The organism is Micromonospora maris AB-18-032 (assembly GCF_000204155.1).
Classification (GTDB): Bacteria; Actinomycetota; Actinomycetes; order Mycobacteriales; family Micromonosporaceae; genus Micromonospora; species Micromonospora gifhornensis.
This window is the reverse complement of record NC_015434.1, coordinates 3,434,641-3,547,096: the sequence shown is the minus strand read 5'-3', so window position 1 is coordinate 3,547,096 and position 112,456 is coordinate 3,434,641. Positions and strand designations below refer to the sequence as shown.

Genomic DNA, 112,456 nt, shown 5'->3' with positions numbered 1-112,456 from the left:
GAGTGAGGACGACGGCGGGACGGCACCCGTCCCGCCGTCGTCGCGGTCGCGGTTTCAGGCGTTGATCTGCTTGCGGCCGTTGCCGGTGGCGCTGATGGCCACCTTGCGGGGCTTGGCCCGCTCGGCCACCGGGATGCGCAGCGTCAGTACGCCGTTGTCGTAGCCGGCTTCGAGCTTGTCGGTGTCGAGGGTGTCGCCGAGGAAGAGTTGCCGGTGGAACACCCCCATCGGGCGCTCGGCGGCGACGAGTTCGACGCTGTCGCCGGTGGGGCGGCGACGCTCGGCACGGACGGTCAGCACGTTGCGTTGCACGGTGCAGTCGATGCTGTCCGGGTCGACGCCCGGCAGGTCGAATGCCGCGTAGAAGTAGTCACCGTCGCGGTAGGCGTCCATGTGCATGACGGCGGGACGGCTGGTGGTGCCGAAGAACTGCTCGGCGATCCGGTCGATCTCCCGGAACGGGTCGGTGCGCATCAGCATGTCGTGCCTCCTCGGTTCCTTGGGCCGAAGGTTTCAGAGTTGAGTCCGTACGACTCAACTTCACCTACGTGTTTAACGCGCTCGCCGCTCGTCGTCAAGTCGAGTTTTCAGTGGTCGTTCTCGGGTAGCTGGCTGACCAGGACGACCGGCACCGTCAGGTGCATCGCCCCCAGGGCGATCTTGGCGCCGGCGGTGGCGTCGACCTGGAGCAGAGGCGCGAACGACAGCAGCGTGGCCGCCACCACGAGACTGAACCAGATGGTGGTGGCGGATCGTCCGGTGAATCGCTCCAGCAGGGCCAGTGCCGCCCAGCCCAGCAGGGCTGCTGCGAGGGAGACGACGACGACCGGAACGAGGTTGACGACCATCACGGCCTGACCAGGGCTGCGTACCGCGTAGTCGGCGCCGCCGAACGCCCCGACCAACCAGATCGCGACACAGGCGGCAACGGCCGCCAGGATGCCGAGGGATCGGCGGCGCAGGGACGCGGTGGTGCTGACGGATGGCGCGGTGGTGCTGCTCATGGGCCACTCCTTGGTTGGGTACCTGCACAGTGACCGTATCAGATGATCTCGCGCGGGACGATCTGTTTCGAGATCAAGCAGGCGTACGAAGCGCCGGTCAGGTCGCCGGTTTGTGGCGGGTGCGTTCCTGGTGGCGGCGGGCCTTCAAGCGGTTGCCGCAGGTCTTCATCGAGCACCAGCGGGCGGTGTTGGCGCGGCTGCGGTCCAGGTGGAACAGGCGGCACTCGTCATTGCCGCAGGGGCGCAGTCGACCGGGGCGGCGTGTCTGCACGTCGTACCAGGTGAGCACCAACTCCACCGCGAGCATCCGTTCGGGCGGCCCGTACAACCGCCAGCGCAGGGTCGACCCGTCGACCTCGGGCACCTGCTGGACGCCGGTGAGGATCCGCCGCAGGTCCGCCTCCGGCACCGGGCCGCGGGTGGCGACCTGAAGCACGTCCCTGGCCGTACGCAGCCACTCGATCGCCGGCGCGTCGTCGGCACCGCCGTGCTCGCGCGCCCACTGCCGCAGTGCGTCCTCGTCGGCCCACCGGTCCTGCGGTCGGCCGTCCACCACCGGAGTGCTGTTCAGTGCCTCCAGCAGCGCCTCTTCGTCGATCATCCACCCACCCGGTCGGCTAACCCTCTTGATTGCCTTGACAGGTTACCCCGACATCCGGTCCACTGGGCACAGGTAACCATCAAAGGCATTCGAGAGGGTTAGCCATGGTCGAGGTTCGTCACCGGTACGCCACCGTGCGAGGGCACCGCATCTTCTACCGCGAGGCAGGGCCCCACGGCGCGCCGACGCTGCTGCTCCTGCACGGCTTCCCCACCAGCTCACGGATGTTCCGCCAGCTGATCCCGCGCCTCGCCGACCGGTTCCACGTCATCGCCCCCGACCACCTCGGCTTCGGCCACTCCGACACCCCGCCCGCCGACACGTTCACCTACACCTTCGACGCGCTCGCCGACCTCACCGAGGCGCTGCTGACCGACCTCGGCATCACCCGCTACGCCATCTACGTGCAGGACTACGGCGCGCCCGTCGGATGGCGGCTCGCGCTGCGCACCCCGGCGGCCGTCACCGCCGTGATCAGCCAGAACGGCAACGCGTACGACGACGGCTTCGTCCCGCAGTTCTGGGCACCCGTGTGGGCGTACGCCAAGAACCCGGGACCGGACACGGAGCCCGCGGTCCGCGAGGCGCTCAGCCTCGACGCGATCCGCTGGCAGTACCTGCACGGCGTGGACCGGCCCGAACTGGTCGACCCCGACACCTGGACGTCCGACCATCGCGACATCAGCCGCCCTGGCAACGACCTGGCCCAGCTCGCCCTCTTCCGCGACTACGCCACCAACCCGCCCCTGTACCCGCGGCTGCACGCGTACTTCCGGCAGAGCCAGGTGCCGCTGCTGGCCGTGTGGGGCGCCGAGGACCTCATCTTCGGCCCGGACGGCGCACGCGCATTCACCCGGGATCTACCGGCGGCCGAGATACGCCTGGTGCCCGGAGGCGGTCACTTCCTGCTCGAAAGTCACCTCGACACCGCAGCCGCTCACATCCGGGACTTCCTGACCCGGACGGTGCTGACCTGAGACTCGCCGCTAACAGACCGAGCCGGCCGGCCCGCAGGCGTTGACCCGGGACAGCCGCCCGCCCACCAGCCGCTGCACCGCGCTGAGGAACACCTCACGCTCGCTGTCCGGCAACGCGGCGAGCACGTCCTGTTCCAGCCCGGCGGCGATCTCCTGAGCCTGGTCGAGCACCTGCTCGCCCTGCGTGGTCACCTCCACCAGCCGGGCCCGTCGGTCGGTCGGCGACGGGACCCGGCGGGCCAGGCCGGCGGCCTCAAGGTGATCCAGGGTCACCACCATTGTCGTCTTGTCCACCCCGCACAGTTCACCGAGCTGCCGCTGGGTGAGGCCGCCGGCCCGGGCCCGGGCCAGCACGCAGTGGTCCCGAGGAGTGATGCCGAGCTCGGCCAGGCCCACGGCGTGCTCCGCGCGCAGGGCGTGGCTGGCCCAACTGAGCAGAAACATCAAGTCCGACGGGCGCCCCGGCGACGGGATGGTCATGCCCTGAGGTTAACAACATATTCCGAACCGGGATCGTTGCCTCGATCACGGACCGGGTACCCGTCGACGGCCGATCTGACCGACAATGGGTGCCGTGACGCGGTCGACGGCACCCGAGACCGACCTCGGCCAGCCCCGACGGCCGGGCCCACCCGCTCCGGGCCCCCGGTCCGGTGGCCCGTGGCTGGTCGCCGCGGCGGTCACGATCCTGCTGCTGATCATGGCGCCCCGTTACGGCTACCACCGCGACGAGCTGTATTTCCTGCTCGCCGGGCGCCACCTCGACTGGGGGTACGTGGACCAGGGGCCGCTGGTGCCCGCCCTGGCCCGGCTGGTCGACACGATCGCGCCGGACAGCCTGCTCGCCCTGCGTACGCCGTCTGCGCTGCTGGCCGGTGCGGCGGTGCTGATGGTCGCCGCGATCGCCCGGCAGTTCGGTGCCGGGCGCGGCGCGCAGACGCTCGCCGCGGCCCTCGGCGGCGCGTCGGGCATCACGCTGGCCAGCGGTCACCTGCTCAGCACCACCACCGTCGACCTGGTGATCTGGCTCGCCGCCGCGCTGTGCACGGTCCGGCTGCTGCGTACCGCCGACAGCCGGTGGGCGCTGGCCGTCGGCGCGGTCGTCGGCATCGGCATGCTCAACAAGCTGCTGCCCGCGCTGCTGGCCGTCGGTCTGCTCGCGGGCCTGGCGATCGCCGGACCACGCCGGCTGCTGCGCGACCGCACCGTGCTCCTCGCCGCCGGGATCTTCGCGCTGCTCGCCGCGCCGACCCTGCTCTGGCAGGCGACCCACGGATTTCCCCAGCTCGGGGTCGCCGCCACCATCTCCGGCGGGGACAGCTCCTACAGCGGTCGGCTCGACGCGGCCATCCTCCAGTTCCTGATCATCAGCCCGTTCGTCGTACCGATCTGGTCGATCGGGCTGTTCGTGCTGGTGCGCCGTCCGGCATGGCGCAGGTACCGGTCGCTGGGCTGGGCGTGGCTGGTCGTCGTCGGTGTCGTGCTGCTCGCCGGCGGCAAGGGCTACTACCCCGCCCCGCTGCTGCTGGTGCTGACCGCCGCCGGTGCGGTCGTGGCCGCCCAGTGGGCGCAGCACGGCCGGGCCCGCGTGCGCCGGGTGTTGCTGGCGGCCGTCGTGGTGCTCACCGCCGCCAGTAACACGGTGCTGCTGCTACCGGCGTTGCCGGTCGACCGGCTGCCCGGCTTCGTGGTCGCCGTCAACTACGACACCGGCGAGACCATCGGCTGGCCGGCGTTCACCGACTCCCTCGCCGCCGTGCACCGCCGGCTACCGGCCGACGAGCAGGCCCGGGCGGTGATCCTCACCGGCAACTACGGCGAGGCCGGCGCGGTGGCCCGGTACGGCCCGCAACGCGGCCTGCCCGCCGCCTACTCCGGGCACAACAGCATGGCCGACTTCGGCCGGCCACCGGAGGACGCCGACGTGGTGATCGCCGTCGGCTGGCAACAACCACAGCAACTGCGTACGTGGTTCACCGAGGTGACCCTGGCCGGCCGGGTGGACCAGCGGGTGGCGGTGGACAACGACGAGAACGGCGGGCCGATCTGGCTGTGCCGGGGCCTGCGCCGCCCGTGGGCCGACATCTGGGCCACCGAGGTACGCCACAGCGGGTGACCGTGGCATCAACGAAGCGCCATGGCCGATGGTGTGCACGGGTTAAGGTGCGGCGATGAGCTTCCAGTCTGCCGCGGTCGAGGCGCTCAAGGCCGATCCGGCCACCGCTGCACTGCACCGCTCCCTCGAGGTCTACTACGGCGACCCGGAGCGCGACGCGGCGATGGACGCCTTCTACGCCCGCTTCGTACGCCCCGGCGACCTGGTGTTCGACATCGGCTCGCACGTGGGCGACCACATCGGCAGCTTCCGCCGCCTCGGCGCCCGGGTGATCGCCGTGGAACCGCAACCGCTGTGCCTGCGCGCGTTGCGCGCCATCTACGCCGACGACGACCAGGTCACCCTGGTGGCGGCGGCGTGCGGGGCGCAACCGGGTCGGATCGGCTTCCTGGTCAACTCCGCCAACCCGACCGTCTCCACCGCCTCCGGTGACTTCGTCGCCGCCGCGGCCGGCGCCGGCGGCTGGGAGGACCAGGTCTGGGACGGCCAGATCGAGGTACCCGTCACCACCGTCGACGCGTTGATCGCCGAGCACGGCACCCCGACCTTCACCAAAATCGACGTGGAAGGATTCGAGGACGCGGTGCTCGCCGGTCTGAGTCGACCGCTGCCGGCGCTGTCGTTCGAGTTCACCACGATCGGACGGTCGGTGGCGCTGCGCTGCCTGGACCGGCTGGCCGCCCTCGGCTTCGGCGGCTTCGACGTGGCCCTCGGCGACACCAAGGCGCTGACCCTCGGCCGTTGGGTCGACGCCGCCGAGATGGCCACCCATCTGCTCGCGCTGCCGCACGAGACCAACTCCGGCGACGTCTACTGCGTCCCGTCAACCAACCGGTAGAGGTGTGCTGGTGCCGTGCGTCGCGTGCTACGACGGCACCCTGTCGGCGGCGGGCCATAGCATGAACCGATGCTGTCCCAGATCACCGGGCTGTCGCGGCACTTCACCGAGGAGACTCTGCGGGCATACCTGCTGAGCCGCTCCACGCGTGCCGACAACGGATGTCTCGTCGTGCGTGGCTATGGCCCTCAGCGCGGCGTGTATCAGAAGCTGGCCGGTCGGGCCTGGGCGCACATCGCCGCGTACGTGGTTTTCGTCGGCGGCTACGACCCCACCTTCGAGGTCCACCACGACTGCGGTACCCCGGACTGCATCGAGCCCCGCCATCTGCGTCAGCTCAGCCACGCGGACAACTGCCGGGAACGTGCCCAACGTCCGCGGTGCCGCAACGGCCATGAGCGGGAAACCGATCCCGTGACGGGCCGGCTGCGGCGGCTCTGCCGGGCCTGCAACCGACAGGCACAGCAGCGGTGGCGCGAGCGTCAAGCCGCGACGGTCGCCGACGCCCGCGCCACGTACGGACGCCAGCCGTCCTGATTGCCGGCCGCTGATCCTCGGTCGACGCCACGACTACACCAGCCCAACTACTTACGCACAATAACAGTCATTATGATGCACGCACGATATGCCCACTTTGTGACGGTGAATTACCGGATTGCTGAGTAAAGTAATCCGGTAATTCGAAGTGGGGTGGTTCCGCCGTCGGAGATCGGCTCGCCCGTGGTTCCAGCGGGGTGCTGTGTCAGAAGCAATCAACGGCGCTGTCCGGCTGAAGCCGCACGCCGCGATGAGTTGCCGGCAGGGATTGCCGCGAGCCAGGCGCAGCTCGCGTCGCATCGCCCGTTCGGCCGTCCGTGGCTGACGATCGGACATTTCCATGTGCGTGTGCCCCGAGGCGACGGCTACGAAGGACGAATGACAAACGAGGTGACCATCCCCCTGCTGCCCTGCCCGTCGATCGACGACATCGTCGCCTTCTACTCGGTGCTCGGGTTCCACACCACGTACAAGCAGCGCAAACCCAACCCTGCCGTGGGGTTGCAACGGGAAGACCTGAACCTGCAGTTCTTCGAGATCCCGGGGTTCGATCCGGCGCAGTCCTACGGCTCGTGCATCGTGCTGACCTCGGACACGGGGCAGCTGTACCGGGCATTCGCGGCGGGCATGCGCGCCGCGTACGGCAAGGTGCTGGTCTCCGGGACGCCACGGATGACCCGACCCCGGGCGCGGAAGAACGCCGACGGGCTGAGCGGCTTCAGCGTCATCGATCCCGGCGGCAACTGGATCCGCGTCTTCCAGAACACCCCGGCCTCCCCCGCCCCGGCGTCGACCGGGCGGCTGGGCAAGGCGATGGCGAACGCCGTCGTGCAGGCCGACTCCCGAGGGGACGCCCGACAGGCGGCCCGGATTCTCGACAGCGCACTGGCCCGTCCCGAGCCGGATGACGACCCGGTCGCGGTGGTGGAGGTGCTCGTCTACCGCGCCGAGGTGGCGATGGCCCTGGACGATCCGGCCACGGCGGCCGAGATGCTGGCCCGCGTCGATCGTGTCGCGTTGAGCGCGGACGACGCCACACGGGCTGCTGCCGCGTACGAGGCCGCTGCGGACCTTGAGGCAGCGCTGTCCTAGGTAGCACGCGCGGGCCGAAACTGCGCGGCCGTCAGCGTTCGGCGGACGCCGGCGAGTTGAGGCCGATCCGGTGCACCTGGTCCGTCAGGGCCGCCAGGAAGGTGGTGAGCGCGGGAGCGGCCGGGGTGTCCCGGGTGGCGGCGACCAGGCGGCGTTTGAGGGCGGTCTCGGCGATGTCGCGGATCGCGAGGGCGGGATCATCGCCGGGCAGGGTGAGGGCGGGCATCAGGGACACGGCGGCACCGGCGCGGACGAGTTCGAGTTGCACGTCGGCGTCGCTGGCCCGGTGTCGCAGGTCGGGTTCGTAGCCGCCGAGGGCGCGGCAGGTGCCGACGACCATGGCGTGGTGGCCGGTGCCCTCGGCGGAGGCGGCCCAGACCTCCGAGCGCAGGTCGGCGACCGCGACGGGCCCGCCGGTACGGGCGAGTGGATGCGCGGCGGGCAGCACGATCTTCAGCGGTTCTTCGAGCAGGAGCGTGAAGCGTAGTCCGGCCGGCCGGGGGCGCGGGTGGCCGTCGTACTCGTCGCCGATGACCACGTCGACCGCACCCAGCCGCAGGCTGGGCAGGGCCTGTTCGAGTTCCAGCTCGAAGATCTCCACCTGGATCTGCGGGTGGTCAGCCCGCAGGCGTACCAGGGCGGGCACGAGCAGGCGTCGGGCCGCCGACTGCAGGCCGCCGGCGCGTACGGTGCCGCGGATGTCGCCGCTGAGGGCGGCCAGGTCGGCCGCTGCCGTCTCGGCCGCCGACAGCAGCACCCGGGCGTGCTGCGCCAGCAGACGTCCGGCGTCGGTGAGTCGCACACCTCGTCCGGCCTTGGTGAGCAGCGGGGCGCCGACCTCCCGTTCCAGCAGCGTGAGCTGCTGGGAGACCGTGGACGGGCTGTAGCCCAGCGCGGCGGCGACGGCGGCGAGGGTGCCGCGTTCCTCGAACTCCCGCAGGAACCGCAGCCGCCGCAGGTCCATGTCGATCATTCGGAAATGCTAAAGAGTCAGCTGCGGGAATCGTCGCTGGACCCGAGGGGTCAGCGTCCAAGATCATTGCACGCATGGGTGCAGCACTGTGTCTTCTCTCCGCGGCCTGCTTCGGCGCGATGGCGATCTTCGGAAAGCTCGCGTACGACGCCGGGGTGTCACCCGGGGCGTTGCTGCTGGTGCGCTTCAGCCTGGCCGCCGTCCTGCTGGGGATGGTCCTGCTGGTGCGACCGGGGCTGCGCCACGCCGGTGCGCGCACGGTCGGCGCGGCCGGGCGGGCGCCGATGAGGCGGGGGCGGGTGCTGGCCGTCGCCGTCGGCCTGGGCGCCGTCGGGTACGCCACGCAGGCGAGTCTGTTCTTCTCCGCGTTGCAACGGATGGACGCCTCGCTGCTGGCCCTGATCCTCTACACCTACCCGGTCATGGTGACCGTGGTGGCGGTGGCGCTCGGTCGGGACCGGCTCAGCCCCGCGCGCGGGGCGGCGCTCGTGGCCGCCTCGGCGGGCACCCTGCTGGTGCTGCTCGGTGCCGGCGGGGTGAGCTTCCACCCGGTCGGGGCGTTGCTGGCGTTCGCCTCCGCGGTCACCTACACCGTCTACATCCTGGTCGCCGACACGGTGGTGCACCGGTTGGCCCCGGCGGTCCTGTCGGTGCTGGTGCTGACCGGTGCCGCCGGCACGCTCGGCGTTCGTGCCCTGCTCACCGGCGGCGTCGACCTCGGCTTCGGGCCGTCGGGATGGTTCTGGCTGGCCTGCATCGCCGTGGTCTCCACCGTGGTGGCGATGCTCACGTTCTTCGCCGGGCTCAAACGCACCGGCCCGTCGACGGCGGCGATCCTGTCCACCTTCGAGCCGGTGGTCACCGCCGCACTGGCCACCCTCGTTCTCGGCGAGTCCCTGACCCCGGTGCAGCTCCTCGGCGGCGTGCTGGTGCTCTCCTCCGTCGCCGTCCTGCAACTGCGCCGGACCCGCCGTCAGGGCCCGGCACCCGAGCGTGATCGGCCCGTTGTGACAGCGGGAGTCGGGTCGTAGGCGGTCAGCCGGCGCGGCGGCGGCGGAACCAGGTACGCCGGGGCGGCGTCGGTGCCTCGGCGACAGCGGCCGGCGACGCGGTGCGGGTGGCTCGGCGATCGGCCTGCCAGCGCCGCACCACCGCGTCGGCGTTCACCGGTCGCACCACCACCTTCGGGCCGGATGGATTACGCAGCCACGCGATGATCTCTTCGTTCAAAGCGGCGACGCAGGCCCGTACGGACTGCTCGGTGGGCAGGTCACGAACCTCGTCGGGCAGCTGTTCGATGCGGCGGCGCAGCAGCAGCGGGGTGGGTAGCAGCAGGTCGGTGGGCACCTGCTCGCGTTCCATGAAGCTCTTGATCCACCAGGACTCGTCGTAGGGCAGGCCACGGCCGGGAATCGGCTTGCCCGCACCGGGCAGGTTGTCGAACTCGCCCCGTTCCTGGGCCGAGCGGATCTGCGCTTCGACCGACGCCTGCCAGCTGTCCATTCCGCGACTCCCCCCACCTCACGGTAACGCGACCACGGGTACCCGATGCACAGCGTCATCGTGTCCGTCGGCATTCCGCGAGTCGTCCGTCGCGCCGAACGACAGCGGCGCTAGGCTCCCCGACGAAGACGGGGGTGTACGACGATGGTGAGTACTGCCGGAATTGTCGGAATCGCGCTTGTCGCTCTGGGGCTGGTGCTGACGCCGGGGCCGAACATGGTCTACCTGGTGTCGCGGTCGGTGACCCAGGGGCGGCGCGCCGGGTTGATCTCGCTGCTCGGGGTGGCGGCCGGTTTCGCGGTCTACCTGGCCGCCGCGGTGGCCGGCATCGCCACGGTGTTCGTGCTGGTGCCGGCGCTGTACACGGCGGTGAAGGTGGCCGGTGCGGGATACCTGCTGTGGCTGGCGTGGCAGGCGGTGCGTCCGGGTGGGCATTCGCCGTTCACCCCGACGCCGCTGCCGGCCGATCCGAACCGCCGACTGTTCACCATGGGCCTGGTCACCAACCTGCTCAACCCCAAGATCGCAATCCTGTACGTGTCGTTGCTGCCCCAGTTCATCGACCCGAGCCGGGGTGCGGTGGCGGTGCAGAGCCTGCTGCTCGGGTCGACCCAGATCGCGGTGGCGTTGACGGTGAACGGGCTGATCGTGCTCACCGCCGGCAGCATCGCCGGGTTCCTCGGTCGACGGCCGCTGTGGCTGCGCGCGCAGCGGCTGGTGATGGGTACGGTGCTGGCGGCACTGGCCGTACGCATCGCCGCCGACCGTTCGCACGCCGCGGTGGCCGCGCCCTGACCTTCAGTGTTCGCGCAGCACGGCGACGCCGCCGGGCGGCAACTGCACCGCCTCGTCGACCGCGGTCGCGGTGAGCAGGTCGGTGCCGCGGGCCGGAACCCGTTGCGGGGTGTCGGTGTGGTTGAACAGGAACAGCCAACTGCCATGCGCAGCACGGCGGCGGACCGCCTCGACGCCGGCCGGTGCGTCCGGGCACACCGGGGTGAGGCCGGCCGACCGGGCCGCCTCGTCGAGCAGGCGGCGATAGGTGGCGTCGTCGGGTCGGGTGGAGACGTACCAGGCGGTCCCGGAGCCGGCCCGGTGCCGGGTGATCGCCGGCTGGCCGTCGAGGACCCCACCGGCGTACGCGGTGATCACCTGCGCGCCGGTGGGCCGTAGCGTCTCGGCCCAGATCCGCCCGGTCCCGCCGTCGCTCAGCCGCACCTGGTCGTCGGCGGCGAGCGGATGGAACTCCTCGACCCGCACGCCGAGCAGGTCGCGTAGCGCGCCCGGGTAGCCGCCGAGTCGCACCCGGGCGTGTTCGTCGGCGACCCCGCTGAGGTACGTGGCCAGCAGGTGTCCCCCGCCGGTGACGTACTCGCCGACCCACTGGGCGGTGTCGTCGTCGGTCAGGTAGAGGGCGGGCAGGACGAGCAGCCGGTACCCGGTGAGCGGGTCACCGGGCAGCACGATGTCGCAGCCGTAGCCGGCGTGCCAGAGGGCGCGATGGGCGGCGGCGGTCTCCTGCTGGTGATCGAGCCGGTCCGAGGGCATACCCGGGTGGCGCAGCGCCCACCCGCTCGCCGCGTCCACCGCCAACGCCACACCGGCCTCGACCTGCCCGTCGACCTCGGCGAGTCGGTGCAGGGCGGTGCCGAGGTCGGTCGCCTCGCGGAAGACCCGGCTGTCCGGGCCGGCGTGTGGCACCAGCGCCGAGTGGAATCGTTCGGCGCCGCCGGTGGGGGCCCGCCACTGGAAGAACATCGCCCCCTGCGAGCCGCGGGCGACGTGGGCGAGGCTGTGTCGGATCATGCGGCCGGGTTCCTTGGTGTGCGCCCGACCGGTGGTGTGGATCTGCTGGGGGGCGCTTTCCATCAGCAGCCAGGTCGACGTCGGGTCGCCGTGGTGGCGGCTGCCGTGCCGGGCCCAGCCTCGGGCCAGGTCACCGACCAGGGCGGTCTGTTCCTCGGCGCCGATGTCGACCGCCGACGGGTAGTGGTCGACGGCGACCACGTCCACCTCGCCGGCCCAGCGGGCGTGGTCGACCGGCACCCAGTCGCCGAGCACGTAGTTGGTGGTGACCGGGATGCTCGGGTTGGCGGCGCGCAGCAGGTCGCGTTGTTCGCGGTACGCGGCCAGCAGGGTGTCCGACCAGAAGCGACGGAAGTCGAGCAGCTGGCCGGGGTTGGCCAGGTACTGGGTGGCGCGGGGGGTGCTGATCTGCGTCCAGTCGCTGTAGTGCTGGCTCCAGAAGCTGGTGACCCAGGCGTCGTTGAGGGCGGCGAGGTCGCCGTGCCGGTCGGCCAGCCAGCGGCGGAACGCGCGGGCGGTGTGTTCGCAGTGGCAGATGGTGCCGTACTCGTTGTGCACGCGCCACAGCGCCAGGGCCGGGTGGTGGGCGTACCGGTCGGCGAGGGCGCCGGCGATGCCCCGCGCGGCCGTACGGTAGGCGGGCGCGGCGGCGCAGTAGGTGTCCCGGCTGCCGTGGTGCAGGCGTACGCCGTCGGCGGTGACCGGCAGGGCGCCCGGGTGGGCCGCGGAGAACCACGGCGGCGGGGAGGCCGTCGGGGTGGCCAGGGCGACGCGGATGCCGCCGGCGTGCAGCAGGTCGAGCACCTCGTCGAGCCAGTCGAAGGTGTACCGGCCGGGGGCCGGTTCCAGGCGGGACCAGGCGAACACGCCGACGGTGACCAGGTTGACCCCGGCCCGGCGCATCAACGCGACGTCCTCGGCCCACACCGACGCCGGCCACTGTTCCGGGTTGTAGTCCCCGCCGAAGCAGAGTCGGCCGTCGTTGAACATGCCACCCACCCGCCCATTTAGTTTGAGATCCGTCTAAACTAGGGATGGACTCTGCCCATGTCAAACCCCGACCGATACTTTCGGCGGCCGGTCATGCGTTGACAGTTCGTTGGAAAGTTAAAGAAACTGTCGGCACTGCCCGAGGTGGGTCGGGCCCACGGTCGGAGCCGTCCGGAACCGGCGCAGCGGAAGGGAGTTTGCCGCCTCCGACGCCCCGACTAGCATTAGTTGGGTTTCCAATCCAATAGACCGATCGACGGTGATCCGTCCCCAGGACAGGCAAGTGCCAGCGCGGCCGGCGGCGTGCCCGGCCCGCCACGGCCGTACGCGATGATGGACGCACGCCGTGACACCGGCGCAGGGAGCGGGCAGATCGTGATCAGCATCCACAGCGAGCCGCAGCCGACCGACCTCGGTGACGTGCGGGTCGCCAACCGGGCGGTCGTACTGCGACACGTCCGTCTGCACGCCCCGTGTTCCCGGGCCGACATCGCCGCGCACACGGGCCTGAACAAGGCCACCGTCTCCAGCCTGGTGGCCGAGCTGATCGATCAACGGCTGATCCGCGAGACCGGGCTGACCGAGAACCGGGTCGGCCGCCCGGCGACGATGCTCGTGCTCGACGGCGAGCCGTACGCCGCCCTGGGCCTGCAGATCGGCGCCGACGAACTCGTCGCGGTCGCCATCGACCTGGCCGGCAATCGCCTGCTGACCTGGCGGCGGGCCTTCGCCGCCGGCACGGCCTCCCCCACCGAGACGCTCCGGGCGCTGGCCGCGCTGGCCCGTCGGGCGATCGGCCGGGTCGGCGCGCAGGGCCGCACGGTGCTGGGTCTCACCGTCGGCGTGCCCGGGCTGGTCGACTCGGCCGGCACGGTGCCGGTGGCCACCGCCCTCGGCTGGCGGGAGGTGCCCGTCGCCGCCGAACTGCGCGCCGCGCTGCGGGAACCGGCCTTCACCGTCGGCGTCGACACCGTCGCCAACCTCGCCGCCATCGCCGAGCAGCGGCACGGCGCGCACGCCGGCACCGCCGACCTGGTGCACCTGACCGGCGGCATCGCCGTCGGCGCGGGCATCATCGCCGACGGCCGGCTGCTGCGCGGCGGGCGTGGCTTCGCCGGCGAGATCGGCCACCTGTGCCTCGACCCGACCGGCCCGCAGTGCTTCTGCGGCGGCCGGGGCTGCCTGAGCGCCCTGGTCGGCCTGCCCGCGGTGGTCCGCCGGCTGCTGCCCGACGTCGAGGCCGACGGCCCGGTCACCGACTACCTGCCGGAGTTGCAGCGGATCGTGGCGCTGGCCCGGCAGGACGACCCGGCCGTGCTCAGCGGGCTGGCCGAGACCGGCCGGCACCTCGGGCAGGGGGTGGCGGTCCTGGTCGACCTGCTCAACCCGGAGGCGGTGGTGGTGGGCGACCACCTCGCCACCCTGGCTCCCTGGCTGCTGCCCGCGGCCCGGTCCGGGCTTGCCACCCGCGCCCACGCACCCGGCGCCGGCGGCTGCCGGCTGGACGCCTCCATCCTGGACACCGCGGCGGCCCTGGGTGGCGCCACCGCCGCCCTGGCCGCCGTCGAGGCAGGACGCCTGCCCGGGCGCTGATTCCGGCGACACCGACCGACCCGGGTGATCGACGGATCACCGCGTCCGACCCTGCGCCGAGTCTTGACCGGACCCGTGCCGGGTGCCAACCTCGAAGCGAGCCGCTCCGCTCGGGCACCCGGGGCGGCTTGCTTTCCACGGTTTGTCGAAGCGCTTCACCAGCGTCCGGGCCGACGACCGTCATCCCACCCTGACCTGCGATGCCGCTCGGCCATCGGTCGTCGAAGCGCTTCGACTCTCGGCGTGCCGGGCACTGGAAGGCGAACCACCATGACCGACCGCAGTACGCCCCCGCACCAGACACGCGTCGACGACCTGGTCGCCGCGCTGACCCTGCCGGAGAAGATCGGCCTGCTGCACCAGTGGCAGGCGCCGGTGCCCCGGCTCGGCCTGCCCGGCTTCCGCACCGGTACGGAGGCGCTGCACGGTGTCGCCTGGCTCGGCCCGGCCACCGTCTTTCCCCAGGTGATCGGCCTGGCCAGCAGCTGGAACCCGGAACTGGTGCGGGCCGTCGGCGTCGCCGTCGGCGAGGAGGTACGCGCCAAGCACCACGCCGACCCGCAGCGCGTCGGCCTCAACGTGTGGGCGCCGGTGGTCAACCCGCTGCGGGATCCCCGCTGGGGACGCAACGAGGAAGGCTGGTCCGAGGATCCGTGGCTGACCGGCACGCTGGCCACCGCGTACGCCCACGGGCTGCGCGGTGACCATCCGCAGCGGCTGCGGACCGCCCCCACGGTCAAACACTTCCTCGCCTACAACAACGAGACCGACCGGGCCACCACCTCCAGCGACCTGCCGCCCCGGGTGCTGCACGAATACGAACTGCCCGCCTTCCGGGCCCCCATCGCCGCCGGCGCGGCGGTCGCCGCGATGGCCTCCTACAACCTGGTCGACGGGGTGCCGGCGCACCTGAGCCCGCTGATCGAGGCCGAGTTACGTCGTTGGGCGCCGGGCGAGGTGCTTGTCGTCGGCGACGCGGGCGCGGTGAGCAACCTCGCCGGGGTGCAACGGCACCTGCCCGACCACGTCAGCGGATTCGCCGCCGCCCTGCGGGCCGGCGTCGACAGCTTCACCGAGGACGACACCGACAGCGCCCCCACCCGGCAACGCCTGACCGAGGCGCTGCGTCGAGGACTGATCAGCGTGGCCGACGTCGACCGGGCGGTACGCCGCATCCTCACCCTCCGCTGCCGCCTGGGTGATCTGGACCCACCGGAGACCGACCCGTACGTCACCGGCACCGACGTGATCGACTGCCCGGCGCATCGGCGGCTGGCCCGGGAAGCCGCCCGCCAGTCGGTGGTGCTGCTGCGCAACGACGGCCTGCTGCCCCTGGCCGCGCCGCCGCGCATCGCCGTGCTCGGCCCGCTGGCCGACACCGTGTACGAGGACTGGTACAGCGGCACCCTGCCGTACGCGGTGACCCTGCACGACGCGCTGACCGCGCGGCTGCCGCAGGTCAGCACCCATGCCGGCGCCGACCGGATCGCGCTGCGGGTGGCCGGACGCTACGTCGGCTGCCCGGACGACGCCGACGGTGGCCCGCTGACCGTCGACGTCGAACCGGCCTGGTTCGACGTGTTCGACTGGGGACGGGACACGGTGGCGTTGCGGGCCGTCGGCAACGGTCGACACGTCGGCGTCGACGACGACGGCGTGTTGGTCAACGACCGACCGGGGCCGGGCGGCTGGGTGGTGCGGGAGACCTTCCAGTTCGATCCGCTGCCCGCCGGCACGGTGCTGCTGCGGCACCTGGCCACCGACCGGTACGTCACCGTCGACGCCGACGGGCGGCTGCGGGTCGACGGCGACGGACCGCAGGCCGCCACCGCGTTCGTGATCGAACTCGGTGTCGACGGGGCCGCCGAGGCCGCCGCGCTGGCCACCGACGCCGACGTGGCGGTGGTGGCGCTGGGCAACCATCCGATGGTCAACGGACGGGAGACCGAGGATCGGGTCGACCTGGCCCTGCCGGCCCGCCAGGAGGCGCTGCTGCGGGCCGTGTACGCCGCCAACCCACGCACCGTGCTGGTGGTGACCAGCAGCTACCCGTACGCGATCGGCTGGGCCGAGCAGCACCTGCCGGCGGTGCTGTGGTCCGCGCACGGTGGACAGGAACACGGCAACGCCCTGGCCGACGTGCTGCTCGGCGACGCCGAACCGGCCGGCCGGCTCACCCAGACCTGGTACGCCGACACCGCCGAACTGCCCGACCTGCTCGACTACGACGTGATCGGCGCCGACTTCACCTACCTGTACCACCGGGGTGAGCCGCTGTTCCCGTTCGGACACGGCCTGTCCTACACCGACTTCGACTACACCAACCTGCGCCTGAGCGCGACGGCGGTGCCGGCCGGTGCGGAGGTCGAGGTGAGCGTGGACGTCACCAACACCGGCGAGCGGGTCGGCGAGGAGGTGGTGCAGCTCTACACCCGGCAGCGTCGCTCCCGGGTCAAGCAGCCGTTGCGTCAGCTGCGGGACTTCGCCCGGGTGACGGTGGCGCCCGGCGAGTGCCGCACGGTCACCCTGCGGCTGCGCACCGCGGAGCTGAGCTGGTGGGACGCCGACCAGGGCCGCCTGGTGGTGGAGGACGCCACCCACAGTGTGCTGGTGGGCCGCTCCGCGACCGACGTCCGGCTCACCGGCACCGTGGCCGTACGCGGTGAGACGCTGCCGTGTGCGTCGCGGCTGTCCAGCACGAGCGGGGCGCGGTGAGCGGGCGCGGACGGGTGGCGTCCGGGCAGCCGACCATCGCCGACGTGGCCCGCCACGCGGGTGTGGCGGTGAGCACCGTGTCGTACGTGCTCAGCGGCAAACGGGCCATCTCCGAGGTGACCCGCAGCCGGGTGCTGTCCAGCATCCGGGTGCTCGGCTACCACCCGAACGCCGGGGCGAGGGCGTTGGCCAGCCGCCGGTCCAACGTGATCGCGTTGGTGCTGCCGCTGCGCTCGGGCATCCAGGTGCCGGTGGTGATGCAGTTCGCCACCGCCGTGGTGACCTCGGCCCGCCGCCACGACCACGACGTGCTGCTGCTCACCTCCGACGAGGGCCCGGAAGGGCTGCGCCGCATCGCCGCCGGTGCCCTGGTCGACGGGGTGCTGGTGATGGACGTGGAGTTGCACGACGTACGGGTGCCGTTGCTGCGGCAGCTGGGCCGACCCAGCGTCCTGATCGGGCTGCCCGCCGACACCAGCGAGCTGACCTGTGTGGACCTGGACTTCCACCGGGCCGGGCAGTTGTGCGTGGAGCATCTGGCGGGCCTCGGTCACCGACGGATCGCCCTGCTCGGCGCTCCGGGGGCCGTCTACGACCGGGGCACCGGGTTCGCCCACCGTACCCGCGCCGGGGTGATCGAGGCGGCGGCCCGCCACGGTGTCGACGCGGTGACCATGCCCTGCGAGGAGAACGCCGCCGACGTCCACCACCGGGTGGCCGGGCTGTTCGCCCGCCACCCGGACATCTCCGCGTTGATCGTGCAGAACGAGGCGGCGGTCGCACCGATGCAGGCGGCCCTGGCCGCGTCGGGTCGCCGGGTGCCCGACGACGTGTCGGTGGTGGCGGTCTGCCCCGACCAGTTCGCCGACCATGCCAGTCCCCGGTTGACCTGTGTGCCGGTGCCCGCCGAGGAGATCGGCCGGCAGGCGGTGTCGCTGGTGATGGGCAAACTCCGCGACGAGCCGGTGCCGGAGGTCACACTGCTGCCGCCACGGTTGACTGTGCGCGACAGCACCGCCCGCCCCGGCCACTAGACTGCCCGTTCGATGGACGCCGAGCCCGCCACCGACACCCGCCCCTGCGCCCACTGCGGTGCCGACGTGCCGCAACGGGCCGGCGCGGGCCGACCCTTCCGCTACTGCCGGGACAACGACGGCGCCTGCCAGCGCGCCTCCCGCAACAGCCGGATGCGTCACCGCAACGCCCCCGGCCTGCCCGGTCAGGTGGCCCGCACCTGGGAGGCGGTGGACCGACTCGACCAGATCGTGCAGACGTTGACCGAGGCCCTGCACGCCGAACTGTCCCCGGCCGGGGTGGAACGGCAGCTGGCGCAGATACGGGCGGAGACGGCCGGTGCGGTCGCCGCGGCGCAGACCGAACGCGACGAGGCGGTGCGGGCGGCCGAGGACGCCGCGGCCCGGGCCGAGCGGGACCGCCGGCAGGCGCAGGCCGCCACCGCCGAACGCGATGCGGCCCGCGTCGACGCCGACCGGGCCGCGCAGCAGGCGGCGGCCGCCGATGCGCGGGCCGAGCAGGCGCAGACCGACCGGGACGAGGCCCGTCGGGCCGCGGTCGCCGCCGAGGCGCTGCGCGCGCAGGCGCAGACCGACCTGGACGACGTCCGCGCACAGGTGGCGGCCACCCGCACCGACCTGGACGCCGAGCGACGTCGCACCGCCACGCTGGTCGCCGAACGTGACACCGCCCGCGCCGAGGCGCACCGCGCCGACCGGGTCGCCGCGGAGGCCACGGCACGCATCGAGGCGCTGCACGCCGAGGTGGAGCAGGTCCGCAGGCAGGAACAGCAGGTGCGGGCCGAACTGGCCCAGGCCCGTACCGACGCCGAGCAGGCGACCACGCGGCTGGCCGCCGTTCGCGTCGACCTCGACCAGGCGCAGCAGGCCCGGGCGCAGGCCGAGGCGGACCGGCAGCGGGCCCAGGCCACGGCCCGGCAGGTCGGGGGCGACCTGGCCGCGGCGATCGCCGACACCGATTCGCTGCGCGTCGATCTGGCCGCCGCCGTCGCCCTCGCCGACACCCTGCGCGCCGACCTGGCCGCCGCCGTCGCCCTCGCCGACACCCTGCGCGCCGACCTGGCCGCCGTACGGGAGGCGGCAGCGGCCGCCGACAGCCGCATCGGCGAGCTGACGCAGCGGCTGCGGGTGGCCGAGAGCGACCGCGACGATGCCCGGGAGCGGGTCGCCCAGCTCGCCGGTCAGGTCGCCGAGCTGGCCACCGCGCTGACCCGGCGCGCCCCCACCGGCTAGCCACGCAGCCCCTCGCGCGCCCGGTCGGGGAGGGTTTCGGGGTGAAGGTGGCGAGGCGCTACGCCGGTGCGGTGGGGCGGCGGGCTAGGATTTGCGCTGACGGCGGCGATGGGCCGCACGACCCGGCCGGGGCGGACCCCGCCGGGCACATGCCGTGGCCGGTTACCCTTGACCGTGCACCCGCGGGTAGCGGGCCGTCGAGGCGTGGCTGTGGGGAATGGCCCGGCGACGGCGGACCGTTACACCGACAGGACCAGCACCACCGAAGAGGGGAAGTCGATCATGGGCGAGCGCATGCTGCGCGGTAGCCGACTGGGCGCGGTCAGCTACGAATCCGATCGCAACACGGAGCTCGCGCCGCGGCAGACCCGCGAGTACCTGTGCGCCAAGGGCCACCAGTTCGAGGTTCCGTTCGCCGTCGACGCCGAGGTGCCCACCACCTGGGAATGCAAGTTCGACGGCAGCGTGGCCCGGCTGGTCGACGGCACCGAGCCGGAGCAGAAGAAGGCCAAGCCGCCGCGTACCCACTGGGACATGCTTTTGGAGCGGCGTTCGATCGCCGAACTGGAGGACATCCTCGCCGAGCGGCTTCAGGAGGTACGCACCCGCCGCGGTCGCGCCTGACCCGTCCGACAAGCGACGCCCCCGGGAGATCCACTCCCGGGGGCGTCGTTCGTTGTCTCGTCAGCGTGGCTCGACGATCTCACCTTCGATGGCCTGACCGTTGTCGACCACGGGCGCGACCGGCGGGGGCGGTGCGGCGGGACCGGTGGGCTCCGGTCGGCCCGCCTCGCCCGGTTGCGGCGCACCCCGGTACACCCGCACCCGACGCGGCCCGAACAGGTCACCGGCGGTCATCGACGACACCCGACGCTCGGCGGCCCGCTGCATCCCGCCGCGCGCCACCTTCCGCACCGGCGGCACCAGCAACACCACCCCCACCAGGCCACTGACCAGGCCCGGGGTCGCCAGCAGCAACGCGCCGAGCAACCCCACCAGCCCGTCGGTCACCTGCCGTCCCGGCGGCCGACCGGACTGCGCGGCCTCCCGGAAGCCCCGCCAGGCGCGGATGCCTTCCCGCCGCAGCAGCACCATGCCGAGCAGCGACGCCGCGAACACCAGCAGGGTCGCCGCGCCGAAGCCGATCGCCCGGCCCACCAGCACGAACACGGCCAGCTCCGCGACCACGGACACCAGCAGGGCCAACGGTACGAACCGCAGTGACCGGCGCATATCACCCCATCCGCCGCATGGCGTGTCAACGTACGCGGCTGGCCGGTGCGGCGCAGCCGTCTGCGTACCTCCAGCATGACACGACCCGGCTCACGGCCACCGCGCCTGCCCCGCCGTGGCCGCCCGCCACCCCCGACGCACCGCCGTGCGCCTGTCGTCCACCGCCCACCCGGTGATCCGCCACAACGCCTCCACCACGATCAGCGGACTCATCTTGCTGGCGCCGCGTTCCCGCTCCGCGAACGTGATCGGCACCTCCGCGATGCGGGCCCCGGCCCGATGCGCCAACCGGCACAACTCCACCTGGAACGAGTAGCCCTGCGAGGACACCGACTCCAGGTCCAACAGGTCCAGCAGGCTCGACCGGTAGACCCGGTAACCGCCTGTCGCATCGGCCACCGGCATCCCCAACGCCAGCCGCGCGTACAGGTTGCCGCCCCGCGACAACAGCAACCGCCGCAGCGGCCAGTTGACCACCCGCGCGCCCCGCGTCCACCGCGACCCGATCACCACGTCGGCGTCGACGGCCGCGGCCAGCAGGGCGGGCAGATCCCGCGGATCGTGCGACCCGTCGGCGTCCATCTCCACCACCGCGTCGAAGCCCCGCTGCCGCGCCCACGCGAACCCGGCCAGGTACGCCGCGCCGAGCCCCTGCTTGCCTTCGCGGTGCAGCACGTGCACCTGAGCGTCGGCGCGGGCCAGGTCCTCGACGATGGCCCCGGTGCCGTCAGGACTGTTGTCGTCGGCGACGAGCACCTCCACCTGCGGGGCGGCCCGCCGGACCCGACCCACGATCGCCGAGACGTTGTCGGCCTCGTTGAAGGTGGGAATCACCACCAGCACCCGGCCCACCCCAGGCACCTCGGTCATCGCCGGACGAATGGTCTCCTGCATCACCGCTGCCTCCCTCGTGCCGGCCCGCGGGTCTAGCCGGGGCGCCGCCGCAGCACCGCCGCGCCGGCCAGCGCAGCCACGGCCAGCCCGGCCAGCAGCACCTCCGGCAGCATCCCGATCCGGGTGGCCAGGGTGCGCCCCTCGGTCAGCGTCAGCTGCCGTACCACGACCGCGCGGGTGTTGAAGCCGGTCGCATCGCTTACCCGCCCGTCCGGGGCGACGAACCCGGACACCCCGACCGTGGAGGCCATCAACGCCGGACGACCGTGCTCGACGGCCCGCAACCGCACCATGGCCAACTGCTGACGGGCCTCGGCCACGTCGAAGGTGGCGTTGTTGGTCTGCACCACCAGCAACTGCGCCCCACCGGTCACCGTGTCCCGCACCAGCCCGTCGTAGGCGACCTCGAAACAGATCACGTCGCCGAGCACCACCGCCGGGGTACGCACCACACCCGCCTCGGTGCCGGCCACGAAGTCGGCGCGGACCCGGTCGACCTGCTTGCTGACCATCCGGGCGATGTCGCGCATCGGCACATATTCGGCGAACGGCACCGGATGCCGCTTGATGTACAGCTGCTCCAGGTCCGGGCCGGTACCCGGACGCCACAGCAGCCCCGCGTTGCGCACCTGCCCCTGCTCCGGCCCGCTCAACACCGCCCCGACCAGGATCGGCACGCCGACAGCGTCAGCAGCGGCCGAGATCCGGGCACCGGCGGCCGGGTTGCGCAGCGGGTCGATGTCGCTGGAGTTCTCCGGCCACACCACCAGGTCGGGCTGCTCCCGCGCACCGGCGGCCACCTGGGCGGCCAGTTCGATCGTGGCGTCGACGTGGTTGTCGAGCACCGCCTGCCGTTGGGCGTTGAAGTCCAACCCCAGGCGCGGCACGTTGCCCTGCACGATGGCGACGGTGACACTGCCACCGCGTGCGGACCCGCCCAGCGGCACCAGCAACGCGGTGCTGAACAGCACCAGCACGGCCGCCCCGGCCCCGGCGGCCGGCACCCACCAGCGGGGTGCCGCGGTGGGCTGCCGACGGGCCCGGGCCAACCACCAGAGCCCGGCGACGAGCAGCCCACCGGTCACCGCCACCGCGAACGTCACCAGCGGGGCACCGCCGAGGGCGGCCAGGCGCAGCAGCGGCGAACCGTCCTGACCGAACGCCAGCCGCCCCCACGGAAACCCACCGAACGGGGTGCGGTCACGCAGCGCCTCCTGACCCACCCACAGCACACCGGTCACCACCGGCCACACCGGCGGGAACCGGTCGACCAGCGGCGACACCCACGCCGTCGCCACACCCAACAACGCCAGATATGCGGCCTGCAACAGCGACAACAACACCCACGGCAGGTAGCCGGTGTGCAGGTTCGTCCACGCCAGCAACGGCGCGAACAGCGCCACACCGGTCACGAACCCCAGACCGGCACCGGCGCTCAGCCGCCGCCGATGCGTCGCCGCGGCCAGCAGCGCCACCCCCACCGGGGCCAACGGCCACCATCCGTACGGCGGGAAGGCCAGCAGCAACGCCAACCCGGCGGCCACCGCCATCGCCAGCGCCACCGGCAGACGCACCGGCGACAGGCGCGATGGCGGGGTGGCTGCGGCGACAGGGTCCACGGTCGTCACGGGCGAGTCGGGCACGGTCACCCGCCGAAGGCTACCGGGACCATCGGGGCGGTGACGCCGCCGGTCGGCCGACTCACATCCGGCGGGCCACCAGCACCGCGTCGTGCACGACGATGTCGCGGCCCTGCGGGTCCACCGCGCCACGCGAGCGGGTCTGCGCCACCAGCACCTCGAACTGCTGCGGGTCCAGGTCGGCGGCGACCTGCTCGGCGGTGAACATCATCTCCGGGTAGTGCATGCGGTGCGCCGTGGACCGCAGATCCTGCGGGTGATGCCCGACGATCAGCAGCCGCCCACCGGGCGCCACCGCGGCGGCCAGCCGCGCATACAGCTCCCGCCGCGGCTGCGGCGGCAGATGCATGAACTGCGCCGACACCAGGTCGTACGCCCCCTCGTCCAGCTCGCCGCGCAGCAGGTCGGTGTGCACCCACTCGATGCGCTGCGCGACCTGCTCACCCACCTCGCGGGCGTGCTGCGCGGCCCGCTGCAGGGCGGTCTTGGAGATGTCCACCCCGGTGACCCGCCAACCCCGTTCGGCCAGCCACACCGTGTCGGCCCCCTCACCGCAGCCCACATCCAGCGCCCGCCCCGGCGTCAACTCCGCCGCCTCGGCCACCAGCTGCGGGTTGGGTCGGCCACTCCACACCGCCGGCCGTTCCTGGTACCGCTGCTCCCAGCCGGCCTCGGTGAACGCCTCCTCTCGCACGCGGCGGTGCCGCGCCACCGCCTGCCGGGTGTCCTCCTCCATCAGGTCCGCGTTGATCGCCGCCGCGGCGGTGATCCCGGCCCCGGCCGCGCGGATCACCTTCGCCGACAGGTCGGCGACGTTGCCGGCCACCCACACCCCCGGCACCGAGGTGGCCCCCGACGGCCCGGCCGGCACCTGCTCACCGAGCACATGCCCGAACATCTCCACCGGCTCCGCCGCCAACCCCAACGACCCCAGCAACTCCGACCGGGCGGTCATCTTCGGACCCGCCACCAGCACGTCGCACTCCACGTGCTCCCCCGAGGCCAGCCGCACCCCGGTGACCTGGTCGGCGTCGACCGTCAGCTCGGCCACCGGGCCCGGCACCACGGCCACCCCCAGCGCGGCCAGCCGCTCGGCCTCCTCCGCGTCAGGCGCCGGCTCGTGGTGCAGCAGAAGCAGCACGTCGGCGCTCCACTGCCGCCACAGCCGCGCCTGGTGTGCCGCCAGCGGCCCGGTGGCCAGCACCGCGATACGTCTGTCGGCCGCCTCCCACCCGTGGCAGTACGGGCAGTGCAGCACGTCACGTCCCCACCGCTTCGCCAGCCCCGGCAGCGGCGGCAACTCGTCGACCAGACCGGTGGTGACCAGCAGCCGTCGTGCCCGCACCGTACGCCCGCCGTCGACGGTCACCGTGAACTCGTCGCCGTCGCGGTCGACACCGGTGACCCGCCCGGTCACCAGCTGCCCGCCGTAACCGGCCACCTCGTCGCGGCTGATCGCCGCCAACTGCGCCGGCGGCATGCCCTCCCGACCCGGGTAGTTGTGCACCCCGGCGGCCGGGGCGTTACGCGGCTCACCGGCGTCGACCACCAGCACCGAACGGCGTGCCCGGGCCAGCGTCAACGCCCCCGCCAGACCGGCGGCCCCGCCACCGACCACCACCACGTCGTACCTGTCGTCCATGTCCGCTCCCTCGTTGGTTCCGTGCGTCACCATCCACCCGCACCACCGGAGATGACAAGTATTGTTGCCGTTGTGGCAAACAACGAGGCGGTGCTGGCGGCGGTGGGTCCCCGCCTGCGGGCCCTGCGCAAGAACCGCGGCACCACCCTGAGCGAACTCGCCGACACCACCGGCATCTCGGTGAGCACCCTGTCCCGGCTCGAATCCGGACAACGCCGCCCCACCCTGGAACTGCTGCTGCCCCTGGCCCGCGCCCACCAGGTGCCGCTGGACGAACTTGTCGGCGCACCCGCCGTCGGCGACCCCCGGGTACACCCCCGCCCGATCGTCCGCCACGGCACCACGTTCCTGCCGCTGACCCGCCGCCCCGGCGGCCTGCAAGCCTTCAAACAGATCCTGCCCCCGCACAGCCCCACCGAGACGCAACTACAGTCCCACGAAGGCTACGAATGGCTGTACGTGCTCTCCGGCCGGCTGCGACTGCAACTCGGCGAGCACGACCTGATCCTCGAACCGGGCGAGGTGGCCGAGTTCGACACCCGCACCCCGCACCACATCAGCAACCCCGGCCCCGAAACCGCCGAGGTGCTCAACCTGTTCGGCCCGCAGGGCGAACGCCTGCACGTGCGGGCCCGACCCGCGACCGGCTGACCGACCACCACACCAAGTCGGGGCGCGGCGTGCGCCGCGCCCCGATGCTCCCAGGCCCCTTCCCGGCCGGTGGGGCGAGAGTGCGGCACGCCGACCTTCGGACCGACACGACGGTGACTGGCTGTCCCCGTCGGGCCGTTGTCTACTGGCCGTGCACCTCACCCTGCCCGTACACCGGTAACCGCGGCCGGTTCGCGCCGCCCCGCCGACCCCCGCCCGCTGGACCTGGCCGCCGCAACAACATGTCGCTCGGCCAGCGGACGAAGGGACGAAGCGAACAACAGCCACTTCCCGTGGTAGGACTCAAAGACGGTACGTGGGCCACCCCCGCCCTTGTCAACCCACCACCGCCGAGTCGTCACCACACATCGGCGTGTCGCACACCACCCGCACGGTGCAGCCGGTCAACCGAGCAGCGACCGCAGCAACCCCCGCGCCGCCACCGGATACTCCCCCACCAGCAGACCCGCCGCCGCCAACACGTAGTCCACATCGACCACCGGCCGCGCCGCCCGCGGCACCGCCCACCCACCGGCATGATCGGTCAACACCGCGTCCAGCACACCGCCCGCCTCGTTGTCCCGGGCGTGGCGCAACACCCCACCCGACCCGACCAGCAGCCGCACATCCCGCAGATCCCGCCCCGACCGCTCCCCCGTACCGACCCCACGGGCATGCCGACGCACCGCCACCGTCGCCGCCAACTCCGCGATCCGCGCATCCACCGCCCGCCCCGCCGCATCGGCCGGCAGAAACCCCGCATCAGCGGCCCGCCGCGCCGCCGCCGACTCCAACTCGTCCGCCTCGACCGGCCCCACCAGCCGTTCCTCGATTGCGGCCCGCACCACCCCCGGCGCACTCCACCGCATCCCCAGATCACCCTCGACCGTGCGGGCCCGCCACAACGACCCCGCCACCTCCCGACCCGGCCCACTGGCCCGCTCGTCCGGCGTCAACACCGAATACACATCCGTGGTCGCGCCACCCACATCCACCACCACCAGATCACCACCGGCCACCTCGGCCAACGCCTCCACCCCGGTCAACACCGCATCCGGAGTCGCCGCCCGCACCAGGCCGGCAAACCTGCGCCCCCGCGACAACCGCTTACCACCGATGACATGCCGCAGGAACACCTGCCGGATCGCCTCCCGCGCCGACGTCGGCGCCAACACCCCAATCCGCGGCAACACGTTGTCGGCCACCGTCACCGGCACCCCCGCCGCCGCCAACAACCCCTGCACCTCGTCCCGGACATCCCCGTTGCCCGCCACCACCACCGGCACCCGCAACCGGGCCCGCGCCAGCCGGGTCGCGTTGTGCAGCAACGTCTCGGCATCCCCACCGTCAGTGCCACCGACCAGCAGCACCACATCCGCGCGAGCCGCCCGCAACGCCGTCAACTCACCACGACCGAGCCGCCCGGCGGCCACATGCACCACGTTCGCGCCCGCCGACAACCCGACCCGCCGACCCGCCTGCGCCGTCACCAGCGGCTCGTAACCCACCACCGCCAGCCGCAACCCACCCCCCGCCGACGAACACACAAACCACGGCACATCCCGCGCCCCCAGGCCCGTCAACGCCGACCCGACCGCCGCCTCCAGACCGTGCAGCACATCCGTGTCCACCGACGTACGCGCCGACGCCGACGCCACCAACCCACCGCCGTCGAGATCCACCACCAGCACCTTGGTGAACGTCGAACCGACGTCGGCGCAGACCGCGACCCTCACGCCGCCGACGGAACGACCACCGTGCCGGTCGCCGTCACCACCACCACCGGCTCCGCCAACACCGCCGCCGCCGACCCACCCCGATCAGGCCGCCCCCGACACACCACCCGCGCCTCGAAATCGAGGGTCCGGCTACGGGTACCGACCCGCGTCACCGTCGCCACCACCTCCAGCACGTCCCCCGCCCGGATCGGCGCCCGGAACTGCACATCCGAATAGGACGCGAACAACCCCTCATCCCCGTCGGTGCGGATACACACCTCCGTGGCCACATCACCGAACAACCCCAACGCGTACGCCCCGTCGACCAGATCACCGGCATAGTGGGCATGCGAATACGGCACGTACCGCCGGTGCGTCACCGACAACCCGACCCGCGAATCAGACATCACTTCACCCTCTTGTTCGTGTCCGTGAGCAACGCATCGACCAGATAGCTGGCCACCTCACCCGGCGTCGTCCCCCGACCGAAGATCCGATCCACCCCCAGCTCGGCCGCCATCGACTCGTCGAACCGCGGCCCACCGACGATCAGCAACGGCCGCCGCCCCGCCGGCATCGCCTCCCGGAACGCCGCCGACATCTCCCGCGTGTTGTGCAGATGCGCATCCCGCTGCGTCACCACCTGCGACACCAGCACCGCGTCCGCGCGTTCCCGCCGCGCCGCCTCGACCAGCTCCGGCACACTCACCTGCGCACCCAGGTTCGTCACCTTCAACTCCCGGTAGTACTCCAGGCCCTTCTCACCCGCGATGCCCTTCACATTCAGGATCGCGTCGATGCCCACCGTGTGCGCATCCGTGCCGATACACGCCCCCACCACCGACAGCTTGCGACGCAACCGCCGCTTCACCACCGCGTTGACCTCCTTGGCGCTCAGCAGCGGAAAATCGCGCTCCACCACCTGCACCTTCGCCAGGTCCACCAGATGGTTCACCCGCCCGTACACCACGAAGAAGGTGAACCCGTCACCGATCGGCTTGGCGTGCACCAGCATCGCCGGATCCATGCCCATCTTGTTGGCCAACTGCACCGCCGCGCCCTCAGCCCGCTTGTCGTGCGGCACCGGCAACGTGAACGACACCTGCACCATGCCGTCACCCGTGGTGTCCCCGTACGGCCGCACCACCGTCTTCTCACTCATGCCGGGCAGGCCCGCACGGCCCTCGCTGCGCTCGGTGCGTTCACTCATGCCGTGCCGGCCAGGCATGCGCTCACGGCCCTCGCTGCGCTCGGTGCGTTCACTCATGCCGTGCCGGCCAGGCATGCGCTCACGGCCCTCGCTGCGCTCGGTGCGTTCACTCATGCCGGCTGCTCCAGGATCTCCGTGGCCGGGTTGTAGTAGTCCGCCTCGTGCCGGGCCACCCCGTCCAGACCCTTCCCCCGATCCGCCGGCCGCTTCATGATCCCGAACGTGCCCTCCGCGATCGCCGTCAACAACGACTGATCCCCGATCCGCTCCAACAGCTCCACCGCCTCACCCAACACCCGATGCGCCCGCTGCTGGATGAACCCACCCGGCGCCGGCACGAAATCCTCATGCAACCCGCCCGCCGCACCCAGCACGTACCGCACGTTCTGCAACGCGATGTCCCGATCCGACAACCACGGCGTCACCACCGCCTCGGTCATCATCCCCACCAGCAGAATGCCCTGCCCCGTCATCGTGCCCACCAGATTGAAGAACCCGTCGAGCAGATTCCCCCGGAACACGTCACCGGTCATGTGCTTCGTCGGCGGCATCCACTTCAACGGCGCATCCGGAAACAACTCCCGCGCCAACAACGCGTGCGCCAACTCCAACCGCAACGACTCCGGCACATCAGGATTGATCTCGAACGCGTGCCCCAACCCCAACTGCCAGTCCGCCAACCCCGCCTCATGCGCGAAATACTCGTTCAACAACTGCGACACCGTCACCGTGTGCGCCTCATCGACCGCATCCGCAGTGGTCAGATAATTATCCTCACCGGTGTTGATGATGATCCCCGCCCGCGCATGCACCTGCCGCGAAAAACGCTGATCCACAAACGTCCGAATCGGATTGATGTCCCGGAACAAAATCCCGTACATCGAATCGTTGAGCATCATGTCCAACCGCTCAAGACCCGCCAACGTCGCCATCTCCGGCATACACAACCCCGACGCGTAATTCGTCAACCGCACATAGCGGCCCAACTCCTTCGACGACGAATCCAACGCCGCCCGCATCAACCGGAAATTCTCCTGCGTCGCGTACGTGCCCGCGAACCCCTCCCGCGTCGCCCCCTCCGGCACATAGTCCAACAACGACTGCCCCGTCGACCGGATCACCGCGATCACATCCGCCCCGGCCCGCGCCGCCGCCTGCGCCTGCGGAATGTCCTCGTAGATGTCCCCCGTCGCCACGATCAGATAGATCCACGGCCGCCGCGCCGGATCCCCGAACCGCCGCACCAGACGCTCCCGCTCCACCCGCCGCCGATCGATCAGCCGAACCCCCGCACCCACCGCCCGCCGCGCCACCCGCCGCGCCGCCGTCGCCGCCTTCCCCGACGGCACCTCGAACCGCACCGACCCCGCCGCCGCCTTCTGCGCCAACAACGTCACATCGGTGATCTGCTCCCGCGCCAGCGCATCGAACACCGGCACCGCCACCCCATGCCCCAACCCCACATCCGCCACCACGGCATCCACCAGCCGATTCACCCACGGAATACCATCCGGATCCGCACCGGTGACCCCCGCCAACCGCAACACGGCCCGCTCCACCGACACCGTGGTGTGGCTACGCGCCAACTCCACCACCGGACGCCCCGCCCGACGCGCCAACTCCCGCGCCCGCGCCACCAGCACCGGATCCAGATCAAGCTTGCCCGTCACGAAAGCCCTTCCCCCTCATAGATCACATCACCACGCAACACCGTCGCCCGACACACCGGCAACGGCGTCGGATCCTGCTCCCCCCGCAACTCCGGATCCTCGGCCTGCAACACCGGCAGACCCCGCTGCACCCCCGCCGGCGTCGACCACACCGCGAACGTCGCCGGCGCCCCCAACGCCAACACCCCCTCGCTGTCCATGTGCACCGCCCGCCAGCCACCCCGGGTATGCGCCGCGAACGCCGCCCGCACCGTCATCCGCTGCACCGGACTGTGATGCGCCACCGCCGCCCGCACCGAACCCCACGGATCCAACGGCGTCACCGGCGAATCCGAACCGAACGCCAACGTCACCCCCACCCCGTGCATCGCCCCCATCGGATTCGACGCCAACGACCGCGCCAACCCCAACCGCGCCTCGTACATCCGACCCGCACCACCCCACAACCGGTCGAACGCCGGCTGCATCGACGCCACCACCCCGTACTCCACGAAAGCGGCGATCAACCGCCGATCCATCACCTCCGCGTGCTCCACCCGATGCCGCGCCGCACGCACCCGATCCGTACCCAACCGCTGCGCCGCCGCCGCGAACCCCGCCACCACCGTCGAGATCGCCGCATCACCGATCGCATGGAAACCGCCCTGCATCCCATGCGCCGCACAGTCCAACAGGTGATCACGCACCTGCTCCGCACTCAGATACCCGTGACCACACCCGTCACCGTCGACGTACGCCTGCGACAGAAACGCCGTACGCGACCCCAACGCCCCGTCGGCGAACAGATCCCCACCAGCACCCACCGCACCCAGTTCCCGCGCCCGGGCCGCACCACCCAACTCACCCCAGTACCCGTACACCTCCGGCACCCCCGCACCGGAGATCGACAACAAGCCGGTGAAATCCTCCTCGTCGGAGATCTCCGGCCCACCACACTCGTGCACCGCCGCGATCCCCAACGACGCCGCATGCGCCAACGCCACCCGCTGCGCCGCCATCCGCTGCGCCCGCGTCACCGACGCCCGCGCCGCCGCCCGCACCACGTGATGCGCGTCCAGCCGCAACCAACCCGACCCGTCGTACCCGGACACCGCCGCCGCCTGCGGACACGCCGCCAGCAACGCCGAGGACACCAACGCCGAATGAATCGACGCCTGCGACAGATACACCCGCCGCCCACCGGCCGCCCGCCCCAACTCCACCGCCGAAGGCGGCTGCGGCACCGACCACGTCGACTCGTCCCACCCGTGACCCAACACCACCGCGTCCGCCGGCAACCCCGCCGCGAACGCCGACACCGCGTCCAACAACTCACCGGCCGAGCGCACCCCGGACAGGTCCAGCCCCGACAACGCCAGCCCGGTGTCGCTGACATGCACATGCGCGTCCACGAACGCCGGCGTCACCAACGCCCCGGCCAGGTCCACCACCCGGTCGGCGGCCGGTGCGTCCGCATCCGCACCCAACCAGGCAATCCGCCCATCCCGGACCAACAGTGCCGTCGCGGACGGTTCCGCCGGACAATGCAGCACTCCACCGCGGTACAACGTCGAGGGGTTGTTCGTCATGGCCTCAGTCTGCCGCCAGCCGAGCCTCGAACAGCCCCCGCACCCCCGGATCGCCCCGCAGCAACCCCAACGCCAACTCCGCGTGCCCCGGCACGTACCCGTTGCCGACCAGCATCGTCACGTCCGCGGCCAGGCCCTCGGCCCCCAACGCCGCCGCCGAGAAACTCGTCGCCATCGAGAAAAAGATCACTGTGCCGCCGTCGGCCGTCGCCAACACCGCACCGTGCTCACAGCCCGGCACGTCCACGCAGACCACCGTCACATCCGCCGGCATCCCCAACGCCGACGTCACCGCCGTCGACAACGCCACCGGATCCCGGGCATCGGCCATCGCCACCGCATCACACAACCCGGCCGCCGTCAGCGCGTCCCGCTCCGCCGCCACCGGCACCACCCCGACCGTACGACCCGCCCCCGCCTGCCGCGCGGCCGCCAGCGACAGCGAGCCACTCTTACCCGCGCCACCGATCACCGCCACCGTCACCGGTGGCCCGCCCACCGCCCGCTCGGCCACGTACCGCGACACCACCCGCGCGGTAAGCGCCGGCGCCCCGCACACGTCAAGCACCGCCAGCGACAACTGCGGATCCAGATCCTCCGGCAGCACCGCCGCGACCGACCGGGCGAACAGAATCGCCCACCCGTCACACGGCACCTGCTCGCTACGGCCGTCCCAGCGCGCCAGGCCGTCGGTCACCACCAGCGGCGTCAACGTCAGCGACACCAACGTGGCGACCCGCTCACCCGACTTCAGCCCCAGCGGCGAACGCCGACCGGCCTCCTCGACCGTGCCGATCAACATGCCACCCGACCCGGTCACCGGGTTCTGCATCTTCCCCCGCGTCGAAATGATCTCCAGAACCTCGGCGCGGACCGCATCGCCGTCACCGCCGTGCTTGTCGAACAGCTGACGGAAACTCGCCGCGTCCAGGTTCAGCCGCTCCACCCGGATACGTACCTCGTTCGCCGCGATCTCCGGGCGCGCGTCCAGCCGCCAGGCCGCCTGCGGCAGCACCCCCGCCGGTTCCACGACGCGGTGCAGACCCACCGGTGACGTCACGCCGACCTCCCTGTCCGACCGCCTGAACCTCCGGCCGAGGCTCGCGAGGCGGGAAAACTTACGGCAGACTAATTTCTTGACCGGATATTTTCCAGTACCCTTCAGATTCTTCGATCAACCACCAGGAGGGGCCGTGACCCAGACCCACCCGCCGGTGCAGAGCACCCCGGCTGCCCAGCCGGCCCCCGCGAACACCACCGGCCAGCCCTACGAATACCGCCGCACCCCACTCGTCGAACCCGACTGGACCCGCTTCCCCGGCTGGCGCCACGTCACCCGCGACCAGTGGGAAAACGCCCAGTGGCAGCGCGTCAACTGCGTCAAGAACGTCAAACAACTGCGCACCGTGCTCGGCGACACCGTCGACGAGAGCTTCTACGCCGACCTGGAAGCCGACCAGCGCGCCATGGCCACCATGTCCATGCTGGTGCCGCCACAGATGATCAACACGATGGTGCCGTTCGCGCCGCCGAGCACCGAAGCGCTGCTCGCCGACCCGATCCGGCGCTACATGATCCCGGTCGCCTCCGACCGCCGCACCGACTGGCCCTCACACCCCTACGCCAGCCGCGACTCCCTGCACGAACACGACATGTGGGTCGCCGAGGGCCTCACCCACCGCTACCCCACCAAAGTCCTCGCCGAACTGCTCGCCACCTGCCCCCAGTACTGCGGCCACTGCACCCGCATGGACCTGGTCGGCAACTCCACCCCCGCCGTCGACAAGCTCAAACTCAGCCTCAAGCCGGTCGACCGCTACGACGCGCACATCACCTACCTCAAGGCCCACCCCGGCGTACGCGACGTGGTGGTCTCCGGTGGCGACGTGGCCAACGTGCCCTGGCGCAACCTCGAGTCCTACCTGATGCGCCTGCTGGAGATCGAAACCATCCGGGACATCCGACTCGCCACCAAGGCCCTCATGGGCCTGCCCCAGCACTGGCTGCAACCCGACGTCGTCGAGGGCCTGGAGCGGGTGGCCCGCACCGCCGCCCGCCGCGGCGTCAACCTCGCCATCCACACCCACGTCAACCACGCCCAGTCGCTCACCCCACTTGTCGCCAAGGCCGCCCAGACCGCCCTGGACGTCGGCGTACGCGACGTCCGCAACCAGGGTGTGCTCATGCGCGGCGTCAACGCCACCAGCAAGGACCTGCTCGACCTGTGCTTCGGCCTGCAGGGCGAGGCCGGCATCCTGCCGTACTACTTCTACATGTGCGACATGATCCCCAACGCGGAGCACTGGCGGGTGCCGGTCTGGCACGCCCAGCAGCTCCAGCACGACATCATGGGCTACCTGCCCGGCTACGCCACCCCTCGGATCGTCTGTGACGTGCCGTTCGTCGGCAAGCGCTGGGTGCACATGGTCACCGAGTACGACCGCGAGCGCGGCATCTCGTACTGGACCAAGAACTACCGCACCTCCATCGAGTCGGCCGACCTGGCGGCGTTGAGCAAGCGGTACGCCTACTACGACCCGATCGACACCCTGCCCGAGGCCGGCCAGCAGTGGTGGCAGACCCACCGCGACGACTGACGCACTGACGGCACGTACCGCGAAGGGGCCCCCGGGATTGTCCGGGGGCCCCTTCGCGTCGCTCGTCACCTGTCGAAGGCGTTCTTCGCCTTGTTCTTCATGTCCTCGCCCGCCCGTCGCGCGCGGGCCTCGGCCTGCTCGCCGGCGCCCTCGGCGCGCATGCGCTCGTTGTCGGCCATGTCGCCGATGCGCTCCTTGGCGGTGCCGCTCATCTCCTCGACCTTGTTCTTCGCCTTGTCGATGAAGCTCATCTCGCCTCCTCTGCTCGGCCGGGACGGCCAAGCCCCGTGTTGTTGGTGTCCCCGGGTGTCGCGGGTGAAAACCCGAGGTGGGCGGCACATCGCGTAAGGCGTCCTAGGATGCTAGGTGGTCGGCGGGAGACGGGGACTGGTTGACTGGGCCAATGGGACAGATCACGCTCATCCGACACGGCGCCACCACCTGGAGCACCGCACGACGGCACACCTCGTACACCGACCTGGGGCTGACGCCCGACGGCGAGCGGCAGGCCCGATCGCTGCGTCCCGCCCTCGCCGCCGAACGGTTCGTCGCGGTGCTCAGCAGTCCCCGACTGCGGGCGGTACGCACCGCCGACCTGGCCGGCCTGACCATCACCGACACCGACGAGGACCTGGCGGAGTGGAACTACGGCGAGTACGAGGGACAGACCACCGCCGAGATCCACGAAGACCAGCCGGGTTGGAGCGTCTGGACCGACGGGTGCCCGGGCGGGGAATCCCCCAGCGAGGTCGGCGAACGCGTCGACCGGCTGCTCAGCAGGCTCCATCCCCTGCTCGACAAGGGTCACGTCGCTCTCGTCGGGCACGCCCACTCGCTGCGCGTGCTGGGTGCCCGGTGGGTCGGCCTGCCACCGTCGGCCGGTGGACTGCTGCGACTGGACACCGCCACCCTCAGCCTGCTCGGCACCGAACACGGACGCCGGGTCATCCTGCGCTGGAACCACCCGCCCGCACCGCCTGTCGACGCGGTGGACGCCACGACGGCCCGACACTGACCCACGAAACGGCGACTGGCTCCGCCCCGGCGGGTGCCGGAAGGCGGAGCCAGTCGCCGCGACAGGTCAGAGGTAACGATTCGCCTCGTCGATGAAGTGCTGCGCGTACCCCTCCGACGGAATGTCCCCGAGGTAGTACTTCTTCAGGTCGTGCCGGGTGGCCGCCAGCGGGTCACTGCCGAGCAGATCGTCCAGCACCGGGTCCAGGTTTGTCACCCGGCCGCTGTGCGCGTCGATCACGTACGCCGCCCGGGCCAGCGGGAAGGCGTCGGTGAACCGCTCGGCCGGCGTGGAGACCGCGACCATCGCGAACGGCTTCTCCGAGTACAGGTAGTCGGCGACCACACTGGACACGTCCGACACCATCGCGTCCGAGGCGTTGAAACAGTCCACCACCGACATCTTCGTCTCGGCCTCGGCACCGAACACGTGCTTGCGGCCGCTCGTGCGACGGTCCTCGGCGAGCAGCGCCTTGATCCGCTCCGACTCCTGCGTCAACGCCGCCGAGCGCATCGTGTACGGGTGCGGCCGGAACACGATGCTGCAACCCCGCGACACCAACGCCTTGACGATGTCGTAGCCCACCAGCAGCGACGAGTAGTTCGAGTCGGCGTAGAAGCCGGCCCAGGTCGGGGCGTACAGCACCCGCGGCGCGGTCAACGAGGCGATCGGCGCGGCGGCGATCGCGACGTTCTCCACCTGCGGACGCCCGACGATGCTGAACATCTCCGCCGGCATGCTCACACCGTTGGCCGCGAACCGGTCCACTGCGGCCTGACCGGCGACGAAGTTCTTGTCGTACATCCGGAAGACCGGGTTGTGGCTCGGCACCTTGTCGCTGTCACCGTGGTTGAGCTGGATGTGCGTCAGGTTCGTGTACCGCACGAGGTGGTTGTTCTTCGTCGCCGTGTTGACGTAGAACGCCGCCCGCAGCGACGGGACGATCACGTCGTCGATCTGGGTCAACCCCGAGCGCAGCACCACCGGCGCCGTGGTCATCCGCAGCACCTCGTTGAAGTTGGCCTCGGAGCGCACCAGCACGAAGAACTTCTTGCCCAGCCGCTCCAGGTAGGGCAGCCACATCCCGACCTGGTAGGCGGTGCCGGCCGGCGCCTCCCAGTGCAGCAGGAAGACCGGCTCGTACGCGGCCAGCGCCGCGTTCAACCGCGTCTCGCTGGCGTGCCGGGCCCGTACCCGGGTCACCGCCTGCCAGCCGGTGAACGCGATCAGGGCGAGCGCGGCGACCGACACCACCAGCGAGATCACCTCGAGGGTGCCGGCGAACGCGCAGACCAGCGCCACCACCACGGCAGCGCCGTTGACAAGCACCGCCCGACTGGTGTTGGGCCGCAGGTTGGGCCGCAGACCGCTGCCGCGCAGATTGGCCGACACCGGATAGACCGAGCGGGAGGTGGCCGTCACCGCCGGCTCGGCGAGAATCGCCAACGCCGCCACGCCGACCCCCAGGGCCAGCACCAGATCCGCGCCGGAGTGCACCACGCCGAGCAGGTAGGCGCAGGCCAGCAGGAGCAGGCGGATCACGAGTGTCGAACCGGAGGGGGTCGGGCCGCCGCTCAGCGCGTTGCGCCACAGGTAACCGAGCAGGCCGAGCGCGACCAGGGCCGGGGGCAGCGCCCACCACGGCGAGTCCGCCACCGCCGCCAGCAGCAGCGCGGCCAGCGCCGCCACCTCGGCGGCCAGGGCGGGCATTCGGCCCGCCAGCCACCCCCGCAACCCGGACTTGGCGTTCACCGGCGGGCGCCCGTCGACGTGCCGTTCATCCGCAGCACCCGGCTGACCCGGCCGCGCCAGCTCGCCAGGAAGGTCTGCTGGACCTTCAGTTCCTTCTCCAACTGGGTTACCCGCTCCTCGAGTGACTTGGATCCGCGGGGCTCGCGGAATGGGGGTTCGAAGTCGTAGGCAGGTCGGGCCAGGTCACCGTCGTGGCCCTGCCGCAGCCAGCGCAGCCGCGACATGACCTGGCGACGCCCGACGGCGTCCGAGGCCATCAGCGTGTGCACCGGCCCGGGGAAGTTGGCGGAGGCGATCGCCTTGTCGTAGGCGGGGTTCTCCTTGCCGGGCTGGAACACGTGCTCGAGGTCGTTGTGCTCCAGGAAGCGCAGGTAGGTCTCGAAGGTCGGCACCTGGCGCGGCAGGAAGGCGTCGAAGTCGGCCTCCTCGTAGAGCCGCTGCGCGTCGACGTCCGGCGGCAGGTCGGCGTAGAGGCGGTACGGGATGCCGTGGTACTCGGCCAGCTCGACGGTGCGCGAGTCGTGGGCCAGCACCACCGCCGGCGTACCGGCCAGCACCGCCGCGACGTTGCCGTGGATGCGGGTGCCGAAGGCGAAGTGCTGCTCGGCCATGAACTCGACCCAGGTCGAGGCGTCCACGAAGAAGCGCATCCGGTCGTTCTCGTACAGCGGATGCTCGGTGTGGATCGGCATCCGCTTGTTGCCGACCTTGGCCGGGTTCTCACCCCAGAGCATCAGGGCGAGGCGGTGGTGCTGCTGCGGCACGATGACGCTGTTCGGGTAGCGGTCGGTGTTCGCCTCGACCAGCCGGTCCACCCCCTTGACCTTCGGGGTGTACGAGATGGCCAGCGGGCTGTCGTAGCGCAGGTGCCCGACCTTGCGCACCAGCGGGCCGAGCGGCCCGTTGCCGAACATCGACGGGCAGCCGATGACCCGCACGTGCTCGTCGCCGAAGCCGAGGTACTTCAGCATCCGCGCGGTGTACTCACCGCGTACGCCGATGGAGGCGGAGCGGTCCAGTACGGCCCGGGTGAACCGGGTGACGATCCGCTTGTACTCGTCGGGCAGCGAGTCGAACTCGGTGCCGTACGGCAGCTGGGCGCCGATGCCGACCACGGTGACGGGGATGGTCAGCTTCTCGATGACCTTCGCGAGTCGTTCCAGGTGCGGCAGGAAGGTGTCCCGGTACGAATTGGCCATCGGCAGCACGAACCGGTCGAACTCCTCGTTCGTCCGCGCGATGTACCGGCCCAGGTGAACCGGACGTTCGTGCACGTACGAGTTGGCGACCAGCTCGGCGTCGGGCACGCTCAGCGCCCGGAAGACCGCGCTGTAGAAGAGCATGTTGCCGGAGTTCGACCCGAACACCCCGAGTCGGGAGGTGGCCAGACTCTGCTCGTGGGACAGCACTGTCGCCGGATGTTTGCCGGCACGTACGAGGATGCGTGTCATGAGCGGGCACCGGACCCTGTGTGGCTGAACCGCGACCGTGCCGGTCGGAACATCTCATCCTCCCCTTGACGACACCCCGAGCGACCCGGTGCCGCGGCACCACCAGGGAACAGCGCGCGTACTGGCTCGCGCCGCTCACGATCGGGTCTCACTTCCGCAGAATCAGGGATGGATCCTAGCTCCGTATCCCGGAAGTTCACCGCACCGGGGTCGGATGTTCTTGATCATCTCGTCGCATTCCACGCATTCCCCTCAGCCCTCACCAGACGCCATCCCGAAACGCCTGGTCAGGGCGGGCCGCTCGGCTAACCGCCGGACGGCTCGGCGGCGACACCACGCGGCCGAGGCTGCTCCGCCGGCAGCGCGAGCTTCGGCGGACGGTGCTCGTACGGGGTGGAGAGCACCACTGTCGTGCGGGTGGTGACGTTCGCCGAGGTCCGGATCTCCTGGAGCACCCGCTCCAGGTCCGCCGGCCCGGCCACCCGCACCAGCAGCAGGTAGAAGTCCTCACCCGCGACCGAGTAGCACGAGTCGATCTCCGGCAGATGAGCCAGGCGTTCCGGCGCGTCGTCGGGCTGCGAAGGGTCGAAGGGCCGGATCGCCACGAACGCGGTAAGTGGCAGGTCGAGCGCCTCGAAGGAGACCTTCGCGCCGTAGCCCTTGATGACACCGCGCTGCTCCAGCCGACGTACCCGCTGGTGCACCGCGGAGACCGACAGGCCGACCCGCTCGGCGAGGTCCGTGTACGACAGCCGACCGTCGACGGTCAGTGCCGCGACGATGGCCCGATCGATCTCCTCCACGGCGTGCAACCTACCCGCTGAGCGCCCGATGTGCGACGTTCAGCCCTTCGCCAACGCCCGGGAAATCACCATCCGCTGGATCTGGTTGGTGCCCTCGACGATCTGCAACACCTTCGCCTCCCGGAAGTAACGCTCCACCGGATGATCGGCCACGTAGCCGGCGCCGCCGAGCACCTGCACCGCGTCGGTGGTCACCCGCATCGCCACGTCGGTGGCGAACAGCTTCGCCTTGGCTGCCTCGATCGAGTACGGCCGGCCGGCGTCGCGCAGCCGCGCCGCGGCCAACGTCAACGCCCGGGCGGCGGAGATCTGGGTGGCCATGTCGGCCAGGGTGAACCCGAGCCCCTGGAACTCGATGATGGCGCGGCCGAACTGCTGACGCTCGCGGGCGTAGGTCACCGCGTAGTCCAACGCCGCCTGGGCCAGCCCCACCGCGCAGGCGGCGATGCCGAGTCGGCCGGAGTCCAGCGCGGCCATGGCGATGGTGAAGCCCTTGCCCTCCCCGCCGATCAGCCGGTCGGCGGGCACCCGGGCGTCGTCGAAGACCAGCTGCGCCACCGGTGAGGAACGCAGCCCCATGGTGCGCTCGGCGGTCTGCGGCGCGATCCCCGGCGTCGCCCGGTCGGCGAGCAGGCAGGAGATGCCCTTCGGGCCGGGCCCGCCGGTGCGGCAGAAGATGTTGTAGAAGTCGGCCGTGTGGGCGTGGGTGATCCAGGCCTTGGTGCCGGTGACGACGTACTCGTCGCCGTCGCGGGCCGCCTTCGTGGTCAGCGCCGCGGCGTCCGAGCCACCCTGGGGCTCGGAGAGGCAGTACGCGCCCAGCAACTCGCCACCGATCATGTCCGGCAGCAGGCTGCGCTGCTCGTCGGTGCCGAACGCGGCCACCGGGTAGCAGGACAGGGTGTGCACGCTCACCGCCTCGGCGACGGTGAGCCAGCGCCCGGCCAGGATCTCCAGCACCTGCAGGTAGACCTCGTAGGGCTGGGCCGCGCCGCCGTACTCCTCGGGGTACGGCAGCCCCAGCAGCCCGGCGCGGCCCAGGGTGCGCAGCACCTCCCGGGGGAACTCCCCACGCTGCTCGTGCTCGACGACCCTGGGTGCGAGCTCCCGGTCGGCGAGTTCGGTGGTCAGCTCCAGCAGGTCGTGGGCCTCGTCGGTGGGCAGGATCCGCTCGACGGTCATAGCTCGATCAGCTCCGTGGTGGTGGTGTTGAGCCGACGTACGCCGTCGGTCGTGCAGACGACGATGTCCTCGATGCGGGCGCCGTGCCGCCCGGCGAGGTAGATGCCCGGTTCCACGGAGAAGGCCATCCCGGCGACCAGCGGGCGGTCGTTGCCGGCCACCACGTACGGCTCCTCGTGGCCGTCCAGACCGATGCCGTGCCCGGTACGGTGCAGGAAGGCCGCGCCGTATCCGGCGGCGGCGATCGGCTCGCGGGCCGCGGCGTCGACCGCCTCGGCGGTCACCCCCGGACGGACCGCGGCCACGGCGGCGTGTTGCGCGTCGCGCAGCACCGCGTAGTAGTCGACGAACTCGGCCGGCGCCGGGCCACCGGCCACATAGGTGCGGGTGCAGTCGGAGCGGTAGCCCGAGGGCATGGTGCCGCCGATGTCCACCACCACCGGCTCACCCACCCCGATCGGCCGGTCGGAGGTGCCGTGGTGCGGGCTGGCCCCGTTCGGGCCGGCGGCGACTATCACGAAGTCGATGGTGACGTGCCCGGCGGCGCGGATCGCCGCGGCGATGTCGGCGGCCACCTCCACCTCGGTACGCCCCGGCCGCAGCCACTCGCCCATCCGCTCGTGCACCGCGTCGATCGCCGCACCTGCCTCGGCGAGCGCCGCGATCTCGGCGGGCGACTTGACGATCCGCAGCTCCCGCAGCACCTCGGAGGCCAGCCGCTGCCGGGCGCCGGGCAACACCGCACGCAGCGCGAGGACCTGCTCGGCCCACATCCGGTCGGCCAGTCCCACCGCGTCGAGAGCCCCGTCGAGGGCCGCGGTCACCAGCGGGTACGGGTCGCTGCCGTCGGTGTGGTCGACGATGCGCACGCCGGTGGCCGGCGCCGGGGACGCCTCGGCCGCAGGCCGTTCCAGGGTCGGCACGATCAGGGTCGGCTCACCCTCGGCGGGCAGCACCAGCAGGGTCAGCCGCTCACCGGCGTGCGCGTCGTAGCCGGTGAGGTAGCGCAGGTCGGAGCCGGGGCTGAGCAGCAGGGCGTCCAGGCCGGCGGCGGCGATGGCGCGTTGCGCGGCCACCAGTCGCTGCGGCGGGTAGAGTTCGTCGATTCCCACCCGCACAGCTTAACGGTCGTTTGGGGGCGGGTTGTGGACGGTCGCGGCCGAGCGTAGCCCGCCGACCGGTCAGGAATCGAGAAGCACTCCGCGGCGCAGCACAGCAAGCTGACCTTCAGGACATCCCGCCCGACACGTCCCGTCGGGCCGGGCAGCTCATCTCTGCTGGAGGTCGCCGTGCGCTGGAACAATACCGTCCGACAGACCCACCGATGGACCTCGATCATCTTCGTGGTGACGGTCATCGTCGCCTTCGTCGCCGCCGCCCAGGCGGAACCCGCCGAATGGCTCTTCTACCTGCCGCTGCCCCCGCTGGCCCTGCTCCTGTTCACCGGGTTGTACCTGTTCGTGCTGCCGTACGCCGTCCGGCGGCGACGCACCGCGAGCTGAGTGCGGCGGCGCCGCACCGCGAGCCGCCTCGGCACGGCTCAGTGCATCAGCCAGAGGCAGAACGGGTGGCCGTCCGGGTCCAGGCAGACCCGGACGTCATCCTGCGGCTGGAACTCGGCCAGGGTCGCGCCGCAGGCCAACGCATGCGCCAGGGCCGCGTCCAGATCCTCGACGCCGATCTCCAGGTGCATCGACATCTGCTGCCGTCCCGGCTGCGCCGGCCAGGTCGGGCGGACGTACGCCCGTTCCCGCTGGAACGACAGTCCGACACCACCGTCGACGTTGTGCAGGATGACGTCGTCGGCCTCCTCGACCTTGATCTCCCAGCCGAGCAGCCGCACGTAGAAGCGGGCCAGCGCGGCCGGGTCGGGCGTGTCCAGGTTGACCGTGGTCAACCTCAGCCGGGTGGGTACGGACATCTGTTGTCCTCCTGGTCGTGCCGGGCACCCCGAACGTCGGTGGGGTGTGCCAGGCTGTCGGACGTGGCACAGCAGACCCCGATCATGCTCGTCGACGCGCCCAGTCTCTACTTCCGCGCCTACTTCGGCATCCCCGAGTCCGCCGCGAAGACCGCCGACGGCCAGCCGGTCAACGCCGTACGCGGCTTCCTCGACATGCTCGCCCAACTGGTGCGCACCCGCCGCCCGGGCCGGATGGTGTGCGCGATGGACCACGACTGGCGACCGGACTGGCGAGTGGCGCTGCTGCCGTCGTACAAGGCGCACCGGGTGGCGCCGGAGGGCGGCGAGATCGTGCCGGACACCCTCTCCCCGCAGGTGCCGATGCTCCTCGACGTGCTGGAGGCGCTGGGCATCACCGTGGTCGGCGCGGCCGGCTACGAGGCCGACGACGTGCTCGGCACCCTCTCGGTCACCCAGCCCGGCCCGGTGGAGGTGGTCTCCGGCGACCGCGACCTGTTCCAGTTGATCGACGACGCCCGCGCGGTGCGGCTGCTCTACATCGGCCGGGGCGTGGCCAAACTGGACGACTGCGACGACGCCGCGGTGCGCGCCCGCTACGGTGTGCCGGCCGACCGGTACGCCGAGTTCGCCGCGCTGCGCGGCGACCCCAGCGACGGGCTGCCCGGAGTGGCAGGTGTCGGCGAGAAGACCGCCGCCCGGCTGATCGACAGGTACGGCGACATCGCCGGCATCCTCGCCGCCCTGGACGACCCGGCCTCCGGATTCGCGCCCGGCCTGCGCGCCAAGCTCGCCGCCGCACGGGACTACCTCGCGGTGGCGCCGAAGGTGGTCCGGGTCGCCCTGGACGTGCCGCTGCCGCCGCTGCCCACCGAGTTGCCGACCGCGCCCGCCGACCCGGATCGGCTGCTCGACCTGGCCCAGCGGTGGAACCTGGCCGGCTCCACCCGCCGCCTGGTCGACGCCCTCGCCACAGGCGCCGACTCCTAGACGACCTCGCGCAGGTAGCCGTCGATCGAGGCGGCGAGCACCTGCTCGCCGGGGCGGGCCCAGACGTCGGCGTGGAAGACTTCCACCTCGATCGGGCCGGTGTAGCCGGCCCGATCGACCGCCTCGCGCAGCCGGCGCAGTTCGATGCAGCCGTCGCCGGGCAGCGCCCGGCCGAGCAGCACCCCCTCGGGCAGCGGGGTGATCCAGTCGCAGACCTGGAACGAGGCGATCCGCTCCCCCGCCCGGACGATCTGCGCGTACACGGTGTCGTCCCACCAGACGTGGTAGGCGTCCACCACCACGCCGACCACGTCGGGGTCGAACCGTTCCGCGATGTCGAGGGCCTGGCCGAGGGTGGCGATGACACACCGGTCGGCGGTGAACATCGGGTGCAGCGGCTCGATCGCGAGCCGCACCCCGGCGGCCTCGGCGTGCGGGGCGAGGTCGGCGATCGCGTCGGCCACCCGGGCCCGGGCCCCGTCGATGTCCCTGCTGCCCTCCGGTAGCCCGCCGCAGACCAGCACCAGCACGGGTGCGCCGAGCGTGGCGGCCTCCTCGATGGCGCGCAGGTTCTCCTCGCGCCAGTCGTCGGCGGTGAAGAAGCCGCCCCGGCACAGGGTGGTCACCGCCAGCCCGGCGTCGCGGACCAGCGTGGCGGTGCGGGCCAGGCCGTACTCGGCGACCGGTTCCCGCCACAGGCCGATGCCCGGCACGCCGGCGGCCACGCAGCCGGCCACCACGTCGGGCAGCGGCCAGTGTTTCGTGGTGGCCTGGTTGAGCGAGAAGCGGCGCAGCGCCGCCCGGTCGGAGGTCACTGGGCCACCCCCGCGACCGTGAAGTACGCCCGGGCGCGGGCGGCGGCCAGGTCGGCGTCGGGCAGCAGCCCGGCGTCCTCGGCGAGGGTGAGCAGGGTGGCCAGGTGTGCCGGGGACCGGCCGGACTGCAGGCCGCCGACCATGGTGAAGTGGTCCTGGTGGCCGGCCAGCCAGGCGAGGAAGACGATGCCGGTCTTGTAGTACCAGGTGGGTGCGGCGAACAGGTGCCGGGCCAGCGGCACGGTCGGGGCGAAGATCTCGTCGTACCCGGTCAGGTCGCCGCGGTCGAGAGCGGCAAGCGCGGCGGCGGCGGCCGGGGCGATGGCGGCGAAGACGCCCAGCAGCGCGTCGGAGTGACCGCTGTCGTCGCCCCGGATCAGCTCCGGATAGTTGAAGTCGTCGCCGGTGTAGAGGCGTACCCCGGCCGGCAGCCGCCGCCGCAACGCCACCTCGCGGCCGGCGTCGAGCAGCGACATCTTGATGCCGTCCACCCGCGACACATGGGCCTTGATCAGCTCGACGACGGTGTCGGCGGCCAGGTCCAGGTCGGTCGAGCCCCAGTAGCCGGTCAGCGCCGGGTCGAACATCGGGCCGAGCCAGTGCAGCAGCACCGGGCCGTCGGCAGCGGTCAGCAGGTCGTCGTACACCCGCAGGTAGTCCTCGGCGTGGCGGGCGACGGCGGCCAGGTGGCGGCTGCACATCAGCACCGGCACCGCGCCGGCGGCCTGCACGTCGGCGAGTTGCTCGCGGTAGGCGGCGGTGACCTCGGCCAGGGTGGCCGGGCCGGGCGGAAGCTGGTCGGTGGCGACCCCGGCGACGATCCGGCCGCCGACCGCGCGGGCCTGCGCCGCGCTGCGCCGGATCAGCTCCCGGGTGCTCGGATAGTCCAGGCCCATGCCGCGCTGCGCGGTGTCCATCGCCTCGGCCACCCCGAGGCCGTACGACCAGAGGTGCTCGCGGAAGGCGAGGGTGCGGTCCCAGTCGAGCACGGCCGAGGTGCCCGGGGTGTTGTCGGCGCCCGGATCGGCCACCACGTGCGCGGCGGCGTACGCGATGCGGCTGCGCGGCGGGCCGTCGGGGCGCGGATGCCCGGTGCCGCCGGCCAGCCGCAGTCGCCGCCCGCCGGGCAGGGTGACGGTCGTGCCGCTCACAGCGACAGCTCCGGCACCTCGACGCGACGACCCTCGCGGGCCGACAGCAGACCCGACTCGGCCAGCTGCACGCCGCGCGCCCCGGCCAGGAAGTCCCACCGGAACGGCTCACCGGCCACCACGTGCCGCAGGAACGCCTCCCACTGCACCTTGAAGCCGTTGTCGAAGTCCTCGTTGTCCGGCACCTCGGACCACTGTGACCGGAAGTCCTCGGTGGCCGGCAGGTCGGGATTCCACACCGGTTTCGGGGTGAGGGCCCGGTGCTGCACCCGACACCGCCGCAGTCCCGCCACCGCGCTGCCCTCGGTGCCGTCGACCTGGAACTCGACGAGTTCGTCGCGGAACACCCGCACCGCCCAGGACGAGTTGAGCTGGGCGATCACCCCGCCGTCGAGCTCGAAGACGGCGTACGCGGCGTCGTCGGCGGTGGCCTGGTAGGGCCGGCCCGCCTCGTCGACCCGGCGCGGAACGTGGGTGGCGATGGTGGCGGAGACCGCACGCACCTCGCCGAACAGCTCCGCCAGCACGTAGTGCCAGTGCGGGAACATGTCCACCACGATGCCGCCGCCGTCCTCGGCCCGATAGTTCCAGGAGGGACGCTGGGCGGGCTGCCAGTCACCCTCGAAGACCCAGTAGCCGAACTCGCCGCGCACCGACAGCACCTGACCGAAGAAGCCGCCGTCGAGCAGGCGCTTGAGTTTGCGTAGGCCGGGCAGGAACAGCTTGTCCTGCACCACACCGGTGCGTACGCCGGCGGCGCGGGCCGCGCGGGCCAGGTCGAGGGCCGCGGCAGTGTCCTCGGCGAGGGGCTTCTCGGTGTAGATGTGCTTGCCGGCCTCGATCGCCGCCCGGATGGCCTTCTCCCGCTGCTGGGTGACCTGGGCGTCGAAGTAGATCTCGACGTCGTCGCGGGCCAGCGCCGCCGCCAGGTCGGTCGTCCAGTCGTCCAGGCCGTGCCGTTGCGCGATCTCGCGCAGCTTGGTCTCGCTGCGTCCGACCAGGACCAGGTGCGGCCAGACGGTGGTGCCGTCGGCCAGTGGCAGGCCACCGGCGTCCCGGATGGCCAGCAGGGAACGCACCAGATGCTGGCGGTAGCCCATCCGGCCGGTGACGCCGTTGACGATGATGCCGATCGACCTGCGGGTCATTGAGGGATCCTTCCGCAACGAGGCCAGGTAAGCGCTTTCCTGCGCAGCCTAGAGCGCGCAGGAACGCCGGGGCAAGGGCTTTCCCGCCGGCAACGATCCGGCCGGCGAAATGCTGTCGCGCTACGCCGCCGTGGCGCAGACCATGGGCCACATGGACCCACAGGCCCGCGAGATCGTCGACTACTACACCCTCCGGTACCGCGAGGATCTGCGGCTCAGTGCAGGGCGGCCACAGGCTCGGCTGGAACGACAGCGGACCCTGGAGATCCTGCGGGAGTCGCTGCCCCCGGCACCGGCTCGGATCCTGGACGTGGGTGGTGCAACGGGCGAGTACGCCCGGGCCCTCGTCGCCCTGGGCCACCGGGTCCGGCTGCTCGACCTGGTGCCCGCCCACGTCGCGCAGGCCCGCGCGGGGCACCCCGGCCTCGACGCGGAGGTCGCCGACGCCCGCGCGCTGCCCGAGGACGACGACAGCTACGACGCGACGCTGCTGCTCGGTCCGCTCTACCACCTGCCGGAGCACGCGGACCGGTGCACCGCCCTGGCCGAGGCGGTCCGCGTCACCCGTCCCGGCGGCACGGTCTTCGCCGCCGCGATCTCCCGGTTCGCCCTGCCGCTCGACTTCGCGGCCACCGGACGGCTCGACGATCGGACGATCGAACGGGCCCGGACGCTGCTCACCGATGGTCGCAACGACCCGGTTCTCGGCTTCACCCACGCCTACTTCCATCGTCTCGAGGAACTGGTCGACGAATGCCTCACGGCGGGCCTGGTAAACGTCACTGTCGAGGGTGTCGAAGGGCCGGCGTGGCTCGCCGCCGAAGCGGGGGCGCACGGACCGACGGCGGAGCAACTGTTCACCGCCGCGCTGGCGCTGGCCAGGACGTACCACGACGAACCGGCACTTGTCGCGACCAGCGCCCATCTGCTCGCCCGGGCGACGGTGCCCGGCGACCCGTCACGAACCCGTCCGAACCAGCCGGACCTACCGGTGTGACCTGCACGAACCATGCGGCGGCAAAAGTCCCGCACTGCGGTACGGTGGCGCTGGCCGTCAACGACGCGGCCGACGCGACACGGGAGGGGACGCGGGTGGCGACGCTGTCCGATGTGGCGCGGCGGGCGGGCGTCTCCCCCGCCACGGCTTCTCGAGTGATCAACGGCAGCAGCAAGCCGGTCACCGACGAGTTGCGGGAACGGGTCCTGCAAGCCGTCGCCGAGTTGCAGTACGTGCCCAACGCCCACGCCCAACTGCTGGCCCGTTCCCATCGAGGCGCGGTCGGCGTGATCGTGCACGACGTCTCCGACCCGTACTTCTCCGAGATCACCCGGGGGCTGCAACGGGTCGCCACCGACCAGGGGCGGCTGCTGATGATCTGCAACAGCTACCGGGACCCGGACCGGGAGCTGGAGTACGTCGAACTGCTGCGCGGGCAGCAGGTGGCCGCGATCATCCTGGCCGGCTCCGGCTACCACGATGCCGACTTCACCACGCTGCTCAACGGCAAGCTGGCCGCGTACGAGGCCACCGGCGGGCGGGTCGCGGTGATCGGCCGCCACGAGCACTCCGGTGACGCGGTGATGCCGGACAACCGCGACGGCGCGCGGCTGCTCGGGCAGGAGATCTGCCGGCTCGGCCACCGACGCATCGGGGTGGTGGCCGGGCCCCGGGTGCTGACCACCACCACCGATCGGCTGACCGGGCTGCGCGAGGCGCTCGCCGAACACGGTCGGCAGCTACCGGATCAGCTCGTCCGGTACGCCGATTTCGACCGGGACAGCGGCGCCGAGGCGACCGCCGCCCTGTTGGACGCCGAGCCCGGGCTGACCGCGATCGCGGCGCTCAACGACTCGATGGCCATCGGCGCGTTGTCGTTGCTGCGCTCCCGCGCGGTGGCGGTGCCCGATCAGGTGAGCGTCTTCGGCTTCGACGACATGCCGATGGCCCGCGACGTCACCCCGGCGCTGACCACGATCCGGTTGCCGCTCGTCGAGATGGGTGCCCGGGCGATGGCGCTGGCCCTGGACGGTGGTTCCGCCGGGCCCCGGGTCGAGTCGCTCGCCGCCGAACTGGTCCGCCGCGACAGTTCCGGACCACCGCCGCACTGAGGCGCATCACGGGAGATTTGCGCGAATGGGATAGATATAGTCACATGCGTAAACTCCTGATCTCAGCCGCTCTCGTGGTGGCGCTGGTGACCGGGGCCACCGGGCCGGCGGCGGCCGAGCCACCCCACAACCCCGCTCCCCGATCCGCCGTCGAAGGCTGGTCGGTGGCCGACGGCGAGCTGACCTGGCGTTCCGACACACCGGTGCCGATGGGCGACGCCGCCGTCGAATTCTGGTCGGGCCAGCGGCGGCTCGGCGCGGCTCGTCCGCACCCGGACGGTCGGACCTTCAGCCTTCCGCTGACCGCGCCGGTCGAACCCGACGAACTCGCGGTGCGGGTCGGCGGCAGGCGCATCGACGCGGACGCCCCGCGCGAGAGCGCCCGCCGGTCGGAACCGGTCGCCGCCGCGGCGGCCCCGCAGCCCGCCGGCCCCGTCGACCCCGGCAGGCCCGGACCGTACCGGCAGATCACCGGGGAGTACGACCTTCCCGGGGTCACCCTGCCGGAGTTCCCGGAGAAGGTCGAGATGCGGGCGGTGGTGGTCGCGCCGCAGGGCACCACCGGCGCCCGGCCACTGGCGCTGTTCCTGCACGGTCGCCACGCCGTCTGCTACCGGGGCGACGAGCAGGTGCCCCAGCAGTGGCCGTGCCCGGCCGGCACCGATCCGATCCCGAGCCACCGTGGCTACCTGCAGGCGCAGCGGCTGCTCGCCTCGCAGGGCTACGTGACCGTGTCCATCTCGGCCAACGGCATCAACGGTCAGGACTGGGCCGCCGCCGACGGCGGTGCCCAGGCCCGCTCCTCGCTCGTACGGCTGCACCTGGCGAAGTGGGCCGACTGGGCCCGCACGGGTCGTGCCGCAGCGCCGAGCATCGTGCGGGCCGCGCCCCGGGCCGACCTGTCCCAGGTGTTCCTGATGGGTCACTCCCGTGGTGGCGAGGGGGTCAGCCGGGCGGCGATGGACTCACTCACCCCACCGCCGAGGGCCCAGGACGGCTACCCCGGCACAGTTCGCTGGACCGTACGCGGCATGCTGCTGATCGGTCCCACGCTCTTCGGGCACAACCCGGTGCCGGACGTCCCGTCGGTGACCATCCTGCCCGGCTGCGACGGTGACGTCTTCGACCTGCAGGGCCAGATGTTCGTCGACGCCACGCGCGGACTCAGCCCGAGTCGCGCACTGCGCAGCGCGCTGTACGTGATCGGGGCCAACCACAACTACTTCAACACCGAATGGACGCCCGGACAGTCGGTGGCACCGTCCCAGGACGACTTCTACACCAGAGACGACGAGCCGGACCTGGTCTGTTCACCGGGCATGCCGAGCCGGCTCACCGCCAACCAGCAGCAGACCGTCGGCGCCACCTACATCGCCGCCGCCGCGCGGCTCTTCGTCGAAGGTGACGACCGGATCCGGCCGCTGCTCGACGGCACCGGCCGACGGGCACCCTCGGCCGACCCGGCGCGGGTGCTCGCCCACGCCCTCGGCGGCAACCGCACGCCGGTGCTCACCCCGGACGCGTCGACACAGCTGTCGGGTGGTGCCCGGATCTGCGACCAGGTCACCGACGACGCCGAGCGGTCCTGCCTCGACCCGATGGATCGCAACGCTTTCCTCGCACACTTCACGCCCTTCCTCTGGACCATCCCCGAGCCCAACCGGTACGCGGCCGAGCTGGCCTGGTCCCGTGCCGGCACACCGATCCGGCTGGCTCCGGCCCGGCCGGTTTCCGTCGCCGGCGCCCGTGACCTGGCGCTGCGGATCATCGTCGCGCCGAACACGACCGACACCCGGTTCGACGTGACAGTCGTCGGCACCGACGGGCGGCGCAGCCGGCTGGGCGAGGTACGCATCGACGGTCTGCCCGGCACCGGCAACACGACCTCGCACTGGGCGCAGGAGGTGCGGGTGCCGTTGAAGGGGGCACCCGCTCGACTGGCCGCCATCGAGGTCACGCCACGCACCGCGTTCGGGCAGGCATGGCTGCTCGACGCGTGGGGCTGGAAGCCGGGCACCCCCGACCCGCGTGCCCCCCGCCTGCTGCGGCTCGACATCGGCACCTTGGAGGTGGCCGAGGGTGACTCCGGCACGAAGACGTACGAGATCCCGGCGACCATCACGGGACGCGGCAGCGCGACAGTACAGCTGAACCTGACCGATGACATGTTCGTCAGCCGCTCCTGGCTGGCCACCGTCCGGCCCGGTCAGCGCAGCATCCGGGTGCCGGCCGAGGTGGTCGGTGACACGCTGTGGAACTACACCGAGCGGTACCTGCTGACCGCCAAGGCGCAGCAGGGCATGGTGGTCGGCAGCTACCTCGGCGGTCTCGACGTGCTCAACGACGATCCGGCGCCGACCATCACTGTCGAACCCGTCCAGCGCGTCACCGAAGGCGAGACGTTGACCTGGCGTTTCACCTCGTCCGCGCCGACGGAACAGGGCATCTTCGCCATCGCCTGGCCGCAGCCGCCGACCGACGGTCCCGAGCTGTCCACCATGGACGTCGATCCGGACTGGTTCACCGAGCACGCGTACTCGCCGGTGGAGCCCGAACGGCCGCTGTCCCAGACCTGGCTGGTGCCGTACCTGGACCTGGCCCCGGACGCGGTCGTCGCTGAGATCACCGTCCCGACGATCACCGACTCGGTGGTCGAGCCGGACGAGTGGATCGAGCTGCGCTTCGACCAGGAGCCGGACGGGCCGCAGCTGCCGCCGGTGCTGACCGGTGTGGTGACCGACGGCTGAGCGGGGACGCCGCGGTGGCACCGGTACGGATACCCTGTGCCGGTGCCACCGCTGAGCCCCACCCAGCAGGTCCTCTCCCCCGACGACGTGGCCGACTACATCGCCGCCTCGTTCGGCGCGGACCGGCAGGTCGCCGACTGCGGGCCGCTGACCGGCGGCGGGTTCGCCACCGTCTGGTGGGTGCGCCTCGACGACGGCGCAGACGTCGTCCTCAAGGTCGGGCCACCGTCGCACGTGCCGCTGCTGCGCTACGAGACCGGGATGCTCGCCGCCGAGGCCCGTTACTTCCGGCTGGTCGCCGCCCGGGCCCCGCAGGTGCCGGTGCCGCCGGTGCTGCACCACGGTCGCGACGCCCGTCTCGGCGAGTGGCTGGTCACTGGTCGGCTGCCCGGCCGGGCGCTGCCCGACCTGGACGGTGCCGACGCGGGCGCACGCTACGACTTCGGGGCGACGGTGGCCACCCTGCACCGGATCACCGGTGACCGGTTCGGCTACGACGCCGGCCGTGCCGGCGGCATTACCTGGTCGGTGGCGTTCGCGGCGATCGTCGACGATCTGCTCGCCGACGCGGTCGACTGGAACGTCACACTTCCCGCGCCGCCGCAGCGGTTCCGGGAGGTGGTGGCCCGGCACGCCGGCCTGCTCGACCAGGTGCGCCGACCCGCCCTGCTGCACTTCGACGGCTGGGACGGCAACGTGCTGGCCGCGCCCGACGCGCACGGGGCGTACCGGATGTGCGGGCTTGTCGACGGCGAACGGTTCCTCTACGGCGACCCGATGCTGGACCTGGTCTCGCCCCTGCTGTTCCGGCGCGCCGAGGACGAGCCGGAGCATCCGTTCCTGCACGGCTACGCCGACGCCGTCGGCACGCCGCTGGTCTTCGACGACCGGGTACGCCGCCGGTTGGCGTTGTACCGGATGCACCTGCACCTGCTGATGACCGTGGAGATGCCCAGCCGGGGCATCACCGTCGACAACGACCCCGGCCGACACACCCTGCTCGCCGAGCTACTCGACCGCGACCTAGCGGACCTGAGCGCCGAGTAACCGGCCGCCGAGTGCCCGGCCGCTGTGCGCGGCGCGTGATCACGGACGCTGCCCGAGCTTCGGCACCACGGCACGTTGCAGCACGGCAGTGGTGGCCAGCACGGTGCCGGCCGGTCCATCGGCAGTGTCCGCCACGAGGTAGCTACGCGAGCCGAGGTACTCGAAGGTCCGCTCATCGAAGATCCACTCGTCGCGGCGGTCCCGTTCGGTGTACGCGACGGCGGTCCCCCGCCGGCCCGCCGCGTCGGTCACCTGACGGATCACCTCGACTCCGGGAATCCGGGCTGCGGCCCGGTATAGAGCGGCGCTTGTCTGTGGCGGCACCAGCGATTCCCGCAGGATGTCGCCGATCGCGGTGAACGCCGCGCCGTCGCGGCTGCTGCCGTGGCCCCGCTCGGCACGTTCCCGGTAGAGCTTGGCCAGCAGTTCATCCGGGTCGTCGGGCAGATCGACGACCGCCGCGTTCGGCGTCATGTCCGTCAGCGTCACCCGCTCGGGGATCACGCCGATGACCGGCAGTTCGAAGAACGGCTGTCGGAGCAGACCATCGCCCGGCTCGTACCGGGGGATCCAGATCTCCCGCTCGCGTACCGGTCGCAGCCGGGCCGGACCGCCACCCAGTTCGGCGTAGGCGCCCAGGCTCCTGATGTAGACGTACCTCCCGTCGCCCGGTTCCGGCTTCTCGACGACGGCAGCGGCCATCGCGTTCAGCAATGTCGTCGCGGCCGCCGGTTCCGCCTGTTGCACAGTTACGACAAGCGGCGCGCTCTGCGGCACCCCGGGCAGCGCGATCGTCCCGGCCGCGATCACCGCGGCCAGTACGCCCACCGCGCCCGCGAGCACCGGCGTCCGCTTCGGCCGCCGGGCCGGCCGGGTGATCTCGTTCATCAGGTGCCGGCGCAGGGCCTGCCGGTGCGCGGTGGCCATCGCCGGCACGTGCGGAACAGTCGGCTCGCTCATCGGTACTCTCCCTGCTCGACGGGGGTGCCTCGCGGACGGTCCAGTTCCTGCTGGGCCAGCGCCCGCAGCCGGGTTCGGGCCCGGGACAGCCGCGAACGCACGGTCCCGACGGGAACCCCCAGGGCTTCGGCTGCTGCCGCGTAGTCCAGCTGCGACCAGACGCACAGCAGGAACACCTCCCGGTCCGCCCGACGCAGGGCCCGCAGGGCCGCCACGGCGGCGGCGAGCTGGTCGGCGTCGTGCATCCGGCCGACCACGTCGTCGGCGAAGTCCGGCACCGTGTCGCGTACCGGCAGCCGCCGTAGCGCCGCCCGGTGCCGGCGCGCCGCCCGCCGCCGGTTACGCAGCACGTTTGTGGCGATGCCGAGCAGCCAGGGCCGCAGGCTCTCCCCGTCCGGTCGAAGCGACTCCCGGATCCGCCACGCCTCGAGGAAGGTCAGCGACACCACGTCCTCGGCGAGCACCGGGTCGCCCTCGCTCCACACCGCATGGCGGTGGACCGCGTCGGCATGCTCGTCGAAGAGTTCACCAAAGGCGTCGGTGTCGCCGGCTCGGATCCGACGCCGCAACTGTGCTGTCACACCTGTACCTGTCCGTGGCCGCCGACGAGTTCCATGTCTGCCGACATGTTCCATCGGCGGATATGTTCCATCGGCGGACATGGTCCATCCGCGGACATGTTTCATCGGCGGGCACGGACAGGTGAGCGTCGGTGGCGGGTCAGGAGGGTGCGTGCCGGGCCAGGGGGTTGGTGAGGGCGCCGACGAGCTGCAGGGCGGCCGACGGGTCGGCCAGGTCGACCATCTGCTGGTTGTCGCGCAGTTGCAGCCGGTTGAGGCAGGACAGGGCGAACTCGGGGGCGAACAGGTCGTAGCGGGCCAGCCGGTCGGCCAGGTGTGGTACCCGGGCGGCGTAGTCGGTGGCGCAGTCGGCGACCGTACGCCAGAAGGTCTCCTCGTCGGCGATGCCCTGGTCGGCGAGGGTGGCGCCGAGGAAGCGGAAGAAGCAGTCGAAGACGTCGGTGAAGATGGACAGCAGTTTCATCTCCTCCGGCACCTCGGCGCGGATCCGTTCGACCGCCGGGGGCAGGGCCGCCTCGGTGTTCATCACCACGATCTCCTCGGCGATGTCCTTGAAGATCACCCGTTGTACGGCGTGGTCGCGCAGCACCAGGATGACGTTCTCGCCGTGCGGCATGAACGCCAGGTCGTAGGCGTAGAAGGCGTGCAGCAGCGGGGTGAGGTAGGCGTGCAGGTAGCGGCGTAGCCATTGCGCCGGTGCCAGCCCGGAGGCGGTGATCAGTTCGGCGGCGAAGGACCGGCCGTCGGCGTCGACGTGCAGCAGCGAGGCCATGGTGGCCAGCCGTTCGCCGGGGGCCAGGGTGGGCACCGGGCTCTCCCGCCACAGCGCGGCAAGCATCTTGCGGTACGGCGAGTAGCGGTCGGTGGCGGCTTCGTACTGCCGGTTGCGGTAGCCGACGGCGGCCCGCTCCCGGATGATCGTCAGGCCGGTGGCCTGGAACACCTCGTCGGCGGTGATCAGATCGGCCAGCCAGTCGTTGATGGCCGGGGTGGCTTCCATGTACGCCGCCGACAACCCTCGCATGAAGCCCATGTTCAGCACCGACAGCGACGTCTTGACGTAGTGCCGGTGCGGCGCGCTGACGTTGAAGAAGGTGCGGATGGACTGCTGGGCGAGGTAGTCGTCGTCGCTCTCGCCGAGGTGCACCAGGCGGCGGCGGGCCACCTCACCGGCGAAGGTCACCGACAGCTTGTTCCACCACTGCCAGGGGTGCACCGGGATGAGCAGGTAGTCGGCCAGGTCCAGGTCGAGGGCGGCCATGGTCTCGGCGAACCGGGCCAGCGTCGCCTCGCCCAGTTCGGTGCGGAGCAGGGTGTCGTAGTCGAGGTCGGCGGCGCTGGTGAACGTGGCGTGGTCGCGGTGGGCGGCCAGCCAGATCAGGCGTACGGGCCGGGCGGCCTCGGGGGCGTAGCTGTGGTATTCGTCGACGCCGAAGCCGAGGCGGCCGTTGTTGGCCACGAAGCAGGGATGTCCCTCGGTCATCGACGTCTCGATGGTCTGGAAGTCGGCCTCGATCAGTTTCGCCGCCGAGGGCAGGGCCCGGTCCAGCTTGTAGGCGCTGCCGGCCAGGGTGGAGCTGATCTCCTCCAGGTAGACCGGCAGGATCCGGTCGGTGAGGCCGAGCGAGGTGCGCAGATCCAGGCAGAGGTCGACGGCGTCGAGGGGCTGCGGCTGGCCGTCGCGCTGCCGGGTGATGCTCTCCGGGTCGATGTCCCAGTGCTCCAGGGTGCGCAGCCGGGCGGTGAACCGGTAGCGGACGGTGCCGCAGTCGCTTGTCACCGTGTACCAGCGGCGGCCTCCGGCGGCGAGGCCGTCCGGCTCGGGGGTGATCAGCCGCTCGTGGGCGAACTCGGCCAGCGCCTTGCGCACCAGCAGCCGGTTGGCCCGCTCCCAGGTCTGCGGGCGCAGGTGGGCGACCGGGTCGGTGGTGGTCACAGCGTTGCTCCTTGGTCACGGGTCGCGGCGAGGAACCGCTCGCGGGTGCAGATGCTCAGCAGGGCCTGCTTCTCCGGCTTGGTGATCGGGCCGATCACCTCGAAACCGACTGCCGCGTTCAGGGCGTGCACGGCGGTGTTGCGGACGTCCGGCTCGACCACCACCCGGACGGTGTCGGGGTCGGCGAACAGCCACGACATCACGGTGGTGATCACGGCGCGGGTGAAGCCGTGCACCGGGGTCTCGGCGGGCGCGCAGAGGAAGTGCATGCCCACGTCACCGGGCTGGGCGTCGTAGAGCCCGACCAACTCGACCTGGGCCGGGTCGTACCGTTCGGCGAGGAAGGCCGGCTCGCCGCGCCACAGCCCGAGGAAGGCGTCGTGGTGCGGATGCGCGGCGATGCGCTGGTATTCCTGCACCACTGCGGCCAGGTCGGCGTCCTGCATCAGCCAGAACGCCGCCTTGGGGTGGGTCACCCAGCCGTGCAGCAGCGGCGCGTCGGCGGCCACGTCGAGCGTACGCAGGGCGAACTCCCCCAGCACCGGATCGGTCCGGATGTGCACGGTGGCGCTCATGCGGGCACCCCGAACTCCTGGAAGGTGATCGACTTCTCGATCGGGTACACCTCCCGGCCGACCAGCTCCCGGATGATCCACGAGTTGCGGTACGGACCCATGCCGAGATCCGGTGAGGTGATGCTGTGCGTGTGGGTGCCGCCGTTCTGGAGGAAGATCCCCCGCCCGGTGTGGTCGACGCTGTAGTTGCGGGCCACGTCGAGGCGGCCGTGGGCGTCGAAGCGCAGCCGGTCGCGGATCGGGTCGCAGAAGGCGGGCACCTGGTAGCGGTAGCCGGTGGCCAACACCAGCCCCTCGGTGTCCAGGGTGTGCTCACGTCCCTGCTCGACGTGGCGCAGCCGCAGGGTGTGCCGGCCGGTGGACCGGTCGTGGTCGACCCCGGTCAACTCGGTGTTGGTCAGCAGTCGGGTGTTCACCGGGCCGGGCACGCTCGTGGCGTAGAGCAGGTCGAAGATGTCGTTGACCAGGTCGGCGGAGATGCCCTTGAACAGCCCCTTCTGCTCGGCCTCCAGGTCGTAGCGGGTCTGCTCGGGCAGGGCGTGGAAGTAGTCCACGTAGTCCGGTGAGGTCATCTCCAGGGTCAGCTTGGTGTATTCCAGCGGGAAGAACCGGGGTGAGCGGGTCACCCAGTTCAGCTGGTAGCCGTACGTGCCGATGTCGGAGAGCAGGTCGTGGTAGATCTCGGCGGCGCTCTGCCCGCTGCCGACGATGGTGATGCTGCGTTTGGCGCGCAGCGCGTCACGGTGTTCCAGGTAGCGGGAGTTGTGCACCGCGTCGGAGTCCAGCCCGGCGCAGGCCTCCGGCAGGTACGGCGGGGTGCCGGTGCCGAGCACCAGGTGCCGGGCCCGGTGGGTGACGGTGTCGCCGCCGACCGTGGCGGTCACCACGTACTGCTCGCTCGTCGGGTCGTACTCGACGGTGCTGACCTGGTGACCGAAGCGCAGGTTGGGCAGCTTCGCCGCGGCCCACCGGCAGTACGCGTCGTACTCGGCGCGCAGCGGGAAGAAGCTCTCCCGGATGTAGAAGGGGTAGAGGCGGCCGATCTCCTTGAGGTAGGCGAGGAAGGAGAACGGCGAGGTGGGGTCGGCCAGGGTGACCAGGTCGGCCAGGAACGGGGTCTGCAACCGGGACGACTCCAGCAGCATGCCGGGGTGCCAGGAGACGTCGTCGCGGGCCTCCAGGAACAGCGCGTCGATCTCGGCGATCGGCGCGGTCAGGCAGGCCAGACCCAGGTTGTACGGCCCCAGGCCGATCCCGATGACGTCGTAGCTTCTCATTCGGCCCTCCATGCTCGGTTTCTGCGTCGACCTGCTCAGCCCACTGGACAAGGAAGCTCCAAAGTGGACGTGTTGGGCGCGTACCGGCCGGCGTGTTCGGCGATCAGGTCGAGCACGTACGCCACGTCGTCGGGGCTGGTCGCCGGGTTGAGGACTGTGAACTTGAGGTACTGCCGGCCGTCGACCTTGGTGCCGGCGACCACGGCCAGGCCGGAGGCGGCCAGCGCGGACCGGGCGTGCAGGTTCGCCGCGTCGGCCAGGTCCGCCGGGGTGCCGGCGGGCCGCCAGCGGAACACCACTGTGCTCAACGCCGACGCGGTCAGCACCTCGAACCGGGGGTCGGCGGCGGCCAGCTGCCACGCCTGGGCGGCCCGGTCACAGACCTCGTCGAACAGTTCGCCGATGGCGTCGGGGCCCATCACCCGCAGGGTCAGCCAGAGCTTGAGGGCGTCGAAGCGGCGGGTGGTCTGCAAGGACTTGTCGACCTGGTTGGGGATGCGTTCGGCGACCATCCGGGCCGGGTTGAGGTAGTCGGCGTGCCAGGTGGCGTGCCGCAGCGTACGCCGGTCGCGGACCAGCACAGCGCTGGAGCTGACCGGCTGGAAGAACGACTTGTGGTAGTCGACGGTCACCGAGTCGGCCCGTTCGATGCCGTCGAGCAGGTGCCGGCGGGTCGGCGAGACCAGCAACCCGCAGCCGTACGCGGCGTCGACGTGCAGCCAGGCGCCGGAGGTGGCGCACACCTCGGCGATCTCGTCGAGCGGGTCGATGGTGCCGAAGTCGGTGGTGCCGGCGGTGGCGACCACCGCGAGCACGGTCAGGCCGGCCCGCCGGCAGCGGCTGATCTCGTGGCGGACGGCACCGGCACGCATCCGCCGGTCCGGGCCGGTCTGCACCACCACGACCGCGTCCGGGGCCAGGCCGAGCAGCTTGGCGGCCTTCTGCACGCTGAAGTGGCCCGCGGCAGAGGTGATGATCCGCAGGCGGGGCAGCAGGATCCGCCGGTCGGTCGGGCTCGCACCCGCCAGGGCCTCCTCCCGGGCCAGCAGCAGCGCGTGCAGGTTGGACTGGGTGCCGCCGCTGGTGAACACCCCGTCGGCGGCCGGGCCGAGACCGATCCGGGCGGCGGTCCAGTCGATCAGGCGTCGCTCGATCAGGGTGGCGCCGGCGCTCTGGTCCCAGGTGTCCATCGAGGAGTTCACGGCGCTGAGCACGGCCTCGCCGAGCAGGGCCGGGATGACCACCGGGCAGTTGAGGTGGGCCAGGTAGCGCGGGTGGTGGAACCAGACAGCGTCGCGCAGGTACACCTCGTCGAGTTCGTCGAGGGCGGCGGTGGTGTCGCGCAGCGGCCGGTCCAGGTCGATCGCGTCCACCAGCGGCGCCAGCTGCTCCGGGCGTACGCCGGTGAACGGTCCGGTCGCCTCGGTGACGCGCCGGGCCACCCGGTCGGCACCGGCTGTCACCGCGGCCCGGTAGTCGTCGACTGTGCCGTCGTGGAACAGGTGGGCTCGGGCGGCGCTCGGCGGTGTCACGGTGTGCACCGGCAGGGTCATGGACGTGTCCTCCACGCTCGGCGGTTCGGTTTCCGGGCAGCCGGAACCCGCCGCCCGCGCAGCGCGCGGCGGGTTGGCGTCGATGAGGGTGGTGGGCGGACGACCGGCGGTCTCAGGTCACGCCGGTCGTCCGTGGCGGGTCAGGTCAGCTTCTTCGCGCCCTGGATCGCCTTGGCGAGGTCTTCGAGCAGCGGGGCGGCCCCGGCGTACGAGAAGCGGGGCACCGCGTCCCATCCGGTCACCTGGCCGGCCTGCACGGCGGGCAACTGCGTCCAGGTGGGCTTGGCGGCCAGGTCGGCCGGTTGCAGGGCGGTGCTGCGGTTGTCGAGCAGGATCAGGTCGGCCGGGAACTTGCCGGCGTTCTCCCAGCTGAGCGCCTCGAAGTAGTCACCGGACTCCAGCTTGGTGGGCACCACGATGTCGACGCCGAGTTCGGCGAAGTACATCAGGTCGGTGCTGACCTTCGGGTTGGAGACGTAGAACAGGTCCGGGCTGCCGGAGGCGGCCAGCACCTTGATGCCGGGGTTGGCCTTGACCGCCTGGCGTACCGCCTCGGCGGCGGCCTCGAAGCGCGCCTTGGCGTCGGTGACCTTCGGTGCCGACAGGTCGGCGCCGAGGGACTGGGCGAGTGCGGCGTACCGTTCGATCGGCTTGGTCATCGGGACGCGGGCGGTGGTGATGGTGACCACCGGCGCGAGCGGAAGGATCTTGTCCTTGCTCTCGTCCGGCACGTACCAGTAGGCGCCCGGGTCGTACATGTGGGTGACGAGCAGTTCCGGGCGCAGCGCCGCGTACTTCTCGACGCTGAACTCGCCCCAGACGTTGCCGAGGATCTCCACGCTCTCCACGTCCAGGTCGCCGGCCTGTGGTTCCTTGCTGCCGTCGGCCTTCTTCGTCTCGCCGAAGACACCGACCACCTCGCGCCCGAGTCCGAAATCGACCAGGGCGGCTGCCGAGCCGGTGAAGGCCACCACCCGGGCGGGCCGCGCCGGAGCGGTGACCGCCTCCGGGCGGTCGTCGGTGAACGACCACGACCCGGAACCGTTGCTGGTGCTGGCTTTGTCGGCCTCGTCCCGCCCGCAGCCGACGAGCACAGCGGCGAGGGCGGCGGCGCCACCGGCGGCGAGCAGGCCGCGACGGGAGAGGCGGCGGGCGGAAACGGGATCAGGCATGGTGTCGTCTTCCGATCAGGGTGTGCGGATGGCCATGGACAGCCGCGGTTAGGCTAACCTAACCTAACTGCCTGTCAAGTCCCGCACGGCGTTTCGCACCGCACTGGAGTTCACACTGTCCGTCACCGAGTCGCCTCCCGCCGCGACACCACTGCGGGACCAACCACCGCCGCGGGCAGGTCATGCCGCGTCACGCGCCGCCGGCCTCGCCGTCGCCGCACTGGCTCTGGTCGTCGTGGTGGTGCTCAGCATCGCCGTCGGCGCCAAACCGATCCCGCTGACCCAGGTGTGGGCGGCCCTCACCGATCCGGGTGCCGTCGACTACGCCGTCGTGCACGACATGCGCCTGCCCCGAACCCTGCTCGGGCTGCTCGCCGGCCTGGCGCTCGGCACGGCCGGTGCGGCGATGCAGGCGCTGACCCGCAACCCGCTGGCCGACCCCGGTCTGCTCGGCATCAACGCCGGCGCCGCCGCCGCGATCGCCACCGCCTCGTTGCTGTTCGGTGTGGGCGGCGGCACCGGTCAGGTCTGGTTCGCGCTCGGCGGCGCCGCCGCGGTCACCGTGGGCGTGTACGCCGTCGGTGGTGGCCGGACCGCCACCCCGGCCCGGCTGGCGTTGGCCGGCGCGGCGCTCAACGCGGCCCTGTACTCGTACGTCAGCGCGGTGATGCTGCTCGACTCGGCCGGGCTGCAACGGCTGCGGTTCTGGACCGTCGGCTCGCTGGCCAGCGCCGACGACGCCACCGTACGGCGGGTCCTGCCGTTCATCGCGGTCGGTCTGGTGGCCGCCCTGGCCGCCGCCCGACCGCTCAACGCGTTGGCCCTCGGCGACGACACCGCCCGCGCCCTGGGCGCCCGACCGGCGTGGATCCGGGCCGCGGTGATCGCCGCCATCACGCTGCTCTGCGGCGCCGCCACCGCCGCCTGCGGGCCGATCGTCTTCGTCGGGCTGCTGGTGCCGCACCTGGTGCGTACGCTCACCGGACCTGACCTGCGGTGGCTGCTGCCGTACTGTGCGCTGCTGGCGCCGGTGCTGCTGCTCGGCGCCGACGTGCTCGGTCGGGTCCTCGGCCGTCCCGGCGAGTTGCAGGTGGGGCTGGTCACCGCCGTGCTCGGCGGTCCGCTCTTCCTCTGGCTGGTGACCCGGACGAGGACGGCCCGCCCATGATCGTGATTCGGGTTCCGGGCCGCCTGTCGGTGCGGCTGCACCCCCGCGCCCTGGCCGTCGGGACGACCGGCCTGCTGCTCACGCTCGCCGTCGGTGTGCTGGCCGTCGGCCACGGCGACTATCCGATGTCCCCGGCCGACGTGCTGCGCACGCTCACCGGTGGCGGCAGCCCCGCCGAGGATTTCATCGTCACCCAGTTGCGCCTGCCCCGGCTGGTCACCGCGTTGGCCGTGGGCGCCGCGCTCGGGCTGGCCGGTGCGGTGTTCCAGGCCCTGGTCCGCAACCCGCTGGGCAGCCCCGACGTGCTCGGCTTCACCCAGGGCGCGGCGACCGGCGCGCTGATCGTGGTGGTCGTCGGCGGCAGCAGCGCCGCGCTGGCCGGGGCCGCCGCGATCGGCGGTGTGCTCACCGGCCTGCTGATCTACCTGGTCGCCTGGCGGCGTGGCGTACACGGCTACCGGCTGGTGCTTGTCGGCATCGGCGTGTCGGCCATCCTCACCGGCGTCAACGGCTACCTGCTGACCCGCGCCCCGCTGATGGAGGCGGCCCGGGCGATGCTCTGGCTCACCGGCAGCCTCGACGGTCGCGGCTGGTCCGACGCCGCGCCGCTGCTGGCCGCCCTCGCGGTCACCGTACCGGTGCTGCTGGCCTGCGGCCCGGCGCTGCGGATGACCGAGTTGGGCGACGACGCGGCCACCGGGCTCGGCGTACCCGTGCCCCGGCTGCGGATGCTGCTGCTGGCCACGGCGGTCATCCTGGTCTCCCTGTCGGCGGCCGCCGCCGGCCCGGTGTCGTTCGTCGCGCTCACCGCCCCGCACCTGGCCCGTAGGCTGACCCGGGCACCCGGCACCAATCTGCTGCCCGCCGCGATCATCGGCGCGCTGATCATCGTGGTCGCCGACCAGGTGGCGCTGCGGGCCTTCCCCAGCCAACTGCCGGTCGGCGTGGTAACCGGGGTGCTCGGCGGCGGCTACCTGGTCTGGCTGCTGGCCACGCAGCGTCGGGCGGGCCGGCTGTGATCCGCGACAACGAGAACGGAGCGACAAGCATGCCGACCTCCCGGCTGGGTGGCAGCGGACTGCGGCTGGCCTACGAACGGCGGGTGGTCGCCGACGACCTGACCGTCGCCGTGCCGGACCGGTCCTTCACGGTCATCATCGGCCCGAACGCCTGCGGCAAGTCCACCCTGCTGCGGGCGTTGTCCCGGCTGCTGAAACCGGCCGTCGGGGCGGTGCTGCTCGACGGTGAGGACATCCAGCGACGGCCGGCCCGGGCGGTGGCCCGTACCCTCGGGCTGCTGCCGCAGTCGCCGATCGCGCCGGACGGCATCGGGGTGGCCGACCTGGTGGCCCGGGGCCGCTACCCGCACCAGGGGCTGCTGCGCCAGTGGTCCCGCGACGACGAACGGATCGTGGCCGAGGCGATGGCCGCGACAGGTGTCGCCGACCTGGCCGACCGGCTGGTCGACGAGCTTTCCGGCGGCCAACGGCAACGGGTCTGGTTGGCCATGGCGCTGGCCCAGCAGACCCCGCTGCTGCTGCTCGACGAGCCGACCACCTACCTGGACATCGCCCACCAGATCGAGGTGCTCGACCTGTGCGCCCGGCTGCACGAGGAACAGGGCCGTACCCTTGTCGCGGTGTTGCACGACCTCAACCACGCCGCCCGCTACGCCACCCACCTGATCGCGATGCGCGACGGACGGGTGGTGGCCGCCGGTGAGCCCGGCCAGATCGTCACCGCCGAACTGGTCGAGGAGGTCTTCGGGCTGCCCTGCCGGGTCATCGACGACCCGGAGACCGGCACCCCGCTTGTCATCCCGGCCGCCCGCATCCGCACCGGAGGCCGGGCATGAGCAAGCGGTACCGCGACGGGTACGGGATTCCGCATCTGCGCGCCGACGACCATGAGGCGCTGGCGTTCGCCCAGGGCCGGGTCACCGCGCGGGACCGGGCCTGGCAGATCGAGGTGGAACGGCACCGCTCCCAGGGCAGCAGCGCCGCCTTCCTCGGGCCGGAGGCGCTGAGCTGGGACAGCTTCGCCCGCCGGGTACGGCTGGACGACACCGCCCGCCGCTGTCATGCCGCCCTCGACCCGGCGACCGCCGCGTGGGTGGGTCGCTACGTCGACGGGGTCAACGCCGGGCTGGCCGCCGGTGCGGCACGCGCGCCCGAGTTCGCCGCCACCGGGCTGAGCCCCGGACGCTGGGAGCCGTGGACGCCGCTGGCGATCTGGCTCGGCCACCATGTGCTCTTCGCCGGCTTCCCGGGCAAGCTCTGGCGCGAACACGTGATCCGCCGGCTCGGTCCGGGCGCGGCCCGACTGTTCGCCGTCGACGGGCACGTCACCTCCGGCAGCAACGGCTGGCTGCTGGCTGGCGAGCGCACCGCCACCGGCACGGCGCTGATCGCCGGTGACCCGCACCGCTTCATCGAGGCCCCCGGCATCTACCAGCAGATCCGGCTGGCCTGCCCGGAGTACGACGTGCTCGGCTTCGCCGTGCCCGGCGTACCGGGCATCGCCCACTTCGGGCACGCCGGCACGGTCGCCTGGGCCATCACCAACGCTTCCGCCGACTACCAGGACGTGTACGCCGAACGGCTGCGCCGCGACGGTGACGGCGTGCAGGCGTACGGGCCGCAGGGGTGGCAGCCGGTGCACCGGCACGTCGAGACCATCGAGGTGGCCGGTGCTGATCCGGTCGAGGTCGAGGTGATCGAGACCGAGCGGGGGCCGGTGATCTCCGGCGGTTCCGACGAGCCGCCCGAGGTGACGGTCAGCCTGCGGTATCCGCCCCGGGTCACCGGCGACCTCGGCTTCGCCGTACTGCCCGCGCTGCTGCGCGCCCGTACCGTCGGCGATCTGGACACCGCCCTCGACGACTGGGTGGAGCCGGTCAACGTGGTGCTGGCCGCGGACACCGCCGGTGGGCTGCTGCACCGGGTCGCCGGCCGGGTCCCCCGCCGACACCCGGACAACGGGCTGCGGGTGGTGCCCGCCTGGGAGCCCGCGTACGCCTGGCAGGGCTGGCATTCGATGCCGAAGCGCCCGGTCGACCAGGTTGCGGTGATGGCCAACGAACGCAGCATCTCCGCCGGCCTCGGCGTGGAGTACGCCCCGCCGTACCGGGCCGACCGGATCCGTGAGCTGCTCGGCGAGCGCACCGACTGGCGGGCCGAGCAGATGGCCTCCGTGCACACCGACACCTACCTGGCGGCGGCCGGACCGCTGCTGGACCTGCTCGCCGACGTCGACGGTCTCAGCGCACCGGCGCAGGCGCTGCGGGATCGGTTGCTGCGCTGGGACCGCCGGATGGTTGCCGACAGCGTCGACGCGGCCCGCTTCGCCGACCTGCGGGCGGCGGTGGTCCACGCGCTCGCCGCCCACCCGGCGCTGGCCGAGCTGACCGCACCACCGGCCCACCCGGAGGTGTTCACACCCTGGCTGGCCCTGCTGCCCCGGATCGGGTACGCGCTGCCCTCGCTGCTGCGCGCCGACCTGCCCGGCCTCGACCCGGCGGAACTGGTGCGGACGGCGGCCGAACAGGTCGCGGCGGCCGACGACACCCGACGCTGGGGTGAGCGGCACCGGCTCGCGGCGTGGCGGGCGCTGCCCGACCCGGCCGCCGCACCGGGACCGGAACTGGCCGGGGACCACGACTGCGTGCTGGCCACCTCCAGCATTCCCGGCGTCACCGACCTGTGCGGACGCGGCCCGTCCGCCCGCTACGTGTGGGACCTGGGCCGGCGGGAGAACAGCCGGTGGGTGGTGCCGCTGGGCGCCACCGGCGCCGGGCCGCACCACGACGACCAACTGCCCCTGTGGGTACGCGGCGACCTGATCGAGGTGACAGGCGACTGGGACCGGCTGACCGAGGAGCACGATGACTGACCACTACCAGCGGCAGGTCCCCGGCTTCGGGACGGTCACCTTCCGGCCGGTCGACCCGGACGCCGACGCCGAGGTCATCCACGGCTGGACCAGCCAGGAACGGGCCCGGTTCTGGGGGATGCGCGACGCCGACCGCGACCGGGTCGCCGAGATCTACCGGTACGTCGACTCGCTGCCCACCCACCACGCCTGGCTGACCCTGCGCGACGGGCAGCCGGTGGCGCTGTTCCAGACCTACCAGCCCGAACACGACCCGGTCGGCGAGTGCTACCCGGTACGCCCCGGCGACCACGGCGGTCACCTGCTGATCGGCACCCCGGTACGCCCCGAGCCGGGCTTCACCGGCACCCTGCTGGCCGAGTTCATCGCGTTCGTCTTCACCGACCCCACCCGGCTGCGGTTGGTGATGGAGCCGGACGCCCGCAACGACAAGGCGATCGCCCGACTGAAGCGGGCCGGCTTCGTCGAAGGGCCACTGATCGACCTGCCGCACAAACGGGCCCGGCTGATGTTCCTCGACCGCGCCCCGGACCCCGCCGACGGCCCTCCCGCTGCCGTTTCAGCCCACGGGCGGTGAACCGGCCCGCCGATTGCGTCGGACCCAGGTGATTGGATCGGCGAAACTCGAATGGGGGCACGGTGGGACGCAACGCGATCATCTTCCACGGGACCGGCGGCAGCCCGGACAACTGCTGGTACCCCTGGCTGGCCGGGCGACTCGCCACCCGGGGATACGCCGTCGAGGTGCCACACCACCCGGGCATCAACATCGAGCCGATCACCACGTTCCTGCCGAAGGCGCTGGGCAGCCACACCTTCGACGCGGACACCGTCCTGGTGGGTCATTCCGGCGGGGCGGCCCTGCTGCTCGCGCTCCTGGAACACCTGGACGTGACAGTCGCCCAGGCGATCCTGGTCGCCGGCTACTGCACCCCACCCAACACCGAGGAGGAGCCGGTCCTGCAACCGAGCTACGACTGGGCCGCGATCCGGGAGCACGTGCGGGACATCTACTTCGTCAACTCCCGCACCGACCCGTACGGCTGTGACGACCGGCAGGGACGCGCCATGTTCGAACGGCTCGGCGGCACCCAGATCGTGCGCGACGACGGGCACTTCGGCGACTACGACCAGCCGTACGAGCGGTTCGACCTGCTCGACCGACTCATCCCCTGAGGAGCCGCGCCAGGTCGGCCGTACATGTCGCCCGCCGCATGGCCACCACCGCCCGCGCCGGTGCCTTCGGTTGAGCGGCCGAGCGGCTGCGGGATGCTCAGGGCCGCCGGGCGTCGAGCCGCGCGATCCGGCGGGCCCCGGCCGTGAGTCGATAGCTGGCGTCGAGCAGCTCGCCGACCTCGTCCCAGCTGGTGTCGTCGGTCAGGTCCACCCCGACCCAGCCGGAGGCGCCCAGGTAGGCCGGCACGAAGCACCGCTCCTCCGTCAGCAGCGCCGCACGCTCCTCGGGGTCGACAAGCACCATCACCGACTGGTCGTGCTGGTGATAGACGCCGTCGACCTTCACCGAACCGCCGTAGTAGGCGAAGACCTTTGTGGTGAAGAAGGCGGGACGCCCGTGGGAGACCTTCTCGGCCGCGTCGGGAAAGGCCAGGGCGAGCGTCCGCACCCGGCCCAGGACCGGGTCCGCCTCGTCGAACATGATGGGATGCGGCATATCAGAAGGTAACCACATCCTGGCTGCCCCGCGATGCCCTGCATCACCGGCCCGCGAGTGCGTGTCACCCTCGACCCCTCGCACGTCTTCGCCGCCGTTTGCCGCACCCGACCGTCGGACGGCCGACTCCCGCCCATCGACTCACGAGCTACCGCGCACGAAAGGTTGCATGGTCCAGTAGGGAGCGACGGCGGTCGGTATCGAGCCGACGGCGAGGACCCATTCGTCGCCGAGCGTGCCGACGACGAGGTCACCGATGTCGAACCGCAGCACCAGACCAGCGCAGCTCAGGTCGCCGTCCGGGCCGATGATCACGGCGCCGTCGACAAGTCCGGCCCCGACGAACCCGGACAGGATGCCCGGACGCAGCGCCGGGCCGACCCTCGTCTCCCCGTGCTCGCCCATGTCGTAGGAGCGGTACGGCTCCTCCTTCGCCCGCATCAACTGGTCACCGCTGCCGTGCAGACCGACGGCAGGGCGGATTCGAAGCACAGCCACGCGTGCAGCAGGCTCGTGGCGTCGGGCTCGCATCGTCTGCCGTACCAGTGCCGGGCTTCCGTCACCGTTTCGAGCCGTCGACCCGCCATGTCGTCCAGCCAGGATGCGACCATCCGAGGGTCGCTGAACCCCGCGTACGGTGTCGGGTGTTCGATGCCCAGGGCCTGCCACACGGCGCGGGCGGTGGCCTCGTGGACGTCTCCCGTAGCTGTGTCGACCTCGGTGGTGAGCACGTCGGTCACCATGACCTTCGCCGCTGCCGGAAGGCCGCGCAGCGCCCACCGAACGCCCAGGTCGGCTTCCCGTCGGTGTGCTGCGGTGACGGCGGCGGTCACCTCCACCTCGGGCACACTCGATGGCTCGACCTCGACGGTGACCGCAGCGAATCGCGAGGTGCGGCTCGTCTGCCGCCGCAGCCGGTAGGTGGTCGTCATCCCGATGACTCCAGCCGCAGCGGATCCACCACCGCTGCGATGATGGAATTGTCGCCTCCGGGTACGGATGCCACCGCCCGCGCTGGTCATAGCCCTCCGCCAGCGCGTCGTGGTCGACCACAGCGACGGTCAGGCCGGCTTCTCGGGCGGCCTGCGCCTCGTCGGCAGATGCACGCCCCTTCTACGGTGAGCACATGTGGTGGTATCTCCTGCTCGCCGGCCTCGGGATCGCCATGGGCATCACGGTCCTGATCTACAGGCGTGGCCGTAGCCGGCCGCAGACCGTCGAGGAGAAGGCGGCAGCAGCCCGATCCGCCATGCGTGCCATCCGCCGTGGTTCGCCGCGCCCTGGTCGCGGCGTTGTCGGGCGGGGCCGAGGGGTGCCCGACCGGCACTCCGCCGCCATCGCGGAGAACGCCGCCTATGGCGACGCGGCACAGTTCGGCTCAGGCGGTGGCGGAGGGGGAGCGGACTGACAAGCGACGGGAGCTGCTGATCATGAATGAAGGCTCACCCGGCGCACCGGCCGAACGAACGTGGCGGTGGTGGCCTGCGCTGCGGCTCGCTCTGGTTCTCCTCTGGCTGCTCGCGGCGATGACGACCTGGTGGACGGCTCCCCGGCAGCAGGGCTACGAGCAGGCGAGGGCGGACGCCGCTGCCGGCCGAATCACGGCATACCAGTGGGGCGACCGATGGGACGCCAGCAGCCCTCCACGATGGTTCGACACTCCCGCCTTGCACAGCTCCGGCACCCTCGGTCCCCTGTTCGCGTGGAGAACCCCCGACGGCCGGAGGCACTGGACCGACACCGACAGGTTCGACCAGGTGACCATCACCGACACCGTCGACAATGGCAGCTACTCCGGACCTGGCGCCATCGGTGTCGCGCAGGACCTGCGAGCCTCCGGCCTCGAACACCGGGCCGGCGCACTTCACCTACCGACACCCGTCGTCATCTGGGCGGGTCTCGTCCTCGCTGCCATCTCTGTCGGCGTCGTCGTCGCCGGACCGGCTCCGGTCCGGGGCACTCGGTGGTTCTGGTTCTGGCTGATCTCCATCACACCGTACGGCCTCGGGCTGCTGTACTGGTGGGCCCGGGAGCACCCGTGGTCGACTTCGGCGACTCCGGCCGGGCACGTAAACCGGCGGGACCGCGGCATCCTTGGTCTCGGTCTGGGCATCCTCGCGTCGATCCTGATCAGCCTTGTCCTGCTGGCCCTCCACACAGCCCTCGGCGACCGGTGGGCACCACAGCCCGGCACCTAGCCCCGCGCGTTGGCGTCCCATTCGGTGCCGAGTAGCCCGAGAACGACCTGGTCAGCGAAGTCCCCATGCGCCCATGCCGCGCGACGCAGGGTGCCTTCGCGCACGAACCCGGCCTGGGTGGCTGCTCGGATCATCGCGACGTTGTCGGCCAGCGTCTCGACCTGCAACCTGTCAGCTCGACAGGCCGCGGACCGTCAGCACGAGGGGACCCGGACGCTCAGGCCAGTTCGCAGCGTTCCGACAGGGCGTAGCGGGTCAGCACCACGTCGCCGATCTGGCGGGCCTCGACCACCTGGGCGCGCCGGGCGGAATGCCACGGGAACCGGCCGTCACCGACGAAGCGGGGTGCCCGACGGTCGCCCACGAAGAAGGGGGCCACCACCAGGTGCAGTTCGTCGGCGAGCCCGGCGGTGAGGAACTGGCCGTGGACCAGGGCACCACCTTCCACAAGCAAACGGCGTACGCCCCGGTCGGCCAGGTCGGTCAGGGCCCGTGCCAGGTCGATCGGGTCACCGGCGTCGACCACCGTGGCCCGCTCCCCCACCCGGTGCCGGGTCTTCTCGCACGCGGCGCTGGCACAGTAGACGATCCGTTCGGTGTCACCGACGGTGAAGAACCGGGCGGTCGGGTCCAGGTCCCCGCAGCCGGTCACGGTCACCCGGATCGGGGACTCCGGCAGGCCACGGGCGATCCGGTCGGCGCGGCGGCGGTCGCAGCGCACCAGCAGGCGGGGGTCGTCGCGACGGACGGTGCCGGCACCCACCAGGATGGCGTCGCAGCTCGCGCGTACCTCGTCGACCCGGTCCAGGTCGGCGTCGTTGGACAGCATCAGTCGTTCGTCGGTGGCGTCGTCGATGTAGCCGTCGATCGAGGTGGCGCAGCTGAGCAGCACGTACGGCCGGCGGGCCGTGGCCTGGCCGGTCACCGGACGGCGGGGAGGTCGGCGGCACGGGCGGCGCGGCTGGCCTTCGCCGCTAGGTAGTCGGCGTTGGCCGGGGAGAGGAACACGCCGGTGGGCACCTGCTCGGTCACGGTGACGCCGAGCCGGCTCAACTGGTCGGTCTTCTCCGGGTTGTTCGTCAGCACCGCGATCGGCCCGACGCCCAGCGCGGTGAGCATCTGCGCGGCGACCGTGTAGTCCCGCTCGTCCTCGTCGTGGCCGAGGGCGACGTTGGCCTCGAAGGTGTCCAGCCCGGCGTCCTGCAGGGCGTACGCGTCGAGCTTGGCGTACAGGCCGATGCCGCGACCCTCCTGCCGCAGGTAGAGCAGGTACCCGCCGACCTCGGCGATGCGCTGCACCGCCTCGCGCAACTGGGGACCGCAGTCGCAACGCTGGCTGCCGAACACGTCGCCGGTCAGGCACTCGCTGTGTGGACGGACCAGCGGCACCGCCCCGGCGGCGGTGTGGTCACCGAGGGCGAAGGCGAGGTGCTCGCGACCGTCGACCAGCCCGTCGAAGGTGTGCAGCCGGGCGGTGGTCTGGTATCCGTCGGAGAAGCGCAGCGGCACGGTGACCTGCGTCCGGATGGTGGCGGCAGGCAGTGATTCGGACATGGCTCTCCTCGTCAGACGGTGGCGGGTACACGGACACGACGGGCCAGCAGCACGGCGGCTCCGGGCAGGCTCGCGACGAGCACCAGGGCGCCGTACACCGTTGCGGTGGCCACCCCCTCGGCGGCGGTCAGGCCGGCGGCGGCGAACGCCCACGCGGCCACCCCCTCGCGGGGGCCGAACCCGGCGACGTTGGCCGGCACCCCCATCGCGAGCAGGGCCAGCAGGGTCAACGGCAGCAGCAGGGTCAGCGGGGCGGTGGAACCGGCAGTTCGGGCGGCCACCAGGAACGTGGCGAGGTGCCCGGCGACCGCGAGCGCGGAGGCGACCAGCACCCCGGCCCAGGTGCGCTTGCCCAGCAACCCGGCACGTACGTCGGCCACGGCGGTGACCATCGCGCGGGTGAACCGGGAGGCACCCGAGTGCGGCAGCAGGCGGGCGGCCAGCACCACGGCGACAAGCGCGGTCACCACGACCGCGGTGGCCACCGGCAGGTACGGTCGCACCGGCGACGGGAAGGCGAACAGCAGCACCACGGCGACGGCGACCAGGACGACCTGGCCGGCGACACGCTCCCAGACCACGGCCCGGATGCCCCGACCGACGTCACCGACGTCACGGCCGTGCCGTACCGCCCGGTGCACGTCGCCGAGGATCCCGCCGGGCAGGGTGGCGTTGAGGAAGACGGCCCGGTAGCAGTGGGCCACGGCTTCGCGCAGCGGCATCCCCACGCCGAGCCCGCCGGCGACCAGGCTCCACCGCCAGGCGACACAGACGGTGGTGAGCGCGCCCAAGGCCAGCGCGGCAGCCAGCGCGGGGGCGTCGATCAGGCGCAGCCCGGCCAGGAACGGCCCGGTGCCCAGCCAGCACAGCAGCCCCACCAGCACGGCGAGCCCGAGTGCCAGGCGCAGCCAGCCCCAGAAGGACCGGCCGGTCGGGGCCGCCGTGGACCCGACGTCACCAGCTTCGTCCGCCACGCAAGCCTCCCGGCATGGTGATCTTTCCCTGACTGTACGCACGTAACTCGCGGGCCGCCGGTTCAACGGGGTACGGCCAGCAGGTCGGTGTGATCGACCAGTACCCCGAGTCGGCCCGCGTTAGCCTCGTTGCGTCGACGCTTGGCGTACTCGTGGGTGAGATCGACCAGTTCCGGGCGTTGCTCGCAGGCCGCGTCGAGCCAGCCGGTGAACCACTGAGCGGTCAGGGCGGCCTGCTCCGGCCCGAGCCGCCACGGGCTGGGCCGGGTCCGCACGGTCATCCCGTGCCGGGTGAACGCCGCCGCGCAGGCGTCGACGGCGCCGGGGCCGAGCAGGTGTCGGCCCCCCACGGTGCGACGCTGGTGGGCGTTGAACGCGTCGGCGATCTCGACGTCGAGCGGGTCGGCCGGGGTCAGCCGCACGGTGCCGGTGACCGAGATCAGGAACAGCGCCGGGCAGCCGGCCCCCGCGCAGGCCGCGACCAACCGCTCGATCTCGGCGGCGGTCAGCATGTCGAGCAGCGCCGAGGCGGTGACCAGCGCCGCGCCGGCCAGGTCGGTGGCGGTGAGCCGGGTCAGGTCACCGCGGCGGGTCTGCACCGTCACCGGCGCGCCGCCGGCGGCGACGGTGGGCATGCCGGCGCGGGCCCGGGCCAGCAGGTCCGGGTCCTGGTCGTAGAGGACCCAGTGCTGCGGGCCGGGCAGCAGCGGGGCCAGCCAGCGGCCCAGCGAACCGGTGCCGGCCCCCAGGTCATGCACCACGTACGGCGTGTCGCCGGTCAGCGTGGCGCGCACCGTGTCGACCAGGTCCGTGGCGCGGGCGGCCACGTCGGCCGGCTCCCGCAGCGCGAGCCACTGCGCGAAGTCCGGCGGCAGCTCGATGGGCGCATCCTGAACTGCCTGCTGTTCGGTCATGACGCCATCGCCTCTTCCAGGGCCGTGGTGATCCGGGTGGTGGTGCTCGTCCAGTCGTCGAGGGTGGTCCGTCGCCGGGCGGCGATGCGGCGCAGCCGCGCCCGTAGGGACGCGTCGTCCAGCCAGCGGCGCAGCGCGTCGGCCAGCGCCGCCGGCTGTTCGGGCGGCACCAGCACGCCGGGGCGTTCCCCGGCGACGTGGCCGAGGGCGTCGGGCAGGCCACCGACCGCCGTGGCGAGCACCGGGATGCCGCGCGCCAACGCCTCGGTGACCACCATCCCGTACGTCTCCCCGCGTGACGGGTGCACCAGCAGGTCGGCGCCGGCGTACGCGGCGGCCAGCAGGTCACCGGAGAGCGGACCGGCCAGCCGGATCCGGTCGTCGAGCCGGTGGGTGGTGATCTGCGTGCGGAGCCGGTCGACGAAGTCCGGTTCGCGGTGCAGCGGGCCGACGCAGGTCAGCGTCCAGTCCCGGTCGGTCACCGCCGCCAGCGCCTCGACCAGCAGGTCGTGGCCCTTGTGAGCGGCGACCGCGGCGACGCAGAGCAGCGCCGCACCGGCCGGTGATCCGGTGACCCGCGGCGCCGGGTCCACCCCGGGGGCGGCGACGTGCACCAGCGACGGCGGCAACGCGTACCGGTGCAGCAGCCGGTCGCGGGTCCAGGTGCTGGTGGCGACGATGACGGTGGCGCTGGCCAGGGCCCGCGCCTCGGTGTCGTCGTCGCGCGGCAGGTGCACCAGCGGGACCAGCCGCAGCCGCCGGGCCTGCGCGGCCAGGGCGTCCGGCACCACCGAGGCGACCAGCCCGTCGACCAGGACGAGCGCCCCGTCCGGCAGGGCGGTGAGCAGTTCGGCGAGCCGGGCGTGCTCCGCCGGGGACGGGGTCGGCCACGCTCCCGGTACGGGATGTTCGCGCACCGACCAGCCGGCGGCGGCGAGCCCGGCGCAGATCCGCCGGTCGTAGCCGTTGCCGCCGCTGGGTGTGGCCGGATCGTCGATGTCGCCGGGCAGGATCACGTGCACGCCCGGCACGTCAGGCGCCGGTGCCGCTCGCCCCCGGCAGTGACCGTTCGTAGCTGGCCCAGGCGACGTGTGACTCGTGCAGGGTGACGGTGATGCCGGTCAGCCCGTGAGCGCCGGCGCCCAGGTCGCCGGCGTGCACCCGGTCGGCGAGCCGGTCGGCGATGGTCCGGGCCAGCACCTCGGTAGTGGTGTTGGTGCCGGCGAAGGCGGGCTCGTCGTCCAGGTTGCGGTAGTTCAGTTCGCCGAGCACGGCCTTGAGCTGGTCGGTGGCCAGCCCGATGTCGACCACGATGCCGTCGGCGTCGAGATCCGGGCGGCGGAACGTGGCGTCGACCACGAACGTCGCGCCGTGCAGCCGCTGCGCGGGGCCGAAGACGTCGCCCCGGAAACTGTGAGCGATCATGATGTGGTCACGGACGGTCACACTGAACACGGAGTCACTCCCCGTCGTAGGTGATGAGGTGGCACAGCGCGGGCAGGCTGCCGGCGCTGAGTCGGGCAAGAACGTCGGGCAGTTCCGCGAACGCCGACCGCCCGGTGATCAACGTGTCGAAGACCGGGTCGGCCAGCAGGTGGAGGGCGAGCGCCATCCGGTCGGCGTACCCTCGGCTGCTGCGCCGCGCGGGGGCGACCATGCCGACCTGGCTGCTGCGGATGGTCAGCCGCCCGGAGTGGAAGGCCGCGCCGAGGGAGAGCTGCACCTGGCGGTCGCCGTACCAGCTCAGTTCGAGCACGGTGCCTTCAGGGGCGAGCAGGTCCAGGCCGCGTTGCAGGCCGGCGGCGCTGGCGCTGGCGTGCACCACCAGGTCACGACCGCCGGTGGCCGCCTCGGGGGTGGCGAAGTCGACGCCGAGCGCGGCGGCCACCTCGGCCCGGGTCGGGTCGGTGTCGACGAGTTCCACCGCCACGCCGGGGAAGCGGGCCAGCAGCGCCGCGACGGCGCAGCCGACCATGCCGGCGCCCACCACGCTGACCCGGTCGCCGAGCAGCGGTGGCGCGTCCCACAGCGCGTTGACCGCGGTCTCCACCGTGCCGGCCAGCACCGCGCGGGACGCCGGCACCTGCTCCGGTACGACGGTCACCGCGTCGACCGGCACCACGTACGCGCTCTGGTGCGGGTACAGGCAGAACACCGTACGTCCACGCAGGTGGGCCGGGCCCTGTTCGACCTCGCCGACGTTGAGGTAGCCGTACTTGACCGGGGCCGGGAAGTCGCCCTCCTGGAACGGGGCGCGCATCGTGGCGTACTGGCTGTCCGGCACCTTGCCGGCGAACACCAGGGTCTCGGTGCCTCGGCTGACCCCGGAAAACAGGGTGCGTACCTGCAGTTCGTCGGCGCCCGGTTCGGGTAGCGTCACCGGTCGGATCTCTCCCGCACCGGGTGCGCGCAGCCAGAAGGCGCGGGCGGGTCGCGTCACCGGTTCTTCTCCTCACCTGCGTCCGGACCGAACCGATCCGTCATGTTTTCCGTACTTCCTGACAGGGGTCGTCGATCATAAACACGGAGGCACGGTGTCCACAGTTCGAACCGGTCCGCAAATCGGGATGCTCGTCCAGGTCGTTCTGCTGGGCGGGCTCGCCGCGACGGTCGGCCTCGGCGTCGCCGGCTGGCTGGCGGGCCTGACGTACGGTGCCGTGACCTGCCTGGCACTCATCCGGGCGCTGCGGCGCGCCGGCACGCCCCGACTGGGCCCGGCCGACTGGGTCACCATGGGCCGGGGGCTGCTGGTGGGGGCGGTGACGGCGCTGATCGCCGACGCGCTGATCGCCGGCCGGCCCGCGCCGACGGTGGTGCTGGTGGTGCTGACCGTGGTCGCGTTGGCGTTGGACGCGGTGGACGGCAAGGTGGCCCGGCGGACCGGAACGGTCAGCGGGCTCGGTGCCCGTTTCGACATGGAGGTCGACTCGATCCTGGTGCTGATGCTGAGCCTTTACGTGGCGCCGTCGGTCGGGGTCTGGGTGCTCGCCATCGGCCTGATGCGGTACGCCTTCCTCGCCGCGAGCTGGGTGCTGCCCTGGATGGACGCGCAACTCCCGCCCCGGTACTGGCGGAAGGTGGTCGCCGCGGTCCAGGGGATCGTGCTCGCCGTCGCCGCCTCCCAGCTGCTGCCCGCGCCGGTGACCCTGCTGGTGCTGCTCGCGGCGCTCGGGCTGCTGGTCGAGTCGTTCGGCCGGGACGTGGCCTGGCTGTGGCGGCGCCGTCTGCCGCGTACCGTCTCCGGGATCGTCGTCGCGACGGTGCCGCTGCGCGGTCGTCCGCTCGACCGGGTCGAGGAACGCGACCTGCCCCCCGCGCCTGTCCTGTCGCTGCGCTGACCCGGGAGAAACCAGTTGTCGACCTCCGATGCGGCGCGCGCCACGAACACCGCCGAGCGCCTTCCCACGACCGACTCCCCGGACACCGAGGCGCTGACCGAGGCCTCCGACGCCCCTGCCCGGTCCGGCCGCCGACGGATGCTGGCCCGGGTGGTCACCGTACTGGCCGTCGTGCTGGTCCTGGCCGCCTTCACCCTGCCCAACCAGCCGTGGCGGATGCAGGCCGGCGCGTTCCTGCGGATCCCGCTGGAGGCGCTGCTGCTCGCCGCCGCGCTGCTCGCGTTGCCCGGCCGCCCCCGCCGGGTGGTCGCCGCCGTCGCCGGAGTGCTGCTCGGCCTGGTGGTGCTGGTGAAGATCGGCGACCTCGGGTTCTACTCCTCGTTGGGGCGGCCGTTCGACCTGGTGCTGGACTGGTCCCTGCTGGACGAGGCGTTCACCTTCGTGGCCGAGTCGATCGGCCGGCCCGGTGCCATCGCCATCGCCGTCGGCGTCGTGCTTGTGCTGCTGGCCGTGCCGGTGCTGACCGCGCTGTCCACGGTACGGCTGTCCCGGGTGCTGGCGCGGCACCGTACCGCCAGCACCCGGGTCGTCGCGTCGCTGGTGCTGGTCTGGGCGCTGCTGGCCGCGTTCCAGGCCCGGATCGTGACCGGTGTGCTGGTCGCCGACAGCAACGCCAGCACCATCGTCTACGAGCACGTCTCGGAGGTCCGCGAACGGATCAACGACCGGGCGGCGTTCCGTACCGAGGTGAGTGCGGACCCGTTCCGGGACGTGCCGGCGGACCAGTTGCTGACCGGGCTGCGCGGCAAGGACGTGCTTATCGCCTTCGTGGAGAGTTACGGCCGCGACGCGGTCTCCGACCCGGAGTTCGCCTCCGTGCAGCGGCTGCTCGACGACGGCGCCGGACGGTTGCAGGCAACCGGTTTCTCCTCGCGCAGCGGCTTCCTCACCTCGCCGACCATCGGCGGCGGCAGTTGGCTGGCCCACGCCACCCTGCTGTCCGGGCTGTGGATCGACAACAACCAGCGGCACAAGAGCCTGCTGGCCAGCGACCGGTTCACCCTCGGCGACGCCTTCCGCAGCGCCGGTTGGCGTACCGTCGGGGTGATGCCGGCGGTCAACCAGGCCTGGCCGGAGGGGAAGTTCTACGGCTACGAGCAGTTCTACAGTGGCCCTGACCTCGGCTACCGGGGTCCCCGGTTCGCCTTCTCCCCGATGCCCGACCAGTACGCCATCAACGAGTTCCACTCCCGGGAGCGGGTCGGGCCGCGGGACCGGCCGGTGATGGCCGAGTTGGCGCTGGTCTCCAGCCACTCCCCCTGGACCAAGGTGCCCTCGCTCGTCGACTGGGACGACATCGACGACGGCGAGGTGTTCCGCAAGGGCATCATCGGTACGCCGACGGCACAGGCCCGCACCGGTTACCGGCACGCGGTCAGTTACACCCTGCGTACCCTCATCTCCTACCTGGAGACCCACGGCGACGACGACACGGTGCTGGTGGTCCTCGGTGACCACCAGCCCGCGCCGGTGGTCACCGGGGACAATGCCAGCCCGGACGTGCCGATCCACCTGATCGCGAAGGATCCCGCCGTGCTGGAGCGGATCGCCGACTGGGGCTGGCAGGACGGCCTCACCCCGGACGCCACCGCCCCGGTCTGGTCGATGGATTCCTTCCGCGACCGTTTCCTCACCACCTTCGGCTCCGCCCCGGCCCGGCCGCAGGCTCAGTCCCGCTGAGACCGGGCCGGGTCAGAGCGTGGGGCCGGTGGTGTTGACTACCGCCGGCTCCACTGCTGGTTGGCCTGGCCGTTGCAGGTCCAGAGGACGAGCCGGGTGCCGTTGGCGGTGCCCCCGCCGTTGGCGTCCAGGCAGAGGCCGGACTGCACGCCGCTGATGGTGCCGTTGGCGTTGAGGTTCCACTGCTGGTTCGTCCCGCCGTGGCAGTCGTAGATGGTGACCCGGGTGCCCGGGGAGGTGCCGTACCCCTCGGCGTCGAGGCACTTGTTGCCGTAGACGGTCAACGCCCGGCCGGAGGTGTAGCTCCACTGCTGGTTGGTGCCGCCGTGACAGTCCCACAGCTGCAACTGGGTGCTGTTGGCGGTGCTGTAGCCCGGCACGTCGACGCACCGGCCGGACTGGTTGCCGACGATCGCGCCGGCGGTGGGAACCGGGGTGGGGGTGGGAGTGCCGCCGTTGCCGGGGGTGCCGATGCTGCCGGGCACCGACTGCAGGGCGTTGTACCAGACCGCGGCCATCTTGTCGTAGCCGTTGGCGGTCGGGTGGACGCCGTCGATCAGGTCGCCGGTGGTCAGGGCGGCGTGCATGTTGACCAGGTGCACCCGCTTGCCCGCGTTCACCTTGCTCTGCACGATGCCGGGAATCGCGGCGTTGAAGGTGCGTACCGCCGCCGCCTGGTTGGTGTTCGACAGTGTGATGATCTGCGCGACGAACACCTCCGCGTTGGGGGCGGTGTTGGTGATGCGGTCGATCAGGGTGGAGAGCCGGTTCGGTGCGCTGCTGACGTTGTAGTTCTGCAGGATGTCGTTGGTGCCGATGTGCAGCAGCACGGTCTGCGGTCGCTGGGTGTTCAGCCAGTTGACGATGTTGGCGTCGATCTGGTCGATGCGCCAGCCGGGGTGCCCCTGATGGTCCCGGTCACCGAGGCTGGTCGGCCCGTTGAACTGCGATCCGACGAAGTCCACCGTGTATCGGCCGTTGACCAGGCGCTGCCACAGGCCGATCCGGTAGCCGCCCGGGATCTGGGTGCCCTCGGTGATCGAGTCACCGAGCGGCATCACCCGTACCCCACCGTTGGACTCCGCACTGGCGGTGCCCGCCGCTGTCACCGCCGCACTCACCGCGAGACCGACCGCGGCCACCACCGCAAGCCATCGCACCCTCATCCTCATCCCCACTCCTGCCACTAGTCCCCAGCGCACACCAGAACTGTGAGCGCTAACACTCACAACAGTCGATATTCCCACCCCCACCGACCCCCGTCAACATCCACTCCCCTCCCCCACCCCGCCCCGCCGCCCCCACCCCGCCCCGCCGCCCCCACCCCGTCGATCTTGCACTTTGTGTCGCGGCATAAGCCACAAAAGCCTCATCACGGCGACCGAAAGTGCAAGATCGGCGGGCAGGGGGTGCCTGCGGGCTGGGGTGGGGGCGGGGAGGGTGGGTGGGGGGCTAGGGGGTGGGTTTTTGGGCTACGAGGATGTCGCGGACGATGGCCTGGTCGACGCGGTGGGACAGGGTGCGCCAGGGACCGTCGTCCAGGACGGTGAGGCCGGCGGCGGTCAGGTGTTCGGCGGCAGCCTCCCGGCGGGCCACGTTGGTGTTCCAGGAGATGCCGAGAGCGCCGCCGGGGCGCAGCAGCCGCGCCCAGCCCGGCACGGCCGCAGCGAGCAGGGCCAGGGGATCGCGGGCCAGCCCGTCGGCGGTACGACTGCCGTGCTGCACACCGTACGGCGCGTCGGCGACCACCAGGTCGACGCTCTCCGGGCGGAAGAATTCGCCGATCCGGGTGGTGTCGGCGTTGACCACGTCCACGGTCTGCACGTCGCCGGCCTTGTGCGCCTCCTTCGAGGCGGCCACCTCCAGCCGCAGCCGACGGCCGACCACCTTGCGTTCCCGGCGTACCGGCCCGGATTCCAGCACCCGGTGCTTGACCCGCTTGCGCTTGAGCCAGGTACTGAGGAACGTCTGGTACGCCTCGAAGTCCTTGCTGTCGCGGTCCAGGCCGGCGGCGTCGAAGCCGTACATCATGGCCTGGTTGACCGTGGTCCCCCGGCCGCACAGCGGATCGATCACCCGGAACCGCCGGGTGAGCAGCTCGTCGGCCCAGGTCGAGGCGAGCAGCGTGACGTTGAGCAGCAGCTTGGTGAACTGTTCGTTGGTCTTGCCCGGGTACTTCTGGATGGTGACCAGGTCGTCGTCGTAGCGGTCCAGCCGGGTCAGCGGCACCGGACGCAGCAGATCATCGACGAACTCGAAGATCGCGTACGCGCTGGACAGGTTGCTCAGCAACGCCACGTCCCGCTCGCCCAGCCCGCCCTCGACACCGAACGTGACGTACGGGACGCCACCCACGGTGGTCGTCTCCACCGCCCCGAGTCGCCCGCCGAGCACCGCCCCGCCGAAGATCTCCAGCTCCGCCCGCGTCAACTCGACAGCCGCCCCCGAGTACACCCGGTTACTCGACGGCAGAATCAGCACCCCATACCGTTTCACGACCAGCCACTATTCCACGGCGGCACCCGCCGGCCCCCGCCGCCCTGCGCAGCGGCGTGGTGCCCGCGAGCCCTGTCCGGGCTCGCGGGCACCAGGTGATCGAGCGGTGTCAGGGTCAGGCGGGCAGACCGCCGACCTGGGTGTTGATCCAGGAGCGGATCGAGGGGAGGTCACCGTAGATGGACGGGGCGGTGGCGCAGGTGGAGCTGTTGTTGCCGGCGCGGCTGGTCGCACCGATCACGTTCCACACGCCGTTGATCTTCCGCACCTGCGGGCCGCCCGAGTCGCCGTAGCAGGCGCCGGCGTTGCCGTTGGTGTTGTTGGTGCAGATCTCGTACGGGCCGTTGATGCCCAGGCACCGGCTGTCGGCCACGATCGAGGTGTCCAGCTCGTTCGCGACGGTCGGCGCGGAGCCGCAGCCGCGGGGCGCGCAGGTCTGGCCCCAGCCGATGATCCGGGTGGCGGTGCCGACCGCGCCCGAGGTGGTCGGGATCGGGGCCGGCGCGTAGCTGACCGAGCTGGAGAGCTGGAACAGCTTGACGTCGATGCTCGGGTGGTTGACCGCCCGGCTCACGCCGACGACGGTGCCGCCGCTGGTGCGGTTGATGCTGCCCACCCGCACCGAGGAGGGGGTCGAGCAGTGCTTGGCGGTGACCACCCAGTTGGCCTTGATCAGGGTGCCGGTGCATCCGGAGGTGTAGACCAGCCAGGGGTAGTTCTCGGTGGCCGGGCGCCCGTTGACCACGAGCGTGCCGATCCCTCCGGCCTCGTCCCCGGTCCAGGTGTACGTCTCGGCGACCTCGGCGGTGCTGCGGCTGCCGGCGAAGAGCTGGTTGACCCGGCTGGCCTCGGCGGCGCTGGGGTTGGCGTTGGTGCAGGAGACCGGCGCGCTGCTGCCGGACATCAGGTCGGAGCAGAGCCCGGTGCGCCGGTCGGGCAGCCCGAGGATGTGACCGAACTCGTGGGTGGCGATCCGGGTGCGGTGGTAGCCCTGGTTGACTGCCTGCCAGCCCATCCAGATCCGGCCGGAGCCGAGCCCGGTGACCTGTGCCCGGGGCCAGCCGGTGTCGACCAGGATGGTGACGTTGGCGGGGGTGCCGGGCACCAGCCGGACGTTGCTGACCTTGCTGTTCCAGATCTGGGCGGCCTGGTCGAAGTTGGTCCGGAACTCGCCGGCCCGGCTCGCGTCGTAGTAGACGGTTCGGGCGGCGGAGGCGCTGGCGGCGGTGGCCACCTGCAGCCCCGTCGCGGCCAGCACCGCTGCCAGCGCGACGGTGGCCGCGCGCAGCAGTCTCTGTCGGATCATCTCGTACTCCCCTGCGGAAACCCGCGGCGCATCGACGCACCGCGATCGATGTCCGTGGATATTAGTAGACATCAGTCAATAGGTGTCATCGCGGAAGTGTCATACCGCCCGCACGGCGTTGCCCGGCTGTTACGTCCCGGTGAAGGCGCGGTGGCGAAGCGTGTCGACGGTGGACTCCACGAGCATCACCGGCCCGCACGGGCGGGCCGGCAGCGGAGAGGAGATCCACGATGCGAATCAGCAGAACTCTCGCCGCCCTGACGGTGGCGTGCGCCGTCCTCCTGACCACCGCCGGTACGACGGCCACCGCCGGTACGACGGCCACTGCGGGCACAAGAGCCGCAGCGACCGCGACCGGCGAGCCGTACTGCGGAATCACCTGGGGCAGCGGGGACAAGGTGGCCGGCGCGCTGAGCGACGCCCCGTTGACCGAGGTACGCACCGGCCGGCACGACTGCTACGACCGGGTGGTGTTCGAGTTCGACGGGACGGTCACCGGCTACTCGGTCGGCTACGGCGAGACGTACACCGAGGGGGAAGGGCTGGCCCTGTCGCCGTACACCGCGGGTGGCGCGCTGCTGCGGGTGTCGTTGCGGGCGCCCGCGTACGACGACGAGCACCTCGCCACCGTGCCGTACCGGGTCGGTGACCACGTGGCCAACGTGCTGCGCTACCAGACGCTGCGCGACGTGGTTTTCGGCGGCAGCTTCGAGGGTTACAGCACCTTCGCCGTCGGCGTACGGGCCCGGCTGCCGTTCCGGGTCCTCGTGCTGGCCGGGCCGGGCACCCACAGCCGGATCGTCCTCGACGTGGCGCACCAGTGGCAGCAGTGATCGGCAGGGGCGGTAGTGACCGGTAGTGGCGACGGGTGTCCGGCGTTCGGGCACCCGCCGCCGACCGTCACGGCGAGCGACGACCGGGGTGCGCGGGACTACCCTGGGTACGTCATGGACGGCCGCGTGCTGGTGGTCGAGGACGACGCCTCCATCAGGGAGGTCACCGCCCTCGGGCTGCGCCGCGCCGGGTTCCGGGTGGACACCGCCGCCGACGGTCGACAGGGTCTGGCCGCCTGGCGCGCCGGGTCGGTCGATCTGATCGTGTTGGACGTGCTGCTGCCGGGCTTGGACGGTCTGCAGGTGTGCCGGGAGATCAGGCGCAGCAACGCGGTGCCGATCCTCATGCTCACCGCCCGCACCGACACCATCGACGTGGTGGTCGGGCTGGAGTGCGGCGCCGACGACTACCTGCGTAAACCCTTCGACCTGCCCGAACTGGTGGCCCGGGTACGGTCGCTGCTGCGCCGCGCCGTCGCAGCACCCGAGCCGGGCCCGCTGCGGATCGGTCGCCTGGAGATCGACCCTGGCGCTTTCGTGGCCCGCCGGGACGGTCACGAGCTGCCGCTGACCGCCACCGAGTTCCGGCTGCTGCTGGAGCTGGCCCGCCGCCCGGGGCAGGTCTTCACCCGCGAGCTGCTGCTGGAACGGGTCTGGGAGCAGGGCTACCTCGGCGACAGCCGGCTGGTCGACGTGGCGGTGCAGCGGCTGCGGGCCAAGGTCGAGGACGATCCGGCCAGTCCACGCCTGATCCGCACCGTACGTGGTGCCGGCTACAAGCTGACCGCGAGCTGAGCGGGCGGCGGCGATGGCCACGGACCCGGTACGTCCCGGCCGGCTACGTCGCCGCCTGACCGTCGCGTTCGTGCTGGTCGCCGGGGTCTCCGCCGGGGTGCTCGCCGGCGGGTCGTACCTGCTGCTGCGGCAGGCCAGCTACGACGCCTCGCTGCACGCCGCCGCCGCGGACGCCCGGTACCGGCTGGTGCTGGCCGGACAGTTCCTGCCGTTGACCGAGCAGCGTCGCACGGAGCTGCTCACCAGCTTCGAGGGCAGCGGCCGACACGTGGTGCTGGTCACCGGTGACGTGTGGCCTTCGCATCCGCAGCACGCGCCGGCACTGGGCGAGCCGCTCCGGGCCACCGTCGCGGCCGGACAACTCGGCTACCAGCGCAGCGACGGGCCGCCCCGGCTGCTCGTGGTGGGTGGGCGGATTCCCGGCTCCACCGCCGAGCTGTACGTGATCACCGGCGAGGACGACGTCGCCGCCGGCCTCGATCGGCTGCGCAACGCCCTGGCGGCCGGCTGGGTCCTGGTGACGGTGCTCGCCGCCGCGATCGGACACACCCTCGCCCAGCGCACCCTGGAACCGGTCGGGCGGGCGAGCCGGGCGGCCCGGGCGATCACCGAAGGGCTGCTGGCGACCCGGCTGCCGGTGCGGGGCCGGGACGAGTTCAGCGACTGGGCCGCCTCGTTCAACGAGATGGCGGAGGCGTTGCAGGCGAAGATCGTCGCGCTGCGTCGGGCGCAGGATCTCCAGCGCCGGTTCACCGCCGATGTCGCGCACGAGCTGCGTACCCCCGTCACCGCTCTGGTGGCCGCGGCCTCGCTGCTGCGCGAGCACCTCGACCAGCTGCCCGGCGACGCCCGACGCGCCGGTGAGCTGCTGGTCGAGGACGTGGTCCGGCTGCGACGGCTGGTCGAGGACCTGATGGAGATCTCCCGGCTGGACGCCGGGCAGGAGGCCGTCGTGGTCGCCGACGTGGACGCACCGGCCCTGTTGCGCGCGATCGTGGCGACCCGAGGCTGGCAGGGTCGGGTCGAGGTCGACGACGAGCCGGTGCGGTTACGCACCGATCCGCGCCGGCTGGAACGGGTGCTGGGCAACCTGATCGCCAACGCGGTGCAGCACGGCGACGGCGAGATCCGTGCCCGGGTCGCGCGGGCCGGTAACCGGGTGGTCTTCGACGTCGACGACCAGGGGCCGGGAATCCCGGCCGCACACCTGCCGCGCCTGTTCGACCGCTTCCACAAGGTCGACCCGGCCCGCTCCGGCGGTGGCAGCGGGCTCGGCCTGGCCATCGCCCAGGAAAACGCCCAACTGCTCGGCGGCCGGCTCACCGTGCACAGTGCCGTGGGCAGCGGCACCCGGTTCCGCCTCGACCTGCCCGACCGTCTCGACCTGCCCGACCGCCTGGACGCCGATCGGTGCGACGCAGGCTCGTCGGATTGCACCGGCGGTGCCGGGTGAGCCGGCACCCGGTCGGCACAACGGCGCGGCGGCGGTCGGCCGGGATTGCCGTCGTGGTGCTGGTCCTGGCGGTGGGATGCGCGCCGTCGCGGTCCGGATCGCTCGGCCCGGCACCCAGCGTCGCCGCGCCCACCACCGGCGTACCCACCACCACCGGCGCCGTGCCCGGCGGGCCCGCCACCGTCGCGTCGTCGGCCGCCACCGCCGCGCCGGCGGCGGGCAGCTCCGCTCCCCCGCCGCCGAGCACCGGGCCCGTGGCCAGCAGCCGGCCTGCGAACCTCACCCTGGAGCTGTGGTACGTCCGCGACGGTCGTCTCGTCCCGACCCGTCGCACCCGCCCCGCCACCGTCGCCACCTCGCGGCTGGCACTGACCGAACTGGTCGCCGGACCGAACCCGGCGGAGGCCAGCACCGGTCTGGTCACCCTGCTGCCCGCCGCCGAGGTGAGCCGGATCGAGGCCGGGGTGGCCACGGTACGCCTGCCCGAAGCCCTCGATCCGGGCACCGCACGGCTGCGCGAGGCGCAGGTGGTCTACACGCTCACCCAGTTCCCCACCGTCCGGCAGGTCGCCTTCGGCACCGCCGCACCGGCCGGGCGCGTCGACTACGCCGACCTGCTGCCCGCGATCGTGGTCACCCACCCGGTCATCGGAGACCGGGTGAGCAGCCCGGTCACCGTCAGCGGCAGCGCCGACGTGTTCGAGGCGACCGTCAGCGTCCGGGTACGCGACGCCGCCGGCCGGCAGCTGGCCACCGCGTTCACCACCGCCACCTGCGGCACCGGCTGCCGGGGCGGCTACCGGGTCACCGTCGGCTACCGGCTGGACCGTGAGCAGCCCGGCACCATCGAGGCGTACGAGGTGTCGGCCGTCGACGGCAGCCCGACCAAGCTGGTCTCCGTACCGGTGACGTTGGCCGCCACCCGGTAGCGCCGAGCGGCCCTGCACGGCCCTCTGCCCGGCGGCGGTGGTCAGCGGCGCTTGCGGCGGCCTCTGGCCCGGGAACGCTGGCTTACCCGCGGCTTGGACAGCACCAGCGTGCCGGCCTCGGCGGTCACCCGGCCGGTGGCCGGCGGACCGATGAGCTCCTGCTCCGGCAGCCGTCGTTCGAGGTCGGTGATGATGGCCTGCACCCGGGCCAACTGCTCGCGGACCGACGGCTCGTCCTCGGCGTGCCCGCCGGGCGGACGATCGCTGCGCTGGGCGGCGACCTGCTCGTCCTGATGCGCCTCCTGCAACGCGGTCAGCACCAGACCCACAAGCAGATTGGTGAGCAGGTAGCAGGCGGCCACCATGTAGGAGACGTAGTACAGCACCGCCCAGCCGGTGACCTCCCGGCCGGCCTGGAGCGTGTCGGTGATGCCGTCCAGCGACAGCAGCAGGAACAGGGTGAGCATGGCCTGCCCCACGCTGCCGTACTCCTGCGGGTAGGCGACACCGAACAGCATCCAGCCCAGCATCGCGTACCCGTACAGCAGCAGCGCGGTGACCAGCAGGAAGCTGGCCAGTCCGGGCAGGCTGCGCCGGATGCCGACCAGGATCACCCGCAGGCTCGGGAAGAGCCGGAACGCGCGGACGATGCGGGCCAGCCGCAGCAACCGCAGCAGGGTCACGTTCTCCCGGACGCCGGGCAGCAGCGGAGCGACCACGATCACCAGGTCGAAGACGTTCCACCGGTCCCGCAAGAACCCGCCGGGGGCCAGCGCGTGGGCACCGAAGCGCACCAGCAGTTCCAGCACGAACAGGGTGAGGCAGGCGTACTCGACCGTCCGCAGCGCGGTGCCCACGATGGCCACCACCCCGCCGTACGTCTCCAGGCCCAACGCCATCGCGTTGACGATGACCACGGCGAAGCTGGCCAGATTGAACCAGGAGGCGCCGACGACGGCCTGGCACCGGGCGGCAAGCCGGCGCAACGGACTACGGACAGTGCGTGCCATCTTACTCCTCGACCGGCTCACGACCGGACGGCAGCCTATGACACCCGTGGCCCGCCTCCGCACCCGGATCGGCCACAAAGGACAGTCCCCTGGTCACCCCGCTGAAGCCTCGGGCCTGTCCCCCACCGGCTCGATCGCCCGGCCGGTCAGCGGCTCAGCTGGCCCGCAGTTCGGCGGGATCGGTGGTGGAGCGGTGCATCAGCACGCTCGCCCCGATCACCAGGAGCACGGCCAGCAGCGCGATCGACATCACCGCGACGATGTCGGCCCAGGGCACCGCGGCCTGAAGGGTGTGGGTGACCTCGCGATACTCCAGGTGACGCTCGGCGTCCGGCCCGGCGCACTCGGCCGGCGTGCCGACGCAGACCGTCCGGCCCCAACCCGCGGTGGCGGTCGTGGTGAAGGCCCGCATTCCGGCCAGTCCGACCAGGCCCGCGATGGCGATGCCGGGTACCGCCGGCAGCAGCACCCGCCAACACAGGGCACGGGCCAACACCGCCCTCGGGGTGCCGCCGGCCACCAGTGCGGCGATGGCCCGGCGACGGGCCACCCCGGCCTCGACCAGGGCGATCAGCAGGGTGAGCGCGGCCACCCCGATGAGACTGACAAGCACCGCGTCGACGAGGGTACGGACCTCCGACCGAAAGGCCGCGGTGCCCCCGAGATCCAGGGGCGGGGTGTCGTAGCCCAGCGCCGGGTCCAGCATCGCGGCCGTCCGCACCGCCACCTCGGTGTCCAGCCAGGAGTGCAGCATCATCGCGGCGGCACCGAAGGCGGTGACGACCAGGATGACGGTGAAGCTGCGGCTGCCGGCATGCGGGTCGGCGAGGATCTGCCGGGCCGCGATCAATGCGCTGGGTCGCCGGGTCACCCGCAGCAGCAGCCGGGCGCTGCGGTAGCCGATCCAGGCCACCGTGAACATCAGACCGAGCAGCATCACGACAGTGCAGCCGAGCAGCGCGATGACGAACAGGTCGTCACGGTTGGCACCGAACCCGCCCTGCCGGACGTACTCGCTGCGCATCACCGCACTTATCGACACCAGGCCGCCCAGGCCGAGCCCCAGCAGCAGGGTCGGCCAGGCCCGTACCGGCTGTTGCCGGCTCTGCCGCAGCACCCCGAACGGGGTGATGGCCACCCGACGCAGCAGGACGACGGTGAGCAGCGTGGTCAGCAACGGCACCGCGACCGCGATGGCCACGATCGCCGTGACCGACGGCAGCACGTCCGTCGGCAGTGGCCGTACCCCGGCGGGGTCCGGGCGGTCGAGCAGCACCCGCCCGACGAGGTAGCCGACCACGCCGACCACCGAGCCGATCATCGCCGCCAGCCCGGTCTCCACAGCGGCGACCCAGGTGATCTGCCTCGGCGTCGCGCCGGCCATCCGCAGGGCCGCCAGTCGGCGGTTGCGGGCAGGTGCCCCGAGTCGAGCGCACTGGGCGACCAGGAACAGGATCGGGATGCTGCACAGCAGCATCGCCACCGCGACGTTGAGCAGGAGGCCCGGTTGGGTGAGCATCCGGTTGTGGTAGCGCCCGGCAGCCGACTCGATGCTGAGCACAGTGGCGCAGCAGAGCAGCACCAGCACCGCGATCGCCGCTCCGGCGGCGGTAACCGGCACCCGGGCCCGGTCGCTGCGGGTGCCGACGAAGGCCAGACGGAACAGGCTGCCCGGTCTCACCGCACCTCCCCGCGGAGCACGACCCGCCGGTCACCGTCACCCCGACCACCGCCGCCGTCGTCCGGGCCATAGCTGTCGCTGCGTCCGTCGCTGTCCACGCGGCCGTCGCGCATGGTGATCTCCCGATCCGCGTACGCGGCCACCTGCGCGTTGTGGGTCACCACCAGTACCGTCGTGCCGTGCTCCCGGGCCAGCCGGACCAGCTCCACCATCACCTGCTCACCGGCGAGGCTGTCCAGCGCCCCGGTCGGTTCGTCGGCGAAGAGCACCTGCGGTTCGGTGACCAGAGCGCGGGCCAACGCCACCCGCTGCTGCTGACCGCCGGACATCTCGCCGGGCCGCTTACCGGCCAGGTCGCCGACGCCCAGCCGGTCGAGCAACGCCTGGGCCCGTACCGCGGCGTCCCGGTAGCTGTGGCCGCCGAGTTGCAGCGGCAGGGTCACGTTCTCGATCCCGGTCAGTTCCGGCACGACCTGACCGAACTGGAAGAGCACCCCGAAGACGGTACGACGCAACCGGGATCGCTCCGCTTCGCCGGCGGTGCCGATGTCCCGCCCCTGGAACCGCACGCTGCCCCGCTGCGGAGCCAGGATGCCGGACAGGCAGTGCAGCAACGTCGACTTGCCACAGCCACTCGGGCCGGTGACCGCCACGATCTCGCCCTTGTCGATGCTCACCGACACGTCGCGCAGGGCCGCGGTCGGCCCGTACCACTTCTCGATGTGCTCGGCGTGCAGGATCGGTGCGCTCATGACCGTACCTCCGCGCGAAGCTGACCGATCCGGTCCACCGTGGTCGCCATCCAGCGCAGGTCGGCATCGAGGTGATTGAGCAGGTAGTCGGCGGCGGCCAGTTCCGTCACCGAGGCGCCGCCGCCGGTCTTGACGGCGGTCAACTCCCGCATCCGGGCCAGGTGGGCGGCACGCTGCGCGGCCAGGTACGACCGGGCGGTCGCCTCGTCCGGCGTGGCGAGCAACGCGACGATGACCTTGACGAACAGCTCGCCCGACACATGCACCGCAGGCGGTACGGCCCGACTCAGCCACCCGTCGAGCGCGGTCCTGCCCTCCGGCGTGAGCCGGTAGGCCACCCGGTCCGGCCCGCCGACGCGCTGGTGGGCCGCCTCCACGATGTACCCGTCGCGCAGCATCCGAGCCAACGTCGTGTACAGCTGGCCGAAAGCCAACGGCCGGACCCCGAGCAGCCTGCGGTCATGCTCACGCTTGAGCTCATAACCATGGCTGACCCCCTGAGCGGCAAGGACACCAAGCAGCACATGTGCGGTCGACATGACCCCACTATTCCCTGTGAGAATAGTGCCGGTCAACCCCGCTCCAGCCGTCAGCCGTCAGCCGTCAGCTGACGGCTGACGGCTGACGGCGCTGGTTGCCGGAGTCAGCCGCGCCCTGCGAGGTCGCGCGGCTCGGTGGCGAGGAAAACGCGGATGGCCTCGGAGATGGCGGGCCAGTCCACACCGAGCTCGAGGAAGTGACTGTCGGACCTGCTCTCGACCAGTACGGCCCGACGGATCGCAGACGCCAGGTGCTCGGCGTCGTCGAAGGAGACGGCGCCGTCGTGCCGGCTGGCGATCACCAGTGTCGGCTGCCCGATCTCGGCGGTGACGTCGACGTAGGGTCGCAGGTCCTGGCGGAAGCCCGTACCGGAGCGCATCGCGGAGAACAGGGCGATCAACGTGGCGCGATGCTCGGGCCGTACGTCCGCCAGCAACTGCCGGGGCGGCACGGTGGACAGCCCGCCGAGCAGCATCCGCAGGCCGGCATCCGGTGCACGACGCAGCAGCCAGCGCAGCCCACTCCAGGTCAGCCGCTCGGCAACCGGCGAGAAGATCAGGTTCGCCAGCAACCGATCACGACGCCCCGGCCAGCGCGGGCCCTGGGGACACTGGAGGATCAGCCGCTCGACCAGGTCAGGGTGGCGGGCGGCGACGGTCATCGCAGTCGGGCCGCCGGCGGAGATGCCGAGCACGGCCGCGACCTTGTCGATCCCGAGGTGCCGGCAGAGCTCAGCGGTGACGTCGGCGAACCCCGCTCTGGTCGTACCGGTCGACAGCGGGGTCCGCCCGTAGCCGGGACGCGATGGCGCCAGCACGGTGATGTCCGCGTCGGCGAACACGGTCTCGTCCCACACCAGCCCGGCCCGCAAGTGTCCACCGTGCAGAACCACCACGACGGTGTCGCCCCGCCGCTCCAACCGGTACTCCACCGCCCCCGACCCAAGGCGTGCCACCGTGGTCGAACGCTGCACCGAACCTCCCACCACCCCACCCTAAGCCGCCCTCACCCCACCCACCGCCCCCTCGCCGCCCTCTCCGCGCCCCCTCGCCGCCCTCTCCGCGCCCCCTCGCCGCCCTCTCCGCGCCGACCTTGCACTCATGGTCGCCGATACGTAACTTCTGCGGCTTATGTCGCGACGGAAAGTGCAAGATCGACGGGGTGAGGGGGGTGGGGTGGTGGGGGGATGACAAGTGTCATGGGTGGGAGGTGCGCGGTGCCCTACCGCTGGTGAGGGGGTGCGGGAAAACTGATCCGCAACGCAGCCGAGCCGACAGTGGCACGGAGAGCAACCGGGTGAGGACGGGCTGGCCGTTCGCGGAACAGCCGACATGAAACAGCTGTGGGTAGTCCAGATACCCACAGCTGGCTTCATCCTAGCCGGATTTGCTCGCCCGTGCATGAACCACGATGCGCCACTTCAGGAGAGACGACATGCGCGACTTCGGAGCAGACAGCATCAGCGTGATCCGTGCGCGGGCCGCCGCGCTCGCGGCCTCCTGGCTCGACGGTGAGGCCGGGGCCCCGCAGGACCTGCTACGGGTGGAGAACCTGGCCACCGGGCCGACCGAGCCGGTTCCGTGCTTCTGCCTCGGCACGTTCTGCTGGGTCGGCACGCCGTTGCCGGAGTAACACCGATGTCCGGGCTGCCCTCGGCAGGGCACGCGCTGCTGCTCGATCCGTCCACCCGCGACGACCCGACCCTCTACCGGCGGCTGCACGCCGAGGCGCCTGTTCTGCGTACCGCCGGGTTGTGGCTGGTGTCGGGCTACCAGCAGGTGTCGAGGCTGGCCGGTGACCCACGACTGGTGATCGACCCGCGGGCCGGCGACCCGCCGTTGCCCCTGACCCAGTCGGAACGACTGGAGTCGATCTTCGGTGGGATGCTCAGCTTCCGTGACGGTGCGGCCCACCGACGGCTGCGGCAGCTCGTGTCCGGGGCGTTCAGTGCCCGCCGCACCAACGCCCTCGACCGGACCGTACGCGACCTCGTCGCCGGCCTGATCGCGCAGGCCGGCGACGCCGAGTTCGACGTGGTGCCGGCGATCGCCGAGCGGCTGCCCGTGCTCACCACCTGCCGGCTGCTCGACCTGCCGACCGAGCACTGGTCCCGGGTCGACGCGTGGGCCCGGACCCTGACCGGCCAACTGTTCCGTTTCGGCCAGTCCGCCGACCAGCTGGCCGAGGTGCACCGCCAGGTCGACGAGATGACCCGGTTCATCGACGATCTCGCCGCGGAACGCCGCGACCGCAGCGGTGATCTCGTCGCCGAACTGCTCGACGCCGCCCAGGGCGCCGATGCCCGGCTCAGCCACGACGAGTTCGTCTCGTTCGTGGTGCTGCTGTTCATCAACGGCCTGGAGACGGCCACCGCGGCCATCTCGATCTGTGTGGCGCAGCTGCTGCACCGCCCGGAGCTGGCCGCACGGCTGCGCCGGGAACCCGACCACGCCCTGGAGGTGGTCGACGAGTGCCTGCGCCTGCAGAGCCCGGTCTGGCTGGCCGCCCGGCGGTCGCTCGCACCGATCGAGGTGGACGGTCAGGTGATCGAGACCAACGATCCGGTGTTCCTGCTCTGGGCGGTGGCCAACCGGGACCCGGCCATCTTCGCGTACCCCGACGAGTTCCGGCCCGGTCGCGCCGGTCGACACCTCGCGTTCGGGCGCGGGCCGCACCACTGCCTCGGCGCGGCGATGGCCCGGGTCCAGGCCGCCGAGGTGCTGCGACAACTGGCGGCGTACGAGCACCTGCGGGCGGGAGCGGGTCCGGCCCGGCGGCGGCACACCGCCGCCCTGAACACGTACGACTCGCTGCCGGTGACGGTCACGCCGGCCGGCGAGCCCCTGTCGAGGCGAGCGGAGGCGAGGCTCCATGCCACGAGCCGGTGAACTGGACGACGTCGTACGCCTGACCACTCGACGTAGCTGGGCCCTGCTGACGGCCGTGCTGCTGGCGCTCGGCGCCGGCACGACGTGGGCCGTGGTCGCCCGGATCGAGTCGACGGTGTCGCTGGACGGCATCCTGCTGGCCGGTGCGGGTCCGACCCTGGTGACCGCACCGGCCTCGGCGACGGTCGCCTCGGTCAGCGCGGTCGTCGGCCGGCCCGTCGCGGCCGGAGAGGTGCTGCTGACGCTGCAGGGTGAGGACGACGACGATGCGGTGACGGTGACCAGCCCGGTGGCCGGGATCCTCACCACCCTGACCGCCCGCCCCGGCACCCAGGTCAAGGGCGGTGCCACCCTCGGCGTCGTCGACCGCGCCGATCAGCGGCTGTCCGCGCTGCTGCTGCTCGACGCCGGACAGCCGGCCGCCGTCCCGGCCGGGGCGCAGGTCCGCGGCGCCGGCCTGACCGGCACCGTCACCCGCGTCGAGGCGTACCCGCTGAGCACGGCCGAGCTCGCCGGCCGGTACGGCATCGGGCGGCTGCCCGGCCACGACGACGACCGGCTGGTCCGGCCGGTGCTTGTCGACCTCGGGGTGTCGGCCTGGCCGGGCGCCACCCTGACCCCGATCCGGCTGGACCTCATCGTCGGTGCCGAACGGCCCGTCGACGTACTGCTCGGAGGTGGTCGCTGATGGTCGTGCTCGCCGACAGCCAGGCCACCACGCCGCCGGCCGAGGAACCGCAGCCGCAGCCACGCCGGCAGCGGGCCGTACGCACCGTCGAGACGCCGCAGATGGAGGACGCCGACTGTGGTGCGGCCTGCCTGAGCATCATCCTCACCCACCACGGCCGGCGGGTGCCGCTGGCCGAACTGCGGGACCGCTGCGGGGTCGGTCGGGACGGAATGACCGCCTCCGGGTTCGCGCGGGCCGCCGCCGGCTACGGCCTCAAGGTCACCGGCCGGTGGATCGAGACCTCCGACCTGGACATGGCCTCCCGGGTGCCGGTGCCGGCGGTGGTGTTCCTCGACGGCCGGCACTACGCGGTGCTGGAGGGCGTCCGGCGCGGTCGGGCCTGGATCAACGACCCGGCCGTCGGCCGGCTGCCGTTGACGCCGGCCGAGTTCGCCACCCGGGCCAACGGCCCGGTGCTGGTCGCCACGCCGACGCCGGAGTTCGAGCCGGGTGGTGAGCGTTGGCCGTTCGCCCGCGCGGTGGCACAGCGCATCCGGCCGTACGCGCCGATGATCCTCGCCGGGGCGCTGCTCGGCGGCGTCGCCGCGGTGCCCACCCTGCTGGCCTCGTTGACCATGCGGGCCGTACTCAACCGGGTGCTGATCCTCGGCGACCTGGCCTGGCGGCCGGCGTTGCTGGCGATCCTGGTCGGCGGTGCGCTGCTGGCCGCGCTGGCCGGGTGGGCCCAGCAGCGGATCTTCGCCACCGCGCTGGCGGCGATGGCCACCCGCTTCTCCAGCCGCTACCTGACCGCGCTGCTGCGGCTGCCCGGCGAGTTCTTCCACCGTCGGCACCTCAGCGGCCTGGTCAACCGCACCCAGATGAACGACGGCCTCGCCATCGCGCTGTCCGAGCGGGTGGTGCTGCCCGCCGCCGCCGCGGTGACCGTGGCCGGGTACGGCCTGTTCATCGGCTATCTGGCACCCCGGCTGCTGGTGGTCATGTCGTTGGCGATGGCGGCACAGATCGTGCTGCTGAACGTGGTCCGGCGGCGGGCGGGCCCGCATCAGCAGCGGCTGCTGTTCGAGCAGTTGCGACGGGACAGCACCGCGCACAGCGGACTCAAGATGATCGAGTCGGTCAAGGCCGACGGCGCCGAGCGGTGGCTCTTCGCCTCCTGGGCCCGGTCCGCCGGCCGGACCCTGGACGCCGCCAACGCGCTGGCCTCGGCGACGCTGGGAGTGATGGCGCTCAGCGCGGCGGTCGGCCCGGCCGCGTTGGCCGGGCTGGCGTTGGTCGGCGCGCACGACGTCGCCGCCGGTCGCATCGACCTCGGTACGCTGCTCACCGCCCAACTGGTGGGCGGTGCGATGCTCGCCCCGCTCGGGCTGCTGGTCGGGCTGGGCTCGGAGATCCAGGTGACCCGGGTGCACGTCTCGGTGATCGACGACGCCCTGGCCGCCACCCCGCATCCGGCCCGGGCCACCGTGCTGGCGCCGGACGCGCCGCCGGAACCGGCGCAGCCGGCCCGGCTGTCCGGCCGCATCGAGTTCGATCGGGTCAGCTTCGGCTACGACCGGCACCGCCCGCCGCTGGTCCGGGACATCTCGTTCACCGTCGAGCCGGGCCAGTGGGTGGCCCTGGTCGGTGTCAGCGGCAGCGGCAAGTCGACCCTGGCCCGGCTGGCCGTCGGCGCGGCCGAGCCGTGGAGCGGGGCGGTGCTGCTCGACGGCCGGCCCCGCGAGACGTACTCCCGCCGGACGCTGGCCGCGTCGATCGGCTACGTGGAGCAGCAGCTGCGACTCTTCGAGGGCAACCTGCGCGACAACCTGACGCTGTGGGATCCGACCCTGCCCGAGGAGCGGCTGCGCGCCGCCCTGGTCGACGCCCGCATCGACCGCCTGGTCGAGCAGCGCGGTGGCCTGGACCACGGCGCGGTCAACGAACACGCCCGCAATCTCTCCGGCGGTGAACAGCAGCGCCTGGAACTGGCCCGGGCGCTGGCGGCCGACCCGCCGCTGCTGGTGCTCGACGAGGCGACCAGCGCGCTCGACGCGACCACCGAGTTCGCGGTCCTGGAAGCACTTCGCCGACGGGGGGTCACCTGCATGTTCATCGCCCACCGGATCTCGACCGTGCGGGACGCCGACCTGATCCTGGTGCTCGACCGGGGTGAGATCGTGCAACGCGGCACCCATGCGGAACTGATCGACACCGACGGCGTCTACCGCCGGCTGGCCACCGACGGACGGTCGGCATGACCACCGTCGATCCGACCATGGACACGCTGACCGCCGAGCGGACCGACACCGCCGTGAGCCGGGCGGCTGCCGATCTCGCCGCGGTCGACGAGGCCTGGCGGCGGCTCGCCGCGGCCGCCGCCGAACGGCCCGAGCGACCGGACGACGACGCCGCGCGGACCCTCGCCGCCCACTACGACCTGCCGTCGCCCACCCCCGGCACCGGGCTGGTCACGGCGCTGCGCGCCGCCGGTCTGCACTGGACCGAGGTACGACTCGACGGACACTGGTACCGGCGTGGCGCAGCACCGTTGATCGTCTTCCCGGTTTCCGGTCCGGCCGTGGCGCTCCTGCCGACCCGCGGTGGCTACCGCACCGCCCACGGGCGTCGGGTCACCGCGGCCGACGCCGGTGCGTACGACCGGACCGCCTGGCAGGTCTACCCTCCGCTGTCGGCCGGGCCGCCGGTGACCACCCGTCACCTGCTCCGGTTCGCCGCGCGGGGCGCCGGGCCCGACCTGCGTTTCCTGCTCACGGCCGGGCTGCTCGCCGCGCTGATCGGCGGTGTCCTGCCGTTCCTGTCGGCGTGGATCATCACCGGGGTGGCCGGTGGCAGTGTCGGCGGACAGCTGCTGTGGAGCCTGGCCGCGCTGATCGCCAGCTTCGTGGTGGCGAACGCGCTGCTGCTCTCGGCCCGCAACGCCGCCCTGGTCCGGCTGCAGGGGCGGCTGCAGCTCCGCCTGGAGCCGGCAGTCTGGAGCCACCTGCTCAGCCGGGACCTGCGCGCACTCGAGGAGATGGGCACCAGCGACCTGGTGCAGCGCGCGAACTCGGTCACCGAGATGCGCAAGGCGCTGTCCGACAGCGTCGCCGCGGGCGTGCTCGGCAGCGCCTTCGGGCTGGTCAGCCTGGCCGCACTGATCTTCGTCGACCCGGTGGTCGGCGGCTGCGTGCTCGTCGCGACCCTGCTGCTGATGGCCGCGGCGAGCTACGCGGCCATCCGCCAGCAGCGCCACGAGCTGGCCAACCGGGAGGCGTTCGCCGCCGTCGCCGGCTTCCTGCACACCGCCCTGCTGGCGATCGAGAAGATCCAGGTCGCGGCCCGGGAGGAGCGGATCTTCGCCGGCTGGGCACAGCGATACGCCCGGCAGCGGTCCACCGACGCGGCGACGCTGCGCTGGCAGGCGCGGGTGGCGGCCTGCTCGGCGGCGCTGCAGCCGACCCTGCTGGCCACGCTCGGCATCGTGGTCGCCCTGCGCCAGGACGTCGCGCTCGGCACCTTCGTCGCGGCCAGCATCGCGGTCGGGCAGTTCGCCGCCTCGGTCGGCATGCTCCAGGGCGGCGTCATCTCGGCGTTCTCCCTGGTCGCCGCGTACCGCCGGCTGGTGCCGGTGCTGACCGCTGCGCCGGATGTCACGCCGGGCGCGGCGGATCCGGGTCGGCTACGGGGGCGGGTGCAGCTGCACGAGGTCACCTTCACCTACCCCGGCACCGGTCGGCCCGTCCTCGACCGGGTCAGCATCACCGCCGAGCCGGGTGAGTTCATCGCCGTCGTCGGCCCGTCCGGGGCCGGCAAGTCCACCCTGATCCGGCTCCTGCTCGGCCTCGTCCCGCCCAGCTCCGGCGCGGTCCGCTACGACGGGCGCGACCTGTCCGAGCTGGACGTACGGACGGTCCGGGCGCAGCTGGGCGTGGTGCTCCAGCAGGCCCGGGCGGTACGCGGCTCGATCCGGGACAACGTCGCCGCCGGCACCGAGGACCTCACCGACGAAGCCGTCTGGCAGGCCCTGCGGCTGGCCGGTCTGGCCGACGAGGTCCGGGACATGCCGATGGGGTTGCACACCATGGTCAGCGAGGACAACAAGGCCTTCTCCGGCGGTCAGATCCAGCGGCTGATGGTGGCCCGCGCCCTGGCCAAGCAGCCTCCGGTGCTGGTGCTCGACGAGGCCACCAGCGCGCTGGACAACATCACCCAACGCAAGGTGACCGACCGCATCGCCGACCTCGACGTCACCCGGATCGTCGTCGCCCACCGGCTCAGCACCATCCGTGCCGCAGACCGCATCTACGTGCTGGACAACGGCCGGATCGTGGCCGAGGGCACCTTCGACCATCTGGTCGCCACCGCACCGCTGTTCGCTCGACTCGTCGCCAGGCAGGAGGTCACCTGATGACCACAACCAGCGCATCCCTCGGTCTGGGTGCGATGTCCGCTCCCGACACCCTGCTCGGTCTCGGCGGTGCCGACGAACGGCTGCTCAACGTCATCGCGTTGGCCGCACCGTTCGACGAGCGGGAGGCCGGCGTCTACTTCGCTCCGGTCCGCACCGGCGGGCGTCGTAAGCTGGCCGAACGGTCGCAGCGGTGGCTGCGCTCCGCGGTCGCCGACGACGACGTGTCCCTGCGGGCTCTGCTGCTGCACCGCCAGCAGACCAACCGGGATCTCGGCGCCGGCCTGGTCGACGTGGTCGTCCGCGACCCGGGAAAGCTGCCCGACTGGGCGTACGCCCTGGTGGACTTCCTGCTCGCCCAGCCGCCCACCGCCGCACAGGACCCGGCCGCCGAACTCGTCGGCGGGGTGTTCGTCTCCTTCCAGCGGGCGGCGATCCGGCTGACCGGGCTGCGGCAGAACAATCTGCGTGGCGTCGCCCTGACACCGGAGGCCGCCGACGACGTCACCGGTCAGCTCGTGCAACGCCTGATCAAGGTGTGTCACGCCGCGCTCGGCTTCGAACTCCAGATCGCCGACGGTGCGGCGACCCCGGTCAACTGGTACGGACGCGCCGGCATCGACGTCAGCCGGCTCGGCTGGCTCGGCCGGCTGGAGAGCCTGCCGGGTCTGGCGTATTTGATCGGGGTGACCTGCCTCAACTACAAGCGGGCCGTCGGTGAGATCTTCGACCGGCTGCACCAGGACCTGCCGATGCTGCGCCGGGAACTGTGGGCCTGGGCGGACCCGGGCGCCCTCGCCTCGTACTCCGGTGACTCCGGTGACCTGCACGACAGCGGCCGTACGGTCAGCCTGTTGTCGTTCGCCGGCGGCCAGCGGGTCGTCTACAAGCCCAAGGACCTCAGCAGCGTCGCCGGTTTCATGGACGTGCTGACCTTCCTCAACACCCACGGGCTGCCGCTGGACCTGACGACCCGGCGGGTGCTGCTGCGCGACGGCTACGGCTGGGAGGAGTACGTCGTGGCGCGGCCCTGCGTCAGCGGCGAGGACCCGGCCCGCTTCTACCGGCGGCTCGGCATGCTCACCCGGCTGGCCCAGCTCCTGGAGTGCCGCGACCTGTGGGCGGACAACCTCATCGCCATCGGCGAACGGCCGATGTTCATCGACCTGGAGAACGTGCTTCAGGGCCGGATGCGTAAGCCGGTGCTGCTCGGCCCGCGCGCCGAGGCGCTCTGGCACGAGATCGAGGAGAGCGTGGCGAAGACCGCCGTCGTGTCGTACCCGAGGATCGGGGTGCCGGGCCGGCGGGCACACGACATCGGCTGCTGCGCGCCGATGCAGGAACAGTTGGCGGTCGACTCCGACGGTTTCCCGGACGGGTGGGAGCCACCGCCGTACCGGCCGATGGTCGACGGCCGGTACGTCGACCCGGCGGCGCACGCCGACGACGTGTTGACCGGCTACCGCGAGATGGACGCCTGCCTGGTCGCCAACGCCCCGGCGTTGGCCGCCGAACGTGGCCCCCTGCACCTGCTGTCCCAGGCCCGGGTCCGCTACATCTGGCGCAGCACCTGGGACTACCTGACGATGCTCCAGGTCGCGTCCGGGCCGCTGGCGTTGACCGACGGGGTGGCCCGGGAGATCGTGCTGGCCCGGCTGTTCCGGGGCGCCCGCGAGGTGCTGCACACCGACCCGCGCCGCACCGACAGCCTGGAGATGATCGAGCGGGAGATCGAGGCGCTGCGCCGGCTGGACATCCCGCTGTTCCAGTCCGAGCCGATGACCTCGACGGTCCGTACCCCCGAGGGCTCCCGGGTGGAGAACCACTTCTCCGGCACCGCCTGGCAGCGGCTGCGGGACCGCCTCGACGAACTCGTCGAACGGGCCGAGTGCGGCGCCCCGATGCCGGAGGAGGCGCTGGCCGCCTGCCTGGACTTCGCCTCCGGCGGCCGGCCGATCTGGGCCCCGCCGCCCGGTGACCCCGACGGTCGCCGCGACCCGGCGCTGCTGGGCATCTCCGTCTACCACCCGAAGGCGTTCCGGGCCGAGGTCGACCACAGTCAGCTCCTGGCGGGCGCCTGCGCGGCGGCCGACGACATCATCGCCGCCGCCGTACCGGTCGGCGACGGGCAGCACGGCTGGGTCGGCGCGGTCCACTACCCGGCGTTCGGGCTCGACCAGCTCGAACCGCTGCACGGCGACCTGCTCACCGGCACCGCCGGGATCGCGGTCTTTCTCGCCGAGCTCTACCAGACCACCGGCAAGCCGACCTACTGGGCGTTCGCGCAGGACGCGCTGGCCGCCACCACCGAGTTCACCACGGTCGCCGGGCAGGCCAGCCTCTACCGGCGGATGGCCGGTGGTCGGCAGCCCGTCGGCGGGTTCGTCGGCATCGGCGCGACCATCTACGCCCTGGCCCGCTGCGGGCAGGTGATCGGCGACCCGCAGCTGCTGGCCCAGGCGCAGAGCCTGGTGCCGACCGCCCGTGACCTGCTGGCCGCCGGCACGAGCGTCGCCGACCCGGTGACCGGCCGGGCCGGGCTGCTGCTGGCCCTGCTCAAGCTCACCGAGGCGCAGCCCTGCACGGCGGCCGACGAACTCGCCGCCAGCCTGTACGAGCAGCTTCTCGCCGAACTGCCGGGCGGCGTGCCGGCGCCCTACCCGGCCGGGGTCGCGCTGCTCGACGCGTTGCCGTCCGGGGCGCCGGGGGTGGCGATGGCGTTGGCCCGCTACGCCGAGCGGAACGGCCTGAGCATCGACGACGAGCAGCTGGCGCCGGCCGTCGGGTCCACTTCGGGCGCGCTGCTGGCGGCGACGGTGGCCGCGGCGGCACTCGGCCGGGCCCGGCCCGCGCAGGCGCAAACACCGACGCCGGCCGGGTCACCGTCCAGCGTCGACCTGCTCGACCGGATCGAGCTGGGCCTGGCGGCCTGGCGGGGCGACGCCGACGAACAGCAGCACACGGCCGCGCACGCCGCCGCCCGTACGCTGCTGAGCCGCCGCGCCAGCCAGGGCCGCTGGTTCCCGGACCGGCGTCGCGCCGACCGGACCCAGTTGTCCGCCGTGGACGGTCTCGCGGCCGCCGGGCTGGCCTGCCTGGCCCTGGCCGAAGAGGACGTTACCTCGCTTCGAACGATGAGCTGACGGGAGAGATGCCATGACGATCCGTCCACGGGTACGCCGCAACCTGCGCGTGGAGAACCTGCCCGGTGAGGCCGTGTACGTGTTCTCCGAGCGTGGCCACCAGGTCATCGAGGGCGAGCTGACCGAGCGGGTCCTGCCGCTGCTGGACGGCAAGCACGACGTCGACGACGTGCTCGACGCCCTGGCCGACGAACCGCCGGAGCGGGTGCTCTACCTCATCGAGCGGTTGATCCGAATGGGGGTCGTGCTGCGGGTCGACCCCGAGTTGCCGCAACGCGAATCGGCCTTCTGGGACATGGCCGGTACCAGCGCCGAGGTGGTGGCCGACCGGCTCGCCGCGGCCACGGTCGGCCTGTCGGTCGTCGGCGAGGTCGACACGGAGCCGCTGCTGGCCGCGCTCGGGGCCGCCGGCCTGCGGGTCACGCCGGTGGGTGCCGGCCCGGCGAGCCCGGTCGACCTGTCGGTGGTGGCCACCGACAACTACCTCAATCCGGAGCTGGCCGAGCTGAACGACGCGGCGCTGCGCAGCGGCCGCCCGTGGCTGCTGACCAAGCCGGTCGGTTCGGTGCTGTGGATCGGCCCGACGTTCAAGCCGGCGAGCCGGGAGCACGGCTGCTGGGCGTGCGTGGCGTTCCGGCTGGCCGGACACCGGCAGGTCGACGAGTACCTGCGCGACAAGCTCGAACACGTCGGCCCGCTGCGGGTGCCGCTGGCCGACCTGCCGACCACCCGGGACATCGGTGCGCGGCTGACCGCGTTGGAGGCGGTCAAGCACGTCGCCGGCCTCGGCACCGAGCAGGAGAACGGCATCCTCACCCTCGACACGATCTACTTCGACACCCAGCGGCATCCGCTGCACCGCCGCCCGCAGTGCCCGTCCTGCGGGGAACCGGAACTGGTCGCCCGGCGGTTCGCCGCACCGGTACGCCTGCAGTCGCGGGCGAAGACCTACACCGGCGACGGCGGCCACCGGGCCCAGCGGCCCGACGAGGTGCTCGCCCGGTATTCGCCGCAGGTCAGCTCGGTCACCGGGGTGGTGCGGGAACTGCGTCCCTTCGCCACCGGCCGGGACTTCGTCAAGGGGTACTACGCCGGGCACAACTTCGCCCGCCGGGTGCACAACCTGCGGCATCTGCGCAGCGGGTTGCGCAGCATGGCGGCCGGCAAGGGCACCACCGACACCCAGGCCCGGGCCAGCGCGATCTGCGAGGCGATCGAACGCTACAGCGGTCTGTTCGTCGGCGACGAACCCCGGATCACCGCCACCCTGGCGGAGTTGGGCGACCGGGCGCTGGCCCCGAACGACCTGCAGCTCTACAGCCCCCGGCAGCACGAGAACCGGGTGGCGTGGAACGCGGCGCAACGGTCGAGCTTCCAGATCGTCTGCGACCCGCTGCCGGCCGACCGGCCGATCGAGTGGAGCCCGGTCTGGTCGCTGACCCACGAGCGGCACTTCCACGTGCCGACCGCGCACCTGTACTTCCAGTACCCGAGCCGGCCCGGTGAGCTGTTCGCGTCGGCCTGCTCCAACGGCAACGCCGCCGGGTCGAGCATCGAGGACGCCGTGCTGCAGGGCTTCCTGGAACTTGTCGAACGCGACAGCGTCGCGCTGTGGTGGTACAACCGGCTCAACATGCCCCGGTTCGACCTGGACAGCTTCGGTGAGCCGTGGTTCGACGAGTTCCGCGAGGTCTACGCCGGGCTCAACCGCGAGCTGTGGGTGCTGGATCTGACCGCCGACCTCGGCATTCCGGTGGCCGCCGCGATCAGTCGCCGCACCGACAAGCCGGCCGAGGACATCCTGATGGCCTTCGGCGCCCACCTGGACGCGAAGACCGCGGTGCAGCGGGCGCTCAGCGAGATGAACCAGTTCCTGCCTGCGGTCATCGACGTGCAGCCCGACGGCAGCGGCTACGCCTATCCGGACCCGGTCCAGCAGGGCTGGTGGCGACACGCCACGCTGGCCTCGGAGGGCTACCTGGCCCCGTCGGCGCGGGTGTCGACCGCGACCACGCACCGCAACCTGGCCTCCGACGACCTGAAGACCGACGTGGACACCGTACGCGGGCTCGTCGAGCGGGCCGGCATGCAGATGCTGGTGCTCGACCAGACCCGGCCCGACCTGGAACTGCCGGTGGTCAAGGTGATCGTGCCCGGGATGCGGCACTTCTGGGCCCGGTTCGGTGCCGGGCGGCTCTACGACGTACCGGTGCGACTCGGCTGGCTCGACCGGGCCACGCCGGAGGACGCCCTCAACCCCATTCCGATGTTCCTGTGACCCCGTCCATGGTTGTTGAAAGGGGCGCGATGACCCTGACCCAGTCGACCCGGCCGTACGAGCGACTTCTGCGGCTGGACCCGTCGAGCCGGCTGACCTCCGGCGGCGGGCAGCTCGCCCTGTGGTCCCGGTTCGGCCGGGTCGCCGTGGGCGAACGCGACCGGCCGATGGTCGCGGTGCTGCAGGCCCTCGCCACGACCGAGGTGACACCGACCGACCTGGAACGGCTGGCGCTGGCCACCGCGGGGGCCACCGCGACCGACGACGAGATCGCCGTGCTGGCTCGGCTGCACTGGCTGCTCGACCGGATCGGCAACGCGCTGGAGCAGCAGATCGGTCCGGCCGGTGAGCCGGGCTGGCTGCGGGTGACCGCGTTGACCGGCGACCTGCGGTTCACCCACCGCCCGTACACCGGAAATGCTCCGGTGGCGCTGTCCCGGCTGGCGCTGCTGCGCCGCCGGGACGGTCGGATGGTGGTCGAGTCGGGGCTCGCGCCGTTTCGGGTCGGTGTGCTGCACGAGCAGGCGCTCGCCCTGGTCGGCGCGCTCGCCGAGCCGCGCACCGTGGCGGACCTGGCCGCCCGGCTGGGGTTGGACGAGACCGCGATCCGGCACCTGGTCGGTTTCCTCGCCGCCGCGCAGCTCACCGACGCGGTCGACCCGGCCGCCGACCAGTGGGATCCGCACGAGCTGTACTTCCACTCCCGCAGCCGCTGCGGGCGCACCGACGAGTCGTTCGGGGCCACCTTCCCGTTCGTCGACGTACGGCCACCGCTGCCGCCGGTCAAACCGGCCCCGGCCGGCCCGGTGGTGGTACTGCCCCGACCGGACTTCGACGCGTTGCGGGCCACCGATCCGCCGCTGGTGCTGGTGCAGGAGGCCCGTCGGTCGGTGCGGGGGTTCGGTGTCGAGCCGATGACGCTTGCGCAACTCGGCGAGTTCCTCTACCGGGTCGGTCGGGTGCGCTCGGTGTACGGGCCCGACCACGACAACCGGATGCCGTACGAGGGCGTCGACCGGCCGTACCCGACCGGGGGCGCCTCCGGCGACCTGGAAATCTACGTCACCGCGCACCGGGTGGCCGGTCTACCGCGGGCCGCCTACCACTACGACGCCTGGGAACACCGGCTGGTCCAGGTCTGCGACGATCCGACGCTGATCCAAGGGCTGCTCGCCGGTGCCGCGCAGGCCACCGGCGGCACTCCCACACCTGACGCGCTGATCACCTTCACCTCCCGCTTCGGCCGGCTGACCTGGAAGTACGACGCGATGGGGTACGCGGCCACCCTCAAGCACGTCGGGGTGGCCTACCAGACCGCGTACCTGGTCGCGACCGCGATGGGGCTGGCTCCCTGCGGTCTCGGCAGCGGCGACGCCCACCTGTCGGCGCGGGTCTTCGGGCTGGACTGGCAGGTCGAGTCGTCGGTCGGCGAATTCATGCTCGGCAGCCTGCCGCGCTGGGCCGACGGCACCGATCCGCACCAGGGCCGGACCAACTGGCGCGGCGCCAACGACCCGGACTGGGCGAGACGGGCCGGTCGGTTGCTCAGCGCCGCCCGCCACGACCGCGTCGCACCGGAGGAACCGTCATGATCGAGGTGGAGGACCTGACGGTCGCGTACGGCTCGGTGCGCGCCGTCCGAGGGGTGAGCTTCCAGGTGGCGCCCGGCGAGGTGGTGGCCCTGCTGGGCCGCAACGGTGCCGGGAAGACCAGCACCATGCAGGTGCTGGCCGGGCACCGGGCGGCGACCTCGGGGCGGGTACGGGTGGCCGGCGGCGACCCGTACCGGGACCGGGCGACGGTGCGCCGCCACGTCGGCATCATGTTGCAGGAGGCCGGTTTCCTCGGTGAGTTGACCGTGGCGGAGACGGTGCAGGCATGGCGCCGGTTCGGCCGGGATCCGCTGCCCCGCGACGAGGTGCTCGATCTGGTGGACCTGCGCGCCCAGGCCCGGATCCGGGTCGGCCGGTTGTCCGGCGGGCAGCGACGCCGCCTGGACCTGGCGTTGGCGATCCTGCACCGGCCCCGGGTGCTGTTCCTCGACGAGCCGACCACCGGGCTGGATCCGGAGGCCCGGCAGAACACCTGGCAGGTCATCGAGGGGTTGGCGCAGGCAGACACGACCGTGCTGCTGACCACGCACTACCTGCAGGAGGCAGAGCGGCTGGCCGGTCGGGTGCTGATGATGGAGGCCGGGCGGCTGACGGTCTCCGGCGACCTGCCGACCGTGCTGTCCGCCGGGACGGGCACTGTCAGTTTCGCGGCGGACCGGCTGCCGGAGGATCTGCCCACCGACTGGCCGGCCGAGTACGCCGCCGGTCGCGTGGTGATCCGTACCCGCAGGCTCGACGAGACGGCCGCGGAGGTGTTCGCCTGGGCGGCGACCCGCGGTCGGGTGCTGCCGCAGGTGGCCGTCCGACCGGCCAGCCTGGAGGACGTCTACCTGGGGCTGACCGAGGATCGGCAACGCGGTCCGGTGGATGCCGTGCCGGAGAAGGTGGGGCACCGATGAGCGCGGTGACGGTGGTCGGCGGGTCGGTGGCGGTGTGGCGGCTGGAGCAGCGGCTGTTCTGGCGCAACCGGGCCCTGGTGGTGCCGACGTTCCTGGTGCCGGTGGCGATGTGCGTCAGCATCCCGTTCACCGTGCCGGCGGGCCTGGACTGGGACGGGGTGCCCTACCGGGGTCACTTCCTGACCGCCATGATCGCCATGATCACGGTGTACTCCACGTTCACCACCCTGGTGGTGACGTTGACCAGCCGACGGGACGCGTTGATCCTCAAACGGTTACGCGGCACCGAGTTGCCGAACCGGTCGATCCTGGCCGGCAACGTGCTCACCGCGTACGTCCTCAGTGGGTTGCAGTTGGTGTTGCTGCTGACCATCGGGCTGCTCGCCCTGGGCGTGCCGGCGCCGGAGAATCCGCTCCTGCTGATGGTGGCCCTGGCATACGGGACCGCGGTCTTCGCCGTGTTGGCGGCCGCCTACACGGCGCTCATCCCCAATGCGGAGAGCGCTCAGATTCTCTGCATTCCCGTGCTGTTCGCCTGTTTCGCCTGCTCGGGAATTTTCGTGCCATTGTCGGTCTTCCCGGACTGGCTGCGGACGATCGCGGAACTGCTGCCGGTCACCGCGTTGGCCGACGCGGTCCGGGCGGCGTTCTACGGCGGCGGCGCGCTGCCCCGGGACGCGGCGGTGCTCGGTGTCTGGTGGGCGGTGGGTGTGATCACCACACGGCGGTTCTTCCGCTGGGAAGGAAAGCGGTAGGGCGGTCGAATAACGGCATCTGTTCGGCTGGTTGTTGCCCCCCATCGATGAATGTGAGGATTTCCGGGCAAGTGCTTGGGGGTAACTAGAGATGGTCGACGTGGGCAGTGCGCCCCATGCGGCGAGTGCGACGACGGGCGTCGCCGTACGGACCGCCCAGACGCTGGTCTTCCTCCTCTCCATCGCCTACCTGAGCATTCCCGCTTCCCGCGTGATCACCACACAGCCGGTGCCGAACGCCGGGCTGGCCCTGCTCGCGCTGACCGGGGTGGCACTGTTGCAGTTCCGGCACACCTGGCACGGGCTGCGCGGCGAGCCGCCGGTCACCTGGTCGTGGACCCTGCTGTTGCAGGCGATCCTGTCGTACGCGCCGGCCCCGCTGGCCGGCGACGCGTGGCTGGGCGTGCCGTCCTTCCTGGCCGCCTCGCTGCTGATCACCCTGCGTTCGCCGCTGTCCTATGTCGCCTACCTCGCGGTGGTGCTGGCGGAGATCCCGTTCGCCCTGCTCGTGCACGAAGAACCAAGCGACATCGCGTACGCCACGCTCGGCGTCGCGCTGACCGGCGCGGTGGTCTTCGGTTTCGTGAAGATGGCAACCCTGGTGTGGGAGGTGCACCGGCTGCGGGCCACGCTCGCCCACCGGGCCGTCGACGTCGAACGGCTGCGCTTCGCCCGCGATCTGCACGACGTGCTCGGGCACCAGCTCTGCGCGATCGCGCTCAAGGGCGAGTTGGCCGCCGCCGTCCTGCACAGCCGCCCGGAGTCCGCGGAGCGGGAGATCAACGAGGTGGTCGGGCTGGCCCGGGAGGCGCACCGCGACATCCGGGAGGTGGTGGCCGGGTATCGCAGCGTCTCGCTCGCCGGCGAGATGACCGGGGTGACCTCGGTGCTCACCTCGGCCGGCATTGAGTGCGAGGTGGACACGGTGCCACTGGACACCCTGCCGTCCGACGCCGCCACCCCGTTGGCGTTCGCCCTGCGGGAGGGCGCCACCAACGTGCTGCGGCACAGCATCGCCCGGCACTGCTCGATCACCCTACGACCGCAGGACGACGGCCTCGTACTGCGGATCGTCAACGACGGCGTACCTCCCGGACCACCGCATCCGGCGGGCAACGGTCTGGAAGGTCTGCGGGAGCGGCTGCTCGAACTGAACGGGCGGCTGCACGCCGGCCCGGTCGGTGGCGGATCTTTCGAACTTGTGGTCTTCGTGCCGAGCCTGGCCACGAAGGCAGCGATGGTGGAGGCAACCCGATGATCAGGATTTTGCTGGCCGAGGACATGCACATGGTTCGCGGTGCGCTCGTCGCGCTGCTGTCCCTGGAGCCGGACCTCGAGGTGGTGGCGGAGGTGGCCGAGGGCACCGCGATCCTGCCCAACGCGTTGACACACCGGCCCGACGTGGCCGTGCTCGACATCGGACTGCCCGGCATCGACGGCCTGGCGGCGGCCGGCGCGCTGAGCCAACAGTTGCCGACCTGCCGGACCATCATGCTGACCAGCCACGCCGACTCGGCGAACATCGCCCGGGCGATGCTGATCGGGGTCTCCGGCTTCCTGCCCAAGGACGCCCCACCGACCCGGTTGGCCGACGCCATCCGGCGGGTGCACCGGGGCGAACGGGTGATCGACTCCGAGATCGTCGTGGCGGCGTTCCACCATGGCCCCAACCCGTTGACCGAACGCGAGCGCGACGTCCTCACCCACGTCGCCAAGGGCTCCGACGTCTCCGACGTGGCCGCGAAGCTCTATCTGGCACCGGGGACCGTCCGCAACTACCTGTCGGCCATCATGTCGAAGATCGGGGCCCGCAACCGGGTGGACGCGATCCGCATTGCCCGCGACCGAGGCTGGATCAGCGCCTGACCAGGACCGACGCCACCCTCGCACCACGCGAGGGTGGCGTCGTCGTGTCCACCGTCCGGCGGTCGCACATGACACTCGTCATGCACAGATCGTGTCGATGATGACTGTTTGAGATCGCTCGCCTGACGCCACCATGTGTGTGGCCGATCCGCCGGAGAGCAGCAGACCGGTGACTCTCCGGAGGCGGCCCGGTGCCGCAATCCTGCGTCCACCGGAGCAGCGGACAGTCCAGATGTCCGCTCCTCGCACATCGCCAAGCGCCGGCCCCGCCGGCGCGGTACGAGGAGGATCGTCATGGCCGAAGGGATCTACGTCCTGTCGGACGAGGACCGCCGGAAGTTTGCCAAGATCGTGTCGAGCGCCTGGTCCGACACCGAGTTCGCTGACCGCTACCAGAACACCCCGTACGAGGTGCTGGCCGAGCACGGCATCGACTACCCCGCCGCGGTGGCCCCGCCGCTGCTGCCGCCGAAGCCGAGCGGCGACCTGAGCATGGAGGCGCTGGAGGCCGTCGCGGCCGGCGCCGCCGAGGGCACGCTGGGCAGCGCGAGCTCGATCAGCACCATCGGTGGTACCGCCTTCACCGCCAGCACCGCCGGCACGTTCGGCATCGAAGAGCCGATCGTCAACTGACCTACCCGGTGCCGGCGTCCCGCGCCGCCTGTCCCGCTGTCCCCCGTCAGCGCCAGGCAGCGCGGGGCGCCCCGGCCCGGTCGCGTGGAGGGAGAAACCGATGGCCTCTGTACCGGCGGAACACCGTACCCGCTTTGCTCGGTTGGTCGCCGACGCGTGGTCCGATCCCACCCTCGCCAATCGATACCAGCTCGATCCCGCCGCTGTGCTTGCCGAGTACGGCATCGTGCTCGGCGCCGGCGACGAGATTCCCGATCTTCCGCCCGCGCCGGGCGAGATCGCCGTCGAGGACCTGAGCACCACGGCCGGCGCGGCGATGGCCACGATCGGCACCGTCAGCTGCCCGGGCGCCTGTGTCGGGATGAGTGCCTGAGATGACCTCCGGCACCGTTCAGTCCATCACTCCGGCGGCGGGCGCGGGATCGCCCGCCGCCGGGCAGGTCCGCCGGGCCCGGGCGGTCGTGGTCACCCGTACCGTCGCGTACGTCTTCACGGTCGTCATGCTCGCCTTCGGTCTGCTGCCCATCGTCACCGCGGTCACCGAGGGCCGCTCCTGGTGGGTGGTGACCGTCGGCGCCGGCGGCTTCGCGGTCGTCGCCACCGCCTTCATCCGGCTCGTCACCCACGCCATGCGCCATCCGTGGAGCAACCGCAGGCGTGACGACGCCCTGCTGGTCACCGGCATCGTGCTGCTGCTGCCCGTGCTCGTCGACCGGAACTGGCAGGTGATCGGCTTCCTGGCGCTCGCCGCCGTGGCGGTCACCTTCCGTCCCCGTTACGGCCTGCTTCTGGCCGTCGGGGTGCTCGTCCTGATCACGGTGGAACGGATCATGCTCGACACCCCGGGCGTCGTCTTCCTGACCGTGCAGGACGTGCTCACCGGCGCCGCGCTGGCCGGCATCATCGTGCTCGTCGCGTTCATCGAGGAACTGTTCGCCGCCCGGGCCGAGGTCGCCCGCCTCGCCGTCGACGCGGAACGGGTCCGGTTCGCCCGCGACCTGCACGACACCCTGGGCCACAACCTCTCCGCCATCGCGCTCAAGAGCGAACTCGCCCTGCGGCTGCTCGATCGCGACTCGGCCCGCGCCCGGTCGGAACTCAACGACGTGTACGGCATCGCCCGCGACTCGCTGCGCGATGTCCGCACGGTCGTCAAGGGCTACCGCCGCGACTCGCTGCAACGGGAACTGGAGGGCGTGCAGTCCGTCCTGGTCGCCGCCGGCGTGCGGTGCGAGGTCGCGACACCGGTCGAGGCCCTGCCCGCGCCGGTCGAGGAGGTGCTCGCCTGGGCCGTCCGGGAGGCGGCGACCAACCTTCTGCGCCACAGCAGCGCCAGCCGCTGCCGCATCAGCATGCACCGCTCCGACGACCAGGTACGCCTCGACGTCGCCAACGACGGCGCAGCCTCCCCCGCGCCCACCGACGACATCGGTGGCAGTGGGCTCACCGGTCTGGCCGAACGACTGGCCCCGCTGGGCGGAACCCTCACCGCCGGGCACCGTGCCGGCGGCGAATTCGTCCTCACCGTGCTCGTACCGTGCTGACAACCGAGGAGAAGCCATGATCAGGGTGTTGGTGGCTGAGGATCAGAACCTCATCCGGGGTGCTTTGGTGGCCCTGATGTCGTTGGAGAGCGACATCACCGTGGTCGCGGAGACCGAGCGCGGTGACACCATCCTGGCCGAGATCGAACAGCACCGGCCGGACGTCGCGGTGGTCGACATCGACCTGCCCGGCATGGACGGCATCGTCGCCGCCCAGCGGCTCAAGGACGCCGGTTCGCCGGTCCGCATCCTGGTGCTGACCAGCGTCGGCACGCCTGGCAACTTCGACCGGGCCATGCAGGCCGGGGTGGCCGGTTTCCTGGTCAAGGACGCGCCGAGCGATCGGCTGTGCCGCGCCATCCGGGACGTGTACGCCGGACGCCGGGTCATCGACATCGAACTCGCCGACAGCAGTTCCGCCTCGGCCGGCCCGGCCGAACGTCCCCGACCCGGCCCGCTGACCCAGCGCGAACGCGGCATCCTGGCCGCGCTGCACGACGGCATGCCGGTAGCGGCGCTGCGGTCGGTCTTCGGGTTGTCGAGCGCGACCCTTCAGGCGCACGTGGTGGCCGCCGTGTCGAAGACCGGGGCGCCGGACCCGCACGAGGCGGCCCGGGTGGCGTACCACAAGGGCTGGCTGTAGCCCGCGTACCTCACCGGTACGGAGTGAGCACACCGGACAGATACTGCTGTCGTCGCTCCGGCTCGAATTTCTCGATCGCGTACCGCAGCATCACCCGAGGCATGTCCCGGTGCCACCGGGACAGGAACTCCTCGGCCGCCGCCCGGTCCCGGTTGCCCACCTCACGCAGCATCCAGCCGACGGCCTTGTGGACGAGGTCGTGCGGATCGCCCAGCAACCGCTCGGCGAGCCGCAGGGTCCACCCGAAGTCGCCGGCCCTGATGAAGGCGAAGGTCGCCATGATCGCCATCCGCCGCTCCCACACCAGCTCGGAACCGGCCCACCGATCGAGGACCGCGCGGTCCTTGTCGATCAGCCAGGGCCCGACGAGGTACGGCGCGCACGAGTCCACCAGGTCCCAGTTGTTGATCCGCTCCGTGTTGGCCAGCACCAGCCGGTAGATCGCCTCGCGTTGCACCTCGTCGCCCTTGGCGAACTTCCGCACCAGCACGAAGATCGCGGTCAGCCGCTCCTCGTGCACATCGCCACCCAACAACGTCGCCACATCGTCCAGAGACAACTGACGCCAGTACCGCCCGGCCACCCGCCGCTGCTCCGGCACAGTGACACCGATGGCCCGATCCCCCTCGCCATACCCACCCGGCACCATCCGCAGGTACCGACTCACCCCCGCCGCCCGCTCAGCATCCGCCACCTGCGCAAGCGCCGCCCGAACCTCCCCCACCCCCACCCCCACCCCCTGCCCCCTCCCTCTCTCCCCCGCCTTCCCGTCCCGTCGATCTTGCACTTCTGGTCGACGATACGTGGGCTTATGCGGCTTATGCACCGACAGAAAGTGCAAGATCGACGGGGTGGGGGGCGTGGCGTGGCAGTGCAGGTCGTTTGGCTCGGCGTGCCGGACGGCTGCACTGCCACGTGTTCATCGTCGCCCAGCGCACGTGCGGGTGCCGGGTGACCATGGCGTGTGGTTGGTCAGCCCTTGACGCAGACCACCTGCTTGAGGTGGGCCACCACCTCGACCAGGTCCTCCTGCTGGGCCATCACCTCGGTGATGTCCTTGTACGCGCCGGGGATCTCGTCGACCACCCCGGCGTCCTTGCGGCACTCCACCCCGGAGGTCTGCGCGGCCAGGTCGTCGGTGGTGTACGTCCGCTTGGCCTGGGCGCGCGACATCCGCCGCCCCGCCCCGTGCGACGCCGAGCAGTACGCCGCCTCGTTGCCCCTGCCCCGCACGATGTACGACCCGGTGCCCATCGATCCGGGGATGATGCCCAGGTCACCGGCACCGGCCCGGATCGCGCCCTTGCGGGTGACCAGCACGTCCACCCCGTCGTAGCGCTCCTCGGCCACGTAGTTGTGGTGGCAGCTGATCGGCTCGTCGTAGCTGACCTGCTCGAACCGGTCCCGTACCAGGTTCATCAGCACGGCGAGCATGACCGCCCGGTTGCGCCGCGCGTACTCCTGCGCCCACCACAGGTCCCGCCGGTAGGCGTCCATCTCCGGCGTGCCGGACAGGAACACCGCCAGGTCCCGGTCGGGCAGGTCGGCGTTGTGCGGCAGCCGCCGGGCCACCGCCATGTGCCGCTCGGCCAGCTCCTTGCCGATGTTGCGCGACCCGGAGTGCAGCATCAGCCAGACCCGGCCGTCGTCGGTGCCGCCGGACTCCAGGCAGACCTCGATGAAGTGGTTGCCGCCGCCGAGGGTGCCCAACTGCCGGCGGGCCCGCGTCTCCAGCTGCGCCACCCGACGGTCCAGGTCGGCGAAGCGCTGCCAGAAGTCAATCCAGCCGCGCTGCTCCAGACCCCGAACCCGACGCGGGTCGACCGGATCGTCACGCTGGGCGAAGCCG

At 71.9% G+C, this 112,456-nt stretch carries 104 protein-coding genes and 2 pseudogenes (1 of these 106 cut by a window edge); 51 read left to right on the top strand and 55 right to left on the bottom strand.

The window, feature by feature from the left end; genetic code table 11:
• Positions 1-54: 54 nt before the first annotated feature.
• The 3 genes from VAB18032_RS15750 to VAB18032_RS15735 form a co-directional block, all read right to left on the bottom strand.
• Positions 55-480, bottom strand: a complete 426-nt coding sequence (locus VAB18032_RS15750; protein ID WP_013733857.1) for an Hsp20/alpha crystallin family protein — start codon at positions 478-480, stop codon at positions 55-57.
• A gap of 107 nt (positions 481-587) precedes the next feature.
• The gene (locus VAB18032_RS30115) at positions 588-1,004 is read right to left on the bottom strand and encodes a DUF6069 family protein (protein ID WP_013733856.1); all 417 of its coding nucleotides are present in this window, start codon (positions 1,002-1,004) and stop codon (positions 588-590) included.
• A 97-nt stretch (positions 1,005-1,101) separates the two neighbouring features.
• On the bottom strand, positions 1,102-1,605 hold the full coding sequence (locus VAB18032_RS15735) for a CGNR zinc finger domain-containing protein (RefSeq protein WP_013733855.1): 504 nt from the start codon (positions 1,603-1,605) through the stop codon (positions 1,102-1,104).
• 104 nt (positions 1,606-1,709) lie between these two features.
• Here VAB18032_RS15735 and VAB18032_RS15730 point away from each other — a divergent pair, with 104 nt between their 5' ends.
• Complete coding sequence (locus VAB18032_RS15730) at positions 1,710-2,582, top strand: alpha/beta fold hydrolase (protein ID WP_013733854.1); 873 nt, start codon at positions 1,710-1,712, stop codon at positions 2,580-2,582.
• Between the two features lie 9 nt (positions 2,583-2,591).
• Here the strand turns inward: VAB18032_RS15730 and VAB18032_RS15725 are convergent, their stop codons facing one another.
• Positions 2,592-3,062 carry a MarR family winged helix-turn-helix transcriptional regulator gene (locus tag VAB18032_RS15725; RefSeq protein WP_013733853.1) on the bottom strand — a complete coding sequence of 157 codons (471 nt, stop codon included), beginning with the start codon at positions 3,060-3,062 and terminating at the stop codon, positions 2,592-2,594.
• An 85-nt stretch (positions 3,063-3,147) separates the two neighbouring features.
• Here VAB18032_RS15725 and VAB18032_RS15720 point away from each other — a divergent pair, with 85 nt between their 5' ends.
• The 4 genes from VAB18032_RS15720 to VAB18032_RS15705 all read left to right on the top strand — a co-directional run bounded on the left by VAB18032_RS15720 (position 3,148) and on the right by VAB18032_RS15705 (position 7,165).
• The gene (locus VAB18032_RS15720; RefSeq protein WP_013733852.1) at positions 3,148-4,698 is read left to right on the top strand and encodes an ArnT family glycosyltransferase; all 1,551 of its coding nucleotides are present in this window, start codon (positions 3,148-3,150) and stop codon (positions 4,696-4,698) included.
• A gap of 55 nt (positions 4,699-4,753) precedes the next feature.
• Positions 4,754-5,536 (top strand): FkbM family methyltransferase, encoded by a 783-nt coding sequence (locus VAB18032_RS15715; RefSeq protein ID WP_013733851.1) that lies wholly within the window; start codon positions 4,754-4,756, stop codon positions 5,534-5,536.
• 69 nt (positions 5,537-5,605) lie between these two features.
• Entirely contained in the window at positions 5,606-6,073 is a 468-nt protein-coding gene (locus VAB18032_RS15710; protein ID WP_013733850.1) for an HNH endonuclease, read from the top strand.
• Between the two features lie 378 nt (positions 6,074-6,451).
• The gene (locus VAB18032_RS15705) at positions 6,452-7,165 is read left to right on the top strand and encodes a VOC family protein (protein ID WP_013733849.1); all 714 of its coding nucleotides are present in this window, start codon (positions 6,452-6,454) and stop codon (positions 7,163-7,165) included.
• Between the two features lie 31 nt (positions 7,166-7,196).
• Here VAB18032_RS15705 and VAB18032_RS15700 read toward each other — a convergent pair whose 3' ends face one another.
• On the bottom strand, positions 7,197-8,129 hold the full coding sequence (locus VAB18032_RS15700; RefSeq protein WP_013733848.1) for a LysR family transcriptional regulator: 933 nt from the start codon (positions 8,127-8,129) through the stop codon (positions 7,197-7,199).
• Positions 8,130-8,212: 83 nt separating this feature from the next.
• On the opposite strand from VAB18032_RS15700, the gene VAB18032_RS15695 reads away from it, so the two are divergent.
• Positions 8,213-9,169: a DMT family transporter gene (locus tag VAB18032_RS15695; RefSeq protein WP_013733847.1), complete on the top strand. Its 957-nt coding sequence runs from the start codon at positions 8,213-8,215 to the stop codon at positions 9,167-9,169.
• 4 nt (positions 9,170-9,173) lie between these two features.
• On the opposite strand, the gene VAB18032_RS15690 is transcribed toward VAB18032_RS15695, so the two are convergent.
• A complete protein-coding gene (locus VAB18032_RS15690) occupies positions 9,174-9,641 on the bottom strand; it encodes a DnaJ family domain-containing protein (RefSeq protein ID WP_013733846.1) in 468 nt (155 codons plus the stop codon).
• A gap of 144 nt (positions 9,642-9,785) precedes the next feature.
• Here VAB18032_RS15690 and VAB18032_RS15685 point away from each other — a divergent pair, with 144 nt between their 5' ends.
• Positions 9,786-10,436, top strand: a complete 651-nt coding sequence (locus tag VAB18032_RS15685; protein ID WP_043720878.1) for a LysE family translocator — start codon at positions 9,786-9,788, stop codon at positions 10,434-10,436.
• A gap of 3 nt (positions 10,437-10,439) precedes the next feature.
• Here the strand turns inward: VAB18032_RS15685 and VAB18032_RS15680 are convergent, their stop codons facing one another.
• Positions 10,440-12,437, bottom strand: coding sequence for a beta-galactosidase (locus VAB18032_RS15680; protein ID WP_043720875.1), 1,998 nt, complete (start codon positions 12,435-12,437; stop codon positions 10,440-10,442).
• A 375-nt stretch (positions 12,438-12,812) separates the two neighbouring features.
• Here VAB18032_RS15680 and VAB18032_RS15675 point away from each other — a divergent pair, with 375 nt between their 5' ends.
• From VAB18032_RS15675 to VAB18032_RS15655, 5 genes are all read left to right on the top strand, one after another.
• Positions 12,813-14,030 (top strand): ROK family transcriptional regulator, encoded by a 1,218-nt coding sequence (locus VAB18032_RS15675; RefSeq protein ID WP_043724454.1) that lies wholly within the window; start codon positions 12,813-12,815, stop codon positions 14,028-14,030.
• Positions 14,031-14,300: 270 nt separating this feature from the next.
• Positions 14,301-16,745, top strand: a complete 2,445-nt coding sequence (locus VAB18032_RS15670; protein ID WP_013733842.1) for a glycoside hydrolase family 3 C-terminal domain-containing protein — start codon at positions 14,301-14,303, stop codon at positions 16,743-16,745.
• Positions 16,742-17,779: a LacI family DNA-binding transcriptional regulator gene (locus VAB18032_RS15665; protein ID WP_232510813.1), complete on the top strand. Its 1,038-nt coding sequence runs from the start codon at positions 16,742-16,744 to the stop codon at positions 17,777-17,779. Before VAB18032_RS15670 ends, VAB18032_RS15665 begins: the two co-directional genes overlap by 4 nt.
• A 12-nt stretch (positions 17,780-17,791) precedes the next feature.
• Positions 17,792-19,012: a coiled-coil domain-containing protein gene (locus VAB18032_RS15660; RefSeq protein WP_013733840.1), complete on the top strand. Its 1,221-nt coding sequence runs from the start codon at positions 17,792-17,794 to the stop codon at positions 19,010-19,012.
• Between the two features lie 282 nt (positions 19,013-19,294).
• Positions 19,295-19,636: an RNA polymerase-binding protein RbpA gene (locus VAB18032_RS15655; RefSeq protein WP_007070998.1), complete on the top strand. Its 342-nt coding sequence runs from the start codon at positions 19,295-19,297 to the stop codon at positions 19,634-19,636.
• A 60-nt stretch (positions 19,637-19,696) separates the two neighbouring features.
• Here VAB18032_RS15655 and VAB18032_RS15650 read toward each other — a convergent pair whose 3' ends face one another.
• The 4 genes from VAB18032_RS15650 to VAB18032_RS15635 form a co-directional block, all read right to left on the bottom strand.
• Complete coding sequence (locus VAB18032_RS15650; RefSeq protein WP_013733839.1) at positions 19,697-20,245, bottom strand: FxsA family protein; 549 nt, start codon at positions 20,243-20,245, stop codon at positions 19,697-19,699.
• Positions 20,246-20,335: 90 nt separating this feature from the next.
• A complete protein-coding gene (locus VAB18032_RS15645; protein WP_013733838.1) occupies positions 20,336-21,139 on the bottom strand; it encodes a polyprenol monophosphomannose synthase in 804 nt (267 codons plus the stop codon).
• Between the two features lie 32 nt (positions 21,140-21,171).
• Entirely contained in the window at positions 21,172-22,788 is a 1,617-nt protein-coding gene (gene lnt / locus VAB18032_RS15640; RefSeq protein WP_013733837.1) for an apolipoprotein N-acyltransferase, read from the bottom strand.
• A 52-nt stretch (positions 22,789-22,840) separates the two neighbouring features.
• The gene (locus tag VAB18032_RS15635; protein ID WP_013733836.1) at positions 22,841-24,421 is read right to left on the bottom strand and encodes a bifunctional NAD(P)/FAD-dependent oxidoreductase/class I SAM-dependent methyltransferase; all 1,581 of its coding nucleotides are present in this window, start codon (positions 24,419-24,421) and stop codon (positions 22,841-22,843) included.
• Between the two features lie 51 nt (positions 24,422-24,472).
• Here VAB18032_RS15635 and VAB18032_RS15630 point away from each other — a divergent pair, with 51 nt between their 5' ends.
• Complete coding sequence (locus tag VAB18032_RS15630; protein WP_043720873.1) at positions 24,473-25,072, top strand: helix-turn-helix domain-containing protein; 600 nt, start codon at positions 24,473-24,475, stop codon at positions 25,070-25,072.
• 404 nt (positions 25,073-25,476) lie between these two features.
• Here the strand turns inward: VAB18032_RS15630 and VAB18032_RS15625 are convergent, their stop codons facing one another.
• From VAB18032_RS15625 to kdd, 6 genes are all read right to left on the bottom strand, one after another.
• Positions 25,477-26,808, bottom strand: coding sequence for a glutamate mutase L (locus VAB18032_RS15625; RefSeq protein WP_013733834.1), 1,332 nt, complete (start codon positions 26,806-26,808; stop codon positions 25,477-25,479).
• Positions 26,805-27,197: a 3-aminobutyryl-CoA ammonia lyase gene (kal, locus tag VAB18032_RS15620; RefSeq protein WP_043724438.1), complete on the bottom strand. Its 393-nt coding sequence runs from the start codon at positions 27,195-27,197 to the stop codon at positions 26,805-26,807. Before kal ends, VAB18032_RS15625 begins: the two co-directional genes overlap by 4 nt.
• Positions 27,197-27,952 (bottom strand): lysine 5,6-aminomutase subunit beta, encoded by a 756-nt coding sequence (kamE, locus tag VAB18032_RS15615; protein WP_043724435.1) that lies wholly within the window; start codon positions 27,950-27,952, stop codon positions 27,197-27,199. Before kamE ends, kal begins: the two co-directional genes overlap by 1 nt.
• A gap of 158 nt (positions 27,953-28,110) precedes the next feature.
• A complete protein-coding gene (gene kamD / locus VAB18032_RS15610; RefSeq protein ID WP_013733831.1) occupies positions 28,111-29,670 on the bottom strand; it encodes a lysine 5,6-aminomutase subunit alpha in 1,560 nt (519 codons plus the stop codon).
• Positions 29,667-31,238, bottom strand: coding sequence for an amidohydrolase (locus VAB18032_RS15605; RefSeq protein ID WP_043720850.1), 1,572 nt, complete (start codon positions 31,236-31,238; stop codon positions 29,667-29,669). Before VAB18032_RS15605 ends, kamD begins: the two co-directional genes overlap by 4 nt.
• A gap of 4 nt (positions 31,239-31,242) precedes the next feature.
• On the bottom strand, positions 31,243-32,298 hold the full coding sequence (gene kdd / locus VAB18032_RS15600) for an L-erythro-3,5-diaminohexanoate dehydrogenase (protein WP_043720846.1): 1,056 nt from the start codon (positions 32,296-32,298) through the stop codon (positions 31,243-31,245).
• Between the two features lie 133 nt (positions 32,299-32,431).
• Between kdd and VAB18032_RS15595 the strand changes: the two genes are divergently transcribed.
• A complete protein-coding gene (locus tag VAB18032_RS15595; protein WP_013733828.1) occupies positions 32,432-33,835 on the top strand; it encodes a KamA family radical SAM protein in 1,404 nt (467 codons plus the stop codon).
• Between the two features lie 65 nt (positions 33,836-33,900).
• Here the strand turns inward: VAB18032_RS15595 and VAB18032_RS15590 are convergent, their stop codons facing one another.
• The gene (locus VAB18032_RS15590) at positions 33,901-34,086 is read right to left on the bottom strand and encodes a CsbD family protein (RefSeq protein WP_013733827.1); all 186 of its coding nucleotides are present in this window, start codon (positions 34,084-34,086) and stop codon (positions 33,901-33,903) included.
• A gap of 152 nt (positions 34,087-34,238) precedes the next feature.
• Between VAB18032_RS15590 and VAB18032_RS15585 the strand changes: the two genes are divergently transcribed.
• On the top strand, positions 34,239-34,850 hold the full coding sequence (locus VAB18032_RS15585) for a histidine phosphatase family protein (protein WP_013733826.1): 612 nt from the start codon (positions 34,239-34,241) through the stop codon (positions 34,848-34,850).
• Positions 34,851-34,916: 66 nt separating this feature from the next.
• Here the strand turns inward: VAB18032_RS15585 and VAB18032_RS15580 are convergent, their stop codons facing one another.
• The 5 genes from VAB18032_RS15580 to VAB18032_RS15560 form a co-directional block, all read right to left on the bottom strand.
• On the bottom strand, positions 34,917-36,602 hold the full coding sequence (locus VAB18032_RS15580; protein ID WP_013733825.1) for a CDP-glycerol glycerophosphotransferase family protein: 1,686 nt from the start codon (positions 36,600-36,602) through the stop codon (positions 34,917-34,919).
• Positions 36,599-38,053, bottom strand: coding sequence for a polysaccharide pyruvyl transferase family protein (locus VAB18032_RS15575; protein ID WP_013733824.1), 1,455 nt, complete (start codon positions 38,051-38,053; stop codon positions 36,599-36,601). Before VAB18032_RS15575 ends, VAB18032_RS15580 begins: the two co-directional genes overlap by 4 nt.
• Before the next feature lie 305 nt (positions 38,054-38,358).
• Positions 38,359-38,856: an Lrp/AsnC family transcriptional regulator gene (locus VAB18032_RS15570; protein WP_013733823.1), complete on the bottom strand. Its 498-nt coding sequence runs from the start codon at positions 38,854-38,856 to the stop codon at positions 38,359-38,361.
• Between the two features lie 39 nt (positions 38,857-38,895).
• Positions 38,896-40,038, bottom strand: a complete 1,143-nt coding sequence (locus VAB18032_RS15565; protein ID WP_013733822.1) for an acyl-CoA dehydrogenase family protein — start codon at positions 40,036-40,038, stop codon at positions 38,896-38,898.
• Entirely contained in the window at positions 40,035-41,156 is a 1,122-nt protein-coding gene (locus VAB18032_RS15560; RefSeq protein WP_013733821.1) for a M24 family metallopeptidase, read from the bottom strand. Before VAB18032_RS15560 ends, VAB18032_RS15565 begins: the two co-directional genes overlap by 4 nt.
• Before the next feature lie 171 nt (positions 41,157-41,327).
• Between VAB18032_RS15560 and VAB18032_RS15555 the strand changes: the two genes are divergently transcribed.
• Positions 41,328-41,540 (top strand): hypothetical protein, encoded by a 213-nt coding sequence (locus VAB18032_RS15555; RefSeq protein WP_013733820.1) that lies wholly within the window; start codon positions 41,328-41,330, stop codon positions 41,538-41,540.
• A gap of 38 nt (positions 41,541-41,578) precedes the next feature.
• On the opposite strand, the gene VAB18032_RS15550 is transcribed toward VAB18032_RS15555, so the two are convergent.
• Positions 41,579-41,959 carry a VOC family protein gene (locus tag VAB18032_RS15550; RefSeq protein ID WP_013733819.1) on the bottom strand — a complete coding sequence of 127 codons (381 nt, stop codon included), beginning with the start codon at positions 41,957-41,959 and terminating at the stop codon, positions 41,579-41,581.
• Positions 41,960-42,043: 84 nt separating this feature from the next.
• Between VAB18032_RS15550 and VAB18032_RS15545 the strand changes: the two genes are divergently transcribed.
• Positions 42,044-42,949, top strand: coding sequence for a 5'-3' exonuclease (locus VAB18032_RS15545; protein ID WP_081476277.1), 906 nt, complete (start codon positions 42,044-42,046; stop codon positions 42,947-42,949).
• Here VAB18032_RS15545 and VAB18032_RS15540 read toward each other — a convergent pair.
• The 3 genes from VAB18032_RS15540 to VAB18032_RS15530 are packed head-to-tail and all read right to left on the bottom strand — an operon-like array spanning position 42,946 to position 46,063.
• Entirely contained in the window at positions 42,946-43,764 is an 819-nt protein-coding gene (locus VAB18032_RS15540; RefSeq protein ID WP_013733817.1) for a sugar phosphate isomerase/epimerase family protein, read from the bottom strand. The two genes, VAB18032_RS15545 and VAB18032_RS15540, sit on opposite strands and share 4 nt — an antisense overlap.
• Complete coding sequence (locus VAB18032_RS15535) at positions 43,761-44,915, bottom strand: dihydrodipicolinate synthase family protein (RefSeq protein ID WP_013733816.1); 1,155 nt, start codon at positions 44,913-44,915, stop codon at positions 43,761-43,763. Before VAB18032_RS15535 ends, VAB18032_RS15540 begins: the two co-directional genes overlap by 4 nt.
• Complete coding sequence (locus VAB18032_RS15530) at positions 44,912-46,063, bottom strand: Gfo/Idh/MocA family protein (protein WP_013733815.1); 1,152 nt, start codon at positions 46,061-46,063, stop codon at positions 44,912-44,914. The genes VAB18032_RS15535 and VAB18032_RS15530 overlap by 4 nt, the downstream gene beginning before the upstream one ends.
• A gap of 151 nt (positions 46,064-46,214) precedes the next feature.
• On the opposite strand from VAB18032_RS15530, the gene VAB18032_RS15525 reads away from it, so the two are divergent.
• From VAB18032_RS15525 to VAB18032_RS15510, 4 genes are all read left to right on the top strand, one after another.
• Entirely contained in the window at positions 46,215-47,060 is an 846-nt protein-coding gene (locus VAB18032_RS15525) for a class I SAM-dependent methyltransferase (RefSeq protein ID WP_102656161.1), read from the top strand.
• A 95-nt stretch (positions 47,061-47,155) separates the two neighbouring features.
• Positions 47,156-48,172, top strand: coding sequence for a LacI family DNA-binding transcriptional regulator (locus tag VAB18032_RS15520; RefSeq protein ID WP_043724413.1), 1,017 nt, complete (start codon positions 47,156-47,158; stop codon positions 48,170-48,172).
• Between the two features lie 44 nt (positions 48,173-48,216).
• Positions 48,217-50,919 (top strand): alpha/beta hydrolase, encoded by a 2,703-nt coding sequence (locus tag VAB18032_RS15515; protein ID WP_013733812.1) that lies wholly within the window; start codon positions 48,217-48,219, stop codon positions 50,917-50,919.
• 42 nt (positions 50,920-50,961) lie between these two features.
• Entirely contained in the window at positions 50,962-51,966 is a 1,005-nt protein-coding gene (locus tag VAB18032_RS15510; RefSeq protein WP_148272283.1) for a phosphotransferase family protein, read from the top strand.
• Between the two features lie 39 nt (positions 51,967-52,005).
• Here VAB18032_RS15510 and VAB18032_RS15505 read toward each other — a convergent pair whose 3' ends face one another.
• The 7 genes from VAB18032_RS15505 to VAB18032_RS15475 form a co-directional block, all read right to left on the bottom strand.
• Positions 52,006-52,926, bottom strand: coding sequence for a CU044_5270 family protein (locus VAB18032_RS15505; RefSeq protein WP_043720824.1), 921 nt, complete (start codon positions 52,924-52,926; stop codon positions 52,006-52,008).
• On the bottom strand, positions 52,923-53,507 hold the full coding sequence (locus VAB18032_RS15500; RefSeq protein WP_013733809.1) for an RNA polymerase sigma factor: 585 nt from the start codon (positions 53,505-53,507) through the stop codon (positions 52,923-52,925). Before VAB18032_RS15500 ends, VAB18032_RS15505 begins: the two co-directional genes overlap by 4 nt.
• A gap of 139 nt (positions 53,508-53,646) precedes the next feature.
• A complete protein-coding gene (locus VAB18032_RS15495; protein ID WP_013733808.1) occupies positions 53,647-55,443 on the bottom strand; it encodes an IucA/IucC family protein in 1,797 nt (598 codons plus the stop codon).
• On the bottom strand, positions 55,440-56,018 hold the full coding sequence (locus VAB18032_RS15490; RefSeq protein WP_013733807.1) for a GNAT family N-acetyltransferase: 579 nt from the start codon (positions 56,016-56,018) through the stop codon (positions 55,440-55,442). The genes VAB18032_RS15495 and VAB18032_RS15490 overlap by 4 nt, the downstream gene beginning before the upstream one ends.
• Positions 56,015-57,295 carry a lysine N(6)-hydroxylase/L-ornithine N(5)-oxygenase family protein gene (locus VAB18032_RS15485; RefSeq protein ID WP_013733806.1) on the bottom strand — a complete coding sequence of 427 codons (1,281 nt, stop codon included), beginning with the start codon at positions 57,293-57,295 and terminating at the stop codon, positions 56,015-56,017. Before VAB18032_RS15485 ends, VAB18032_RS15490 begins: the two co-directional genes overlap by 4 nt.
• Positions 57,296-57,330: 35 nt before the next feature.
• Positions 57,331-58,848 (bottom strand): pyridoxal phosphate-dependent decarboxylase family protein, encoded by a 1,518-nt coding sequence (locus VAB18032_RS15480; RefSeq protein ID WP_013733805.1) that lies wholly within the window; start codon positions 58,846-58,848, stop codon positions 57,331-57,333.
• Between the two features lie 140 nt (positions 58,849-58,988).
• Entirely contained in the window at positions 58,989-60,020 is a 1,032-nt protein-coding gene (locus VAB18032_RS15475; RefSeq protein WP_013733804.1) for an ABC transporter substrate-binding protein, read from the bottom strand.
• Positions 60,021-60,091: 71 nt separating this feature from the next.
• Between VAB18032_RS15475 and VAB18032_RS15470 the strand changes: the two are divergent.
• From VAB18032_RS15470 to VAB18032_RS15445, 6 genes and pseudogenes are all read left to right on the top strand, one after another.
• Positions 60,092-61,188: pseudogene (locus VAB18032_RS15470) on the top strand (FecCD family ABC transporter permease).
• The gene (locus tag VAB18032_RS15465; protein ID WP_013733802.1) at positions 61,185-62,207 is read left to right on the top strand and encodes a FecCD family ABC transporter permease; all 1,023 of its coding nucleotides are present in this window, start codon (positions 61,185-61,187) and stop codon (positions 62,205-62,207) included. Before VAB18032_RS15470 ends, VAB18032_RS15465 begins: the two are co-directional and overlap by 4 nt.
• A 29-nt stretch (positions 62,208-62,236) precedes the next feature.
• Positions 62,237-63,043 (top strand): ABC transporter ATP-binding protein, encoded by an 807-nt coding sequence (locus VAB18032_RS15460; protein ID WP_013733801.1) that lies wholly within the window; start codon positions 62,237-62,239, stop codon positions 63,041-63,043.
• Positions 63,040-65,079, top strand: coding sequence for a penicillin acylase family protein (locus VAB18032_RS15455; protein ID WP_013733800.1), 2,040 nt, complete (start codon positions 63,040-63,042; stop codon positions 65,077-65,079). The genes VAB18032_RS15460 and VAB18032_RS15455 overlap by 4 nt, the downstream gene beginning before the upstream one ends.
• Positions 65,072-65,656 (top strand): GNAT family N-acetyltransferase, encoded by a 585-nt coding sequence (locus tag VAB18032_RS15450; RefSeq protein WP_013733799.1) that lies wholly within the window; start codon positions 65,072-65,074, stop codon positions 65,654-65,656. The genes VAB18032_RS15455 and VAB18032_RS15450 overlap by 8 nt, the downstream gene beginning before the upstream one ends.
• A gap of 62 nt (positions 65,657-65,718) precedes the next feature.
• On the top strand, positions 65,719-66,255 hold the full coding sequence (locus VAB18032_RS15445) for an RBBP9/YdeN family alpha/beta hydrolase (RefSeq protein WP_013733798.1): 537 nt from the start codon (positions 65,719-65,721) through the stop codon (positions 66,253-66,255).
• Positions 66,256-66,352: 97 nt separating this feature from the next.
• Here the strand turns inward: VAB18032_RS15445 and VAB18032_RS15440 are convergent, their stop codons facing one another.
• The 3 genes from VAB18032_RS15440 to VAB18032_RS32885 all read right to left on the bottom strand — a co-directional run bounded on the left by VAB18032_RS15440 (position 66,353) and on the right by VAB18032_RS32885 (position 67,683).
• On the bottom strand, positions 66,353-66,751 hold the full coding sequence (locus VAB18032_RS15440; protein ID WP_013733797.1) for an MmcQ/YjbR family DNA-binding protein: 399 nt from the start codon (positions 66,749-66,751) through the stop codon (positions 66,353-66,355).
• A gap of 141 nt (positions 66,752-66,892) precedes the next feature.
• Complete coding sequence (locus tag VAB18032_RS31795) at positions 66,893-67,192, bottom strand: hypothetical protein (RefSeq protein WP_013733796.1); 300 nt, start codon at positions 67,190-67,192, stop codon at positions 66,893-66,895.
• A complete protein-coding gene (locus tag VAB18032_RS32885; protein WP_013733795.1) occupies positions 67,192-67,683 on the bottom strand; it encodes a hypothetical protein in 492 nt (163 codons plus the stop codon). The genes VAB18032_RS31795 and VAB18032_RS32885 overlap by 1 nt, the downstream gene beginning before the upstream one ends.
• A gap of 194 nt (positions 67,684-67,877) precedes the next feature.
• Between VAB18032_RS32885 and VAB18032_RS30770 the strand changes: the two genes are divergently transcribed.
• Complete coding sequence (locus VAB18032_RS30770) at positions 67,878-68,159, top strand: hypothetical protein (RefSeq protein WP_081476127.1); 282 nt, start codon at positions 67,878-67,880, stop codon at positions 68,157-68,159.
• 22 nt (positions 68,160-68,181) lie between these two features.
• Positions 68,182-68,949, top strand: a complete 768-nt coding sequence (locus VAB18032_RS15430; RefSeq protein ID WP_043724407.1) for a hypothetical protein — start codon at positions 68,182-68,184, stop codon at positions 68,947-68,949.
• On the opposite strand, the gene VAB18032_RS31270 is transcribed toward VAB18032_RS15430, so the two are convergent.
• The 8 genes from VAB18032_RS31270 to VAB18032_RS15395 all read right to left on the bottom strand — a co-directional run bounded on the left by VAB18032_RS31270 (position 68,946) and on the right by VAB18032_RS15395 (position 74,831).
• Entirely contained in the window at positions 68,946-69,116 is a 171-nt protein-coding gene (locus tag VAB18032_RS31270) for a GNAT family N-acetyltransferase (RefSeq protein WP_013733793.1), read from the bottom strand. The two genes, VAB18032_RS15430 and VAB18032_RS31270, sit on opposite strands and share 4 nt — an antisense overlap.
• 50 nt (positions 69,117-69,166) lie before the next feature.
• Positions 69,167-69,874 (bottom strand): RibD family protein, encoded by a 708-nt coding sequence (locus VAB18032_RS15425; protein ID WP_013733792.1) that lies wholly within the window; start codon positions 69,872-69,874, stop codon positions 69,167-69,169.
• Positions 69,871-70,503, bottom strand: a complete 633-nt coding sequence (locus VAB18032_RS15420) for a GTP cyclohydrolase II (RefSeq protein WP_013733791.1) — start codon at positions 70,501-70,503, stop codon at positions 69,871-69,873. The genes VAB18032_RS15425 and VAB18032_RS15420 overlap by 4 nt, the downstream gene beginning before the upstream one ends.
• An 11-nt stretch (positions 70,504-70,514) precedes the next feature.
• On the bottom strand, positions 70,515-71,411 hold the full coding sequence (locus tag VAB18032_RS15415; RefSeq protein ID WP_232510889.1) for a lysylphosphatidylglycerol synthase domain-containing protein: 897 nt from the start codon (positions 71,409-71,411) through the stop codon (positions 70,515-70,517).
• A gap of 128 nt (positions 71,412-71,539) precedes the next feature.
• Positions 71,540-72,391 (bottom strand): methyltransferase domain-containing protein, encoded by an 852-nt coding sequence (locus VAB18032_RS15410; RefSeq protein ID WP_013733789.1) that lies wholly within the window; start codon positions 72,389-72,391, stop codon positions 71,540-71,542.
• Positions 72,388-73,413, bottom strand: coding sequence for a glycosyltransferase family 4 protein (locus VAB18032_RS15405; RefSeq protein WP_013733788.1), 1,026 nt, complete (start codon positions 73,411-73,413; stop codon positions 72,388-72,390). Before VAB18032_RS15405 ends, VAB18032_RS15410 begins: the two co-directional genes overlap by 4 nt.
• Before the next feature lie 10 nt (positions 73,414-73,423).
• Positions 73,424-73,846: a 6-pyruvoyl trahydropterin synthase family protein gene (locus tag VAB18032_RS15400; protein ID WP_013733787.1), complete on the bottom strand. Its 423-nt coding sequence runs from the start codon at positions 73,844-73,846 to the stop codon at positions 73,424-73,426.
• 4 nt (positions 73,847-73,850) lie between these two features.
• The gene (locus tag VAB18032_RS15395; protein WP_013733786.1) at positions 73,851-74,831 is read right to left on the bottom strand and encodes a zinc-dependent alcohol dehydrogenase; all 981 of its coding nucleotides are present in this window, start codon (positions 74,829-74,831) and stop codon (positions 73,851-73,853) included.
• A gap of 127 nt (positions 74,832-74,958) precedes the next feature.
• Here VAB18032_RS15395 and VAB18032_RS33655 point away from each other — a divergent pair.
• A pseudogene (locus tag VAB18032_RS33655) lies at positions 74,959-75,681 on the top strand (CDP-alcohol phosphatidyltransferase family protein); the annotation flags it as partial.
• Between the two features lie 63 nt (positions 75,682-75,744).
• Positions 75,745-77,469: a sulfatase-like hydrolase/transferase gene (locus VAB18032_RS15390; protein WP_148272282.1), complete on the top strand. Its 1,725-nt coding sequence runs from the start codon at positions 75,745-75,747 to the stop codon at positions 77,467-77,469.
• A gap of 38 nt (positions 77,470-77,507) precedes the next feature.
• Here VAB18032_RS15390 and VAB18032_RS15385 read toward each other — a convergent pair whose 3' ends face one another.
• The 3 genes from VAB18032_RS15385 to VAB18032_RS15375 all read right to left on the bottom strand — a co-directional run bounded on the left by VAB18032_RS15385 (position 77,508) and on the right by VAB18032_RS15375 (position 81,271).
• Positions 77,508-78,641, bottom strand: coding sequence for a ricin-type beta-trefoil lectin domain protein (locus VAB18032_RS15385; protein ID WP_043720808.1), 1,134 nt, complete (start codon positions 78,639-78,641; stop codon positions 77,508-77,510).
• Positions 78,642-78,921: 280 nt separating this feature from the next.
• The gene (locus VAB18032_RS15380) at positions 78,922-79,965 is read right to left on the bottom strand and encodes a TRM11 family SAM-dependent methyltransferase (RefSeq protein WP_043720803.1); all 1,044 of its coding nucleotides are present in this window, start codon (positions 79,963-79,965) and stop codon (positions 78,922-78,924) included.
• A gap of 115 nt (positions 79,966-80,080) precedes the next feature.
• Positions 80,081-81,271: a snapalysin family zinc-dependent metalloprotease gene (locus VAB18032_RS15375; RefSeq protein ID WP_013733783.1), complete on the bottom strand. Its 1,191-nt coding sequence runs from the start codon at positions 81,269-81,271 to the stop codon at positions 80,081-80,083.
• A 230-nt stretch (positions 81,272-81,501) separates the two neighbouring features.
• Between VAB18032_RS15375 and VAB18032_RS15370 the strand changes: the two genes are divergently transcribed.
• The 4 genes from VAB18032_RS15370 (at position 81,502) to VAB18032_RS15355 (ending at position 85,281) form a co-directional block, all read left to right on the top strand.
• The gene (locus VAB18032_RS15370; RefSeq protein WP_013733782.1) at positions 81,502-82,104 is read left to right on the top strand and encodes an AMIN-like domain-containing (lipo)protein; all 603 of its coding nucleotides are present in this window, start codon (positions 81,502-81,504) and stop codon (positions 82,102-82,104) included.
• A gap of 114 nt (positions 82,105-82,218) precedes the next feature.
• Positions 82,219-82,899: a response regulator transcription factor gene (locus VAB18032_RS15365; protein ID WP_043720799.1), complete on the top strand. Its 681-nt coding sequence runs from the start codon at positions 82,219-82,221 to the stop codon at positions 82,897-82,899.
• Between the two features lie 13 nt (positions 82,900-82,912).
• Complete coding sequence (locus tag VAB18032_RS15360) at positions 82,913-84,352, top strand: sensor histidine kinase (RefSeq protein ID WP_013733780.1); 1,440 nt, start codon at positions 82,913-82,915, stop codon at positions 84,350-84,352.
• A gap of 53 nt (positions 84,353-84,405) precedes the next feature.
• Positions 84,406-85,281, top strand: a complete 876-nt coding sequence (locus VAB18032_RS15355) for a Gmad2 immunoglobulin-like domain-containing protein (protein WP_232510812.1) — start codon at positions 84,406-84,408, stop codon at positions 85,279-85,281.
• A gap of 41 nt (positions 85,282-85,322) precedes the next feature.
• Here the strand turns inward: VAB18032_RS15355 and VAB18032_RS15350 are convergent, their stop codons facing one another.
• From VAB18032_RS15350 to VAB18032_RS15330, 5 genes are all read right to left on the bottom strand, one after another.
• Positions 85,323-86,291, bottom strand: a complete 969-nt coding sequence (locus tag VAB18032_RS15350) for an ion transporter (RefSeq protein ID WP_013733778.1) — start codon at positions 86,289-86,291, stop codon at positions 85,323-85,325.
• Between the two features lie 154 nt (positions 86,292-86,445).
• Positions 86,446-87,972, bottom strand: coding sequence for an FtsX-like permease family protein (locus tag VAB18032_RS15345; protein WP_013733777.1), 1,527 nt, complete (start codon positions 87,970-87,972; stop codon positions 86,446-86,448).
• The gene (locus VAB18032_RS15340; protein WP_013733776.1) at positions 87,969-88,724 is read right to left on the bottom strand and encodes an ABC transporter ATP-binding protein; all 756 of its coding nucleotides are present in this window, start codon (positions 88,722-88,724) and stop codon (positions 87,969-87,971) included. The genes VAB18032_RS15345 and VAB18032_RS15340 overlap by 4 nt, the downstream gene beginning before the upstream one ends.
• Positions 88,721-89,263, bottom strand: a complete 543-nt coding sequence (locus tag VAB18032_RS15335) for a PadR family transcriptional regulator (RefSeq protein ID WP_043720794.1) — start codon at positions 89,261-89,263, stop codon at positions 88,721-88,723. Before VAB18032_RS15335 ends, VAB18032_RS15340 begins: the two co-directional genes overlap by 4 nt.
• A 104-nt stretch (positions 89,264-89,367) precedes the next feature.
• The gene (locus tag VAB18032_RS15330) at positions 89,368-90,237 is read right to left on the bottom strand and encodes an alpha/beta fold hydrolase (protein ID WP_013733774.1); all 870 of its coding nucleotides are present in this window, start codon (positions 90,235-90,237) and stop codon (positions 89,368-89,370) included.
• Between the two features lie 461 nt (positions 90,238-90,698).
• Here VAB18032_RS15330 and VAB18032_RS15325 point away from each other — a divergent pair, with 461 nt between their 5' ends.
• From VAB18032_RS15325 to VAB18032_RS15250, 16 genes are all read left to right on the top strand, one after another.
• Positions 90,699-90,896, top strand: coding sequence for a hypothetical protein (locus VAB18032_RS15325; RefSeq protein WP_013733773.1), 198 nt, complete (start codon positions 90,699-90,701; stop codon positions 90,894-90,896).
• A 5-nt stretch (positions 90,897-90,901) separates the two neighbouring features.
• Positions 90,902-92,152, top strand: a complete 1,251-nt coding sequence (locus VAB18032_RS15320) for a cytochrome P450 (protein ID WP_013733772.1) — start codon at positions 90,902-90,904, stop codon at positions 92,150-92,152.
• Positions 92,136-92,840, top strand: a complete 705-nt coding sequence (locus VAB18032_RS15315; RefSeq protein WP_013733771.1) for a hypothetical protein — start codon at positions 92,136-92,138, stop codon at positions 92,838-92,840. Before VAB18032_RS15320 ends, VAB18032_RS15315 begins: the two co-directional genes overlap by 17 nt.
• The gene (locus tag VAB18032_RS15310) at positions 92,840-95,083 is read left to right on the top strand and encodes an ATP-binding cassette domain-containing protein (RefSeq protein ID WP_013733770.1); all 2,244 of its coding nucleotides are present in this window, start codon (positions 92,840-92,842) and stop codon (positions 95,081-95,083) included. Before VAB18032_RS15315 ends, VAB18032_RS15310 begins: the two co-directional genes overlap by 1 nt.
• Positions 95,080-97,233 (top strand): ATP-binding cassette domain-containing protein, encoded by a 2,154-nt coding sequence (locus tag VAB18032_RS15305; protein ID WP_013733769.1) that lies wholly within the window; start codon positions 95,080-95,082, stop codon positions 97,231-97,233. Before VAB18032_RS15310 ends, VAB18032_RS15305 begins: the two co-directional genes overlap by 4 nt.
• Positions 97,233-100,376, top strand: a complete 3,144-nt coding sequence (locus VAB18032_RS15300) for a DUF4135 domain-containing protein (protein WP_013733768.1) — start codon at positions 97,233-97,235, stop codon at positions 100,374-100,376. Before VAB18032_RS15305 ends, VAB18032_RS15300 begins: the two co-directional genes overlap by 1 nt.
• A gap of 13 nt (positions 100,377-100,389) precedes the next feature.
• Positions 100,390-102,654, top strand: a complete 2,265-nt coding sequence (locus VAB18032_RS15295) for a TOMM precursor leader peptide-binding protein (protein WP_013733767.1) — start codon at positions 100,390-100,392, stop codon at positions 102,652-102,654.
• Between the two features lie 29 nt (positions 102,655-102,683).
• Positions 102,684-104,246, top strand: a complete 1,563-nt coding sequence (locus tag VAB18032_RS15290) for a SagB/ThcOx family dehydrogenase (protein WP_013733766.1) — start codon at positions 102,684-102,686, stop codon at positions 104,244-104,246.
• Positions 104,243-105,166, top strand: a complete 924-nt coding sequence (locus VAB18032_RS15285; RefSeq protein WP_013733765.1) for an ABC transporter ATP-binding protein — start codon at positions 104,243-104,245, stop codon at positions 105,164-105,166. Before VAB18032_RS15290 ends, VAB18032_RS15285 begins: the two co-directional genes overlap by 4 nt.
• Positions 105,163-105,921, top strand: a complete 759-nt coding sequence (locus tag VAB18032_RS32125; protein ID WP_013733764.1) for an ABC transporter permease — start codon at positions 105,163-105,165, stop codon at positions 105,919-105,921. The genes VAB18032_RS15285 and VAB18032_RS32125 overlap by 4 nt, the downstream gene beginning before the upstream one ends.
• Before the next feature lie 100 nt (positions 105,922-106,021).
• Positions 106,022-107,179, top strand: coding sequence for a sensor histidine kinase (locus tag VAB18032_RS15275; RefSeq protein ID WP_158309501.1), 1,158 nt, complete (start codon positions 106,022-106,024; stop codon positions 107,177-107,179).
• A complete protein-coding gene (locus VAB18032_RS15270; protein ID WP_013733762.1) occupies positions 107,176-107,787 on the top strand; it encodes a response regulator transcription factor in 612 nt (203 codons plus the stop codon). The genes VAB18032_RS15275 and VAB18032_RS15270 overlap by 4 nt, the downstream gene beginning before the upstream one ends.
• Before the next feature lie 294 nt (positions 107,788-108,081).
• The gene (locus VAB18032_RS15265; protein WP_013733761.1) at positions 108,082-108,420 is read left to right on the top strand and encodes a TIGR04351 family putative TOMM peptide; all 339 of its coding nucleotides are present in this window, start codon (positions 108,082-108,084) and stop codon (positions 108,418-108,420) included.
• 100 nt (positions 108,421-108,520) lie between these two features.
• Complete coding sequence (locus VAB18032_RS15260) at positions 108,521-108,793, top strand: TIGR04351 family putative TOMM peptide (RefSeq protein WP_013733760.1); 273 nt, start codon at positions 108,521-108,523, stop codon at positions 108,791-108,793.
• Between the two features lies 1 nt (position 108,794).
• Entirely contained in the window at positions 108,795-109,964 is a 1,170-nt protein-coding gene (locus VAB18032_RS30110; RefSeq protein WP_013733759.1) for a sensor histidine kinase, read from the top strand.
• Between the two features lie 16 nt (positions 109,965-109,980).
• Complete coding sequence (locus VAB18032_RS15250; RefSeq protein ID WP_013733758.1) at positions 109,981-110,607, top strand: response regulator transcription factor; 627 nt, start codon at positions 109,981-109,983, stop codon at positions 110,605-110,607.
• 10 nt (positions 110,608-110,617) lie between these two features.
• On the opposite strand, the gene VAB18032_RS15245 is transcribed toward VAB18032_RS15250, so the two are convergent.
• Together VAB18032_RS15245 and VAB18032_RS15240 are read right to left on the bottom strand one after the other, a co-directional pair.
• Positions 110,618-111,331 carry a DNA alkylation repair protein gene (locus VAB18032_RS15245; RefSeq protein ID WP_043720787.1) on the bottom strand — a complete coding sequence of 238 codons (714 nt, stop codon included), beginning with the start codon at positions 111,329-111,331 and terminating at the stop codon, positions 110,618-110,620.
• A gap of 248 nt (positions 111,332-111,579) precedes the next feature.
• A protein-coding gene (locus VAB18032_RS15240) for an RtcB family protein (protein ID WP_013733756.1) crosses the window boundary here: on the bottom strand, positions 111,580-112,456 show its 3' portion. It continues 323 nt past the right edge of the window; only the last 877 of its 1,200 coding nucleotides appear in the window; its start codon lies beyond the right edge, outside the window; its stop codon occupies positions 111,580-111,582.

Excerpts from the sequence above, each read along its gene's own strand:
- VAB18032_RS15750 (WP_013733857.1), bottom strand. The coding sequence starts at position 480 with ATGCTGATGCGCACCGACCCGTTCCGGGAGATCGACCGGATCGCCGAG.
- VAB18032_RS30115 (WP_013733856.1), bottom strand. The coding sequence starts at position 1,004 with ATGAGCAGCACCACCGCGCCATCCGTCAGCACCACCGCGTCCCTGCGC.
- VAB18032_RS15735 (WP_013733855.1), bottom strand. The coding sequence starts at position 1,605 with ATGATCGACGAAGAGGCGCTGCTGGAGGCACTGAACAGCACTCCGGTG.
- VAB18032_RS15730 (WP_013733854.1), top strand. The coding sequence starts at position 1,710 with ATGGTCGAGGTTCGTCACCGGTACGCCACCGTGCGAGGGCACCGCATC.
- VAB18032_RS15725 (WP_013733853.1), bottom strand. The coding sequence starts at position 3,062 with ATGACCATCCCGTCGCCGGGGCGCCCGTCGGACTTGATGTTTCTGCTC.
- VAB18032_RS15720 (WP_013733852.1), top strand. The coding sequence starts at position 3,148 with ATGGGTGCCGTGACGCGGTCGACGGCACCCGAGACCGACCTCGGCCAG.
- VAB18032_RS15715 (WP_013733851.1), top strand. The coding sequence starts at position 4,754 with ATGAGCTTCCAGTCTGCCGCGGTCGAGGCGCTCAAGGCCGATCCGGCC.
- VAB18032_RS15710 (WP_013733850.1), top strand. The coding sequence starts at position 5,606 with ATGCTGTCCCAGATCACCGGGCTGTCGCGGCACTTCACCGAGGAGACT.
- VAB18032_RS15705 (WP_013733849.1), top strand. The coding sequence starts at position 6,452 with ATGACAAACGAGGTGACCATCCCCCTGCTGCCCTGCCCGTCGATCGAC.
- VAB18032_RS15700 (WP_013733848.1), bottom strand. The coding sequence starts at position 8,129 with ATGGACCTGCGGCGGCTGCGGTTCCTGCGGGAGTTCGAGGAACGCGGC.
- VAB18032_RS15695 (WP_013733847.1), top strand. The coding sequence starts at position 8,213 with ATGGGTGCAGCACTGTGTCTTCTCTCCGCGGCCTGCTTCGGCGCGATG.
- VAB18032_RS15690 (WP_013733846.1), bottom strand. The coding sequence starts at position 9,641 with ATGGACAGCTGGCAGGCGTCGGTCGAAGCGCAGATCCGCTCGGCCCAG.
- VAB18032_RS15685 (WP_043720878.1), top strand. The coding sequence starts at position 9,786 with ATGGTGAGTACTGCCGGAATTGTCGGAATCGCGCTTGTCGCTCTGGGG.
- VAB18032_RS15680 (WP_043720875.1), bottom strand. The coding sequence starts at position 12,437 with ATGTTCAACGACGGCCGACTCTGCTTCGGCGGGGACTACAACCCGGAA.
- VAB18032_RS15670 (WP_013733842.1), top strand. The coding sequence starts at position 14,301 with ATGACCGACCGCAGTACGCCCCCGCACCAGACACGCGTCGACGACCTG.
- VAB18032_RS15660 (WP_013733840.1), top strand. The coding sequence starts at position 17,792 with ATGGACGCCGAGCCCGCCACCGACACCCGCCCCTGCGCCCACTGCGGT.
- VAB18032_RS15655 (WP_007070998.1), top strand. The coding sequence starts at position 19,295 with ATGGGCGAGCGCATGCTGCGCGGTAGCCGACTGGGCGCGGTCAGCTAC.
- VAB18032_RS15650 (WP_013733839.1), bottom strand. The coding sequence starts at position 20,245 with ATGCGCCGGTCACTGCGGTTCGTACCGTTGGCCCTGCTGGTGTCCGTG.
- VAB18032_RS15645 (WP_013733838.1), bottom strand. The coding sequence starts at position 21,139 with ATGCAGGAGACCATTCGTCCGGCGATGACCGAGGTGCCTGGGGTGGGC.
- VAB18032_RS15635 (WP_013733836.1), bottom strand. The coding sequence starts at position 24,421 with ATGGACGACAGGTACGACGTGGTGGTGGTCGGTGGCGGGGCCGCCGGT.
- VAB18032_RS15630 (WP_043720873.1), top strand. The coding sequence starts at position 24,473 with ATGACAAGTATTGTTGCCGTTGTGGCAAACAACGAGGCGGTGCTGGCG.
- kal (WP_043724438.1), bottom strand. The coding sequence starts at position 27,197 with ATGTCTGATTCGCGGGTCGGGTTGTCGGTGACGCACCGGCGGTACGTG.
- kamE (WP_043724435.1), bottom strand. The coding sequence starts at position 27,952 with ATGAGTGAGAAGACGGTGGTGCGGCCGTACGGGGACACCACGGGTGAC.
- VAB18032_RS15605 (WP_043720850.1), bottom strand. The coding sequence starts at position 31,238 with ATGACGAACAACCCCTCGACGTTGTACCGCGGTGGAGTGCTGCATTGT.
- VAB18032_RS15590 (WP_013733827.1), bottom strand. The coding sequence starts at position 34,086 with ATGAGCTTCATCGACAAGGCGAAGAACAAGGTCGAGGAGATGAGCGGC.
- VAB18032_RS15585 (WP_013733826.1), top strand. The coding sequence starts at position 34,239 with ATGGGACAGATCACGCTCATCCGACACGGCGCCACCACCTGGAGCACC.
- VAB18032_RS15575 (WP_013733824.1), bottom strand. The coding sequence starts at position 38,053 with ATGACACGCATCCTCGTACGTGCCGGCAAACATCCGGCGACAGTGCTG.
- VAB18032_RS15565 (WP_013733822.1), bottom strand. The coding sequence starts at position 40,038 with ATGACCGTCGAGCGGATCCTGCCCACCGACGAGGCCCACGACCTGCTG.
- VAB18032_RS15550 (WP_013733819.1), bottom strand. The coding sequence starts at position 41,959 with ATGTCCGTACCCACCCGGCTGAGGTTGACCACGGTCAACCTGGACACG.
- VAB18032_RS15545 (WP_081476277.1), top strand. The coding sequence starts at position 42,044 with ATGCTCGTCGACGCGCCCAGTCTCTACTTCCGCGCCTACTTCGGCATC.
- VAB18032_RS15530 (WP_013733815.1), bottom strand. The coding sequence starts at position 46,063 with ATGACCCGCAGGTCGATCGGCATCATCGTCAACGGCGTCACCGGCCGG.
- VAB18032_RS15525 (WP_102656161.1), top strand. The coding sequence starts at position 46,215 with ATGGACCCACAGGCCCGCGAGATCGTCGACTACTACACCCTCCGGTAC.
- VAB18032_RS15515 (WP_013733812.1), top strand. The coding sequence starts at position 48,217 with ATGCGTAAACTCCTGATCTCAGCCGCTCTCGTGGTGGCGCTGGTGACC.
- VAB18032_RS15505 (WP_043720824.1), bottom strand. The coding sequence starts at position 52,926 with ATGAGCGAGCCGACTGTTCCGCACGTGCCGGCGATGGCCACCGCGCAC.
- VAB18032_RS15490 (WP_013733807.1), bottom strand. The coding sequence starts at position 56,018 with ATGAGCGCCACCGTGCACATCCGGACCGATCCGGTGCTGGGGGAGTTC.
- VAB18032_RS15485 (WP_013733806.1), bottom strand. The coding sequence starts at position 57,295 with ATGAGAAGCTACGACGTCATCGGGATCGGCCTGGGGCCGTACAACCTG.
- VAB18032_RS15480 (WP_013733805.1), bottom strand. The coding sequence starts at position 58,848 with ATGACCCTGCCGGTGCACACCGTGACACCGCCGAGCGCCGCCCGAGCC.
- VAB18032_RS15475 (WP_013733804.1), bottom strand. The coding sequence starts at position 60,020 with ATGCCTGATCCCGTTTCCGCCCGCCGCCTCTCCCGTCGCGGCCTGCTC.
- VAB18032_RS15465 (WP_013733802.1), top strand. The coding sequence starts at position 61,185 with ATGATCGTGATTCGGGTTCCGGGCCGCCTGTCGGTGCGGCTGCACCCC.
- VAB18032_RS15460 (WP_013733801.1), top strand. The coding sequence starts at position 62,237 with ATGCCGACCTCCCGGCTGGGTGGCAGCGGACTGCGGCTGGCCTACGAA.
- VAB18032_RS15455 (WP_013733800.1), top strand. The coding sequence starts at position 63,040 with ATGAGCAAGCGGTACCGCGACGGGTACGGGATTCCGCATCTGCGCGCC.
- VAB18032_RS15450 (WP_013733799.1), top strand. The coding sequence starts at position 65,072 with ATGACTGACCACTACCAGCGGCAGGTCCCCGGCTTCGGGACGGTCACC.
- VAB18032_RS15440 (WP_013733797.1), bottom strand. The coding sequence starts at position 66,751 with ATGCCGCATCCCATCATGTTCGACGAGGCGGACCCGGTCCTGGGCCGG.
- VAB18032_RS31795 (WP_013733796.1), bottom strand. The coding sequence starts at position 67,192 with ATGCGGGCGAAGGAGGAGCCGTACCGCTCCTACGACATGGGCGAGCAC.
- VAB18032_RS32885 (WP_013733795.1), bottom strand. The coding sequence starts at position 67,683 with ATGACGACCACCTACCGGCTGCGGCGGCAGACGAGCCGCACCTCGCGA.
- VAB18032_RS30770 (WP_081476127.1), top strand. The coding sequence starts at position 67,878 with ATGTGGTGGTATCTCCTGCTCGCCGGCCTCGGGATCGCCATGGGCATC.
- VAB18032_RS15430 (WP_043724407.1), top strand. The coding sequence starts at position 68,182 with ATGAATGAAGGCTCACCCGGCGCACCGGCCGAACGAACGTGGCGGTGG.
- VAB18032_RS15420 (WP_013733791.1), bottom strand. The coding sequence starts at position 70,503 with ATGTCCGAATCACTGCCTGCCGCCACCATCCGGACGCAGGTCACCGTG.
- VAB18032_RS15410 (WP_013733789.1), bottom strand. The coding sequence starts at position 72,391 with ATGACCGAACAGCAGGCAGTTCAGGATGCGCCCATCGAGCTGCCGCCG.
- VAB18032_RS15385 (WP_043720808.1), bottom strand. The coding sequence starts at position 78,641 with ATGAGGATGAGGGTGCGATGGCTTGCGGTGGTGGCCGCGGTCGGTCTC.
- VAB18032_RS15375 (WP_013733783.1), bottom strand. The coding sequence starts at position 81,271 with ATGATCCGACAGAGACTGCTGCGCGCGGCCACCGTCGCGCTGGCAGCG.
- VAB18032_RS15370 (WP_013733782.1), top strand. The coding sequence starts at position 81,502 with ATGCGAATCAGCAGAACTCTCGCCGCCCTGACGGTGGCGTGCGCCGTC.
- VAB18032_RS15365 (WP_043720799.1), top strand. The coding sequence starts at position 82,219 with ATGGACGGCCGCGTGCTGGTGGTCGAGGACGACGCCTCCATCAGGGAG.
- VAB18032_RS15360 (WP_013733780.1), top strand. The coding sequence starts at position 82,913 with ATGGCCACGGACCCGGTACGTCCCGGCCGGCTACGTCGCCGCCTGACC.
- VAB18032_RS15350 (WP_013733778.1), bottom strand. The coding sequence starts at position 86,291 with ATGGCACGCACTGTCCGTAGTCCGTTGCGCCGGCTTGCCGCCCGGTGC.
- VAB18032_RS15340 (WP_013733776.1), bottom strand. The coding sequence starts at position 88,724 with ATGAGCGCACCGATCCTGCACGCCGAGCACATCGAGAAGTGGTACGGG.
- VAB18032_RS15335 (WP_043720794.1), bottom strand. The coding sequence starts at position 89,263 with ATGTCGACCGCACATGTGCTGCTTGGTGTCCTTGCCGCTCAGGGGGTC.
- VAB18032_RS15325 (WP_013733773.1), top strand. The coding sequence starts at position 90,699 with ATGCGCGACTTCGGAGCAGACAGCATCAGCGTGATCCGTGCGCGGGCC.
- VAB18032_RS15320 (WP_013733772.1), top strand. The coding sequence starts at position 90,902 with ATGTCCGGGCTGCCCTCGGCAGGGCACGCGCTGCTGCTCGATCCGTCC.
- VAB18032_RS15315 (WP_013733771.1), top strand. The coding sequence starts at position 92,136 with ATGCCACGAGCCGGTGAACTGGACGACGTCGTACGCCTGACCACTCGA.
- VAB18032_RS15310 (WP_013733770.1), top strand. The coding sequence starts at position 92,840 with ATGGTCGTGCTCGCCGACAGCCAGGCCACCACGCCGCCGGCCGAGGAA.
- VAB18032_RS15305 (WP_013733769.1), top strand. The coding sequence starts at position 95,080 with ATGACCACCGTCGATCCGACCATGGACACGCTGACCGCCGAGCGGACC.
- VAB18032_RS15300 (WP_013733768.1), top strand. The coding sequence starts at position 97,233 with ATGACCACAACCAGCGCATCCCTCGGTCTGGGTGCGATGTCCGCTCCC.
- VAB18032_RS15295 (WP_013733767.1), top strand. The coding sequence starts at position 100,390 with ATGACGATCCGTCCACGGGTACGCCGCAACCTGCGCGTGGAGAACCTG.
- VAB18032_RS15290 (WP_013733766.1), top strand. The coding sequence starts at position 102,684 with ATGACCCTGACCCAGTCGACCCGGCCGTACGAGCGACTTCTGCGGCTG.
- VAB18032_RS15285 (WP_013733765.1), top strand. The coding sequence starts at position 104,243 with ATGATCGAGGTGGAGGACCTGACGGTCGCGTACGGCTCGGTGCGCGCC.
- VAB18032_RS32125 (WP_013733764.1), top strand. The coding sequence starts at position 105,163 with ATGAGCGCGGTGACGGTGGTCGGCGGGTCGGTGGCGGTGTGGCGGCTG.
- VAB18032_RS15270 (WP_013733762.1), top strand. The coding sequence starts at position 107,176 with ATGATCAGGATTTTGCTGGCCGAGGACATGCACATGGTTCGCGGTGCG.
- VAB18032_RS15265 (WP_013733761.1), top strand. The coding sequence starts at position 108,082 with ATGGCCGAAGGGATCTACGTCCTGTCGGACGAGGACCGCCGGAAGTTT.
- VAB18032_RS15260 (WP_013733760.1), top strand. The coding sequence starts at position 108,521 with ATGGCCTCTGTACCGGCGGAACACCGTACCCGCTTTGCTCGGTTGGTC.
- VAB18032_RS30110 (WP_013733759.1), top strand. The coding sequence starts at position 108,795 with ATGACCTCCGGCACCGTTCAGTCCATCACTCCGGCGGCGGGCGCGGGA.
- VAB18032_RS15250 (WP_013733758.1), top strand. The coding sequence starts at position 109,981 with ATGATCAGGGTGTTGGTGGCTGAGGATCAGAACCTCATCCGGGGTGCT.